Source organism: Tropicimonas sp. IMCC6043 (assembly GCF_004146235.1).
In the GTDB taxonomy this organism is placed as follows: Bacteria; Pseudomonadota; Alphaproteobacteria; order Rhodobacterales; family Rhodobacteraceae; genus Tropicimonas.
On record NZ_SELO01000015.1, the window covers coordinates 1 to 102418 of the forward strand.

Sequence of the window (102418 nt, forward strand, 5' to 3'; positions counted from 1 at the left end):
ACGCGCTCCCGCAATTCCATAGGATGTGGCTTGCCCATTCCTACCCCCTATATCTGCCTCACAAACAGAGAACCATGGGCGCCACATCTTGGGAATCCTGAATCCGATCAGCTTGGGAACGCTCTAACAGGGTCAGGGCGTACTTGAGAACATTCACGCGCTGGGCGTCCAGGCGCGACTACATTGCTGAGGACGTCGGGCACGCGATCGAGGGCGGCGGAAGTGAGATGCCGCGGGACCGAGTGCTAGGGCTTTCTGATATTCAACGTATCTACCGCGCGACACATGAAGTCGGAGACCTGTTCGGCCCGATGTTCCGCTTGTTGGTCCTGACAGGCCAACGACGCGGGGAAATCGCTGCGTTGCGCTGGTCGAACGTTAACTTTGACGAGACGCGAATTGAATTGGAGGGGCGGCAGACCAAGAACCGGCGACCCCACATTACGCACCTGTCACCCCCTGCTCTGGCAGAACTTCGAACTCTCCAAAAGAGACGTCTTCCAACGGGTTTTGTCTTCACCACCAGCGGAAGGACACCTTCGTCAGGGATATCCCGGGCGAAGGCCCGCTTGGACAAAGTGCTCGGCGACGACATCGAACCATGGAGGTTGCATGATCTTCGCCGCGCGATGGCAACGGCTCTCGCGGCGGCCGGCGTACCGGAGGGCGTCGTTGACAGGATTCAGAACCACGCCGCCAGCGGTAGCGCGCCGAGCGCCGTGGCCCGTGTCTACCAGCAATCCGACCTGTTGCCCCAGAGGGCCGAGGCCCTCAACCAATGGGGAGAAATGGTCACCGGAACCCCTGAGGGTAGAGTGAGCCTCCGTGGGAGCACGGTTGGGTAAAAGGAGATTCGATGCCAGGGCCAGATAAAGAGAAACCGAAGCAACGCCCGATTGAAGCATTCACCGAAGGAGTGGCGCGGGCCAAAATACCTGACCTCATCGATTTGGTGGAGTTCCTGCTGTTTCACAGGCTGCACGAAATCGGCGTGCAATCCGCGCAATGTCGTGACAGTGCAGGCGCCATCGTGGACGCAGTCTGTGTGGCGCTTTGTGATACATCAGTCGACCTCCAAGCCAATGGAGTGTCTGCTGTAATCCGGGGAATCTGCATCTGTGGCGATGAGCAACCGCTTGAACTGTGGTGCAGCATGGCCTTGGAGATTTGGAGTAGCTGCGAGAAGCTTGTGATGGAGAGCTTGCAGGACAACACTGATCTCGAAATGGAACTCTTTGCTCTGACCGAGAAGGGCGAGAGAACTATCGAAAATCTTGGGTTATCTTATGCTTGGTGAACTGCCGCGGAACGGCCGAAGACGCCTGTCTCTCCGACCACCGTCAGATCCTGTCCGTGTGGCCCGCTTTCCCTGGATGGAGCTAAACGCACGCATGGCGGAGCGAGCCGAAGCTACCGCCAGTCGAAGAGTTGTTCAAAGATTGGCCAAGTAGAAGACTGCTGCTGACAGCAATGCAGCAAAGAGATACCAACCAAGCTCGTGAAATGGATGAGCGCGAATAAGCTTCCACGCAATTGGGTCCTTATGCCTGTCCCATGTGCGCCATGTCTTCCGATACGCCGGAAAGAGCCAAACCTGCGCGACTTTTGACCCGGCTAACAGGCCCACCAACAGAATTGCGGTCATCCAGAGGCTCATTCTTCGCCCCCACATCTCCCGGTTTGAGTCAGACGACTGCCTCAGAGCAGAGCATGGCAACTCGCCGTTTCAGTCCCTCTGCTTCCGCAGTAGACTTGAGCTATCCCATTGGCTGGAGGCGACCGCGCGCCGTGTCGCCGCTTTCGCGGTCAGTGACGACCAGGATGTCACCCGAGACCGTGGCCGGCTGGCAATCGAGCCGGCGCTGCATTCCTATGCACAGCTCGCCGTCCCTGACATCCCAGGCGCCATCGAAGCCGAGCGGGAATCTGATCGTGACATCACCGTCGCGAACGACCGCGGTGCGCGACCCGACGGGCTCAACAGTGAGCGCGCCGTTTGCCCGGAAAGTCATGTTAAACGCTTCAGGTTCACCGGGCTTTGGCCCTCCGTCGGGCCGAAGCTGCACTTTCTGTCCGGTTAATCTCGTGCGAAGTTCGTCCGCTGATACCTGGGGACCCATTTCCGTGCAGCCGGAAATAACGGCGGCGCAAGCGAAAACGCTCAAAACTCTCGTCATTTTTTTACCTCCAGCTTCATGTAAACCCTTGTACGATAGCAAGCGACTTGGCTTCGGGTCCACCGCCGCCGACTTAGGGCTTCGCCGCGACGAAATCTGCGGGGCCCGCCGCTTGCGCGATGCAGAAACAGCAGAGGCGAGAGCCTACGCCGTGTTCAGCGGGTCTTCGCCAAAACGATTGGGACCTGCGGTTCCCTTCGTTGCGAACCAGACGATCAGAACAATGACACCGATCAACGGGATCAAACCTAGCCAGTACCACCAGCCGCTGCGGTCCGTATCGTGCAGCCGCCTCACTGACACCGAGATGTAAGGCAGGACCACGGCCAATCCGAAAATCGAGGTGAACGGAGCGAAATCTGTTTCAGAGGACACGCTGGCGGTACCGTCGGTCGCTATCGTTGTCGTCTCGCCGAAAAGAGACAGATCAACGATGGAAAAGACGATCCCCAAGCCATAGGCGAAAAGCACAAACCACCAGAACTCTGAACGTGGCGCGCGACCGGAGAAGGTAACATATTTACTCAAACAGGTCTTTACGGCTTCAGCGAATCCCATTGACGTGTCCCCACAAGAATTGTTCCCCGGATCATACACTCAAAGGCGGTCGCAAGAAGAATTTTCCAGCGAAGGCGGGGCCGTTGCCGGTTGGATTGCCTACGGCGCCGCTCTGAAGGAAGGGCGCAGTCTGTTCCTGAGCGACGGGAGTTAGGGCAGTGGAAGGCGGTGGCTGGTCTGTCCCACTTGGGACACACGAGACCAAGGGCGATGACCGCGCCGCCGCATCGAGAGCGGATAGAAACTCGGGCCAGAACCTTCAGGCTTCTGGCGTGAATTTGGTGCTCTGAGCCGAATCCAGTAGTATCGCCTCACAAGGGAGGGCGACCCTCATGCCAGGACTGCTTCTGCATCACGTTTCCTATCCTGTCAGGAATGTTAAGATTTCGGCCGCATTCTCAAACAAGGCGTCAGGTGCCCGAAAACTGGCAAAGCGGGCCCAAAATTTTTGATGGGTGCGCAAAATCTGGAGCAATGTGATCGAGGTGAAATTCTACTTGGGGAATATCGGGTGAAGTGAACTGAACATTTCGTTTTTGCCCATCAGAAAACGGCTATGATTTGGGAAATATCGGATAAGACAGGAGAAAATCAGAGGTAGTTCGGCACCTGCATCGGGTAAGAAATCCGTTGTCAGAGCCTGCCTGGGGCGGCATCATAACGAACAAAGAAAGAAATTTGGGCGAGACCGGTTCATGCCAGACACCCAATTGCCGCTCGCGGTGGTTTTCGATCCGGAGCGTATTGCCGACGTAATAAATGGCACCGCCGCCGCGCTGGCCACGCAGCTGGCGCTCAGCACCGAATGGGAACCGGACGATTCGATCAGTTCCGGCGTTCTACAGCTCGCCGAGGACATCAACCCTATCAGCCGGATCTACAACTACTTCACGACCGGCGACTCGCGAAGCTCGGTTGCTGGCGCGGTCGCCGTCAAGATCGATCCGATGCGCCGCGCCCGCCTGTTCGCATCCTTTGTGACCGATTTCCAGGACAAGTTCGAACGGAATGCCGTCGCAGGTCCATTCTTTGCCTATGCCTACTTGTCGGAGCTGGTCGCACGTGCGGATCGGGCTATCCGGGCGACCAACGAGCAATTCGCCGGCGCGCGCGCCGCGAACAGCAGGGTCAGCCTCCAACTCAACGACGCGCTCGACCGCTGCTACCGGATCAGCGTCGCCGCGAGCGTCGCCTTCTTGGTCGTCGGCTGTCTGCCTGTCGCGGCAGGCGGTGCGACCGCGCTCATGGCTAGCTCGGCCTGGACCGGGACGGCTATGGCGTCGTCCGGCACTGCCGGTATGGTGATGCTGAAGGTCGCCGGGGTCGGCCTTGTCTACGGCACGCTCAACAGCCTCGCTTTCGATCCGGAAAGCGTGAAACGCGCGCGGGTATCGGGGGCGTCGCTCGGCGCGGGCGCGGTTGCCGGCGGGACCAACGCTGGTAGCACGTTCCTGCAGACTGGGGTCGAAACCGTGCGGATGCGGGAAGCGCAGACCCGCCTCAACCAGGCTGCCCAGGACGTGAACAACGCCAACGCTCAGCGGCCAATCCAGGAGGCTATGCGGGCCGCTCGCGCGCAGCAAGGCCCCATCCCCCCCGGCCCAGGTGCCCCCAGCGTACCCCGCTACATTCCCGGCGGCATGAACGAGGTGCAGCGTGAGTTGCTCAAACGCCGGGAAGAACGTATCGCGGCGGAGGTGGCGAAGAAATACAGAATCGTCTCGCGCACAGGGTCGGGCATCTTCATCGGCGTCGGGCTCTACCTCATGCGAGGTGAGATCAAGGACGCTTGGGACGGCCTGACCACCGGAACCGACCGCACCCGCTGATCTCGCAATCCGTAGGCTGTCCGCAACCTTCGCCACACTCTTTGCGGGTTCTTTCATTTGTGGACGGATATTCTATCCCGACCTGCCAAGGCCCGGGTCCAGGCCACCAGGCCGGCCAGCTACATCAGCCTGATGTCCGAAGCGTCCTCATGAACGACACGCCGCAGATCATTCAGCAATTGGGCCGCAATCTTCCCGATTTCCTCGCCCTCTACAAGGATTGTGCCCACGCGGACGTTCTCCTCGGCATTCCCTCGGACTTCGCGGCGGGCGCGTCCAGCCTCGAAGGTGGTGACCTGGATTGAGTTGGTCATTTCAAGGCCACTCCCGGCCCCGCCGCCACCTCTCCTGTTTCTAGGAACTGGATTCCCTGGGCTTCGAGGGCAAGCCGCACATGTTGAACGGTCGATTCCTTGCCGGTTCCTTTGTCCAACTTGTTGAGTGTGTTTCGGTGCAACCCGGTCAATTCTGCCAACTCCGGGTTGCTCAAGCCTAGTGCTGCCTTCGCCATCTTGAACTGCTGCGGTGTCATTATCATTCCAACTATGCTAATAGCACATTATTAGTATTGACAGCACATTCTGTCGGCCCAACTTTTATGCTAACAGCACACACCGAGACACGCAATGACCTACGACCGCCGCGCCATCATGACAGCCGCCTGGACGCGTCACCGCAGCATCGGCGCAGACGCATTGGGCCGAATGACCGTCGTTGCTCGCCGTGGCCGGCTCGCCAATTGCCTGCGCATGGAATGGCAAGCCGCCAAGTTCGCCGTTGAACAAGCGCAGCCGCGCGAGCCGGTTTCCAAGGCCGAAACCATCGCTGCTCGGATCGTGGATTTGGAAAACCGCGACCGGCTCGGCTGGGCCGGTATCGAGGAGCTGAGCAACCTTCGCCGCACTCTCTTTCAGACACAGCGCGAGGAAACCGCCAAGCTGGTGCCGTTCCGCAGCATTCGCCTTCCGATCATCATTCACGGCCAAAGAGCCGCGTAATCGACCACCTCAACGACAGGAGACCGTTCAATGACAGAACAAAGCGCCAGCGCGAACGATACCGGCATGACTTCCGAACAGATCATGACGGCCGCACAGACCGACGCCTGCTATCTCGTCGGCATCCTCGAAGGAATCGACATGCTGCTGGACAGCCTGAACGATTCCGAGAGCAAGGCGACGAATGCCATCTACTCGCTGGTCGTTGTGGCCAAGGAGAAGGCCGACGAACTGAACAATCGGCTCGACAGCATCAACATCGGGAGGGCGTCGTGATTACTCTCGAACAATTGCGCACCGCCGACACGCGGGACATTGCAGACGAGTTGGCCTATGCGATTGCCGCGCTGATCAATACCGCGCGCATGTCGCTCGAAAACGAAAGCGGCGGTGCAGGATCGGAACAAAGAGTGGCAGATGCCGCCGCGACGCTGGAAATCGCCCTGGCGCTGACCTCTGCCTGCATCGACGGGTGCGACATGCTGCAACGCGATGCCAAGCGCGGAGTGTGGAGCGATGACGCAGAGTGGCGGCGCGGCGCCGCCAAGCGCGAGGCCGCATGAACTGCTACCCCTCCAACCGCGCGTGGTCCGACCGGTTCCTGCCCGAGATCAAGCGCACCATCGGCGCCCACTTGCTGGAGAGGGCGCCGGACCCCGAGGACTGGCACAACGCCACCGACCTCATGATGCTGGACGCCAAGGACCTGCGCATTGCCGCGCGGGTCCGCCGTCCCGGCTATGCCAACCGCTTTCCCTACGACTTCACGATCCGCTCTCGCATCCCTTCCGGCGCCGAAACCGAGCTGTCCAAGATAGTGAACGGCAAGGGCGACTGGCTGTTCTACGGCCACTCCAACGAGACGCAGACCGGGCTTTTCTCATGGTGGCTGCTGGATCTCCGCGCCTTCCGGGCCGGCCTGATCCGACAGGTTCAGAACGGTTTCCCGATCCGCTCCGGTGACCGCGCCAACCCGGACGGCACGTGGTTCAAGTGGTTCGATATCCGGTCATTCCCGAAGTATCCGCCGATTGTCGTGGCGGGATCGGAATGCTGCTAGCCCAAAGTCTTGTTGATCGGAAAACTTGGCTGATGGCTGATGGCTGATGGCTGCGTGCCGCTACCACCCGGTAAATTACGCCGCTTCGCGGGTGCCGCGATAGCAATCGCGAGCGTTCACAATCAGACCGGTCGTTGTGGGAATTTGCGGTGAGCGGAGGAGAGGGATCGAAACGACTCTTCACCGCGTAGAGCCGCCCGAGAAGAAAGGGGTCCTGAACTGCTCTGCGGCCAAGCAGGTTTCCCAATGTTTCACATCGCAGCGCCGGGAGCGAACCCCGCAGACGTGGCCGCAACCAAGAAAGCGCGGCGGGCGTCTTCGACTGGGCTCATGCAGTCCATCGCGGATTCGACCTGCGCGAGCGCTGTCGTCCGAGCGCCATCGGAGACGGGCCATTTGCGGCGCAACCAATAGCGGGCCTTCTCGATCGTGCAGATATGCTCGATGTTGCCATCTTTCGGGGCAATCAGGACCACGGGTTGGCCCCACTGAATTTCCATCACGTGTATTGTCTTTCGATTGTTGGGTATCCGTGCCGCCACGCATGGGCGGGCCTTGCGCCGCGAACCAGTCGGGCTTGGCGCGGGGATTGCAAGATGTCCGGCGGCGTGCGCCCCCGGTGGGCTCCCTTTCATCACGGCGGGCAACCTGTCCACGTCGTGCAGGGAACAGGCAAGTTCGGGGCGGCCCCGCCGTCGCAGCATGGCGCGCAAATTCTGTTGGCCGGTGCGGCTCAGTTGTCCTCGTCGTTCCGTGCGCTTGGCGCATCCTCGGCGGGCTCCGCCTTCGCCGCGGGGTATTTGCGGAAGCCGAAGCCCTTGGCCCCGGGACGTTTCTTCGCCGGCGTGCTCAGGAATTCCTTGAGATCCAGCTGCTTCTTCGGGCACGAATAGCCCATGATCGGTCTCCTCAACCTGTGTAGTGGCTCCGGAACCTGCGGCAAGGCGAACCTTGCCGCAGCTCCTCCGGGCGAGCCAATTGCGGAACGGACGGCCCCACTCAGCGGCCGGCCCACTCGACGCACTCACCTGGAATTCCGGTGTTCTGTCGGACGGCGCCTTGCGGCATGGAACTGCACGACAGATGTGTCGTTAGACGTTCAGTCCATTTCGCCGAGATCACGCTCTTCGCGGGCAGCATTGAGGCGCGCCGTCTTCTCGGCGCGCTCCCCGGCTTCTTCCTCCAGCACGCGCCGAGCGTTCGTGGTGGTCCTGTCAAGCTGGGTGACCGGCTCAGAGGCCTTCACCCTGACAGAAACGCCGCGCTTCAGACGCATGCCTCTGTTCCCGTCCAGAGCCGGAACACCCGCCAGCGGGCCTTCCGGCGCCGGCTTCAAACGAGTGCCAGGTTGTTGGCGGATTCGCGGCCATCACGGCCAGATTCTACATCGAAGGTCACCTTCTGACCGTCGTCTATGCGGGTGATGCCGGCGCGCTCAACAGCCGAAATGTGCAGGAAGACATCCTTGCTGCCATGTTCGGGCTCGATGAATCCGAAGCCCTTTGTGCTGTTGAACCATTTCACGGTGCCATTGGCCATTTCCGTGGTCTCCTTGATAATGCTGCCCGCATAATCGCAGCAGCCCGGCTAAAGTCGATCCAAGTCGATCAACCGAAACCGGGTCAGCGGAAGCAGAATTTCGAAGAGAAGAAACGTGAGCCCCTGTTAAATGTGCGCCGCCGCGCACTATTGCAAGGATTCTTTTGTTGAGCCCTTCGTCAGTTCACAATCCTTCTGTGCGAACCACCGAAAATGTTCAGCCTTCATCCGGTGCAAGTGCGGGGTGGCCGAGCACGGTAGAGAGTAGAGTACTGCCGAGAATGACCGTAAGGTAGGCGAATTTTCTGTTCGGCACCATGTCAGCCTCTCGTCCTGGCCCCCCCTTATCCGTTCATCGTCCGAAGTGAACGAGACCGTCAGCAAGACCTACGCGGCTGAGTAGCGGCGGCACGAACCAGAAAATCGGCGTCGAAACAGGGGCATTTGTCCCCCATATGTCCCCCAATTCGAGCGGGCATGACAAGTGCACCCGCGAATTCTCACTTAAGTATTTGAAATTCTTGGCGACCCCACGAGGACTCGAACCCCGAACCTGCTGATTAGAAGTCAGCTGCTCTATCCAGTTGAGCTATGGGGCCGCCGGAGTGCCCGGTGGCCGGACACAGGCGTTTCATAGCCGCAATATCGCTGAAAACGAAAGGCGAAACTTGTGGGTGATGCGAGCGGAGCAGTCAATATCCCCGAGACCGGGACGCCTCGAAGATCGGATCCCAGATCGAGCTCAGCGGCGGATGTCTCGGTGTCAGCTCCGGGCCGATCAGCTCGGCATCCCGGCGCAGGCTGGCGGTCTTCCGGGACCCCAGGCCGGGCATGAAAATGCGCGGGGCGATCTCGGAGCAGGCAAGCGTGTCGAGTTGCGCGCGGAACTCTGTGTGCGGCGCGATCAGCACGGTGCCCGGGCGCACCGAATTCACGATCTTGCGCTCCAGTTGCTGCATCAGATCCGGGTCCTTGATCGGCCGGTAGAGATAGATCACGTCAAAATAGTCGTAGGACTCGAAGGCAAGCGCATCGCCCTCAAGCAGTTCGAGCCGCTCGGGATCGGTTTTCCCGAAGAGCGCGCGCGCCGCCTCCGCATAGTCGGGATCGTATTCCATCCCATAGGCCGCGTCGAAGAACTCCAGAGCGGTGAGCACCTTGAACCCGCCGCCACAGCCGACATCGATGAAACGCGTTCCGGTGTGGCGACCCTGCGCCTTCAGGATGCGCCAGGCGGCCATGCAGAGCGCCACGAAGTCTGATTGCGGAAGGGCGATGTCGGGGAAGCAGTTGTTCGCAAGGGCGACGGCGCTCTGTTCATTGGGGTTGTGCAGGTGGTGCAGCCGGTCGAGCATCCGGTCGGCGGCACTGAGGGCCGTGAGGTAGACCGGCCCGGCCGTCGTGTTACCCACCGTGAGCGGGTGGCGGCGCGGCGGGCACTGGCGCTGGATCAGCGCGTGGACCTCGTCCCACCGGTTGATCCAGTTTCGCACATGGCCAACCTGCGCCGAAAAAGCGAGCCAGTCTTCCGGCACGATCCTTCGCTCTTCGCCGCCGATTTCCTGCGGCGCGGCGGATGCGTGATAGGCGGCGTCGAACTGCGTGAAATAGACCCGGAGCGGCACGATCTGCCGGGTGATCGCGGTCTCGGCCGCGAAGATCCGTTCCTTGTTCATCTTTCGCGGCCGGGCGAGTTCCCCGGCAATGGTCTGGCATTCCCGGGCAATGCCGTCGGTGAGGGTCTGAAGGCGAGCCTTCATCTCGTCGAGGCTCGGTTGCCCGGGTGCCATGGTCAATTCTCTGCGTCCTGAGGAATGCACAAATAATGGTGCCAGCCTAGGCGAAGGCACCGGACCGGTAAACCCGGGAGCGCGTCTGCGAGCGGCTCAGTATCCGCGGTCGCGGTCGACCAGGTGCAGGAAAGGAAGGCCGGCCTCGCCGCGGCGGATATTCTCAACCACCACCTGCGCCGCCGTCTCGGCGCGGGTCGCGGAGGCAATATGCGGGGTCACGGTGACGCGCGGGTGCGTCCAGAACGGGTGCTCCGGCGGCAGCGGTTCGGTGCGGAAAGTGTCGAGCGTGGCGTGCGCTATCTGCCCGCTGTCGAGTGCTGCGAGCAGGGCGTCGTCGTCGATCAGCGCGCCGCGTCCGGGGTTGAGCAGGATGGCGCCCGGGTGGAGTTGGTCGAGATGGGCGGCGTTGAGCAGGCTCTCGGTTCCGGGCGTGAGCGGCAGCAGCAGCACGAGGATCTCGGCGCGTGCCAGCGCCTGTTCGAGCCCGCCGGGATCGGAAAGGCAGGTGACGCCGGCGACCTCGCGGGCACTCCGGCTCCAACCGGTCACCGGGAAGTTCAGCGCCGCGAGCGCCTGCGCGCAGGCCGCGCCGAGCGCGCCGAGGCCAAGCACCGTCACCGGACGGTGGCGCGCCAGCGGAGGCACTTTCGGCACCCACCGACCGTCCTGATGGGCCAGAACGTGGTCGATGTCGAGGTGGTGGCGCAGGACGTGGCCGACGACCCATTCGACCATGCCCTCGGTCAGCCCGCCGTCAACCATTCGTGCCAGAGGCACCTTCAACGTCTCGTTGCCGGTGACGTTCTCCACTCCGGCCCAGAGGTTCAGAACCGCCTTGAGCCGGGTGTATGGGGTGAAATCCTGAACGTCGGACCCGGGCGAATAGACGATGTAGTCGATCTCCTCCGGCGGGCCGAGATCGGGCGCAAGCTCTGCCGCGATGCCGGCCTCGGAAAGCCAGTGGAAGAGGTGCCCCTCGTATTTTGGCCAGAGGGCCGGTTCGGCGGCAAAGAGGATCTTCGGCATCAGATGTTGCCCCTCGGACGGTGGACATGGGCCGACTGCACCAGGCCGAAGGCAGCGAGCAGCACCAGCATGGCGGAGCCGCCATAGCTCACGAGCGGCAGCGGCACGCCGACGACCGGCGCAAGCCCCATCACCATCGACATGTTAACGGCGAAGAAGAGAAAGAAGGTGCCGGCAATGCCGATAGTCAATAGCGAGGCGAAGCGGTCCTTGTTGGACATCGCCGAGGCGATGCAGAAGACGATGATGAGCCCGTAAAGCGTCAGCAGCGAGGTGGCGCCGACGAAGCCGAACTCCTCGGCCAATGTGGTGAAGATGAAGTCGGTGTGTTTCTCGGGCAAGAAGTTCAGGCGCGACTGCGTGCCCTGCATAAAGCCGCGTCCCGCCCAACCGCCCGAGCCGAGGGCGATCTTCGATTGGGTGATGTGGTAGCCCGCGCCGAGCGGGTCGGATTCGGGGTCGAGGAAGGTGTCGATGCGCCGGAACTGGTAGTCCTTGATGAGCTGCCAGGGCGTGCCGCGCGATTCCAGGACCGTCGCCACGAGGCCGATTCCGGCGCCGATCACCGCGGCGAAATAGGCCCAGTGGACGCCGGCCGCGAACATCACGATGCCGCCGCCCGCGACAAGCAGGATGGCGGTGCCGAGATCGGGCTGCTTCAGCACGAGGAAAGTCGGCAGGAGGATGATGATCACCGGTATGATCACCCAGAAAATGCGGGAGACCTTGCGGATATCGAGCCAGTCATAATAGGCGGCGAGGAACATCACCAGGGTGATCTTGGTGAGCTCCGAAGGCTGGAGCCGCATGAAGCCGAGATCGATCCAGCGCTGCGCCCCCATGCCGGTGCTGCCGAAGAGTTCGACCGCGATCAAGAGCAGGATCGATACGCCATAGGCCACCGCGGCCATGTTGCGCCAGAACCAGATTGGGACCATCGCGATGATGAACATCCCCACCATGCCGAGGGCGAAGCGCTTCATCTGCGGTTCGGCCCAGGGCGTCATCGAGCCGCCGGCGACCGAATAGAGCATCAGAAAGCCCATCGAGGAGACCGCCGTCAGCAGGAGGATCAGCCCCCAGTTGAGATAGAGGATCTTCGAGAGGCCCGTCGGGACCGTCTGGACACGGTATTCGAGATAGGAGACGGGCATCGGATCAGGCCCGGTCGCTGCCGTTGGCCGCGCCGTCCCGGCCGCGCAGGGGCATCTCTTCGAAGATCTCGGCGATCTTGGGGCGCTCGCCGGCGGGGTAGACCTCGAGCGGCGGAAGCGCGCCCTCGAGGGCTCGGGCAACGATGTCGCGCGCGATCGGCGCCGCCGCGGAGGAACCGCCGCCGCCATGTTCGACCACGACAGAAACGGCGATGCGCGGGGCGTCGAAGGGTGCGAAGCAGACGAAGAGCGCGTGGTCGCGCTGATCCCAGGGGACGTTGTTGTTGTTGACCACGACCGAACGCACCTGACTCGTGCCCGTCTTGCCTGCGAATTTCATCTCGTCAGGCAGCAGGCGCGAACGATAGGCGGTGCCTCGGCGCGAGTTGACGACCGAGAACATCGCCTTGCGCACCTGCGACAGCGTGGTGGGCGAGAGGCCGAGCGGGCCGTCGGTCAGGATCGGCTGCTCGACGGAGTCAATGGACTTGACGAGGCGCGGCAAGATCGCCTTACCGGACGCGATCCGCGCCGTCATAACGCTCAGTTGCAGCGGCGAGGCCAGAACGAAGCCCTGGCCGATGGCTGCGTTGAGGCTGTCGCCCACCATCCAGGTTTCCTGACGACGGACCTGTTTCCAGGCCTTGGTCGGCGCCAGCCCTTCGGCCACCGCCGACATCGGCAGATCGTGCCGGATGCCGATGCCGAGCCTGCGCGCCATTTCCGAGATCTTCTCGATGCCGACGCGCTCGGCCAGCTCGTAATAATAGACGTCGCAGGAGCGCATCAGGCTGTCGTGGAGATCGACATAGCCATGCCCGCCGCGTTTCCAGCAATGGAAGCGCCGTGTGCCGAGCGTCTTGTAGCCGCCGCAATAGATCGTCTCGCCCGCGGTCACCACGCCAGCCTCGTGCGCTGCGAGGGCCGTGACCATCTTGAAAGTCGAACCGGGCGGATAGGTCCCCTGCACACTCTTGTCAGCGAGCGGGCGGTGATCGTCCTCGGTCAGGGCCTTGTAGTCATTCACCGAGATCCCTCGCACGAAGAGGTTGGGATCGAACGCGGGTGCAGAGGCGATGGCCAGCAGGTCGCCGTTGCGAATATCCATCACCACCGCCGCCGCGCTCTCGTCGCCGAGCCGTGCATTGACGAAATTCTGCAGTCCGGTGTCGATGGTCAGTTGCAGGTCGGCGCCCTTCTGGCCCTCCTGGCGGGACAGCTCCCGCATGACGCGGCCGCCGGCATTGACCTCGATCCGCTTGGTGCCCGCCTTGCCGCGCAGCACATCCTCACGCTTTGCCTCCAGGCCGATCTTGCCGATCTGGAATTTCGGGATCTGAAGCAGCGGGTCCGGATCCTCGAGCTTGGAGAGATCGTAATCCGAAACCGGCCCGACATACCCCACGACATGGGCGAAATCTCCGCCGAGAGGGTAATGCCGCGTCAGCCCGACTTCCGGGGTCACGCCGGGCAGGGCCGGAGCATTGACGGCCACTTCCGCCACGTCCTCCCAGCCGAGCTGGTCGACGATGGTGACCGGGACGAAGGGGCTGCGGCGGCGAACTTCGCGCAGCGCGCGTTCCGCGTCATCGTCGGAGATCGGCACCAGTCGCCGAAGCTTGGCAAAGGTCTGTTCGAGGTCGTCGACATCTTCGCGCACGATGACGATGCGATAATTCGGGGTGTTCTCGGCGATCGGCTGGCCGTTTCGGTCGAAGATCAGCCCGCGCGCCGGCGGGATGAGCCGGATATTGATCCGGTTTTCTTCGGCCAGAAGGCGGAATTCCTCAGCCTGGTCGACCTGCATGTAGCGCATCCGTCCGGCGAGCACGCCCATGAAGCCCACCATCGCACTGCCGAGGACCAGGCCGCGGCGGGTGATCCGGCGGGCGCTTTCCTCGGTATCCTTAGGTGGTCGTCTCACAGGCGTTTCCCCAGTGCATCGGCTTCATTCGGGCGGGCGGCGCGGACGCCAAACGCATAATGCGACAGGAGCACGGCAAAGGGATAGGCCAGTGCCGTAAAAAGTGATCGCAGCAGCGCCGATCCGAGCGGCGGAGGGTCGGCCGCGACAAGGACCAGCGCGATCTGGTTGGCGCCGGCGACGGCGAGGATCACCGCCGTTACCGTCGCCCATTCGATCGGGAAGGGCAGGGCGCGCGACAGGTCCCGCCGCGAACGCAGGAACTCCGCAGCCACCACCATCAGCGCCGCGCCGAGGCCCGGCGGGCGCTGCAACAACAGGTCGAGGAAAAGAAAGAGCACGGCGATGAGCGGGACGGGCACGTAGGCCGGGCGGCGCAGCACCCAGGCAAAGGTCAACGCGATGGCGAGGTCGGGGCCGGGCAGGCCGCCGGCCGCGCCGCCGAGCGGCAGAAGCTGGAAAAAGGCGACGAGCAGGATAAGCGCGACGAAGAGCAGCCGGTGGCCCCAGGTGCGGGCGGTAATCGGGTCAATCATCAGCGGTACCGGGCGACGGGCGTTTTCCAGGAGACTGATAGCGGCAGGATATCACAGACGCTTTACGGATGGCTCCGCGAAGTCGCGCGTGGACCAGGCCACGGCCGGCGTCCCGTCTGCTACAGGCGTTTGCCAAAAGGATCGTCTCCGTTGGGGACCATTGTCGAGCGCGGCCGGCGCAACATGGTCCGCATTGCTGATTCGATGTACCGGCCGCAAAAATCGCTTCCTGCGTCGCCGTCCGTGCCGGGGCGGGAAGAACGCGCTTTCAGCAAGATGTTCGGCCCGCAATCGACCTAGGGAAATTCAAGCTTCGCGGCAAGGCCGTCGCTGGCCGGATCGAGCAATATCCCGCCGAAGGATGGAGCTCTTCGCAGAGCCGTGTGCCGGCGCCGGCCGGCTCCGTCGACTACGGGGTTGCCGATCCGAGTTGGGCGCCCCCAGCGTCGGGTTCGGATCAGCGGTAACCTTCCGGTCGGGCGTCGGGCCTACATGCGGTCCGGGATGGCGTTGGCAAGGGCCGCAGGCAGCCTCTCTGCGAGGATATCCAGTTCTGACTCCGGGGCGCAGGAGATGCGGATGCATCGGTCCTCGGGCGCCACGAAAGGCATGCGGACGAAGATGTCGAGATCCGTCAACGCCTTTAGCACAGCGCGCGCCCGGGCGCCGTCGCCGCCGCAGTCCACGGTAACGAAATTCGTCGCCGACGGCAGCGGCGCGAGGCCGTTTGCCCGGGCGATCGCGGCGATTCGGTCCCGGGCAACGACCACACGGGCGATCGTCCCGGCGAGATACGCCGGGTCGGCGAGGCTCGCGAGCGCCGCCGCCTGGCTGACGCGCGACATTCCGAAATGGTTGCGCACCTTGTTGAAGGCACGGATCAGGTCGGGATGGCCGATCGCATAGCCCACCCGCATGCCGGCAAGCCCGTGCGCCTTCGAGAAGGTTCGCATGCGGATGACGCGCGGGTCGGAGATGTCGATGAGCGGCGCGGTGCCCTCGGGGGCAAATTCGACATAGGCCTCGTCGAGCAACAGGATACAGCCATCCGGCACGGACTGGATGGTCTCCGCAAGGGTCGCCGCATCGTGCCAGCTTCCCATCGGGTTGTCGGGATTGGCGAGGTAGATGATCCGGGCATCGACCTCGGCGGCGCGCGCAGTCAGCGCGCGCGTGTCTTCGTGATCGTCGCGGAAGGGGACCTTGTGGATCGTGCCGCCGAACCCCGCGACATGGTAGTTGAAGGTCGGGTAGGCGCCATCCGAGGTGACGACCGCGTCGCCCGGCCCGACCAGCAACCGGACGAGATATCCGAGCAACCCGTCGATCCCTTCGCCGACCAGAACCGCCTCGGCCGGCAGGTCGAGATGAGCGGCGAGCGCGCGGGTCAGGTCGTGGCTCTCCGGATCCCCATACATCCAGGCGTCGGGGCCGGCCCTGGCGATGGCCTCGACGACGGAGGGAGCGGGGCCAAAGCCCGATTCGTTCGCGCCGATCCGCGCGGCGAAGCGGCGGCCACGGGCGCGCTCCTGCGCCTCCGGTCCGACGAAGGGCACGCTGGCGGGCAGCGACGTGGCGAGCGGGGTGAAACGGGGGCCTCTCATGGTGCCGGAGAGTGGCGCAAGCGCCGGGCGACGGCAAGGCTTGCAGCGCCGGCCCGTGCGGTCCAGTCTGGCGCGGCCAACGCGCCCGGAGGGAGGTCCCGCATGCCCGAGCCGAATTTTTTGGAGACGCCTCAGGGGCGTCGCCTCGCATATCACAAGAGCGATGGGACGGGCCCGGAGATTGTCTTCTGTCACGGACTTCGTTCGGACATGGAAGGCACGAAGGTGCTCTTTCTTGAGGATTGGGCGCGGGCGCGCGGTCTCGGTTTCCTGCGCTTCGACTGCTCCGGCCACGGGCAGAGTTCGGGCCGGTTCGAGGAGGGGTGCATCGGTGATTGGGCAGAGGATGCCGCCGCGGCCCTGACCTCGCTGACGACCGGCCGGGTCGTGCTTGTCGGCTCTTCGATGGGAGGCTGGCTGTCGCTGCTGCTCGCGCGAGACATGCCCGATCGGCTGGCGGGTCTTGTCACCATCGCGGCGGCACCGGACTTCACCGAGGACGGATTCTGGACCGGATTCTCGGAGGCGCAACGTGCGGAGGTTCTGGAACACGGGAGTACCTCCCTTCCATCCGACTACGGCGAGCCGCTCGTCGTTACCCGCAAGTTGATCGAGGACGGGCGGCAGCGACTGGTGCTGCGCAGCCCGCTCGCGCTGTCGTTCCCGGTGCGCTTCCTGCAAGGCACGGCGGATGCGGATGTGGACATGACGGTCGCGCTCCGCCTGCTGGCGCATGTGACGGGCGAAGACATCCGCCTCACGCTCGCCAAGGGCGCTGATCACCGCTTCTCGGAACTCGCCGAACTCGAACTGATCGCGGCGTCGGTCTCCGAGGTGATCGAACGGACGGCGGCGTGAAGGCTTTGGTCTGGATCCTTCTTGCGCTGGCCCTGGGCCTTGCCGCGTTGCTGGTCTTCGGTCCGCGCGAGCCGGTCGACCGCGAGATCGCCTTCGACGCGGCGGATCTCGGCGAGGACCTGGACGCCTGGCTCGCGGCGCGCGAGGCGGCGGTGCCGAACCTGCGTCCCGGTGGCGAGAAGCGCATCCTCTGGTCGGGCGCGCCGGGCGAAAGGACGCCGCTCTCGATTGTCTACCTGCACGGCTTCTCCGCCAGCTCCGAGGAGATCCGGCCCGTGCCTGACGAGGTGGCGGCGGCGCTCGGTTCGAACCTCTACTTCATTCGCCTGGCCGGCCATGGTCGCGACGGGCCGGCGATGGCGGAACCCGTGGCGGGCGACTGGATCGAGGACGCCGCCGAGGCGCTCGCCATTGGCCGACGCCTCGGCGAGCGCGTTCTCGTCATCGCCACCTCCACAGGCGGCGCGCTTGCGGCAATTGTCGCTGCCGACCCGGTCCTGTCGCAGGACGTCGCCGGCGTCGTCCTGGTCTCGCCGAATTTCGACCTCGTGAACCCGGCCGCGGCGCTGCTGTCGCTGCCGTTCGCCCGCCATTTCGTGCCGTTGCTGATCGGACCGGAACGCGGCTTCGAGCCGCGGAGTGCCGATCACGCGGCCGCCTGGACCACGCGCTACCCGAGCATCGCGACGATCCCGATGAAGGCCCTGGCCGACCATGCGCGCGGGCTCGATTTCGGCGCCATCCGCATTCCTGCGCTGTTTCTCTATTCGACGGAGGACCAGGTGGTCGCCCCGGCCGCGACTGCCCGCGTGGCCGCGGCCTGGGGCGGGCCGGTGCGGACCGAGCTGAGGCGGATGGGGCCGTCGGACGACCCCGCCTCGCATGTGATCGCCGGAGATATTCTGAGCCCCGGACAAAGCGCGGAAACTGCCCGCATTATCATCGACTGGGCGACGGGGCTTTGACAAGGAGACCGAAATGGACCGACGCGTCAGCGTGATTACCCTCGGCGTGGCCGATCTCGAACGTGCCGCGCGCTTCTACGAGGCGCTCGGCTGGCAGCGCGCGCCGGGTCCGGACGGGGAGGGGATCGTGGCCTTCAACCTGCTGGGCCAGACGCTGTGCCTCTACCCGCGCGACAAGCTCGCCGAGGATATCGGCGTACCGGAGGGGCAACTCGTGCCGGGCGCCGCGACCGTGACGCTTGCCCACAACGTGCGCAGCCGGGACGACGTCGCGCCGATCCTGGCCGCGGCGGAGGCCGCCGGCGGAAAGGTGCTCAAGCCTGCCCAGGATGTCTTCTGGGGCGGGTATCACGGCTATTTCGCTGATCCGGACGGCCATTTCTGGGAGGTGGCCTGCAATCCCTTCTCGCCCCTCGGTGCCGAAGGCGCCTTCCAGTGGGGCGGCGAGGCGTCCTAGTCCGGAAGGGCCCTTCCTGCGACCAGACGGGCGGTTTAGCATGGTGCCGGTCGCGCGCAAGACGCGGCCGAGAGGCAGTGCAATCGGGGCATCCGCAATGAACGAACCGTTGGTCCTTCTGCCGGGCATGATGTGTGATGCCCGCCTGTTCTGGCCACAGCTGATGGAGTTCGGCGCGACCCGCGCGGTGATGTTCGCGCCAGTGACCGGGGCCTCCACGGTCGGGGCTCTCGCGGCGCAGTTCCTCGAGGCCGCTCCGGGCCGTTTCGCGCTTCTCGGGCACGAGATGGGCGGCGTCGTCGCGCTCGAGATCCTGCGCCGCGCGCCCGAACGCGTCACGCGTTTGGCGCTTGTCGCCACCAGCGCGCAGCCCGAGACGCCGCAGGCCGCAGCCGATCGCGAACCGCAGATCGTCGCCGTCCGCGCTGGCCGCCTCACTTCCCTCATGCGCGATAAGATTGGTCCCGCCTGTCTCGCCCTGGGCCCGAACCGCGGCGAGATCCTGAACCTCGTGGTGGACATGGCTGAGGCGCTCGGCCCGGACTGTTTCATCGCCCAGTCCCGGGCCATGCAGCGCCGCCCCGATCAGCAGAAGACCTTGCGCACGGCCCGCGTGCCGACGCTTGTCCTCTGCGGCGCCGAGGACGTGATCACCCCGGTCAAGCGTCAGGCTTTTCTGGCCGAGCTCGTTCCCTATGCCGAATTGCGAGTGATCGATGGTGCCGGCCACCTGCCGACGCTGGAGCAGCCACAAGCCACCAACGAGGCGTTACAGGACTGGCTGGAGAGCCCATTGATTCTGCGCTGAAGCCTGTAAGCGGTCAAAGTGGACCTGCCGCTTCCCTACGCTTCGGGAGGTCGCGCCCCGGCCGGCGTCAGCGGGAATGCAGCGAACTGATATTGGCGAAGCGCATCCGCCGCCGCTCATGGCTCATGTTGGCGTCGATGAAATCGAGCACCAGCGGCCGGATGTTGTTGCGCCAGGACTTGCCGGCAAAGATCCCGTAATGGCCGGCGCCGGGCTCGAGATGGCTGGCCTTCATCGACGGATCGAGCCCGGTCAGAAGGTCGAGCGCCGCGACGCACTGGCCGGGCGCGGAGATGTCGTCCTTGGCGCCCTCGACGGTCTTCACCGCCACATCGGTGATCGCGCCGATATGCACCCGCTTGCCGGCCACCTCGAACACGTCGCGCGCGATCTCGCGACGCTTGAAGATCCTATCGACGGTGGAGAGATAGAACTCCGCCGTCATGTCCATCACCGCGAGATATTCGTCGTAGAACCTGTTGTGGCGGTCGGAATCATGCGCCTGGCCGCGCGCGACGCGCACGACCTGGTCGAAAAAGGCGGAGGCGTGGGTCTCCGAATTCATCGCCATGAAGGACGCGAGCTGCTGCAGACCGGGATAGACCATCCGTCCCGCACCGGCATATTTGAAGCCGACCCGCTGCACCACGTGCTGTTCGAGCTGGCCCATTGTCACGGTGCGTCCGAAATCGGTTACCTCGGTGGGCGCCGCACCGGGGTCGATCGGTCCACCGATCAGGGTCAGCGAATTGGGCTGGGCGGCCGGGTCCTCTTCGGCGAGATAGGCCGTGGCCGCAAGCGCCAGCGGCGCCGGCTGGCAGACCGCGATCACATGGGTGTCGGGGCCGAGGAAGCGGATGAACTCCGCGAGATAGAGCGTGTAATCCTCGATATCGAACTTTCCGGCGGAGACAGGGATGTCGCGGGCATTGTGCCAGTCGGTCGTGTACATTTCGCATTCGGGCAGCAGCGAGACGACGGTGGAACGCAGGAGCGTCGCGTAATGGCCCGACATCGGCGCAACCAGCAGCACCTTGCGGGCCTTTTCTGCCCGGCCCTGGACCTCGAAGTGGATGAGATCGCCGAAGGGTTTCTTGACCATCGGGATCACGTCGACGAGATGGTCGCGTCCGTCCGCGCCAACGACCGAATTGATGCCCCAGTCTGGCTTGGACGCCATCCGCGCAAAGCTGCGCTCGGTCACTTCGCCCCAGGCGGCCGTGAGTTGAATGAGCGGGTTGATCGACAAACCGAACGCGGGATAGGAACAGACCGCCTTGGCCGTGGAGCCGAGCCACTCGTTGGTGACCCGGATGCTCTCCATAAGGTCATAGGTCGCCATGTATTTCATGCGTGATTCTCTCTTTGCGAAACGCTTCCTGCGGCGCGGCCGGAACAAAAGGTCGCTTTGTCGGACCATTCCTGCGATTATATTGCTTGCGACGAAGCTAATGGACAAGGGCCTCTAATGACAACAGACCAGGAGTACTCCGCCGCCGAGCAAGACGAACTGGCGGCAAATCTGGCGAAGATCGAGGCACTTTCCCAACGACTTGTGTCTGCCCTGTCACAGCAGCGCCATGTCGATCCGTCCCTGCACGGACCCGGACAGGACCTCTACATGAAGGCAACCTCGGCCTACATGACCGAGGTGATGAAGAACCCTGCGAAGATCTTCGAGCACCAGGTGAATTTCTGGGGCAAGACGTTGAAACACTATATCGAGGCCCAGCAGGCGCTTGCCGCGGGCAAGCTGCAGCCGCCCGAAGATCACACGCCGGAGGACCGGCGATTCTCCGGCGAGCTCTGGCAGTCGCACCCGTATTTCAACTTCCTCAAGCAGCAATACTTGATGACCAGCCAGGCCATCAACGACGCGGTTGCCGATCTCGACTATCTCGACCCGAAGGACAAGCAGCGGCTGAGCTATTTTACCCAGCAGATCGTCGACATGCTGAGCCCGGCGAATTTCCTCGGCACAAACCCCGAAGCGTTGCAGCGGGCGGTGGAGACCGAAGGCAAGAGCCTCGTCTCGGGGCTGGAGAATCTCGTCCGCGACCTCGAGGCCAATGGCGGTGACCTGATCGTCACGCTGGCCGACAAGGACGCCTTCACTCTCGGCGAGAACATCGGCGCTTCGGCTGGCGAGGTGGTCTATCGCAATCGCATGTTCGAGCTGATCCAATATGCTCCGACCACCGAAACCGTTCACCGCACGCCTCTGCTGATCTTTCCGCCCTGGATCAACAAGTTCTACATTCTCGACCTCAAACCGGCCAATTCGCTCATCAAGTGGATCGTCGACCAGGGCTATACCGTCTTCGTCGTCTCCTGGGTAAACCCGGATGCTTCCTATGCTGATGTCGGCATGGAGGAATATATCGAGGAGGGGTATCTCGAGGCGATCCGGGAAGTGAAGGCGATCAGCGGCGAGGAGAAGGTCAACGTCATCGGCTACTGCATCGCCGGCACGACTCTGTCCCTCACGCTGTCACTCATGAAGAAGCGGGGCGACAAGTCGATCCGCTCGGCGACCTTCTTCACCACGCTCACCGACTTTTCGGACCAGGGCGAGGTGGGCGTCTTCCTGCAGGACGATTTCGTCGACGGCATCGAGGCGGAATGTAACCGCTCTGGCGTTCTCGACAGCTATTTCATGTCGCGAACCTTCTCCTTCCTGCGTGCAAACGACCTCGTCTATGCGCCGGCGATCCGCAGCTACATGATGGGCGATCCGCCGCCTGCCTTCGATCTGCTGTACTGGAACGGCGACGGAACCAACCTGCCGGGCAAGATGGCGGTGCAGTATCTCCGCGGCCTCTGCCAGCGTGACGAGTTCGCCTCCGGCGAGGGGTTCGAACTCTTTGGCGAGACGCTTTCGGTCAAGGATGTCGACCTGCCGATCTGCGCCGTCGCCTGCGAGACCGACCATATCGCGGCCTGGAAGAGTTCCTATCGCGGCATCCAGAAGATGGGGTCGAAGCAGAAGACCTTCATCCTTTCGCAATCCGGTCATATCGCCGGGATCGTGAACCCACCGAGCAAGAAGAAGTACGGCCACTATACGAACGAGGACATGAGCCTTTCGCCCGAGGCGTGGCTCGAGGGCGCCGACTTCTCCCACGGCTCCTGGTGGCCGCGTTGGGAGGAATGGCTCAAGCGGCGGTCCGGCGCGCAGGTTCCCGCGCGCGTTCCAGGTGATTCGAAGCATCCGCCGCTGGCGCCTGCGCCAGGGACCTACGTCACCGCAAAAAGAACTCTCTGACAGCCGCCTGTTTCGGTTGGAAATTCTGCGTTGCAGCAAAAAGCACTTGAAATGCTGCAGTGCAGAATGTATGTATGGTCCATCGAATTCAGGGCGACCCGGAACGCGGGTTGCAAGCTACCAGGAGCAAGACCATGACCAAGACCGACGACATGACCAAGATGATGCAAGACATGCTGTCCGCCCTTCCGATGGACGCGACCGCCATGCAGGATGCGTTTAAATCCTCCGCCGCCCTCGGCGAGAAGCTTTCCAAGGTTGCCCTCGAGGCCGCCGAGAAATCCACCGAGATCTCCTCGAAGTGGACCAAGGACACGCTCTCCAAGCTGGGCGAAGTCACCAAGATCAAGGAAGAGCCGGCCGATTACTCCAAGGCCATGACCGAATACGCCTCCGCACAGGCCGAGATGGTCGCCGAGACCATGGCTGCCTTCGCCGAGGTCGCCAAGAAGGTCCAGATGGAGACCGTCGAGCTGATGCTGGCCGCCGGCAAGGACTTCTCCGAAGACGCCTCTGCCGCCGTCAAGAAGGCCACCGAAGAGGTGACCGCTGCTGCCAAGAAAGCCACCGTCGCCAAATAAGGCACATGGTGAGAGGTTCGTCGCGGGTGTCCTCCTCCCTGCCCGTATGAGCCTTGAAGGGTGGGCGTTTACGCCCACCCTTTTCTTTTGTTTTCGGCTCGTCTAGGCTTCGCTGCACCGCAACAGGGAGGGATGCGCGTGGCCGACGATACTCCGCTTCTGATCAAGCGCTACGCGAGCCGACGGCTCTACAACACCGAGACCAGCGATTACGTCACGCTCGAGGATATCGCGGGCTTCATCCGCGAAGGTCGCGAGGTGCAGATCATCGATCTGAAATCCGGCGACGACCTGACCCGGCAATACCTGCTTCAGATCATCGCCGAGCACGAGAGCAAGGGCGAGAGCGTCCTGCCGATCGACGTGCTGACCGACCTCGTGCGCAGCTACACGACCTCGGCCAACTCGGTGGTGCCGCAGTTTCTCGCGATGTCCTTCGAAATGCTCCGCGACGGGCAATCGAAGATCATGGAGAACATGGGGAAGATGAACCCGATGGCCTCGATGCCGGGATACGAGGCGATGAAGGCGCAACAGGAGGCCTTCATGAAGGCGATGACCGGCGGGATCGGCACCTGGCCGCCGCGCGGCGACACTACGAAAGCCGAGGCGACCGGCGAGGATCTCGACGAGATCAAGACTCAGCTCGCCGACCTGCAGGCCAAGCTCGCACGCATGAACAAGTGACCGGAAGGCCTGCTGGCCGCGGCGGGTGGCGCGCTGCTTTTCGGGGAATGGCATGACGGACACGGCCGGCCGCGTGACGCTTTGGGGGATCGAGGTCTTTCTCGCCGTGGCCGAGGAGCGGTCTGTCTCCGCGGCAGCGCGGCGATTGGGTGCCAGCCCGTCCGGTGTCAGCCAGCAGCTCAGCAACCTCGAAACCGCGCTCGGCCGCGTCTTGATCGACCGATCGCACCGGCCGGCGCAGCTTACTGCCGCCGGCGGCATCTTCCGAAAGCGGGCGCAGCGGATCTGGGACGAGGCGATGCGCGCGCGGGTCGAACTCGCCGCGGGGGACCTGCGCAATCTGACCGACCTGCGGCTCGGGATGATCGAGGATTTCGACGCTGACGTGACGCCGCGCCTGATCTCCGAGATGGCCGAGGAACTCGGCGAATGCCGTTTCCTGCTCGAGACCGGCGCGAGCCACCGGCTGCTCGACCTTCTGGAGGCTCGCGCGCTCGATGTGGTCGTGGCTGCCGAACTCGAGGGCGCCGCGGCAGGCTGGGCCGAGGTCCATCCGCTGCTCGAGGAACCCTTTATTGCGGCCGTGCCGAAGGGCTTCGAGCCGGGTGCCGATGTTCTCGGCGGCCTGCGGTCTCTCCCCTTTCTCCATTACACGCAGCGCCACCTCATGGGCCGGCAGATATCGGCGCACCTGACGCAGAATCGCATCGAACTCAGCCGCCGCTTCGAGCTTGACAGCTACCACGCAATCATGGCGATGGTTGCCTCCGGCGCCGGCTGGACAATCCTGACGCCGCTCGGATACCTGCGCGCCCGGCGATTCCGCGACGATGCCGACGTGCTGCCCCTGCCGATGGCGCCGCTCTCGCGCCGGATCTCATTGGTGGCGCGCAGCGAGCAGTTGCAGGACATGCCGAGCCGGCTCGTCGAACGTCTGCGGCCGCTGCTTAGAGAAATGATCCTTGCGCCGGCGATCGAGCGCATGCCCTGGCTGGAGGGCGACCTCAGGGTGCTCTGACACGAAAGACCGCGCCCCAGGCGAAGGGTTCAGGTCCCGTAGGCCCGGTCCTCTTCCATCGCCGCGGAGGCAGCCCCGATCAGCGCCTCGACGATGACATCGAGCTCTGGCTGCGTCAGGCGCGCCGGCAGACGCAGGTCGCAGGCCCGCATCAGCATCGCCCGGGTCGCCGGAAGTTCCTGCACACCGCCCTCGATGAACTGCCAGTTCCAGAAGGCACGCGCATTGTCAGTGCTCATGCCGAAGACCGAAACCTTCACGCCGGCGGCCTCCGCGGCGGCCAGGAAGACGCGGACCTCGTCGTCGCTCATGCCGACGAGGTTGAATTGGATCGAATCCGGCGCGCGAAGTTCCTGCGCCAGCGGCGGCGGTACGTCGAGCCAGGACGACCGGTTTAGCCGCTCGGCGACATAGTCGTGATTTGCGCGGCCGTCGCGCACCCGGCGGGCGAGTTCGCCAAGCTGCGGCCGGATCACCGCCGCCGAGAGGTTCTGCAGGCGCATGTTGTAGAGTGGCAGCCGGTTCTGCCAGCGCTCGAAGGCGGCCTGAAGCCCGTCATGCTTCTTCCAGTTGTGCTCGTAGGCACCGGACATGATCACCGCGCGGGCGATCAGGTCGGCGTCGTCGGTGATCAGGATCCCGCCTTCGCCGGAATTGAGAAGCTTGTAGGACTGGAAGGAGAAGCAGCCGATCCGGCCGATCGTGCCGATCTTGCGGCCAGACCAGACCGTGCCGAGGGAATGCGCCGCATCCTCGATCACCGGCACGCCCCTGGCGTCCGCGAGCGCCATGATCGCGTCCATGTCGGAGGTGTGCCCGCGCATGTGGCTGATGATGATTGCGCCGATATCGTCGGTGAGCTTGGCCTCGAAATCCTCAAGAACGATCCGGTAATTCGCGCCGCACTCCACAAGGACCGGCTGGCAATCGGCATGAACGATGGCGGAGGGAACGGCGGCAAAGGTGAAGGCTGGGATCAGAACCCGCGCGCCCCGCGGCAGGTCGAGCGCCTTGAGCGACAGGAAGAGCGCGGCCGAGCAGGAGGAGACCGCAAGCGCATAGCGGCTGCCCATCGCTTCGGCGAATTCCCGTTCGAGCAGGGTGACGGGCGCATCGGCGGTAGCGGTATAGCGGAAGAGGTCACCGGAGCTCAGCAGCCGGTCGATCTCGGCGCGAGCGGCCTCAGGGATCGGCTCGGCGTCATAGGTGTTGGGGGTCTGGACCTGGGACATCGATGAACACCTCGCTCTGATTTCAGGAAATCTGTAGTAAACTTTCGTCTTTCTGGAAAGAGAAACCTGAACGAACACGTCCGTCGGGCAGGGGACCCATCCGCGGCAGGCGTTCAGATGACCAGAAGCTCAGACGTTCAGGAGCAGATGCTCGCGTTCCCAGGGGCTGATGACCTGGAGGAATTCGCTGTATTCGGTCTCCTTGACCGCCTGATAGACACGACAGAATTCCTCCCCCAGGACCTCGTGGACCTCGCTCGTCTCGGCAAAGAGCGACAGCGCCTCGCCAAAGGTCCGCGGGATGCCGGCCTCGCTGCTATAGGCGTCGCCCTCGAAGGCCGCCTCCGGGGCGATCTTGTCGCGCATCCCCAGCCAGCCGCAGGCGAGCGAACCGGCGATGGCGAGATAGGGGTTGCAGTCCATCCCGGCGAGACGGTTCTCGACCCGCCGCGCGGCAGGCGAGGAGACCGGCACGCGCAGGCCGGTGGTACGATTGTCGTGACCCCATTCGAGATTGATCGGCGCGGCGAAATCCGGGACGTAGCGACGGTAGGAATTCACGTAAGGCGCGATCAGGGCGATGACAGCGGGCATGTAGCGCTGTAGGCCGCCGACGAACCGCAGGAACGTCTCGCTGTCCCGTCCCTCCGCGTCGGTGAAGATGTTCCGCCCAGTCGCGGTCTCGACCACCGAGTGGTGCAGATGCATCGCGCTTCCCGGCTCGTCCTGGATCGGCTTGGCCATGAAAGTGGCGTAGCAATTGTGCCGAAGCGCGGCCTCGCGGATCAGCCGCTTGAAATAGAAGATCTCGTCGGCCAGCCGCACCGGGTCGCCATGGCGCATGTTGAGTTCAACCTGCCCGGCGCCGCCTTCCTGCATGATGCCGTCGATCTCGAAACCCTGTGCCTCGGCGAAGTCGTAGATGTCGTCGATCACCGGGCCGTATTCGTCGACGGCAGACATCGAATAGGCTTGCCGTGCGGCCGCACGGCGGCCCGAGCGGCCCATGGGCGGCTCGACCGCTTTGGACGGGTCGGTGTTCGGTGCGACGAGGTAGAATTCCAGCTCCGGCGCCACGATGGGCGAGAGGCCCTCGGCCTCGAACAGCCCGACCACGCGTCTTAGTACGTTACGCGGTGCGGTGGCTACCGGGGCGCCCTCCTGGTCGTGGATCTCGTGGATCACCTGCAACGTCCAGTCGGCCGTCCAAGGCGCCGCCGTCGCGGTGCTAAGATCGGGCGTCAGGACCATGTCGGGCTCGGTATAGGCAAATCCCGGGATCTGTGCCCAGTCGCCGGTGATGGTTTGCAGGAAGACCGAATTGGGAAGGTAGAAATGCGTCTGCCGGGCGAATTTGCTGGCTGGCATCGCCTTGCCGCGGGCGACGCCGGCCAGGTCGGCCACCACGCATTCCACCTCGTCGAGCTTGCCATCCTTGAGATAGGCTTGCGCGGCCTCCGGCAGCTTTTCGATCAGTGCCCGCACCATGATCTCACCCCCGCCTGCTGTCGAGGAGGAAGCCTGCGATCCGCCGGGCAATATCCGCGTTCCGAACCGGTGCGCCAAGAGTCTTCAGAGCTGTGTCGACCCGCTCTGCCGGAACGACGTGACCGCGGTAGCGGATCAGCCCGTCGAGCACGTCGCTACTGTATTCGGGATGCGGCTGGATCGTCAGGATCCGGTTGTCGTAAATCAGCGCGGCATTCTCGCAGAAATCGGACGATCCGATGACGCGCGCGCCCTCCGGCCGCTCGACGACCTGGTCCTGGTGCCAGGCGTGGAGTGCCATCTCCTCGCCCTCGAAATCGTAGAGTTGGCGCCCGACGGACCATCCGCCTTCGAATTTCTCCACCTTTCCGCCAAGCGCCTTGGCGATGATCTGGTGGCCGAAACAGATTCCGACCAGGGGACGGCCGTCTGCGTAGATCTCGCGTATGAAGTCCTCGAGCCGCGGGATCCAGGGCAAGTCGTCATAGGCGCCATGGCGCGACCCGGTGATGAGCCAGCCATCGGCAGCGTGGATGTCCTCGGGCATGTCGCCGTCGACGACGGCCCAGGATTGGAAGGTGAAGCCATTGCCGCCGAGCAGGTTCACGAACATGTCCGGGTAGTCGCCGAGATCCGGAAGCAACTCGTCCGGCGCATGGCCGGCTGTCAGGATACCGATACGCATAGTCATAATTCCCGTTTCTCTCTTGGCAGAGGCCCGCCGGATCACACCGTGTCGATATAAAGCTCGGTCTGTTCCTGCTTGCTGGCGTCTGCCATGTAGCGGAGTTCCTGCCGCTTGGTCATAACATAGTTACGGATAAGGTCGGGCGCGAATATTCGCGCGACTTCCGGGCACCCCTCGAAACGGTCGATTGCGCTCTCCCAATCGGTCGGGATGCTCGGCAGGTCCAGGTTGTAGGCGTTGCCCGTGATCGGCTCGGGGGGCATCTCGCCATCCTCGATGCCGTTCAGCGCCGCGCCGAGGACGGCCGCGATGGTGAGATACGGGTTCACGTCCCCGCCCGACAGCCGATGCTCGATCCGCCTCGCTCGGTGGTCGCCACTGGGAACGCGCAACGCGGTGGTACGGTTCTCGTAGGCCCAGCAGATCCCGGTAGGGGCATGGGCGCCGGGCACCATCCGCTCATAGCTGTTGGCATGCGGCGCAAAGATCAGCGTCGATCCGGACATGCCCTTCAGGCAGCCGTTCACCGCATGGAGGAGCAGGCCCGAGCCGGCTTCGGTGCCGTCGTCGAAGATATTGGCGCCGTTCTTGTCGAGCACCGAGAAATGCATGTGCAGGCCGGAGCCGGCATAGTCCTCGTAGGGCTTCGCCATGAAGCTCGCCGCGAAGCCGTGCCGCCGCGCCAGCCCCTTGACCAGCATCTTGAAAAGCCAGGCGTCGTCGGCCGCGCGCAGCGCGTCTTCCTGGTGCATCAGGTTGATCTCGAACTGGCCGAGGCCGGATTCCGAGATTGCCGTGTCCGCCGGGATGTCCATCGCCTCGCAGGCGTCGTAGAGTTCGGTGAAGAAGCTGTCGAACTGGTCGAGTGCGCGCAGCGACAGGATTTCGCCCATCATCCGCCGCTTGCCGGTGCTCGGCGAGGCCGGAACGCGGAGGGTCTTGCCGCTATCGTCGATGAGGAAGAATTCGAGCTCCACCGCGACCACGGGCGTCAGCCCCCGGTCGGCGAAGCGCGCGACGACATTGGCCAGCGCATGGCGCGGGTCGCCGGCGAAGGGGCGGCCGTCTTCGTGGAACATCCAGATCGGAAGCAGGCCCGTCTGCGTCTCGAGCCAGGGCATCGGCATGAAGCCGCGCTCGGTCGGCTGAAGCACGCCGTCACGGTCGCCGGTCGCGAGCACCAGCGGGCTGTCGTCGATATCCTCGCCCCAGATGTCGAGATTCAGCACGGACATCGGGAAGCGCGTGCCGCCCTCGATCACCTTGTCGGCAAAGCGCACCGGAACGCGCTTGCCGCGCGGCTGGCCGTTGAGATCGGCCGCAGCCACCCGGATTGCCTGGACCTGCGGGTTCTTCCGCAGCCAGTTCTTCATCAGCAATTGATCACGTATCACTGGAGCCTCCGAGATATGATCAAATTGCTACTACCGGATAAGGTTCAGGCGCAAGCCTATTTTCCTACGCCTCGCGCGCGGGAGGTGACGATTGAGCCGTTTGTTGATCAATCCGAAGACCGTAATGACGGAGAGCGTGCCGCAGATGAAGAATCCGGCGACGATCGGGTAGGGAATGAACGGGTTGAAGGTCTTGTCCGCGAAATAGCTCGCGTAGTAGAGCGCGTCGCCCATCTGTCGCCAGGCCGGGAATCCGGAGAAGAAGACCAGCGTGGTGGCGTGGAACAGGAAGATCGCCTCGTTGGTATAGGCCGGCCAGGCGAGACGCAGCATGGTGGGCCAGGTGATGCGGCGGAACTTGTGCCAGCCGGTAAGCCCGTAAGCGTCGGCCGCCTCGAGATCGCCCCGCGGCACCGAGCGCAGGGCGCCGTAGAAGATCTCGCCGGCATAGGCCGCGGTATTCAGGAACAGGACCAGCGTGGCGCCGAGCCAAGCGCGGGTGAGCCAGCGCGTCGAGGCCGAGAAGTCGATGCCGAGAAGGGTGAATTCGACGCCCACCTTGGGCAGCAGCACGAAAGCCTCGTAGGCGAGGAAGAACTGGATGAAAAGTGGCGAGCCTCGGAACACGAAGATGAACCATTCCGCCGGTTTGCGGGCGAGCGCTCTGGAGCTGTTCTTGGCCACCGCCAGCGCGGTGGCGAAGAAGAAGCCAAGAACGAGCGCCATCACGGCGAAATAGACGTTCCAGATCAATCCGGAGCCGATCAGGACGATCTGTTCGCAGAGTGTGATGTCGGCCTTGGGCAGAAGGCGCTCGCCATAGCCGAGCGAGCGGAACGCGTAGGCGGCAAAGGTCTCGGCGCAGGTCATGCCGCACGCCTCAGCTTCTCGCCGGCCGCCGTGGCCTGGCCGTGGCTCAGTGACCGGGTGAGGCGTTCGATGACGATCTCGGACACGCGCGTGAATGCGAGGTAGAAGACGAGCAAGAAGAGGAAATAGTAGATCCGCCAGTCGCCGTGCGGATATTCGTAAACCCCGGTCTTCGAGCCGCCGAGCTCGCGCGCCCAATAGACGATGTCGCGCACGCCGAGGAGGAAGAGCAGCGGCGTCGCCTTGATCAGGATCATCCAGAGATTGCCCAGGCCGGGCAGGGCATAAACCCACATCTGCGGCACCAGGACACGCCAGAAGGTCTGCCGGCCCGACATGCCATAGGCGTGCGCGGTCTCGAGCTGAGCATGCGGCACGGCGTTCATCGCGCCGTAAAGAACGTTGGCGGCGAAGGCTCCGAAAACGATGGCGAAGGTGACGACGGCCAGCGAGAAGTTGTAGGTTTCGTGCAGCCATTGAGGTGCGGTCGAGAGCGGCATCTTCGCGTCCGGACAGACAAGGAAGTCGCTGCCCTGCCGCACTGGCTCGGTCCAGTCGGGACAGAGCGCCTGGTGGCGCAGCCATTCAACGCCCTGGTCGAGCGCAATGACGAAGAAAAGGAAGAAAACGATGTCCGGAACGCCCCGGACGAGCGACGTGTAGAGCTTGCCGAGCAAGGCAAGCGGCGGGAAATGCGAGCGCGAGGCGACCGCGCCGCCAAAGCCGAAGGCCAGCGATACTGGCGCGGTGATGGCGAGCAGCAGGAGGACCGTCAGGAAGGACTCGTAGAAAAGCCAATGCTTGCCATTGGTCAGGTAGCAACTGATCCAGGCGAGACCTTCGAGGGTCGAGGGGTCAGAGCAGTAGGAAAAGATGGTCTACCTTCCCCGGGCCGCCATTCGCGGCCCCTAAGCTTTTTTGGAAATTGCCGGGGCGCGACGTGTGCCCGCCCCGGCAAGAAGCCTCACCAAGTCGAGGAGACTTCCCATTTCTCGATCAGCGCATTGAGGCTGCCGTCGTCCTTCATGGACTGGATGGCCGCGTCGAACGTCGCCTTGAGCTCGGTGTCGCTCTCGCGCAGGCCCATGCCGACGCCTCCGCCGAGCGCCACCGGATCGCCCACGACCATTAGGTCGGAATCGGCCGCCACCGCGCCCTCGATAAAGGAGCTGTCGGCCAGCACGGCGTCGGCTTCGCCGTTGCGCACGGCGGCGACGGTCTCGTCGGGCGTTGCGAATTCCACCAGCGTCGCTCCGCTCTCTGCGACGAAGGCAGCCTGGATCGTGCCGGTCTGGGCCGCGATCACGCCGCCTTCGAGATCCACGTCGTCGGACAGCGCGGCATAGAAGGAGGGGTCCGGCGGTGTGTAGGCCTGGGTGAAGTCGATGACCTCGTCACGCTCGTCGGTGATCGACATGCCGGCAATGATCGTGTCGTAGTTTCCCGAGGTCAGGTTCGGGATGATCGAATCCCAGTCATTCGTGACCCATTCGCAGGTCAGTTCGGCGCGGGCACAGAGCTCGTCGCCCAGCTCGCGCTCGAAGCCGTCGACCTCGCCGGAATCGTTGATGAAGTTCCACGGAGGATAGGCGCCCTCGGTGCCCATGCGCACCACGTCCTGAGCGAAGACGGTGCTGGCGGCGAGCACCAGCCCGGCAGTTGTGAAGATCAGTTTTTTCATAGTCTACTCCCGGTTTGTTGGACCTGTCGGTGTCACCCGTCCCGCGAATGCGAGAGGAATTGCTGTAGCCGTTCGCTCTCGGGCGCGCCGAAGAGGCGGTCGGGTGGACCCTCCTCCTCGACCTTGCCCTTGTGGAGAAAGACGACGTGGTGGGACACATCCGCTGCCAGCCGCATGTCGTGGGTGACAAGCAGCATCGTCCGGCCTTCCTGCGCGAGTGCCTTGATGACCTTGACGACCTCCTGCTCGAGCTCGGGATCGAGCGCCGAGGTGGGTTCGTCGAACAGGAGCGCCTTGGGCTCCATGGCAAGCGCCCGGGCGATCGCGGCGCGCTGCTGCTGGCCGCCGGAGAGCTGCGCGGGATAGGCATCGCACTTGTCGCCGATGCCGACCTTGTCCAGGAGGCTCCGCCCGAGCGCCTCGACCTCCGCCTTTTCGCGCTTCAGCACGGTTACCGGCGCCTCCATCACGTTCTGGAGGATGGTCATGTGGGCCCAGAGGTTGAACTGCTGGAAGACCATCGAGAGATTGGTGCGGATGCGGATGAGCTGCTTGTGATCGCCGGGGCGGCGGTTGTGGCCCTTGCCGTGCCATTTGACCGGTTCTCCCTCGAAACGGATCTCGCCCTGCTGGCTGTCCTCCAGAAGGTTGGCACAGCGCAACAGCGTCGACTTGCCGGACCCCGAAGAGCCGATCAGCGAGATCACCTCCCCCTTCCTGGCCACCATGTCCACGCCCTTCAGCACTTCGAGCGCTCCATAGGCCTTGTGCAGGTCTCGGATCTCGATGACGGGCGGGTTTGTCTCTGTCACGGGCACTCCGCGTGGAAAGGTCATTTCAGGGGCAGAGTAGGGCGCAATTAACTGGCAAATGCAACGCGGAAAGGCGATCGGACCCTTCGGGAGCGGCCTGCTTCAGCCAAGGACGGCGCCATATGCCTCAGGACTAGGCGGAATCGGAACGGCGCGATAGGCAGCGGAGTCGATCCGGACGAAGCCGCGGATACCGAGCGCCGACCGGTTCGCCGGGGCCAGCGTCGCGATTCCCGTCTCGATGGCGCTGCGCAGTGCAGGCACCCTGTCCTGATAGGCGGTGATCAATGCCTGTCCCGGCTGCGGCGCGCTCCAGCCCACAATCTTGAGGTCAGCGGCAACGTCGGAATGGGAACTGAGGAGCCGCAGCGAGATGGCGTCGATGGCGCCGATTTCGGCCCGGTCTTCGGCGATCGCCAAACAGGAATTGCGGTGGCTGCCGGTCTCGATGAGCCGGCCGAAGTGGACCGGCGCGGCGCAGGCAGTGCCCCAGCCGGAATGCGAATGGCTTTCGTTGAAAGCGAGCGTCGCACCTGCGAACTCCGCAAGGCTGTTGCGCGGGTCGCTGCGGCGGGCGACGAAGGCGGAGACGTAATAGCCTGAGGGAATGTCCGGCAGCCCGTAGTCGATGGTGCCGATCAGGCCGACGCGAGCGTCGAGCGTGGTCCGGAAGGGCAGGCAACAGGCCTGGCCGAGCAGAAGCTCCGGGTCCTGCCATTCCGCGAAATGATCGCCGCCGCGGCGGAGCGCGTCAGGGGCGTCGATGCCGGCCGCGCGCAACCGGTCGCGGATCTCAGCCCAGAGCGCGTCGGTCGCCCTCCGGACGCCGGGGTGGTCATACATCGGCAGGGCGGCGAACACGCTCAGCTGCGGCTTTCGACCCGCTGGCGCGCGAGAGCGGAATCGCGGTCATTGACGCCGAGAAGGTTGGCGACGAGCCGGATCAGGCTGTCCTCTTCGTCGTCGCGCACCCCGTCGGCGAGCACCACCGCCCAGAGCGCCTCGATCACGCCGCTGCGGTGCTCATAGGGCACCGCGTCCTTGATCGCGCGGGTGAAGCGGACGGTGTCCGGCGCTTCCTGCTCCAGTGTTTCCGCCTGACCACGCAAATGCGCCGCCTCGAAGGGCGACAGGCCATAGCGGTGGGCCAGGATCCGATCAATCCGCGTGATCTCGCTATCTGCATAGTCGTCGTCGGAGCGCGCGACCCGCACCAGCAAGGCAGTGAGTGCCAGCCGGGCGTCCGGGTCCGGAAGATGGGCCGGTTCGGGGGCGGTGAGGCGCTTGAGGAGGTCTCCGAACATTCTCTTCCCCTTGTGGCTTCCCCGGACCTGCGGTCGTCCGGTTCGATGGCTCAGTCTTCGAGCGGATCGGCCGCCTGGGCAGCAGCGCGGGCGCGGCTGACGGCGTCTGCGTCAAGCCCGAGACGCTCGGACGCCCGCCCGAGATAGGCCTCTTCCTCAGATTTTTCCACCCCGTCCGACAGCGCGACCCGCCACATGGCGACCAGGACAGCCTCGCGATGTTCGGCATCGAGCCGCTCCCGGACAGCGGCGGCGAAGCGGCCGTCCTCGGGAGCCTGTGCCTCGAGCTTCTCCGCGCCGGCGCGGAGTTGTGCGGCCTCGACCGGGTTCAGCCCGTAGGTGGCGCCAAGGATCCGATCGATGCGGCGGATCTCCTCGACCGAATAGAGCCCATCGGTCTTGGCGGTGCGCACAAGAAGCCCGGCCAGAGCGTGACGGCCGTCGAGCTCCGGCAGAGGCGCCGGGTCGGACTGGAAAAGGCGATGGAGCAGATCGGTAAACATGGCTCTCCTATGCCGCCGCGATGGCGCGGCATCAAGCCGGAAAACTCGCCGTCCCGCGCGGGCTCTAGACCTTGTGCCCCTCGACGATCACCAGGTCGCCATCGGCGATCGGATCCCGGATCGCTTTCGCCGCCTGATGCTCCGGGTCGTCGTAGCAGGCCAGCGCATCGGCGAAGGTCGGAAACTCGATCACCACCGTGCGCGGGTGAAGGGAGCCCTCGCGAATATCGTACTGTCCGGCGCGAACAAGGAACTTCGCCCCGTATCGGGCAAATGGTCTGGCGGCGGCCTTCTTGTATTCCTCGAAGACCTCCTGGTCCTTCACATCGACATGCGCGACCCAGTACCCTTTTTGCATGGCCATTTCCTCCGCGTCTTCAGGCTATCCCAGGGGCAGCAGCGAGGCCAAGCGGATATCGACTGCCGTATGGGCGTTACGCAAAAGAAACCAGTGACAAATCGGACTTGGAAGCAGGACGGGACTGGAGGATCAGATCGCCCCGGCCGTGGCTGACTCAGTTCGCCGGAGGCGGGCCGATGGAGTCGCGCTCGACCAGTTCGCATTCGAGCTTGACCAGGGTGCCGGCCGCCTCCGGAGCGTCGCTGTTCGAGAGGACCCACTCCATCGCCCAGCGGCCCATCGCGCGGCTCGGCAGGATCAGCGAGGTGAGCGGCGGCGAGAGGTGTCGGGCGATTTCCTCGTCGTCATAGCCCACGACCGAGATGTCGCCTGGGATACGCAGGCCTAACTCCTTGAGCGCCTCGTAACAGCCCACCGCCATGCGGTCGTTCTGGCAGAAGATCGCCGTGGGGGGGGCGTCGAGCGCCATCAGCGCCTTGGTTCCCCGGTAGCCGGCCGACGGCGACCAGTCGCCCTCGACCACCAACGCAGGGTCGAACGGAATATCGGCCGTGGCCAGCGCATTTCGATATCCCTGGAGCCGGTCGCGCGTGGCCTCCATGAAGGTCTCGCCGGTGATCGTCCCGACCCGGCGGTGCCCCGCCGCGATGAGCGCGGCCGTCGCCCTGTGGCCACCGGCGATCTCGCCTGGCACCACAGCCGGACGCGCTCCGTCCGGGGAGTAGCAATTGAGCAGGACGACTGGCGTGGTGGTCTCCAGCAGCGCGTTGGGAAGATCCACTTCGCGGGTGAAGATGCAGGCATAGATAATTGCCCGCACCCGCATCTCGATGAACATCTCCAGCGTGCGCGGCTCCAGCATCGGATCGCCGTCGGTTTCGGCCACGAGGACGATCGCGCCGCAGGAGCGGGCGATCTGCCGCACCCCGTCGAGTGCCACGATGCCTTCGGGGCTTGTGGAGATCTTGTCGATCACGAAGGCGATCGTGTCGCCTTCATGCGCCCGGTTCCGGCCGGCCCCGGCCAGGCCCGCGGGTCTGTAATCGAGTTCGCGGGCCACCTCGAGGACGCGTTTGCGGGTTGCCTCGGAGATCTTCACCGAGCTGTTGGCGTTCAATACGAAGGAAACGGTGGATTGCGAACAGCCGGCGACGCGGGCGACATCCTGCATCGTCACGCGGCTCCGGCCGGACACCTTGCCGACGCCGGTCCCCTTGTCGGATGGGGGGGAGGTCCGATCCTGTGACATGCCTTCTCTCTAGTGCGCTTCCCGGCGAGATCAACAACTTTGGTGACGGCCTTCCGCTCCCACTCGTCCGGCCGCGGTTCGGGAAAGTTCCAATTTGAAAGGAATACCCCCGCGCCGGCCTGGATTTGTTCACGAATGCTTTCATGCGGCTGCGGCAGGATCGGCGGCGAATGGCGATGCGGGTCAGGAGTGCTGGAATGGGTCAATCGGCTCCCTGTTTGGAGATTGCGCCCGCCGGGCGGCTTGCCGTGAGGTTTCGGGAACCCTCCGGAAAGCACCGCGCGCGCGGCCCGTCAATGACACCTCCCGTGCGCGTCCTGAGGCGGGGATACCGGCACGACCTGGGTTGGAAACGGGAAGATATCGCTCAGTGATGCGAACGTTCGTGGTCCTCAGGTCAATTGCCGATGGCGTGCGCTTCGCGAAGTCCGGACTCGCGCGGAGGCTTTCCTTCGTTTTCGGTGCCCTGATCTCGACGATCGTTGCAGCTGTCATCCTGATCAACGTGCAGACTCAACTGCAACTCGTACACGAGCGGCTGGAGCAGCGGCTGGCGCACCTGATCGACATCGCGGTGGAACTGTCGCTGCCCTATCTGATCGAGGGGCGTGGCGCCGAGCTCGATCTCATCTTCGAGGAGTTGAGGGGGCATGCAGACGTGCTCGACATCTATTTCGTGGATGCTGTAGGCCGAAGGGTCGGAGCCCTGTCGGATAGTGGCGCGTCTGGAGAGGATCCGCTGGCGCGAGTCGCGGCGGAGACCGGGCGGCAGCAACGGCTTCGCCACGGAAATCGGCTTCAGGTGGCGATGCCGGTGCGGATGGGCAGCCTGGCCTATGGCACGCTGCGGCTCGATTTCGACCCTAACAGTCTTCGTTCCGAGGTTGCCACGGTCTGGCTCACAAACGCACTTGCCGGCGTGGCTTTTGTAATGGTCGGTCTCTTCACCTCCAATATCGTCGCCGCTCGTCTCGTGCGCCCGCTCAACCGCCTGACCCGAGCGACCGAGCGCGCCGCCAGCGGCGATCTCGATCAGGCGATCAGCGTGCGCACGAATGACGAGATCGAAAGTCTGGCGCATTCCTTCAACACGATGCTGGTGGCGCTGAGGCGGTCGATCCAGGAGATCCACGAGGTCGCCTATCGCGACAAGTTGACCGGCATTCCGAACCGCGCCTGGCTTGGTTCCAAGCTCGAACAGATCACGCTGGAAGCGTCCGCTCGCGGCGAGTGCTTCTCGATCCTTTTTCTCGACCTAGACGACTTCAAGGCAGTGAACGACAACCACGGCCACCATGTCGGCGACATGCTTCTGATCCAGTTTGCCAACCGGTTGCGCGACTGCGTTGCAGGTCTCGGTCTTGTGCCGCTGGCTGTCGGGTCGTCTTTGCGGTCGGTGAAGTATCGGTTCGATCGGGATGCGGTCGTGGCCCGGCTAGGCGGTGACGAATTCACGCTGGTCGTACCCACTCCGCTCTGTATTGAACTCGCCCGGCGCATCATCGTTGCGATGCGGGCGCCCTTTGTCGTCGATGCACTGATCCTGCGGGCGACAACCAGCATCGGCGTCGCGCGCTTCCCGGACCAGGCAGCGAGCTTCGAGGCGCTGCTGAAACATGCCGACGTCGCAATGTATCAGGCGAAGCGCGCGGGCCGGAACCGGTTTGCGACCTACGATGGCGACCAGCACCGGCTCGCGCTGGAGCGCCAAGAGCTTGCGGACGAGATCCGCGGCGCGATCGAGGCCGACCAGTTCGAAATCTTCCTTCAGCCGCAGTTCCTCGTGGCGACGGGGCAGGTATCCGGTGCCGAGGCGCTGGTGCGCTGGCGGCATCCGGAGCGGGGCACCCTGCTGCCCGGCACATTCCTGCCTCTTGCCGCCGGCGCGGGGCTGTTGCCCGATATTGGCCGGCTGGTGGTCCGCAAGACGCTCGCGGCGGCGCAGCGGATTCTTCCGTCGAGCGACGCGCCGCTGACCTTCGCGATGAACCTCTCGGTCGACGAGCTTGCGGACCCGGATTTCGTCGAGGATCTGCTCTGGCGAATCGACTCTGCAGATCTGCCGCCCGGGACGCTCGAGATCGAGATCACCGAGAACACGGCCATGAGCGACGGCGCCCAGATCCAGCGACAGCTTGAAAAGCTGCGGCTGGCCGGTGCGCGACTCGCGATCGACGATTTCGGCGTCGGATATTCGAATCTCGGCCGGCTCAAGGGGCTGGCCTTCGACACGCTCAAGCTCGACCGCAGCCTGCTGCTCGACGTCGGTGAGAACGAGGAGGCCGAAAACCTGATGGCGACGATTCTCGCCATGGCGCAGGTTATGAAGGCCGATGTCGTGGCCGAGGGGATCGAGACGACGGTCCAGCTCTCGGTTCTGGCGAAATACCAGTGCCGATTCTTTCAGGGGTTTCTTGGCGCCTATCCCATGCCGGTCGAGGACTTCGTATCTTGGCTGGATGCCGGACAGTCGTCGGAACGGCGTGACCGCGCCTAGCAGGGCCGGTGGCGGAGTGCTTCAGATCCGGCATTCCGGGCTTTCTCTGCCGGGGATTCAATCCCGCGCCTCTTCGATGTATCAAGTCGCGGTCAGCAACCGGGAGCGAGCGACATGGGCAAGACCTACAAGACGATGGCCTGCATTGGCGAGGCGATGATTGAGCTGTCGCTCGGATCCACAGAGGGCAATGCGCGCGTTGGCTATGCGGGCGATACGCTAAACACCGCGATCTATCTGCGTCGCCTGCTGCCGGCGGAGTTCGCGGTTGAATTTGTTTCCGTCGTCGGGACCGATCCCCTGTCGGACCGTATGCTGGCCTTCGTCGAAAGCGAGGGGGTTGGCACGCGCCATATCCGCCGCCACCCTGACAGGATTCCCGGCCTCTACGCGATCACCACGGACCCGAGCGGCGAGCGCAGTTTCACCTACTGGCGCGACAACTCGGCGGCGCGGACGCTATTCTCCGGTGACGGCGGTGAGACCTTCGCCGCGCTCTCGGGTTTTGATCTTGTCTACTATTCCGCCATCACCCTCGCGATTCTCAGCCCGAAGCAGCGGGCTGCGCTGTTCGACTGGATTGACAGCTACCGTGCCGCGGGCGGAATGGTCGCATTCGATTCCAATTTCCGCCGCAGGCTATGGGAAGATATCGCCACTGCGCGACGCGACGTAGAGACCGCCTGGCGGAAATGCGACGTTGCCTTTCCTTCGGTCGATGACGAGATCGACCTTTTCGGTGATGCCGATGCTGCTGCGGTTCTGCGCCGCCTCGAGGGCTACGGCGTGCCTTTCGGCGCGCTCAAGCGGGGCGGCGAGGGGCCGTTGCCGATCGGCGCAGAGCTTGCAGCGCCGCAGAGCTATCGGATGGTCGACAGGGTGGTCGATACCACCGCGGCGGGCGACAGCTTCGTCGGCGGTTTCCTGTCACAGGTCGCACAGGGGGGCGATATCGGCGCGGCGCTGATGGCCGGCCACGAATGCGCCGCGCGGGTGATAACCTGTCCTGGCGCCATCGTCCCGAAAGAGCGCTGGGCCGTAGGCCGATAGGTGCGGACTGCACGAAAACACGCCGTCGATGCTGTCAGTTGTGTACGGAACCCGGCTTTCGCCGATTGGCGCAGGGGATCAACGGGATCAGCCGTCCGCGAAGTAGTCCGGATTGTCGGCGCGCAGGCGACCGATCTCGCCGCTCAACCGGGAAAGATGTGCACGCATCTTCCGGTCGGCAAGGTCGGCATCGCGCGCGACAATCGCCCGGAAGAGCTCCCGATGCTCCAACAGCGCCTGCCTCTGGTTGAACGCCAGAGACAGGAGCCGCACCCGGTCGAGATGCGCCTTGCTCTCCTGGATGATCTGCCAGGCGAAAGCGTGGCCGGACATCAGCGAGAAGATTTCGTGGAACTGGTCATCGAGCAGGTGAAACCGCTTGCGATCATCGGCCTCGACCGCCGCCTCCTGCTGCGCGAGGTTGTCCTGCAACCTGGCCTTCCATTCCGGGGCAAGTGCCGCGCATCCGGCGCGCACGATCTCTGCCTCGAGCGCGGTGCGCACGAAACTCGCCTGCGTCACCGCCTCCGTCGAGATCAGGCTGACACGCGTCGCGCGTTGCGGGCGTATCTCCAGAAACCCGAGTTGCGACAGGCGGTAGAAGGCATCGCGCACCGGTTGCCGGGAGACGCTGAGCGCCTTTGCGACCTCGACTTCGGACATCCGTGCACCGGGAGGGAGCACCAGCCACACGATCCGTGTGCGGAGCTCTTCAAAGACCTGGTCGGCAACGCTCGGGCGGGCAACCGGGTCGAGGCTGCCAAGGGCAGGGTGGTCTGACATGCGTTTCGTTCTCTTGACGAGAAGACCATACTAGCATATCAGTTTGCGGGAAGCCAGAAGTCAAGGCACTCGGCAATCCAGTGAGGAGGCGGCGGCGCAATGGCGCAACTCGATCCGGATCGGCTCTTTCCGACAGATGCGGGCGCACGGTCGCTGGCCCGCACGCTCTACCAGACCGTGGCGAGCCTGCCGATCGTCAGCCCGCACGGCCACACCGATCCGCGCTGGTTCGCCGAGAACGAGGCATTTCCGGACCCTGCACAGCTCTTCGTGACGCCGGATCATTATGTCTTCCGCATGTTCTTCTCGCAGGGCGTCCGGTTGGAGGATCTCGGTGTTCCGACGGCGGATGGAAGTGCAGTCGAGACCGACGGGCGCCGGATCTGGCGCCGTTTCGCCGAGAATTTTCACCTGCTGCGCGGCACCCCCTCGCGGATGTGGATCGACCATTCCTTCCAGGAAGTGTTCGGGCTCAAGAAGCGGCTCTCGCCGGAAACCGCGGACGAGATCTATGACCACATCGATGCCTGCCTGAAGACGCCGGAGTTCCGACCGCGGGCGCTTTATGAGCGGTTCGGTATCGAGGTCATTGCAACGACCGAGAGCCCGCTCGACGACCTCCGCTGGCACCGGATGATCCGCGAAAGCGGCTGGACGGCCGGGCGCGTGGTTACCGCCTATCGCCCCGACCCGGTGGTCGACCCGGAGTTCGAAGGGTTTGCCGAGAATGTCGAGAAACTCGGCGAAATCACCGGCGCGACGGCGACGGACTGGGACGGCTATCTCGAGGCCCACCGCATCCGGCGGGCCTATTTCAAGGAGTTTGGCGCCACCTCCACCGATCATGGCCACGCCACGGCGCGGACCGAAAATCTCCCCAGATCGGAGGCGGCGGCGTTGTTCGACAAGGCGCTGAACGGAACCTGCACGGCCGAGGAGGCCGATGCCTTCCGCGGCCAGATGCTGACGGAAATGGCGCGGATGAGCCTCGAGGACGGGCTGGTCATGCAGATCCATCCGGGCTCCGTGCGCAATCACTCGGCGCAGATCCTCGCCCGTTTCGGCCGCGACAAGGGCTTCGACATCCCGTCGCGTACCGACTATGTCCGCGCGCTCCGGCCGATGCTCGACGCGGTGGGGCTGGAACCCGGCCTCTCTATCATCCTGTTCACGCTGGACGAGACCGCCTACAGCCGCGAACTCGCGCCGCTTGCCGGCGTCTACCCCTCGCTCAAGCTCGGCCCGGCCTGGTGGTTCTTCGACAGTCCCGAAGGGATGCGGCGCTACCGCGAACTCACCACCGAGACAGCCGGATTCTACAACACCGTCGGGTTCAACGACGACACACGCGCCTTCTGTTCCATCCCGGCGCGCCACGACGTCGCGCGGCGAGTGGACTGCGCCTATCTCGCGACGCTCGTCGCCACCGGGAGGCTGGCGGAAGACGAGGCCTACGAGGTCGCCCAAGACCTCGCCTACCGGCTTGTGAAACAAGCCTATCATCTCTGACGACCAATCCTGTGGGAGGAAACACAATGCTCAAGACAGTTACCGCCGCGCTGCTCACCAGCGTCGCGATGGCCGGTGCGGCCGTCGCATGCGAGGTCACCTTCAAGGCCTCCGACACCCATCCCGACGGCTACCCGACCGTCGAGGGCGTCAAGGCCATGGGCGCCTATCTCGAGGAGAAGACCGACGGCCGCCTCTGCATCGAGATGTTCCACTCAGCCCAGCTCGGCGAGGAAAAGGACACGATCGAGCAGACCCAGTTCGGCGTCATCGACCTGAACCGCGTCTCTTTCGGCCCGTTCAACAACATCATCCCCGAGACCCAGGTCCCCTCGTTGCCCTATATCTTCCGGTCGACCGAGCACATGCACAAGGTCATGGACGGCGAGATCGGCCAGCAGATCTTCGACGCCTTCACCGATCACGACCTGATCGCGCTGACCTCCTATGACGCGGGCTCGCGCAGCTTCTACAACAGCCAGAAGCCGATCACCTCGCTGGCGGATCTCGAAGGCATGAAGTTCCGCGTCATGCAGTCGGACCTCTTCGTCGACATGGTCGGTGCGCTCGGCGCCAACGCCACGCCGATGCCCTATGGCGAGGTCTATAGTGGTATCCAGACCGGGGTTATCGACGGTGCCGAGAACAACTGGCCGTCCTACGAGTCCTCCGGTCACTTCGAGGTTGCCGGCTACTACACGCTGGATCAGCACCTGATGGTGCCGGAAGTTCTTGTGATGTCGAAGAAGACCTGGGACAGCCTGTCCGAGGAAGATCAGAAGCTGGTGATGGAAGCGGCCAAGGAATCGACCGCCGTTCAGCGCAAGCTCTGGGCGGAGCGCGAAGCCGCCTCCGAAGAGAAGGTCCGTGCCGCCGGCAACGAAATCATCACCGATATCGACAAGACCCCGTTCGTCGAGGCGATGGCTCCGGTCTACGAGAAATACGTCACCGACGAAACGCTCAAGGATCTGGTGGCCCGTATTCAGGCGACCGAGTGACCTGATCGAAACCCGCGGCGGCCCTTACCGGCCGCCGCTTCCTTCTCCGGAGGTCCTCGTGCAGGAGAGAATGCAAGCCGTGGCGCGGCTCACGGCGATCATCGGACGCGCCGCGCTCTACATTTCCGGAACCGGGCTCGTCATCATGACTGCCATGATCGCCGCCCAGGTCTTCTGGCGCTACATCCTGAACGACAGCATCATCTGGACCGAACCGGGGTCCGTCATGGTGATGGGCTGGTTCATCTTCCTCGGCGCTGCGGTGGGCGTGCGTGAGGGCTATCACCTCTCCTTCGACGTGTTCCTGATGATCATGCCCGACCGCGTGAAGCTCTGGATGCACTCTATCTCCGACATCGTCGTCGTCGCCTTCGGTGGCGGCATGATCTTCTACGGCTGGCAGCTTCTCGAAAGGACCGCCGGCAACAAGATCCCCTCGCTCGGTATTTCGGGCGCTTTCGATTTCTTTCCGCTGGTCAGCGGTGGTTTCCTGCTCGTCATCTTCTCGCTCGAACGCCTCGCACGGCGCGCCGCGGGGATGCCGACCGCCCGTTTCGGCGAAGACATCGACGAGGACGCGCTTGACGGCCGCGTGCCGGCCAACCGGATCGAGGAAGACATCTGATGGAATACTGGATCCTGTTCGGTACCTTCGTGTTCCTGCTCTTCATCGGCACGCCGATCGCCTTCTGCCTCGGCGTCGCCTCCTTCGCCACGGTCACATATCTCGGCCTGCCGCCGGTGGTCGTGTTCCAGCGACTGAATTCCGGTGTTTCGGTCTTCGCGCTGATGGCGATCCCGTTCTTCATCTATGCCGGCGAGCTGATGGTTCGGGGCGATATCGCCCGAAGGCTCGTGGCGCTTGCGGGCTCGATGGTCGGCCATTTCAAGGGCGGGCTGGGACAGGTCAACATCCTGACCTCCGTCATGTTCGGCGGCATCTCTGGCTCGGCCGCGGCCGACACCTCGGCCATTGGTGGCATCATGATCGGCCAGATGGAAAGACGCGGCTATGACGTCGACTATGCCGTGGCCGTGACCGTGACCTCCTCCATGATCTCGCTGATGCTTCCGCCGTCGCACAACCTGATCATCTATTCGATCTCCGCCGGCGGAAAGCTCTCGATCGCCGATCTCTTCACTGCCGGCATCATCCCGGGCTTCATCCTGGCGGTCTCGCTGATGGTCGCCGCCTGGATCATGGCTCGCCGGCGGGACTACCCGACCGAGCCCTTCGAGGGCTGGAACATGGTTGGCCGGCTCTTCATCAACGCCGCGCCCGGGCTGATCCTCGTGGCGATCATCTTCGGGGGTGTCCGTTCGGGCATCTTCACGGCCTCGGAAAGCTCCTGCATCGCGGTGGTCTACGCGCTCTTCGCGACGCTGATCGCCTATCGCTCGCTCTCCTGGGAGGCTTTCGTCGGCGCCACGCTCGGTGCGGTCCGGACCACGGCGATGGTGCTCCTGGTGATCGGCTGCGCCGCCGGTTTCGGCTGGCTGCTGGCCTATCTCCGGATCCCGGCCGATCTCGTCGAATTCATGCAGGGCGTGTCGGACAATCCGGTCGTCGTGTTGCTGCTGATCAATATCACCCTGCTGGTGCTCGGCACCTTCATGGACATGTCGCCGCTCATCGTCATCACCACGCCGATCTTCCTGCCGGTGGCGATGGCCTTCGGCGTCGACCCGGTGCATTTCGGGATCATCCTGATCCTCAACCTGGGCATCGGCCTCTGCACGCCACCCGTCGGCACGGTCCTCTTCGTCGGCTGCGCGGTGGGCAAGATTTCGATCTGGCAGGTGATGCGATCCATCGGCCCGTTCTACATCGCAGCACTCGTCACACTGATGCTGGTCACCTTCATCCCGGCACTCTCGCTCTGGTTGCCGGCCCTGTTCCGTTAGGAGAGACACATGGTCAAGACCTATCCTGTGGTGGAGGCGGCTCCCGGTTCCACGCGCCAGGTTCTGTCGGATTCCCCCGACCTGATGATGGTGCGGTTCACTTTCGACACGGGCGCGGAAGGCGCGCTGCACAACCACAGCCATGTGCAATCGACCTATGTGCATTCCGGACGGTTCCGCTTCACCATCGGAGAGGAGAGCTTCGAGGTCGGGCCCGGCGACAGTTTCGTGATCCCGTCGAACGCCGTGCATGGCTGCCGCTGCCTCGAGGCCGGTGCGCTCATCGACAGTTTCACCCCGCGCCGAGACGACTTCCTCTGAAAGGTCTGCCATGCTCACCGTCGAGACCCGCCACGCCATCGACCCGATCGCTGCAAGGGCGATGGATACTGCTGCACTCCGCAGCCATTTCCACGCCGGCGGGTTGTTCGCGGCGGGTGAGATCCGCCTTGTCTACACTCACTACGATCGCCTGATCCTCGGCGGTGTGGTGCCTGAAGGTGGCAGCCTCGTGCTCGACGCGGTGGCGGAGGCCGGCACCACCTCGATCCTCGACCGCCGCGAGATGGGAATCCTCAATATCGGCGGGCCTGGCGAGGTCGCGGCCGGCGGCGAGAGCTGGGCGATGCAGAAGGGCGAAATCCTCTACCTGCCGCTTGGCTCCGGCCCGGTGACTTTCTCCGGGCAGGGACGGTTCTACGTTACATCCGCGCCGGCTCACCGCGCGACTGAGGCGAAGCTGGTCACGCCCGAGATGGCCAACCGGTTGGAACTCGGCGCGCAGGAGAGCGTCAACCGCCGGTCGCTCCTGCAATTCATCCATCCCGACATCGTCGACAGCTGCCAGCTGGTCATGGGCTACACGATCATCCACGAAGGCTCGGCCTGGAACACCATGCCCGCCCATACCCATGACCGCCGGATGGAGGCCTATCTCTATTTCGACATGGATCCCGCGCAGCGCGTCTTCCACCTGATGGGGCAGCCGCAGGAAACCCGCCACATCGTGATGGGGCCGGAGGAGGCGGTGATCTCGCCGCCCTGGTCGATCCATGCCGGCGCCGGCACCGGGGCCTACAGCTTTTGCTGGGTCATGGCAGGCGACAATGTCGATTTCACCGACATGGACATGGTCGCCATTGCTGACATGACCTGAGGATCGGGGGCGCTGCCCCTGTCGTCGCCTGCGCGACGACTTCCCCGGGAAATTTTCGAGCAGAAGAAGGCGACGGTCGTTTTCGGCGTCCGTCGCCGGGATGCGTCCTCCGACCGTCTGGTCAGTCGTAGCTCCGGCGGTCCTCGATGACGATCCCGTCCTTCGGCAGGTCTCCCGGGGCCACGACCTCGACGGTGCCGCGCAGTTTCAGAAGGTCGTGGACATCCTCGCGATATTCCGTCCAGTCGCCGCCATCGGCCTCGATCTGGACGTGCAGCTTGTCCATCTCGCCTTCCCGCGTGACGATCACCCGCGCCTTGTAGACGTGGCTGTGGCGCGCCACCAGTGCGGCGACTTGCTCAGGGCGTACGAACATCCCCTTCACCTTGGTCGTCTGGTCGGCGCGGCCCATCCAGCCCTTGATCCGCGCATTGGTCCGCCCGCAGGGGCTCTCGCCGGGCAGCCAGGCCGACATGTCGCCGGTGGCGAAGCGGATCAGCGGATAATCGGGGTTGAGCGTGGTCACCAGCACCTCGCCGACCTCGCCCTCCTTCACCGGGTCACCGGTGCCGGGCGTGACGATTTCCACGATCACCCCCTCGTCGACAATCATCCCCTCCATCGCCTCGCTCTCATAGGCGACGTTGCCGAGATCGGCGGTGGCGTAGCATTGCAGGCAGCTGATGCCGCGATCCGCGTATTCTTGCCGGAGAGAGGGGAAAAGCGCACCGCCCGAGACCACGGCGCGGGCGATCTTCAGCGTCTCGCCGAGCGCGTCGGCACGGTCCAGGATGACCTTCAGGAAGTCCGGCGTGCCGGAATAGGCCGTGGTGCCGACATCGACGGCCGCGCGCACTTGCAGGTCGGTCTGGCCGGTGCCGGCCGGCAGCACCGCCGCGCCCACCGCCCGCGCGCCGCTCTCGAACATCATCCCCGCCGGTGTCAGGTGGTAGCCGAAGCAGTTCTGCACGATCATGCCCTTGCCGATCCCGGCCGCGTGCAGGAAGCGCCCCATGCGCCACCAGTCCGCGCTGACCATGCCCGGCTCATAGAGCGGCCCTGGTGACTGGAAGACATGTGCGAAATCCTGCGCCGGCCGGGTGGTGAAGCCGCCAAACGGCTCGTCGGCCGACTGCTTGCCGTGAAGTTCAGATTTGCGAAGCACCGGAAGCTCGGCCAGCGCCTTCGGCCCGGTGATCCTTGCGGCGTCCACATCGGCAAGGCTGTTGGCATATCCCGGCAGCGCTCTGGCTGCGGCGATCTGTTTCGGCAGCGCCTCGGCCAGCGCCGCCGCCCGTTGGTCCGCCGTGCGCCGTTCCAGCGCGTCGAATGGCTTGCTCATGTCCCGTTCCTCCTCGCGCGTCGCCGTGTGCGGCGTGGCGCATGCTGTTCGGGGCGCATTTCACGCTGCCCGGGAGTCGATTGCAACCGCCGCCGGCGCATGGCTGCCATGGGCAGGCGAGGGGTCAGGCCGTCAGGCCCTCCGGCTCGGGCAGGCCGTTCGCCCGGCAGCAGGCGGTCACCGTGTTGGCCAAGAGGCAGGCGATGGTCATCGGGCCGACTCCGCCCGGGACCGGTGTGATGGCGCCGGCGACCTGCCGTGCCGCGGCGAAATCGACATCGCCCACCAGCCGGTCCTTGCCGCCCGGTTCCGCCGGCGGCATCCGGTTCATGCCCACATCGATCACCGTCGCCCCAGGCTTGATCCAGTCGCCCTTGACCATCTCCGGCACGCCCACAGCGGCGACGAGGATGTCGGCGCGGCGCACCACTTCGGCGAGGTCACGCGTGCGGCTGTGGGTCATCGTCACCGTGCAGTTCTCGGCCAGCAGGAGCTGGGCCATCGGCTTGCCCACCAGGTTCGATCGCCCGATCACGACGGCGTCGAGCCCGGTCAAATCGCCCCGCGCCTCGCGCAGCATCATCAGGCAGCCAAGCGGCGTGCAGGAGACCATCGCCTCCTGCCCGGTGGCAAGTCGGCCGGCATTGGTCACGCTCAGCCCGTCCACATCCTTGTCCGGGTCGATCCGGGCAACGATGTCGCGTTCCGACAGATGGCGCGGCACCGGGAACTGACAGAGGATGCCGTGTACCTCCGGGTCGTCGTTGAGCCTGTCGATCAGCGCATAGAGGTCGGCCTCGGAGACATCGGCGGGAAGCCGATGCGCGAAGCTTTTCATGCCCACGTCGACCGTCAGCTTCTCCTTGGAGCGGACATAGACCTGGCTCGCCGGATCCTCGCCGACCAGCACAACCGCCAGGCCCGGCGTGATCCCATGATCCGCCTTGAGCCGCGCCACGTGGCTCGCCACCGTCTCGCGCAGGCCGGCCGCAAAAGCCTTGCCGTCGATGATCTCTGCACTCATGCGTCTTCGCTCCTGTCGATTCCTGATGTCGCGTCCGGCCCCAGCACCCGCGCCTCGCGGTCAATCGACCAGTCGATCAGCCGCCGCCAGAGCGCTTCGGCCAGATCGGGGTCCAGCCCGATCTCGGTCGCCCTCCCCCGGACGCTCTCGACCACCTCTTCGACCCTCCACTCGATCCGTGCCGGCAAACCCTCTCCGAGCTTCAACTCAGCCGCGCGGTCGATATAGCCCGCGCGGGCGGTCAGCAATGCGACCAGTTCGGCGTCGAGCATGTCGATCTGCTGGCGCAGCTCGGTCATGCTGCGGCAGTCTTCGGGGGCGAGGCGGGTCATCCTCGGGACCTCCTGCGGTTCCGTGACCCCGCGAGGGATATACGTCCTGCGGCTCAGAACAACCCTTCAATCTCGCCTGCGTCATTCAGCCGGATCGCCTCGGCCGACGGGACCCGCGGCAGGCCGGGCATCGTCATGATCTCGCCGCAGATCGCCACGACGAAGCCGGCGCCCGCCGCAAGCCGCACCTCGCGGACCGGCACGCCGTGACCAGTGGGCGCGCCGCGCAGGTTCGGATCGGTCGAAAAGCTATATTGCGTCTTGGCCATGCAGATCGGCAGGTTGCCATAGCCTTGCGCCTCCCACTGGCGAAGCTGGTCGCGGATCTTCTTGTCGGCCAGCACCTCGCTGGCGTGGTAGATCCGTTTCGCGATCGTCTCGATCTTCTGAAAGAGCGGCATCTCGTCGGCATAGAGCGGGGCGAATTGCGCAGCGCCAGAATCGGCGATCTCAGCCACGCGGGTCGCCAGTTCTTCGGTCCCTTCCGAACCGAGCTCCCAGTGACGGCAGAGAATGGCGTCGGCCCCCTGGGTTCCGACAAAGGCCCGGACGGCGGCGATCTCGGCCTCGGTGTCACTGGCGAAATGGTTGATCGCCACCACGACCGGCACGCCGAAGCTCTTCACATTCGCGATGTGGCGGCCCAGATTGGGGCAGCCCGAGGTGACCGCGGCGACATTCTCTGCCCCAAGATCGCCCCGCGCCACGCCGCCATTCATCTTCAGCGCCCGGATCGTCGCCACGATCACCACCGCGTCGGGCGCGAGCCCTGCCTTGCGGCATTTGATGTTCATGAACTTCTCGGCGCCGAGGTCGGCACCGAAGCCTGCCTCGGTCACCACGTAGTCGGCGAGTTTCAGCGCCGTCCTGGTGGCAATGACCGAGTTGCAGCCATGCGCGATATTGGCGAACGGTCCGCCATGGACAAAGGCGGGCGTGTGTTCGAGCGTCTGCACGAGGTTGGGCTGCATGGCGTCCTTCAGGAGCACGGTCATCGCGCCATCGGCCTTCAGGTCTCGCGCCCGGATCGGCTCGCGCGCGCGGGTGTAGGCGACGATGATCGATCCGAGTCGCGCCTGCAGGTCGTCGAGGTTGTCCGCGAGGCAAAGGCAGGCCATCACCTCGGAGGCCACCGTGATGTCGAAGCCGGTCTGGCGCGGAAAGCCGTTGGCGACGCCGCCGAGCGAGGTCACCACGTCGCGAAGCGCGCGGTCGTTCATGTCGACGACCCGCCGCCAGGTCACCCGCCGTTCATCTATTCCGAGTTCGTTTCCCCAGTAGATGTGGTTGTCGATCAGAGCCGCGAGCAGGTTGTGCGCTGAGGTGATGGCGTGGAAATCGCCCGTGAAATGGAGGTTCATTTCCTCCATCGGAACCACCTGCGCGTATCCGCCACCGGCTGCGCCGCCCTTCATGCCGAAACAGGGGCCAAGTGACGCCTCGCGGATACAGATCGCCGCCTTGCGGCCGATCCGGCTGAAACCGTCGCCGAGGCCGACTGTTGTCGTCGTCTTGCCCTCGCCGGCGGGGGTGGGGTTGATCGCGGTGACAAGGATGAGCTTGCCATCGGGCCGATCCTTGAGGCTTTCGATGAATTCCTGTCCGACCTTTGCCTTGTCATGCCCGTAGGGCACCAGGTGATCCGCGGGGATGCCGAGTGTCGCGCCAATCTCCTGGATCGGTTTCTTTGCCGCCGCGCGGGCAATATCGATGTCGGTCAGATGGCTCATGGCGATTCCTCCTCCGCGGTTCCGGCACTGGCTTAAACCGCTCTTAGCCGCGCGGCCATGGGCCGGTGGGGGGGATTGCGACATTTGGAGCGCCGGGAGCGGCACCGGCGGGATGCCGGGCTCAACCGGGGCGGGTCAGTGTGAAGAAGAGGCGGCGGAACGGGTAAAGCACAGTGCCGTCGGGCTGAGAGGGGTATTGATCGGCAAGTGCCGCGTCCACGGCGACAAGGAAGGTCTCCGTCTCTGCCTCCGTCAGCTTTTCGAGGATCGGCCGCGCCACGGTCGATTGCGAGAAGAGGCGGATCGGGTGCCCCTCCCGGCTTGGCTCCAGCCGCTGGTAATAAACGGTCTCCCAAAGTGACAGCGCGCCGAGCGGGGCGAGGACGGTCGCGTACTCCTCTGGCTCGGCGACCGGCGAGGTCCAGTCGGACCAGTCGAACCGGTCGGGAAAGAGCGCAGCCGAAAGCTCGCGCAACACCATCTGGGCGCGCGCCATGCCCTGCCGCGGCATCTGCACCGCCAGTACGCCGCCGGGTGCGAGTTCGCGCGCCAACCTCGGAAGGTGGTATCCGTGTTCTGGCAGCCATTGCAGCGCCGCGTTGGAATAGATCAGTGCGGGGCGCCGGTCGGGGATCCACTGCGCGATATCGGACTGCTCCAGCCTCTGATAGGCGGACTCGGCGCGTGCCCTCTCCAGCATGGCGGGGGACGAATCGATGCCGATGAGCCGGTGCCCCTGGAAGCGGGCGGCCATCGCTGGGCCGAGATTTCCCGCTCCGCATCCGAGATCGACCACGTCACCGTCGGGCAGTGCCGGCACGGCGGCCAGAAGATCGAGCGCCGGACGCAGGCGCAGGTCGGCAAAATCGAGATAGTGCGCCGCGTTCCAATCATCCATGTTTTCTACCTTCCCTCTGGTTCCGCGCAGCACGGTAGCGCGATTTCGGCGGCCGGGAAATGTGGCAGGCGGCGCGGCCTCAATCCCGTCCAACGGGGCCTCGCCGGCTGTGGCGCTCTTCCGCCGCTGAGATTTCAACTTGCGTGACGAGCCGTCATTAAGCTGTTAAATTAGGCGTGTAGCGCAGCGGGACTGCGTGAAAGCGGGGGGTCGACGATGTCGGCGCGATGGCCGATAAAGACGCAGTTCCGTGAAGTCCTTGGGGTAAACCATGCGAGAGAGATTTGATCCCCTGATCGCGGAACGGGCCGCGTGGCTCTTTGCGGACAATTTCTTCTGCCGCAATGCGCGCCGCGTCCTCGACCGGGTTCTCAGCTATGATCGGACGGTGGAGATCGCGACGCTGCTGCGCGACGAGCCGAACGACGTGATCATGCGCCATATGGCAGACATGATCGCGCGGGACGTTCAGATCTCGGGGCTCGAGAACGTGCCCGCCGAGGGTCCGGCACTGATCGTGGCCAATCACCCCACCGGAATCGCTGACGGCATCATCATGTGGCACGCGGTGACTCAGCGCCGCAAGGATCCGTTCTTTTACGCCAATTCGGACATCCTGCGTGTGATGCCGCAGATGGAAACCATGATCGCGCCGGTCGAATGGCGGCTTGAGCGCCGCAGCCATGCGAAGACCCGCGAAACAATGGCTTACACCCGCAAGGCCATCGAGGCCGGGCGGATCGGCGTCATCTTCCCGTCCGGCCGGCTCGCCAAGCGCCGCTGGCTCAAGCTGCATGAACGCGAGTGGATGGCCTCCGCGGCGATGATCGCGCGCAAGTGGGAACTCGACGTGATCCCGGTCAACGTGCGCGCCCGCAACTCGGCGCTGTTCTATCTCTTCGACCTGATCCACCCGAGCCTGCGCGACATTACGCTGTTCCACGAGACGCTTAACAAGGACCGGCAGCCCTATCGGCTGAATTTCGGCCGGCCGATCCCGGCAAGCGCGCTGTCGACGAACTCGAACGAGGCGATCGAACAGCTCAAGACGGCGACGTTGCGGCTGGGCGGGCGCCACGCGCCGACCGTCTCTCTGGCGGAGATGACACGGCGGCCCCGCTGGGTGCGTTCGACACTCTCGGCCTGAGGCTGCTGTCGCCCCACCTGTCGCCCGGAGATCCTGTTCCGGAAACAAAAAAAACGCCGCCCGAATCCAGGCGGCGTTCTTTCAAGCGGTCCGGCCTTACGCCGGTGTCAGAATACCCTTTTCGCGCGCCAGTTCCTTCATCCGCTTCTGCAGCTTCTCGAAGGCCCGCACCTCGATCTGGCGGATGCGCTCGCGGCTCACGTCATACTGGCCCGACAGTTCCTCCAGCGTCACCGGCGGTTCGGCGAGCCGGCGTTGCGTGAGGATGTCCTTCTCTCGGTCGTTCAGCGCTTCCATCGCCTCCAGTAGCAGGTCGCGGCGCACTGCCATCTCGTTACTCTCGGCATATTGCGTGGCCTGGTCGGCGGACTCGTCCTCGAGCCAGTCCTGCCATTGCGTCGAGGTATCGCCGTCCGAGCCCACCATCGCGTTGAGCGAGGCGTCGCCTCCCGAGAGGCGGCGGTTCATCGAGATCACTTCTTCCTCGGTGACTCCGAGGTCGTTGGCGATCCGCTCCACGTTCTCGGGCCGCATGTCGCCCTCCTCGAGCGCGCCGATGCGCGACTTGGCCTTGCGCAAGTTGAAGAACAACTTCTTCTGCGCCGAGGTCGTGCCGAGCTTCACCAGGCTCCAGGAGCGCAGGATGTATTCCTGGATCGCCGCCCGGATCCACCACATCGCATAGGTCGCCAGCCGGAAGCCCTTTTCCGGGTCGAAGCGCTTGACCGCCTGCATCAGGCCTACATTCGCCTCCGAAATCACCTCCGCCTGCGGCAGACCGTAACCGCGGTAGCCCATGGCGATCTTGGCGGCGAGCCGCAGATGCGAGGTCACCATCTTATGCGCCGCCTCGGCGTCCTGATGGTCGACCCAGCGTTTGGCCAGCATGTATTCTTCTTCCGGCTCCAGCATCGGGAACTTGCGGATTTCCTGGAGATAGCGGTTCAGCCCCTGTTCCGGGGACGGGGCCGGAAGCTTCGCAACATTGCTCATCTTGTCCCTTCCGTTCATTGGACTGGCTGCGCGCGGGGTGCAGCCCTTTAACCTATTATCTAATTTCTAAACTGTTCGGTTCAAGTGCGGCCGGCGCGCTGCCGATGTGCAGAAATATGCGGGTCTGTGCCCGTAATGCTCAGTATACGCCCCGGCGGCCGAAAGGCACAGGGAGGAGTGGGAATGTTTCAGCCTGCGCGCAGAGCTTTGACCAATCCGTCGATGTCATCGGGGAGCGGGCTATCGAAGCTAAGCCATGCGCCCGAGACCGGATGGGCGAAGCCGAGGCGCGCGGCGTGCAATGCTTGCCGCGGGAAGGCATTGGCGCGTGCCGCCGCCTCTGCGCCAACTGCCCGGATCGAGAGCCTGCGTCTCCCGCCATAGACCGGGTCGCCGATCAGCGCGTGGCCGACATGGGCCATGTGGACGCGGATCTGATGTGTCCGGCCGGTCTCCAGGCGGCATTCGACGAGCGCCGCTGCGGGCGGGGTGCCAAACGACTCCAGCACTCGGCTGCGGGTGACCGCGTGCCGCCCGCCGGACCAGACCACCGCCTGTTTCTGCCGGTCGTGCTTGTGGCGCGCGAGTTCGGTGGTGATCCGAAGCGTTCCGCCGCTCTCCCAATGTGTGCCCTTCACGCCCCTCAGGCGCGGGTCGGCCGGATCCGGGCAACCATAGACGAGCGCGAGATAGCGCCGCTCGGCGCTGTGCGCTTCGAACTGGGCCGCCAGCCCGTGATGGGCGGCATCGGATTTGGCAACGACCAGCAGGCCCGACGTGTCCTTGTCGATGCGGTGGACGATGCCGGGCCGCCTCTCGCCGCCGATACCCGAGAGCGTGTCACCGCAATGATGCAGCAGCGCGTTGACCAGCGTGCCGGACGGAGCGCCCGGCGCCGGGTGGACTACCATTCCGGCGGGTTTGTCGATCACGATCAGGTCGTCGTCCTCGTAGGCGATTGTGAGCGGAATCGCCTCCGGCGCGGTATCGACCTCCGCGGTTTCGGGGAGAAGGATCTCGATTGCGTCGCCTTCCGCGACCTTCGCCTTGGCGTCGGTTACCGCCACGCCGTCCCGGCGCACATGGCCCTCGGCGATGAGCCTGGCGAGTCGCGAGCGGCTGAGCGCCGCGGCGTCGGGAACGTCGCGCGCCAGCGCCTTGTCGAGCCGCCCGGGCGGGTCCTCGGCGATCACGACGCGAATCCGGCGACTGGCCTGGGACATGGGAAACCTTGCGCTTTCGGGCTGGACGGGAGACATGGAGATACCGCCGATGCCCATCCCGGCGCAAGCCTGCGGGTGAGGGTGAAGTCATGGGGCCGGACATGGACGACGAGAAACCGCTCGGAGAGACCGACACGCGCAATCTGCGCTTCCTTCGCCTGCTGGTCCTGGTGCTGACGGCGACGATGATCGCCGGAATGGCGGTGCTCGTGGTTCTTTTCGCGACGCGCTTTCCAGGTACGCCGCGAGAGGCGCTGGTGCCGGCGCTCCCCGAGACGCTGGAACTGCCCGAGGGCGCTAGAGTGTCCGCGGTCACGCAGGCCCGCGATTTCTGGGTTGTGGTGACGGAGTCGGGCGAGGTCCTTTTCTATCCCGCGGAGGGCGGTGCTCCGGTGCGACGCGTGCGAGCGCCGGACTAGGCGCCTCTGCGGGAAGCGGGTCCGCGTGTGGCGAACCCTGTTCGGAGCAGGCCCGATCTGCCATCTCGGTGAAGGATCTGACCCGGGACGAGGTTGCCTTCACGCAGGAGCCGGACTGGCCTTTCTGAGCGGCACGTCGAGGATCTCGCGCGCCTGCTGCCAAGTGGCAACGGGCCGCTCGTGTTTCTCGCAGAGCGCCACCGCCCGACGGACCAGCGTCGCATTGGAGGGGGCGAGCGTATCTCGGTCGAGCCGGACATTGTCCTCGAGCCCGGTCCGCGTATGGCCGCCCGCGGCGATGCACCATTCGTTGACTTCCGCCTGGTGGCGGCCAATGCCGGCGGCGCACCATTCCGCCTCCGGTGCCAGCCGCTCGACCGTTCGGATATAGTAGTCGAAGACATTCCGGTCGACCGGCATCGCGTTCTTCACCCCCATGACGAACTGCACGTAGAGCCTGCCCGGAATCCGCCCGTCGCGGTTCATTGCGACCGCCTGGTGGATATGGCTGAGGTCGAAAGCCTCGATCTCGGGCTTGATGCCATAAGTCCTCATCTCGCTGGCGAGCCAGTCGACGAGATCGGGCGGGTTCTCGTAGACCCGGGTGGGGAAGTTGTTCGATCCCACCGAGAGCGAGGCCATGTCGGGGGCGAGCGACAACATGCCGCCGCGTTCCCGGCCCGCACCGGAGCGGCCGCCGGTGGAGAATTGCAGGATCATGCCGGGGCAGTGTTTCTCCAGCCCCTCCTTCAGGCGGGCGAATTTCTCCGGGTCCGAAGAGGGCGTGCCGTCGTCGTTGCGGACATGGCAATGGGCGATGGTAGCGCCTGCCTCAAAGCTTTCCTGCACGCTCTCCACCTGTTCGGAGACAGTGATCGGAACGGCGGGGTTGTTGTCCTTGGTCGCGACCGAGCCGGTGATAGCGACGCAGATGATGCAGGGCTTGTCCATGGACTGTTCCTCCCGGGATGCAGGTGCTGCCGCAAGATCGCGATGCAAGCGCCGGAAGGCAAGCCATCAAAGGTGAGCGGGGCTGGATCAGCCGAAGAGGAACCCTCGGGCGTCGAGCTGGCATCTGTCACCGCCAGAAGAACGATTGTGTTGTCGAGGCGATCTCGATCGCACCGGAACCGGTGTCGCGGATCTCGAGCTCGTTGAAGCTGGCTGCCGCGTTCAGGATCTTGATCCGATCGCCTGTCTCGACTTGGAGGATCTCGGCGGTCCCGAAGGCGCCAGAAAGCAAGCCATAGACGACGCCGCAGACGTCGTCATAGGCGACCGCGGAGGGCTCGCGCAGGCCGAACTCGCCCGATCCGATACCCTTGGCCGACAAGATGGACCAGCTTGCCTGGCTCGGTCATTTCGCCGGCCGCTGCGCCGAAATGACCGCCGCGATCCAGATGCTAAGAGATTGGTTCTCTTTCATGAAATGCCGCCGCGACATCCTAAACCTGATCCTCGATACGGTCTAGACCGGCACGCCGCCGCGCCAGACCGCGTTGAGCCGCCCCGAGGCGTCGAGATGGAGGAAGTCGGCCATCCGTCCGGTGGCGAGCCGTCCGTGCCTCGCCCCGACACCTGCGAGTGCAGCCGGCAAGGAGGTCACCATGGTGAGCGCCTCGGCCGGTCGCAGCCCATGCTCATAAATCAGGTCCCTTGCCGCGTCCGCCAGGTCGGACCCTGCCGAGACGTCGCCAAGCAGGAAGACCGGACCCGCCCTGTGCCCGGCCGTGAGCGCCGCAGCGACACCGCAATGGTCGGCCAGGACAGAGCCGGCGCTCAGCCCGGTCGCGATCGCGCCGTCGTCCGGGACGCCGCAGGCGTCCGCGGGGTCGTCTACGTCGAAGGATGGTGTCACGCAGCGCGCGCCGGCCGCGACCGCGGCGCGGAGCGCCGCCGCGTCCGTCCAGCCGCGACCGAGCGAGACCAGGATTCCGGCGCCGCTCAGCGCGGCGACTTCGCCCGGCGTCACGCTCTCATGGGCAACGGTCAGCATAAGCGCCGGCAGCGCCGCTGCGGCGGCACAAAGCTGGTCGAGATCCGCCGCGGTCATCGGTTTGGACCGGGCTCCGGACTGCGGGGGGGCGGGCGCGAAGACGATATGCAACCCGGCGATGCCCGGCACCCCGTTCGCCACCGCCATCTCCGCGGTCGCGACGGCTCTGCCGATCGACGCGGGCCGGTCGGAGACCAAGGTCGGAAGGATGGCCGTCACGCCGCTCCGCGCACGGGCGTCCGCGAACCGTCGCAGGCTCTCCCCGTCCGGCGTCGCGCCAAAGACCGCTCCGGTGTCGTCCACCGCCCGCAGGTCGACAAAGCCGGGCGCGAGGGTGCCGCCGCCGAGGTCGAACGGCTCGACCTCGAGCGGCAGTTCTCCGGCGGGCATCAGGTCGATGATGTCCTGCCCCTCGACCAGCAGCGCGTGGTCGAGGAGGAGTGATCTTCCGTCGAAAATGGCGGCGCCGAGAAAGGCGGTGGGCATGTCCATGCGCCCTCTCTGCGACAGCGCGACGACGATTGGAAGTGCTCAGAACGCCGGCGCGACGCCGATCACCGGCCCGTGCAGAGCGATGAGCCCGGCATAGGTCGCGAGGCCGGCGGCTGTCCGCAGGAGGCCGGCGCGGGTTACGTCGAGACGGCGGGGGCCGCCGGCAAGGCGCCGCCACTCGGCGCGGCCGAGTTGGCGCTGCCGGCGCCGATCGATCATCCGCATGCCGAGTAGCGAGAAGCCGGCGAAGAGTGCGAAGAGGAGCACCGGGGCAAGCTGGCCGTTGGGCAGCAAGTGACCGAGCGACCAGAGGAGCAGGGCGACCAGCAGCGGGTGGCGGACCCAGCCGACGATGCCGGGCGCGGCTGGGTCGAAACGGTTATTGTGCGCGCCGCCGAAGGAGAGCGGGTTGGGGCGGCCGATGGCGAGCGCGGCGATGACGCAGGCCAGCGCCATGGCGGCATAGGTGACGTGGTTTTGCCAAGGGGCCCAGTCCCAGAGCGGGATGACCGGTGCGCGCCGGGTTGCGACGATGAGCCAGCCGAGCGCGGCCAGCGAGATCGCCGAATAGGCCAGAGTGAAGCCGGTCGTTCCGAGCCGCGCCACCAGCGCGCCCCTGGTGCGCGGGCGCACCGGCAGGGAGTGCGAGGCGAGGAAGACGAGGATGGCCACGACGAATTCGCCCCAGCCCTGGAGGATCGACATCGGCAGGCTCCCGGTTCGAGGCCCTCCTAGCGGGCTGTGGTCGCGCGAACAAGGCCGCCGCGGCCGGCGGGGGGGTTGGAGCGCGGGCGCTCAGCGTGCATAACCCCCGCAGAAACGACTTCGGAGGACCGGAATGACACTCGGCTGTTTCAAGAGTTACGATGTGCGAGGGCGCGTGGGAGAGGATCTCGACGAGGCGATCTGCCGCCGCATCGGCCGCGCCTTTGCCGCGGTGATGACGCCCGGTACAGTGGTGCTCGGCCGCGACATTCGCGCCACCTCGGAGGCGTTCCAGCAGGCGCTCGCAGAGGGGCTCCTGGAGAGCGGTGTCGATGTGATCGACCTCGGGCTCTGCGGCACCGAGGAGGTGTATTTCGCGACTGATCACTACGGCGCGGGCGGCGGGTTGATGGTGACCGCGTCGCACAACCCGATCGACTATAACGGCATCAAGTTCGTCGAGCGGGGCGCCAAGCCGATCCCGCCGGACGGCGGCTTCCTGCAGATCCGCGACCTCGTGGCGGAGGGCATCGACCCACCGGGCGGCCCGCGCGGCACGCTCAGGCAGGAGGATCACCGGCCGGCCTATGTCGAGAGAGTTCTGTCCTTCGTCGATCCGAAGGCGATCACGGGCCTGAAGGTCCTCGTCAACGCCGGTAACGGCTGCGCCGGTCCGACCTTTGACGCGATCGCCGAGGCGCTGGCGGCACGGGGCGCGGAGATCGCCTTCGAGCGGTTGCATCACGCGCCCGACGGCAGTTTCCCGAATGGCATTCCGAACCCGCTCCTGCCGGAGAACCGGCCCGGGACCTCCGAGGCAGTCACGGCCAGCGGTGCTGATTTCGGCATTGCCTGGGACGGCGATTTCGACCGTTGCTTCCTGTTCGACGAGACCGGGGCCTTTATCGACGGCGAGTATCTCGTCGGCCTCCTCGCCGAGGCCTTCCTCGAGAAGGTGCCCGGCGCGACGATCGTCCACGACCCTCGGGTGATGTGGAACACGCAGGAGGTCGTCGCGCGGATGGGGGGCGAGGCAGTGGCTTCGCTTACCGGGCACGCGCATGTGAAGGCGGCGATGCGGCGCGTGGATGCGGTCTATGGCGGCGAGATGTCGGCGCACCACTATTTCCGCGATTTCATGTATTGCGACAGCGGTATGATCCCGTGGCTTCTGATCGCAGAGCACCTGAGCAAGACGGGCACGCCGCTTTCCGAGCTGATCGGCGAGATGCGGGCGGCCTATCCCTCCTCGGGCGAGATCAATTTCCGAGTCAGCGACGCCGATGCCGCCATCGCTGCGATCGAGGCCGCGCTCGTCGACGACACCTGCGAGATCGACCGGATGGACGGGCTGAGCCTCGCCTTTGCCGACTGGCGGCTGAACCTGCGGCGCTCCTCGACCGAACCGGTGCTCCGGCTCAACGTGGAGGCTCGCGGCGACCGGGCGCTGCTGGAGCGCAAGAAGGAGGCGGTTCTGGCCCTGATACGGCCATTCGAGGCCTGAAAGAGCCGGATCGATTCGGCCCGTGTCGCGCAATCGCGTGACACTGCGGCAGGCCGCACATGGTTTGGCCTGCCCGAAGCCGTTGGAATATAACACACGGCTCGCCGTTCCGCGACGTCACTCTTGTGGGGGGCGCAAAGGCGAAAAATGTTGGCGGCAGACGGGAACGACGGCCATAGTGCACGCAGACAGGTCTGCGGGCCCGGCCTGCCGGCCCTTGTCGCAATCAACAGGGAGTAGACAATGAACCTCAAGGCAATCCTTTCTCTCACGACAGCGACGCTGGTCTTCGGGACCGCGGCGCTGGCGGAGGGCACGCATCCGGTGACGGGAGAGGCGCTCTCCGACAACCAGACCTTCAACTATCTCCAGCTTGACCAGTTTCCGTCTGTCGACCCGCAACTGGTCGAAGAGACCATCGGCTCGGCCATCGCGCGCGACCTTTTCGAAGGGCTGCTGATTCAGGACGCCGACGGCAACCTGATCCCGGGCGTCGCGACAAGCTACGAGGCCTCCAACAGCAACAAGACGTACACCTTCACCCTTCGCCCCGAAGCCAAGTGGTCCAATGGCGACCCGGTCACGGCGCATGACTTCGTTTACGCCTGGCAGCGCGCGGTGAACCCCGAGACCGCCTCGCCCTATGGCTGGTACATGGAGCTGACCTCGATCGTGAACGCCGCGGAGATCCTGGCCGGCGACATGGACCCCTCCGAACTCGGCGTGAAAGCGCTCGACGATCACACGCTGGAAGTGCAGCTCACCAAGCCGCTGCCGTATTTCCCGGCGATGACCACCTATGCCACGATGATGCCGGTGCATCAGGCGACGGTCGAGGAATTCGGCTCCAAGTGGACCGATCCCGAGAACATCGTCTCCAACGGCGCCTATGTTCTGACCGACGTGGTGCTCAACGAGTACAATACCCGGGAAAAGAACCCGATGTATTGGGATGCCGACAACGTCATCATCGAGAAGACGACCGGCCATATCATCAATGACGCGAATGCGGGCCTGACCCGCTACAAAGCCGGCGAGATCGACCTGACCGACGAACTTCCGCCGGGGCAGTACCCGAACCTGCTGGCCGAGATGCCGGACGAGGCGCATTCCGTTCCGCGGCTCTGCTCCTACTACTACACGTTCAACTTCCGGCCTGACTCCAAGCCGGAACTGCAGGACGTGCGGGTCCGCAAGGCGCTGTCTTATGCCATCGACCGCAACGTGATCGTCGACCAGATCCTCAAGGGCGGCCAGTGGCCCGCCTACAACTTCGCCCACCGCGCGACCGCCGGCTTCGAAATGCCGGAGATCGACTATGCCGGCTGGACCCAGGCCGAGCGTGACGCGAAGGCCAAGGAGCTGATGGAGGAAGCCGGGGTCGAGGATCTCGAGGTCAAGCTGATCTACAACACCTCGGAAAGCCACAAGGCCATCGCGACCATCGTTAGCCAGATGTGGAAGCAGAAGCTCGGCGTCGAGACCACGCTCGAGAACTATGAGTGGAAGACCTATCTGGGCATTCGCAAGGACGGCAAGTTCGACGTTGCCCGCGGTGCCTGGTGCGCCGACTACAACGAAGCCTCGACCTTCCTCGACCTGTTGACGTCGAACAACGGCAACAACGACGGCAAGTGGTCGAACGCCGAATATGATGACCTGATCGAAGCCTCGACCACCTCGGACAATCCCAACGAGATGTATACGAAGGCCGAGAAGATCCTGGCGGACGACATGGCGCTGGCGCCGATCTACCACTATACCAACGCCTTCCTGCTGAAGCCGGACGTCAAGGGCTGGCCCTACAACAACGCCGAGAGGAACTGGTATTCCAAGGACCTCTATCGCGTCGCCGAATAAGCGTATCTGACCGGGCGCGCGGGGGACCTTCCCTTGCGCGCCCGACCATCTGGCAGGCCTCCCAATGCTCAGCTACATCTTCAGGCGCCTCGCGGTCGCCATACCGACGCTCCTTGTCCTGGTCGTCTTCTCCTACCTCGTCATGTACGCTGCGCCGGGAGGACCGTTCGATACCGAGCGCGCGCTCCCGCAGGAGGTCATGGCCAATCTCGAGGCCAAGTTCGGGCTCGACAAGCCGCTCGTCGTGCAGATGGCCAACTACGTCTGGAACGTCGTCGTGCATTTCGACTTCGGGCCGTCCTATTACTACAAGGACCAGACGGTGAACGACATCATCGCGCAGGGGTTCCCGGTGACGCTCACCTACGGTTTCTGGTCCTTTGTCGTCGCGGTGGTCGTCGGCATGTCGCTCGGCGTCTGCGCTGCGGTCTATCACAATTCCTGGCTCGACTACCTTGCCGTCGGCGTTTCGATCGGCGCGCAGGTCCTGCCCAACTTCGTCATGGCGCCGATCCTGGTGCTGGTCTTCACCCTCTGGCTCGGTTGGTTGCCGGGAGGCGGCTGGCAGGGCGGGCAATGGCAATATGTCGTCATGCCGGTGATCGCGCTCTCGACCTCCTTTATGGCCTCGATCGCGCGGCTCACTCGTTCCTCGATGCTCGAGGTGCTGAACGCCAACTACATCCGCACCGCCCGCGCAAAGGGCCTGCCGATGCGCAAGGTGATCCTGCGCCATGCGCTGAAGCCCGCGCTGCTGCCGGTGGTCTCCTATCTCGGCCCCGCCTTCGTGGCGATGATCACCGGCTCGGTCGTGGTCGACATGTATTTCTCCACTGGCGGCATCGGTGTCTTCTTCGTCAACTCGGCGCTCAACCGGGACTATTCGGTGATCATGGGGATCACCATTCTGACCGGCGCGCTGACCATCTTCTTCAACCTCGTGGTCGACATCCTCTACGCCTGGATCGACCCGAAGATCCGCTATTGAGGGTTACGCCATGATCCTCAGCCGCAAGAAAGTCAGGGACCTCGAGACCGCCGATCTCGGGAACGCCGTCGATGGCCGCTCGCTCTGGGCCGACGCCCGCATCCGGTTCTTCAAGAACAAGGCTGCGGTCGCCGGGCTCGTCGTACTGGTCCTCGTCGCACTCTTCGCGGCCTTCGGGTCGTTCCTCGCGCCCTGGTCCAACGAGGAGGTTGACTGGGCCGTGCTGGGACAGGTCGACACCATGGGCCGCCCGAGCCTCGCGTCGGGCCACTATTTCGGGACCGACGAGCTTGGCCGCGACGTCTTTGCCCGAACCATCCAAGGCACGCAGATCTCGCTCATGGTCGGTCTCATCGGCGCGCTGATCGCCGTTGTCGTCGGCACGATCTATGGCGCGACCTCGGGCTACCACGGCGGGCGGATCGACAACGTGATGATGCGGATCGTCGATGTGCTCCTCGCCATCCCCTACATGTTCGTGCTGATCCTGCTCCTCGTCGTCTTCGGCCGGTCGGTGCTGATGCTCTTCGTCGGCATCGGGCTGATCTCATGGCTCGACATGGCGCGGATCGCGCGTGGTCAGACTCTGTCGATCAAGAACAAGGAATTCGTAGAGGCGGCACATGCGATCGGCGTCCGCCCCGTCACCATCATCCGTCGCCACATCCTGCCGAACCTGCTCGGCGTCGTGATCGTCTACGCGACGCTCCTGGTGCCCTCGATGATCATCTACGAGAGCTTCATCTCCTTCCTCGGCCTCGGCGTGCAGGAGCCCAGCACCTCGTGGGGGGCACTGATCTCCGACGGGGCGAGCCAGATGCAATACGGCACGCTCTGGATGCTGCTCTTCCCGCTCTTCTTCTTCGTCATCACGCTCTTCGCCTTCTTTTTCGTCGGTGACGGGCTGCGCGACGCACTCGACCCGAAGGACCGCTGATCCATGGCGCTGCTCGAAATCAACGATCTCGCCGTCCGGTTCGAGACCAATGACGGCATCGTCTCGGCGGTCAACGGAGTCTCCTTCAACGTGAACGAGGGCGACACGCTCGCCATCGTCGGCGAGTCGGGCTCGGGCAAGTCGCAGACCGCCTTTGCCGCCATCGGCCTGCTAGCGCGCAACGGCCATGCCACCGGCTCGGTGAAATGGGATGGCCAGGAAATCCTCAACCTGCCGGAATCGAAGCTTAACCGGATCCGCTCCTCCGAGATCGCGATGATCTTCCAGGACCCTATGACCTCGCTCAATCCCTTCATGCGGGTGTCGGACCAGATGGAGGAGGTGCTGACGCTTCACCGAGGCATGTCCCGCAGGGCCGCGCGCGTCGAATGCGTGCGCATGCTCGATGCCGTACGCATTCCCGACGCGGCGGCTCGGATCACCATGTATCCGCACGAGTTCTCGGGCGGCATGCGGCAGCGGATCATGATCGCCATGTCGCTGCTCTGCCGGCCACGGCTGCTGATCGCCGACGAGCCGACAACTGCGCTCGATGTCACCGTCCAGGCGCAGATCATGAAGCTTCTCAGGGACGTGCAGGACGAGTTCAACACCGCGCTGATCCTGATCACCCACGATCTCGGGATTGTTGCCGGAAGCTGCGAGCGCACGATGGTCATGTATGGCGGGCGGATCATGGAGCGCGGCCCGACCGAGGAGATTTTCGAGACCCCCACGCATCCCTATACGCTGGGCCTGCTGGAGGCGGTGCCGCGGCTCGACCGTCGCGAGGAGGTGTTGCCGACCATTCCGGGGGAGCCACCCGACATGATGCGCGACGTCCGGGGCTGTCCGTTCGAGCCGCGTTGCCCGTTGCGCATCGACCGCTGCACGGATGACACTCCGCCGCTCGAGCGGATTGGCGAGACCCGCGTCCGTGCCTGTCACCGTTCCCCGGAGGAGGTCCGATGAGCGACATGCCCCTGCTCAAGGTCGAGGATCTCCGTGTCACTTTCTCGATCCGCCCTCGGGGCGCCTGGCCCTGGACGCCCTCGCTGCACCTACAGGCGGTCGGCGGCATATCCTTCGAGCTGGAGAAGGGCGAGACACTCGGGATCGTCGGGGAATCGGGCTCGGGCAAGTCCACCGTCGCCCGCGCCCTCATCAACACCGTGCCCGCGTCCGGTGGCCGCGTCCTCTGGAATGGCCAGGATCTGTTGCAGATGGGAAGCGACGCCCGCCGCCGACACAGGCAGGACGCGCAGATGGTCTTCCAGGACCCTCTTGCCGCGCTCAATCCGCGCATGAAGGTCGGCGAGATCATCGCCGAGCCGCTGACCACCCACCACCCCGACACGCCGCGGGCAGAGGTCAAGCGCCGGGTCGGCGCGCTGATGGAGCGGGTCGGGCTTTTGCCGAACCAGATCAACCGCTACCCGCATGAGTTCTCCGGCGGCCAGTGCCAGCGCATCGGCATCGCGCGGGCGTTGATCCTGAACCCGGACCTGGTGATCTGTGACGAGCCGGTCTCGGCGCTCGACGTCTCGGTGCAGGCGCAGGTGATCAACCTGCTCTCCGAACTGCAGCGCGATCTCGGCATCTCGCTGATCTTCATCGCCCACGACCTCTCGGTGGTGAAGCACATATCCGACCGGATCCTGGTGATGTATCTGGGCCGGGCGATGGAAACAGCCGACGCCGAAACCCTCATCGACCGGCCCGTCCACCCCTACACCCGTTCGCTGGTGCAGGCCGTGCCGATCCCGGACCCCAAGGTCGAGCTGGCCCGCGAGCACCGCGTGCTCGAGGGCGACCTCCCCTCGCCGCTCCGCCCGCCCTCGGGCTGCGTCTTCCGCACCCGCTGCCCGCGGGCACTGCCGGCCTGCGCCGAGGCGGTGCCGGAAATGCAGGAGGTCGGGCCGGGGCATTTCTCCTGGTGCCCGGTCACGGCGGGGGAGGTTGTGAAGGGGCTGATCGCGAGCGTGAGTGGGGTGAGAACAGTCGTGGATTGAAGGAGCACGAAAGCGCGGCCGAGGGACAGGCCAAGAAACCTTCTGTGGTCCAAGTTTGCGGAATGCGTTTCTGAGTAGACGTGGATTTCCAACGGACGAGCACTGCGAAAAGGGCCGCGTCCGACCCTTGGTGGGCGTTTCGGAGCAACGGAACTCAGGCGGCTTCTGGTGCAAGCCACTGCTACAGGGTTTCTGGTTGCAGCGTCGCGATGCGCCCTCCCGGGAAAGGATCCGGCGCGGCCTGGGCTGGTCGACCCCGGCCAGGCTTGTGTGCTGGGCTAGGGGATTGAACATGTCCGGGATCATGCGCTGAAGTGCGCAAACTGGCGCACCACCCGGGCGGTGGCTTGTCGTGGGGCGCGGCATGGGCATATATAGAAAATGTTGAATTTGTCCAAGAGGCCCCCGATGAAATCCCTCCTGTCCACGCTGGCGCTTGCCGCCGTTCTCTCCGCCCCGGTCGCGTTTGCCGGCCCGGTTGCCGATTTCGAAGGCGACTACCGCGAGATGTATGCAAACTACCGAACCGCGCTCTTCATGACCAATGCCGGCAAGCCGGAGGCGGCGGTCAAGGCGTTGACTGCGCTGGAAGAGACTTTCTGGGCGCTGAACGACAGCTATGGCACGACGCCGCCGCCGCACTACGCGGATGACCCGGCCTGGGGCGAGACGATGTCCCGGGTGGGCGGCCTCCTGGAACAGGCGGCGGCTGAGGCCGAGGCAGGGGACCTGCCGGCCGCGCACGAAACCCTCGAGGGGATCCGCGACCTGTTCGGCTCGCTGCATCTCCGCAACGACATCGCCAGTTTCTCGGACCGGATGAATGCCTATCACGCCGAGATGGAGCATGTTCTGGAGATGGATCTGAGCAAGGCCGACGTGGGCATGCTGCGCGAGCGTGCGGCCGTGCTCGACTTCCTCGCCCGCCGGGTCATCGACACGCCGCCCGAGGAGGCGATCGGCAGCGCCGAGTTCGACCAGTTGGCGAAACCGTTCCGGGCCTCGGCGGATGCGTTCCTCGAGGCGACCCGTTCAGGTGATCCGGAGGCGGTGAAGGCGGCTGTGGCCGGGCTCAAGAAACCCTACTCGCAGCTCTTCCTGAAGTTCGGCTGAGGCGACTGGCGTCCGCTCGCTTCCGTCGCATTGTCAGAGAGCGCGCGTTCGATTTCCGGATGCGCGACACACGAGACTGGTCCAGTCTGTCGGGACAGGGATCAGACCCGGCATATTGTCTGACGCGTTCGCGACACGCCTCGGGCCAAACGCTCGTGACTTGGTCCCTGTCTTCGGCGCCGTCGCTGCTGTTGCTGACCGGCAGATTGCGTGTCGGAACACCTCCGATCTATCCCGTCATTGGGCTGAGCCTTGTCATGAACCTGTTGTTGGTCATCGGCATCCTGATCCATGCCGGGCTCACCTTCTGAGGCGACGGATGGCTGGTGAGCGCTTCGCCGCGTCACCGGGGACAGTCGACTCTCCATTGCGCTGCCCCCCGTCGATGCTAGGTTGCGGGACGAAGAGAGGTTTTCGAGTGCGACGTGCCACAGGCAAATGAACTCCCCGGCGACCTGCGCGACCTGATCGCCTGCCCGTCCTGCGACGCGCTCTACCGCGCCGCCGAGACGGCGCATGGCGAGCGGGCGGTCTGCGCGCGCTGTCACCATGTGCTGATCGCCCCGCTCGAGGGGGCGATCCTCAATATCGTTGCGCTCTCGCTGACAGTGCTGCTGCTGCTGGTCACCGCGGTCTTCTTGCCGTTCCTCAAGATCGAGGCCAAGGGTCTGTCGCATACCGCCTCGATCTTCGACGCGGCGCTTGCCTTTGCCGACGCGAAGATGGTGGCGCTCAGCATGGCCGTGCTCGCGCTGATCGTGTTCATCCCGGTGCTACGCGCGAGCCTGCTCATCTTTACGCTCCTTCCCCTTCTGTCGCACGGCCGGCCGCTGCCCGGCGCGCGGCTGGCCTTCCGATGGACCGAGGATCTCCGACCCTGGTCCATGGCCGAGATCTTCGTTCTCGGAGTCGGGGTGGCACTGGTGAAGATCGCGGACATGGCCCGGGTCGAGCTGGGCACCGCGTTCTGGCTCTTCGCGGTGCTGGTAGTGGTCACCGTCTGGCAGGACACGATCATCTGCCGCTGGACGATCTGGGAAGCGCTCGACCGCGAGGAGGCGGCGCACAAGCGCCCCTCATCGGTCCCGGAGCCGGACCATGGTTGAGCCCCGCGACGTTTTCGAGCCCGTACTGACGGCGCGCAAGGCTGGGCTCGTCGCCTGCACGCATTGCGCCCGCGTCTGGCCGCTGGGGCAGCGGCGCTGCGGACGCTGCGGTGGCAGGCTGATCTCCCGCGACAGGCGCTCGCTCTCCCGTGTCTGGGCCTGGTGGACCGTCGGGCTCATCTGCTACATCCCGGCGAACCTGTTCCCGATGCTCGAGACCACCTTTCTCGGCAAGACCTCGGGCGACACCATCGTCAGCGGCGCCGTGCTCCTGGCCATGCATGGCGCCGTTCCGGTGGCTCTGGTTATCCTGCTGGCCTCGGTCTGCGTGCCGGTCGCCAAGTTCATCGCCGTGGCCTATCTCGCGGCCTCGGTGCAGCGCGGCCTGCCCGCTGACCCACTGCGGCGCACCCAACTCTACGAACTCGTAGAATTCATAGGCCGATGGTCGATGATCGACGTTTTCGTCGTCGCCGTGCTCTCCGCGCTCGTGCAGCTCTCGATCGTGGTTTCGATCCACCCCGGACCGGCGGCGCTGACCTTCGCACTGGCCGTCTTTTTCACCATGATCTCCGCACGAAGCTTCGACAGCCGACTGATCTGGGACAGCCTTGAGGCAGATGCGCCCAGGGCTTCCGGGACCAAAAAAATTCCCGCGCCAGCCGCTCCCGGTGGCGTCTTGAAGGATCCTCAGACGTGACCGATCAGATCCCCGATATCCCGGTCCAGCCGGCGAAACGCAGCCTGATGCAGCGTGTTTCCATCGTCTGGGTGGTCCCGCTGGCGGCGCTGCTCATCGCGCTCGGCATCGCATGGCAGGCCTACAGCAACCGCGGCGCGCTGATCGAGATCAGCTTCCAGAACGCATCCGGCATTGTTGCCGAGCAGACTCAGTTGCGCTATCGCGAGGTTTCGGTCGGCATCGTCGAGAAAGTCACCTTCTCCGACGATCTCTCCTCCGTCGTCGCGCATGTCCGGCTCGACAAGGCTGTCGAGCCCTTTGTCGATTCCGAGGCGCTCTTCTGGGTCGTCCAGCCGCAGGTCAGCGCGCGCGGCGTCTCCGGCCTCGAGACGGTGCTGAGCGGCGTCTATATCGAGGGAAGCTGGGACAACATCCCCGGCGGCTTGCATCAGCATTTCACCGGCCTGCCGGAGCGGCCGGTTGCGCGCCCCGACCAGAAGGGTACCCGGATCGTGCTGTCTTCGGTCTCGGGAAAGGGGCTGAGCGAGGGCGGGTCAGTGTTCTTCAAGGGGCTGGAAGTCGGCCGGATCGGCCGGCCGACCCTCTCGCCAGACGGGATCACGATCGAGGCCGAGGCCTTCATCAACGCGCCGCATGACCGGCTGCTGACCACGCAATCGCGCTTTTGGAACGCGTCCGGGATCTCCTTCAACCTCGGTCCGACCGGCGCCTCGGTCAACGTGGAGAGCATCGCCTCGCTGATCTCCGGCGGCATCAGCTTCGAGACAGTCGTCTCCGGCGGCGACCCGGTCACCGACGGGGTGGACTTCACCGTCTTCGGGAGCCAGGACGAGGCGCGCGAGAACCTCTTCGAAGGCACTGGTCCCGAGGGCGGCCAGATGGAAATGGCGATGGTCTTCGACCAAAACGTCACCGGGTTGCAGGTCGGCGCGCAGGTGATGCTGAACGGATTGCAGATCGGCGAAGTGGTCGGCATCACCGGGAGGGTCGATCCCGAGCAGTTCGGCGACGACCGGGTGCGCCTCGTCGCGGTGCTCTCGATCGATCTCGGCAAGCTCGAGGCGGCACCCGAGGCCGACGGAACCGAAGAACGGCGCGAGGCCGTTCTGGACTTCTTCGTCGAGGCAGTCGCGGACGGCTGGCGGGCGAAGCTGGCGCGCACGGGGCTCCTGTCTTCCGCGCTGCGGATCGAGATCACGCAGGAACCCGATGCGGCTCCAGCGGTGTTCCAGCGCGATGCCGAGCCATATCCGATCTTCCCATCCGTCACGACCGACCTGAAGGCGACCGGCGCCTCGGCGGAGTCCCTCATGAAACGGGTGAGCGACCTGCCGATCGAGGACCTGCTCGCCTCGGCAAAACAGGTGCTCGACAACGCCGCGAAATTGATCTCCAGCGAGGACATGCAACAGATCCCGGGCGATATCCGCGGCACGGTCGAGGAGATCCGTGGCGCGGTCGGCGACGCGCGCGGCGTGATCGGCAGCGCCGACATTCAGGCTCTTCCTGCGCGATTGACCGGTATCGCGGACGAGATCGGCGGAGTGCTCGAAGAGGTCAGGCAGGGAGAGGCTGTCGCCAAGCTCACCGATGCCATCGAGAAGGCCGGCGACGCGGCCAGCGAAATCGGCACGGCCGCCGAGGGCGTCCCCGAGCTTCTGGACAAGATCGAAGCCGTCGCGGCCAAGGCCGGCGAACTCGACCTCGAGGGATTGCTGGCGCAGGCCGAGGGCCTTGTCGACTCCGCCCGCGCGGTGATTGACACGGAGTCGGCGCGAGCGCTGCCGGACAAGGTGGTGGCGGCGATCGATGGGGTCGAATCGGCCGTCGGCGAGGCGTCGAGCCTGTTCGCCGAGCTCAATTCCGCGAAGGCGGCGGACGCATTGGCTGCGGCTCTGGAAAGCGTGAATGCGGCGGCAGAGGAGATCACAACGGTCGCTGAAGGCCTGCCGGAACTTCTGACCAAGGTAGAGGCGGTTGCCGACAAGGCGACGGCGCTCGATATCGAGGGTCTTCTGGCGCAGGTCAAGGGGCTGGCCGGGTCGGCCCGCGAAGTGCTCGACACCGATGGAGCGCGAGCCCTGCCCGACACGATGGTTGAGGCGCTGAAAGGTGTCGAATCCGCGGTCGGCGAAGCCACCACGCTGCTTGCGGACATGAACGAAGCGGGGGCGGCGGAGACGCTGACCCAGGCGCTGGACAAGGTGAACGCGGCCGCGGGCGATGTTGAGACGGCCGTCGCGGACCTGCCGGCGCTGATCGAGGACTTCCGCAAGGTGGCTGAGAACGCGGCGCAGATGGATCTTGCGACTCTGTCGGAAGAGGTAACGCGACTTGTGGAGAGCGCCGATGCGCTGATCGGCACCGAGGCGGCCCGCGAGCTTCCGGGAGCGCTGTCGGCGGCCTTCGACGAGGTCGGCGCGGCGCTGTCCGAGTTGCGCGAGGGTGGCACCGTCGAGAACGTCAACGCCGCGTTGGCCTCGGCGGAGAAGGCGGCGGATTCGGTATCGCAGGCCGCCACCGACCTGCCGGAGCTGGTGCGCCGCGCCGAAGCGACTCTGCGCGAAGCCGAGTTGGCGCTGGCCGGCCTATCCGACAGCGGCGCGCTCAACCGGCAGGCGCAGGCGACGATGCGCGATGTCAGCCGCGCGGCGGACTCGGTGCGGTCGCTGATGCGGACGCTCGAGCGCAAGCCCAACGCGCTTCTGACCGGCAAATGAACCCGACTCTGCGGCAGAGGAGGCGCTTGCTCCCGGATAGCGGGCTTGTATGCTCTGGCCTCGAAGACCGAACGAAGGGACGGCCCATGCGCCTGACTCTCTGCCTTGTCGCCCTGCTGGCGGGGCTTGCCGCCTGCGGGCCGGCACCGATGCGCTATGCCGCGCCGCAAGTCGCCTCGGGCGACCGGATCTCCATCGGCGTCAGCCGGCTCGAGGTGCGCGAGGTCTCGCTGCCGACCTATGCGCAGGGCGAGGAAATCTGGCGTGAGACAGAGAGCGGCGCGATCGAGTCAGATCCCAAGAGCCTCTGGGCCGACGATCCGGCACGTGGCGTGACGCTGGAACTGTCGAGGCACCTTGCGGCGTTGAGCGGGGCCAAGGTGGCGGCCGAGCCCTGGCCCTTCGAGGACCTGCCGCAGGCACGGCTCTTCGTGCGCGTCGAGGAGATGGTTGCAGGGTCGGACGCGGTCTTCCGCATGTCCGGCCAGTATTTCATCGCCCGTCTGACCGGCGGTCGCGAGGTCTCCGGCACCTTCGCGGTCCGCGCGCCCATCGGGGGCGATGGCAGCCCGCAGGCGATCGCCGCGGCGCGGGCTACGGCGGTGCGCGATCTCGCCCGGCTCATCGCGGGTCGCGGTTTCTGAGCACATCGGAACGATCGGACCCGGTGATCCCGGCGCGACACACGAATTGTTAACCACTTCGGCGTTCAGTGTCCCTGTTGCCGGGGCAGGAGCGGCCAATGGGCGGCCGCCGCCGGCTCGGAGATCGGCCGGGGATGTCGGGAATCTGGGACAGGCTTACGGGGCGCGCGCCGCCGGAGACAGGACCGGCGCCGCGTGGCGAACCTCCGAGCTACCGGCCGGTCGCGTCCGGTGCGACGCGCGGTGGCTTCTCCGAGTCCGCGCTCAGGGGGCTCGACGAACTCGATGCCCGGCTGCCGCCACCCGGCGTCGAGACCCGGCCCGCCGCCGCGCCGCGTTTCCGTCAGACCGCCCGGCTCTCGACGGAGGCGAGCGCTGGCGGCGGCTTGATGACGGGCGATGACGGCCAGGTGCGGCCGCATTACTGGGGCCACCGCGAGCGGCTCCGCCAACGTTTCCTCGCCGGCAGCCACGCGGCGATGCCGGAATACGAACTGCTCGAACTCCTGCTCTTCAATGCCATTCCCCGGATCGATGTGAAACCGCTGGCCAAGCGCCTGCTCGCGGCCTTCGGGGACCTCAACGGCGTCGTCGCGGCGTCGGAATCGCGGCTCCTCGAGATCGAGGGCGCGACGGCGAAGGTCTACCTGCAACTGCGCGTGGTCGAGGCCTTTGCCCACCGGATGGCGCGCGCGAAGGTTATGCAGCGGCATGTCCTGACGTCGTGGGACGCGTTGATGGAGTATTGCAAGACGGTGATGGCGCATCGCGACACGGAGCAGTTCCGTGTCCTGTTCCTCGACCGAAAGAACCACCTCGTCGCCGACGAGGCACAGGCGGACGGCACGGTGGACCATGTTCCGGTCTATCCGCGCGAGATCGTCAAGCGGGCGCTGGAGCTCAATGCCTCGGCGATCATCCTGGTGCACAACCACCCTTCGGGAGACCCGTCGCCCTCGAACGAGGATGTCGTGATGACCGACCGGATCTTCGAGGCCTGCCGGGCGGTGGGGATCACGATCCACGACCATGTGGTGATCGGCAAGGAGGAGGACGCCTCCTTCCGGCAGTTGGGCTTTCTAGAATGATTTGCTCGGTGCGGCGACCCTGCGCGGATACAGGGCCGGGGGCAGAGAAGGGCCCGAAGGCCCTTCCCGAATTTCGATGGGTCAGCCGAAACGTCAGCGTTTCGCGCGACGCCGAAGCCCGGCCAGAACGCCAACTCCGCCGAGCATGAGCGGCAGAGAGGCCGGCAACGGGATCGCCGGCTGCTGGGTCTCCTCGACCGTGAAGGTCATCGTGTAGTCAACCGGACTGCCATCGTTCATCCCGAAGACTCCGTTGCCGATAACCATGTTGTAGATGCCCGCGCCGCGGGTGAAGGTCTGGGTTGACGTGAATGGCGAGTACTGGCCATTCGAATCCGGCACCTTGAACTCGAAGATCACCGGCGTGACCGAGCTTTCGTACAAGCCCCATGTCGGCGAGGGGAAGCCGAAGAAAGGATTGAAAGCGTCCGCATTCGAGGCAAAGACCAGCGTCGCGCCGACGAGCGTCTGATTGGGCCCGATGACGATGTTGAAGACGTCGGCCGGGTCTCCCGGCGTGAAGATCGACCCCTCAAAGGTGTTCACCCCCGCAACGAGGGAAAAATCACCGACGTCCGAGACACCTCCGATATTGTCGTAATCGCCGCCGGCCTCAACACCGGTGGCTTCGTCATACGTGCCGGAAAAGGACGGCACCGGAACGGCATAGGCCTGGCTGGCAAATCCCATGGCAAACACCAGGGCAAGTTTCGTCTTGAAAATGGACATTCTACCTCCTTGTCTCGCCGCGTTCTGCGCCGAGATATGTGTAAGGCGGACACTAGGATCTGACGTAGCGTCGTGTCACGTAAATTATTGACAGACAATCTCAATTGAAGCCCGATTGGGCACGATTCCGGGAGCGCGCCAGTATTGTTTCAGTTTGGAAGGCAAACCCGGCGAAGTTCGACAGTGAGGCAGAAAATGGACTGCTGGCATCAAGCCGTGACGTGCGTCCTGAAGGCATTTCAACGCACCCGCCCGGAGCCGATCGCTCTGCCCGAACGGACCTGTTGACCTTTTGGCCGGGATCGCCGAACCTCTCCGCGATGCCCCGGCTTTCGGTCCCTCTCCGAATGGCCTTGACAAATCGTGAAATCGGGCCTTGACGCTCCTTCGCATTGCCAGTAGTTCACAGCCTCTCTGACGAGAATCGCCGCTTTCTTTCCTGCCTGCGCTGCGGGGAGATTCGGTGGCAAGACCGGCCCGGTGGCGCGACGCCGTCGGGCTTCTGTTGTGAAAAAAGGTTCTGGAACTACGGAACCGCAACCATGAAGGAAGATACCACTTGGCACGTATCGCTGGGGTCAACATCCCGACCGCCAAGCGCGTCCCGATCGCGCTCACCTACATCACCGGCATTGGCAACGCCTCCGCGGAAGCGATTTGCGAGGCTGTCGGCATCGATCTGACCCGCCGCGTCAACGAGCTCTCCGACGCTGAAGTGCTCGCCATCCGCGAGCATATCGACGCCAACCTGACCGTTGAAGGCGACCTGCGCCGCGAGACGCAGATGAACATCAAGCGCCTGATGGACCTGGGCTGCTACCGTGGCCTTCGCCACCGCCGCAACCTGCCCGTGCGCGGCCAGCGCACCCATACCAACGCCCGCACCCGCAAGGGGCCGGCCAAGCCGATTGCCGGCAAAAAGAAGTAAGGGGAGGCAGGACCAATGGCTCGCGATCGCCGCGCATCCACCAAACGCAAGGTTTCCAAGAACATCGCCACCGGCGTTGCGCATGTGAATTCCTCGTTCAACAACACCAAGATCCTGATCTCCGACGTGCAGGGCAACGCGATCTCGTGGTCGTCTGCCGGCACGATGGGCTTCAAGGGCTCCCGGAAATCGACCCCCTACGCGGCGCAGATGGCTGCCGAGGACGCCGGCCGCAAGGCGCAGGAGCACGGCGTGAAGACGCTCGAGGTCGAAGTTCAGGGACCCGGTTCGGGCCGTGAGAGCGCTCTTCGGGCGCTGGCCGCTGTCGGCTTCAACATCACGTCGATTCGCGACGTGACCCCGATCGCGCATAACGGTTGCCGTCCGCCGAAGCGCCGTCGCGTCTGACGCACAGGGCAGAGACATGCGGATCGCGCCGGAACGGGCGCGGTCCGTTGCAGCATTTTGAACCTCGGGCGTCTGCCCGCTCGGACATGGCAGGCAGACAGGTATGGAGGCGACATACATGATCCACAAGAACTGGCAGGAACTGATCAAGCCGACCCAGCTGGAGGTCAAGCCCGGCGCCGACGCCTCCCGCAAGGCGACCCTCGTCGCCGAGCCCCTGGAGCGGGGCTTTGGCCTGACGCTCGGCAACGCGCTGCGCCGCGTGCTGCTTTCCTCGCTGCAGGGCGCCGCCATCACCAGCGTGCAGATCGACAATGTCCTGCACGAGTTCTCCTCGGTGGCCGGGGTCCGCGAGGACGTCACGGACATCGTTCTGAACCTGAAGGGCGTGGCGATCGCGATGGATGTGGACGGGCCGAAGCGCCTGTCGATTGCCGCCAAGGGACCCGGCATCGTTACCGCCGGCGACATCTCCGAGACCGCCGGCATCGAGATCCTCAACAAGGATCACGTCATCTGCCACCTTGATGATGGCGCGGATCTCTATGTCGAGCTCACGGTCAACACCGGTAAGGGCTATGTCGCTGCCGACAAGAACCGCCCCGAGGATGCGCCGATCGGCCTGATCCCGATCGACGCGATCTATTCGCCGGTCAAGAAGGTCTCCTATGACGTGCAGCCGACCCGCGAGGGCCAGGTGCTCGACTATGACAAGCTGACGCTGAAGATCGAGACGGACGGTTCGGTCACGCCCGAGGATGCCGTGGCCTTCGCCGCCCGTATCCTGCAGGACCAGCTCTCGATCTTCGTCAACTTCGACGAGCCGGAAGCGGCCAGCCGCCAGGAAGAGGATGATGGTCTCGAGTTCAACCCGCTTCTGCTGAAGAAGGTGGACGAGCTGGAGCTGTCGGTCCGGTCTGCGAACTGCCTGAAGAACGACAACATCGTCTATATCGGCGACCTGATCCAGAAGACCGAAGCCGAGATGCTGCGCACTCCGAACTTCGGCCGCAAGTCGCTCAACGAGATCAAGGAAGTGCTCTCGGGCATGGGGCTGCATCTCGGCATGGATGTCGAGGAATGGCCGCCGGAGAACATCGAGGATCTCGCCAAGAAATTCGAGGACCAGTTCTGATCCCCGAAGGGCGTGCCGGAGCGGCGCGCCCGACCCGACCCGGGCATTCTGCCCCAAGGAGAGCCGGTGACACGCATCGCCGGCCGGACAAAGCAAAATCGCCCGTAGAGGGCAAACTGGAGATAGACACATGCGTCACGCCCGCGGATACCGCCGCCTGAACCGGACCCATGAGCACCGCAAGGCGCTCTTCGCGAACATGGCCGGCTCGCTGATCGAGCATGAGCAAATCAAGACGACCCTGCCCAAGGCGAAGGAACTCAAACCCATCGTTGAGAAGCTGATCACGCTGGGCAAGCGTGGCGATCTGCACGCCCGTCGGCTCGCCGCGTCGAGGCTCAAGCAGGACAAGCACGTTGCCAAGCTCTTCGAGGTGCTTGGCCCGCGGTATGCCGAGCGCGCCGGCGGCTGCGTCCGCGTCCTGAAGGCCGGCTTCCGCTATGGCGACATGGCCCCGATGGCGATCATCGAGCTGGTCGATCGCGACGCCGATGCCAAGGGTGCCGAAGACCGTGCGCGTGAAGAGGCCGTGGAGGAATAGTCCACTTGCCCGGAAATTCGAAAGGGCCCTCGTTTTGCGGGGGCTTTTTTGTTGTCGTGGAGCGGCGTGGAGGCATGCACGGTCGACTTGAGACACGCCGGCCGCGAACCGCGACGTGTGGCGGGAACCTCATGGTAACCTTTGGTTCACAATAAGATTGACGAAAAGCTGACCAGAAATAGTACACTTGATCATGGCTGAACGGGCTAGCATTGATCGCGAGTTGAGGCTGCTGGGGAAACTGGCGCCGGCGGGCTATTTCGTCGGTTTGCATATCCGGTTCGCCTCGCCGCTGATGACCTTCCAGACCTACGATCCGGCCTGGATCGAACGCTATACGGCGCAGGCCTATGCGATGCGCGATCCGATGACCGCGTGGGGTTTCTCCACCGAAGGAGCGGCGCGCTGGAGCGAGATCCAGAGCCGCATTCCCGACCCGTTTGGCATCATGCAGGAAGCGGCGGATTTCGGCCTGAGATTCGGTGTCCAGATCGCCCATGGCCCGATTTCCTCGCGCAGCATCGCCGGGTTGGCCCGCACCGACCGGGAATTCACCGACACCGAGCGCGACCGCGCGGCGCAGATCGTCGTACGCATGCACGAGCTGACCGAACCGCCCGAGAGCCTGACACAGGCGCAGGTCGAGGCGCTCCGCCTCGTCGCGGCGGGTGACCGCCACGCCGCCGCGGCTGGCAAGCTCGGCATCTCGGAGAGTGCGCTTAAGGCGCGGCTGACCTCGGCGCGCCAGCGGTTGATGGCACGGACCACTGCCGAGGCGATCCAGCGCGCCAAGGATGCCCGGCTGCTCTGACCGGGATCAGCTTTCGCGCCCGCCGCCGGACTGCCGCTTGCTGCGCAGATGGGCGAAGAAATCCAGCCGCTTCTTCAGCTCCCGTTCGAAACCTCGCTCCACCGGAAGGTAGTAGACGCCACGCTTCATGCCGTCCGGGAAATAGTCCTGCCCCGAAAAGCCGTCCTCGGCGTCGTGGTCATAGAGATAGCCCGCGCCATAGCCCTGTTCCTTCATCAGCCCGGTCGGCGCGTTCAGGATATGCTTGGGTGGCGGCGCGGAGCCGCTCCTGGCCGCCGCCGCCATCGCGGACTTGAACCCCGCGTAGCCGGCATTGGATTTCGGCGCCAGGGCGAGGTAGATCACTGCCTGCGCCAGCGCCAGTTCGCCTTCCGGGCTGCCGAGCCGCTCGTAGGTTTCCCACGCACCAAGGCAGATCCCGTGCGCCTGCGGGTCGGCGAGGCCGATATCTTCCACGGCCATCCGGGTGATCCGGCGGGCGAGGTAACGGGGATCTTCGCCGCCCTTGAGCATCCGCGCCAGCCAGTAGAGCGCCGCGTCGGGGTCGGAGCCGCGCACCGATTTGTGCAGCGCCGAGATCAGGTTGTAATGCGCCTCGCCCGATTTGTCGTATTGCGTCGCCCGTTTCATCAGCCGCGCGGTCAGCTGCGATGTCTCCAGCGGCGCCGCGACGCGCCACGCCGCGACCTGCTCGACGAGGTTCAGGAGCGCCCGGCCGTCGCCGTCCGCCATGCCGATCAGCGCCTCGCGCGCAGCCGGCGTCAGTTTCAGTGGCGCGCCGAGCTCGTGTTCCGCTCGGGCGAGCAACGCCTCGAGCGCTGCGTCGTCGAGCCGGTTCAGAACCAGAACCTGGGCCCGGCTCAGTAGCGCCGCGTTGAGTTCGAACGAGGGGTTCTCGGTCGTCGCACCGACCAGCACGATCGTTCCGTCTTCCATATGCGGCAGGAAGCCGTCCTGCTGCGCCTTGTTGAAGCGGTGAATCTCGTCGACGAAGAGCAGCGTGCCCTTGCCGTTCTGTCGACGGAGCTTTGCCGCTTCGAAGACCTTCCGGAGCTCCGGCACGCCGGTGAAGATTGCGCTGATCTGAACGAAATGAAGATCGGTCTCGTGTGCCAGCAGCCGCGCGATGGTGGTCTTGCCGGTGCCGGGTGGGCCCCAGAGCACGAGCGAGGAGAGGCTTCCCGCGGCCAGCATCGTGCCGAGCGGGGCCTCGACGCCGAGCAAGTGGTCCTGGCCGATCACCTCGGCGAGCGTGGCGGGGCGCAGCCGGTCGGCGAGCGGGCGCGGGGCGGTCTCGGCGCGGGGGCCGGGGGAGTCGAAAAGGTCTGGCATCGGCGCCAGACTAGACCGGGCGCACCGGGTTGGAAATCTCCCTGATCTGCCGGCGTCGTGGATCCGTGCTGCGCCTGCCCGATCCTTATGCAGGTCCTGCCCGGCGCGGTCGGGGGCAAACAGCATTCCGGTCAAATCTCTGTTATTTCGGCCGATCGGGATCGGCGGGATAGTCAGAGGCGAAAGACCGGTTCAGAAAGGAAAACAAGGAGATACGCCCGGCTCTCTGACTTGGAGGTACCCCGGAGGCACGGCAGGGCCTCGCCAGATCCGCTCCTTCCGGATCCTCTTGTCTTCCAATCGTCACAGGGTATGTGCAGGAATCATCGACGGAGAAACCATCACTTTTCGTGTATCGAACGAGTGACCGAACTGGCCAATAGGAGACCAGCCATGCGCAAAATGATTTTAGCGGCAATTGCCCTTTCCTTTCCCGCCCTCGCCTTTGCCGACGCAGCCACGGATGCCGTCAAGGCGCGTCAGGACAACATGGACGCGCGTGCCGCCCAGGTGGAGATCCTTGCCAAGATGGCCAAGGGCGAAATCGAGTACGAGTCCGCGGCCGCCCAGGAGGCCGCCGAAAAGCTGGTCGAGGTCTTCAGCGTCGACATGTCCGGCTTCTGGCTTCCCGGGACGAGCTCGGAAGACATGCCGGGTGTGTCCTACGCCAAGCCGGCGCTTTGGGAAAACGGTGAGAAAGTCGGAGAGATCGGCAAACAGGCCTATATGGCCGCCCAGGATCTCGTCCAGCTCGCCGGCAGCAGCAAGGAAGAGATGATGGCCGGCCTCGGCGCCGTCGGCAATGCCTGCCAGGATTGTCACAAGATCGCTCAAGCCCGGAAAAACTGAGTGAGATGACTGGCCGATCGCCAGAGGCTGACAAGCTCCGCCGCGTGCGGTTGTGGGACCCGCTGGTGCGGTCCTTCCACTGGCTGTTGGTGATCTGTGTCTGCACCGCGTGGTACCTGGGCGAATTCGGCCCGGGTATCATGACCCTGCATTTCTATTTCGGTTACGCCATTATCGCCTTGCTGGCAATCCGCATCATCTGGGGCTTCATCGGGGCTTGGCCGGCCCGGTTCCAGCACTTCGTCTACGGTCCGGGAACGTTCTTCCGGTACCTCTCCGGCATCGGTAAGCGTCGTCCCAGCCTCTGGCCGGGTCACAATCCGGTCGGCGCGCTCTCGGTCTTCCTGCTGCTTGGTGTGCTGGGCCTGCAGGCCTTCACCGGGCTCTTCGCCGATCCGGACGATTTCATCAACCGGGGGCCGCTGGCCAACAGCGTACCGGGCATGGTTGGTTGGGCGACTTCGATCCATCAGGTCCTGCCGCCGATCATCCTCCTCCTGGTCCTGCTGCATCTCGCCGCAATCGTCTTCTACAAGGTCTACAAGAACGAGAATCTTGTCCCCTCGATGCTGCACGGCCGCAAGATCGTGAGGGGCGCGGTTCCGGCCGACCGGATCATCGAGGAACTGCCCGAATAGGCGATGTCGCGCGGCGGGTGGCGTCGTCCGACCCGCTCGTCCGCTTGACAAGCGCCGCGCGGCGGAAGACACCGGCGCCATGATCCTCACAGCTCTCCAGGTTGCCCTTGGCGGGGCCGTTGGCGCCGTATGCCGTTATCTCACGAATGTCGCCATGAAGGCGGTTTTCGGGATCGGATTCCCGTGGGGAACGCTGACGGTCAACATCGTCGGTTCGTTCCTGATGGGGGCGCTGGTCGTCGTGCTGGAACGCAAGGGGATGCCCCATTTCGTTCCGCTGATCATGACCGGCTTCCTCGGCGGGTTCACCACATTTTCCGCCTTCTCGCTCGATGCCATCTTTCTGATGGAGGATGGTCGGACCGAGGTGGCGATGGTCTATATCGTGGCGTCCGTGCTTGTCTCGCTGGCCGCGCTCGTCATCGGCCTCGCTTTTGCCCGCGGTGTGGTGCCGCTGCCATGAGCCAGGTGCAGCAGATCGAGATCGGTGCAGAGGAGGGCGGGCAGCGGCTCGACCGCTGGCTCCGGCGGCGTTTCCCGCAGCTCGCGCAGGGACGGATCGAGAAGATGTGCCGAAAGGGCGAGTTGCGGATCGACGGCGCCCGCGTGAAGAGTTCAACCCGGATCGAGGCGGGGCAGGTGGTTCGCGTGCCGCCGCTTCCCAAGGAAGACGCCCCCGCGCCTGCTCCGGAGCGCACGGAGATTTCCCGCGCCGATGCGGAGATGATCCGTGCAGCCGTGATCTGGCGCGACGACCATATCATCGCGCTCAACAAGCCACCGGGCCTGCCGGTGCAGGGCGGCAGCAAGCAGTCGCGGCACGTCGACGGGTTGGCCGAGGCTCTGCGTTTCGGCGCGGAGGAGAAACCGCGGCTCGTGCACCGGCTCGACAAGGACACGTCCGGCATCCTGCTGCTGGCGCGAAGCCGGGCGATGGCGGGCGCGCTGACCGAGGCGTTCCGGGCGCGCGAGACACGCAAGATATACTGGGCTGCTGTCGCCGGCGTGCCGGAGCCCCGGATGGGCACGATCCGCTTCGGCCTGGTCAAGGCCGGCGGGCATGGCGCGGGCGGCGAGGGCGAGAAGATGCGCTGCGTTCACCCGCGCGAGGTCGAGGCCACTCCGGGCGCGAAACGCGCCACCACCGATTACGCCGTGTTGTCGGCGCTCGGCGGCCGGGTGAGTTGGGTCGCGCTGGTGCCGGTCACCGGCCGCACCCACCAGCTGCGCGCCCACATGGCCGAGATCGGGCATCCGATCGTCGGAGACGGCAAATACGGCGGCTCGGGGCAGGAGAATCTCGGCGATGGCTGGGGCGCGGGGCTTGGCGGCGCGATCTCGCGCAAGCTGCACCTGCACGCCCGTTCGCTGAACCTGGTCCACCCGGTGACCGGCCGGCGCCTGAGCCTCACCGCTCCGCTGCCGGAGCACATGGCGCGGACCTGGGACATGCTCGACTGGCACGCTGGTGACGTGCCGGACGACCCTTTCGAGGATTCCGAATGAGCGACCCGACTCCGCTGCGGCTTGTCGTCTTCGATGTCGACGGCACATTGGTCGACAGCCAGGCGCATATTCTCGCAGCGATGGCGCGGGCTTTCGACGGCATTGGTCGGCCCGTCCCGCCGCGCGACGAGGTGCTCTCGATCGTTGGCCTGTCGCTCGCGGTCGCGGTCGCGCGGCTGGCGCCCGATCTCGATGCCGAGAGCCAGGCGGCGCTGGTAGAGGGCTACAAGGCAGGCTTTGCCGATATCCGGATGTCGGGCGCTGCGGACGAGATGTCGCCGCTCTATCCCGGTGCCCTCGATGCGCTTGACGGGTTGCTGGCGCGCGAGGATCTGCTGCTCGGCATCGCCACCGGCAAGTCGCGACGCGGGCTCGACCACCTTCTCGCCGCGCATCGGTTGACCGGACGCTTCGCCACCGAGCAGGTGGCCGATCACCACCCGTCAAAGCCGCACCCCTCAATGCTGTTGGCCGCGCTGGCGGAAACAGGTGTCGAGGCCCGGGACGGTGTGATGATCGGCGACACCAGCTACGACATGGAGATGGGCCGTGCCGCCGGGCTCCGAACCATCGGCGTGAGCTGGGGCTACCATCCGGCGCGCGCGCTGTTGGCCGCGGGCGCGGAAATCGTCATCGACGGTTTCGACGCGCTCGACCGGGCGCTGGTGCAGGTCTGGGAGGGGTAGATGACCGTCTGGATGCCGAAACGGTTCTGGAGCGATGCGCGCGTGGCCGATGCCGAGAGCGGCTGGCAGGTTCTGCTCGACGGCCGCATGCTCCGTACTCCGGCAAAGGCGCCGCTGGTGCTGCCGTCGGTCGCGCTGGCCGAGGCGATCGCGGAGGAATGGCAGGCTCAGGGCGAGCATGTCGACCCGATGTCGATGCCCTGCACCCGCTCGGCCAATGCCGCGATCGACAATGTGGCCCGCCAGAAGACGGAGGTTGCAGCGCACATCGCCGTCTTCGGCGAGACCGATCTATGTTGCTACCGGGCGGAAGGCCCCGAGACGCTCCGCGCCGAGCAGGCCCGCGCCTGGAATGCGCTGCTGGACTGGGCGCGCGACGAACTCGGTGCGCCGCTGGTGCAGACCGCTGGCATCGTGCCGGTGCCGCAGCCGGCGCGCAGCCTCGCCGCGCTGAGCGCGCATGTGTCGGCGCTCGATGCCTTCGCGCTGACAGCGTTGCATGACCTCGTCTCGCTCTCGGGTTCACTCCTGATCGGCCTCGCCGCGCTCGAAGATCGCTACGAGATCGAGGATCTCTGGCGCCGATCCCGTGTCGACGAGGACTTCCAGGAAAGGCAATGGGGCATTGACGAGGAGGCTACCGGAATGGCGGCCCGGAAGCGGCAAGATTTCCTGCACGCGGCGAGATTCTACCGACTGTCTCGGCCTGCATCCTGATTTTAATCAGCGGCTCCAGAGCATTGCGTAATTTTTGGGCGGACCCGCGGCGGCCCCCTGTTTCCCAAAGCGGTTCCACGTCGCATTTGGGACGACCCTTGACGTTTTCTTGGTAATTTGCCCAAAGTTGATGCGCTGAGAGAGCGGGCCATTCCGACGACCACTCCGTTCGCGCCGCTGGCCCAGAAAAATAAGAGACCCAGGTCCTGGGCGGACCGGGGGCCATCAGGAAGAGGTACACATGAACAAGACCGTATTCGTTGGGGTTCTGGCGCTTGCCGGCATGTCGGCATCCGTCGCCGCCGCCGGTCTGCTGGACGAGGTAAAGACTCGCGGGAAGCTCAACTGTGGTGTCAATGCCGGCCTGGTGGGTTTCGCAGCACCCGACGCCAACGGCGAATGGGGCGGTTTCGACGTCGCGGTTTGCCGCGCGATCGCCGCCGCCGTTCTGGACGACCCGAACGCGATCGAGTTCGTCCCCACGACGGCAAAGACACGGTTCACCGCGCTGGCGTCGGGTGAAATCGACGTGCTGGCTCGGAACACCACCTGGACCTTCACTCGCGACGTCGACCTGAAATTCGAGTTTACCGGCGTGAACTATTACGATGGACAGGGCTTCATCGTTCGCAAGGATCTTGGCGTGTCCTCGGCCAAGGAACTCGACGGGGCAACCATCTGCATTCAGACCGGAACGACCACCGAGCTGAACCTCGCCGACTTCTTCCGCATCAACAACATGGACTACGATCCTGTTCCGATCGAGACGGAAGCGGAGGCGCAGCAGCAGTATCTGGCCGGAGCCTGCGACTCCTACACCACGGATGCGTCCGCTCTCGCCGCCAACCGTGCCACCTTCGAGGACTCGGCCAACCACATCATCCTGCCGGAGATCATCTCCAAGGAGCCGCTTGGCCCGCTCGTTCGCCATGGCGACAATGAATGGGGCGACGTGGTGCGCTGGACGCTGAATGCGCTCATCGCCGCAGAGGAGCTTGGCGTCACCTCGGCCAACGTGGCCGAACTGGCGTCCGCACCGGGCAGCAACCCGGAGATCAACCGCCTGCTGGGCACCGAGGGCACGCTCGGTGAAATGCTCGGCCTGCAGCCCGATTGGGCCGTCAAGGCGATCTCGGCTGGCGGCAACTACGGCGAGATCTTCGAGAAGAATATCGGCGAGGCGACCCCGATCGGTCTGGCGCGCGGCCTGAACGCGCAATGGACGTCCGGGGGCCTGATGTACGCGCCGCCGTTCCGCTAGGGTCGTAACACAAGGGCGCGGCACCAACCGCGCCCTTCCTTGTTTTCCGACGACAAGACCAATCGGGACCAAACGCGCGGGGAGCAAGACCCGCGCGGGGGTGCTCGCCAAGCCGCAGGTATCTTCATGGCAACACTGACCGACCCCAGGAAGGAGTCGTTCAGGCTCGGCATGCTGATCTACGACACCCGCTACCGCTCGTTGACCATCCAGATCATCGCGCTTTTCGGGTTCATGGTCTTCGCCGCCTGGCTGATCAACAACACGATCTACAACCTGGCCGCACAGGGCAAATCCACGGGCTTCGGATTCCTGAGCGACCCGGCCGGCTATGATATCAACCAGCGGCTGCTGGACTACAGTTCGCAATCCACGCATCTGCGCGCCGCCTTCATCGGGTTGCTGAACACGCTGCTCGTCGCGGCAATGGGCTGCATCACAGCGACAGTGATCGGCCTCTTCGTCGGCGTATTGCGGCTCTCGAACAACTGGCTCGTCGCAAAGCTGATGACCGTCTATGTCGAGATGTTCCGCAACGTGCCCGTGTTGCTCTGGATCGTCTTCACAATGGCGATCCTGATCGAGACATTACCGGCTCCGAAGGATTTCCGCGGCGACGATCCCGCGGCGTCGATGGTGCTCTTCGATACCGTGGCGATCACCAACCGCGGTGTCTACATCCCGGAGCCGCTCTTCAGCCGCGGGCTCGGCGACTTCCCGGTCATGGCTGACCGGACAAGTCCGGCCTGCGAGGTCGGAGAGATCGGCGAGATCGGCGATGCTTGCGGTCGATTCCAGGTCAGCCTCGACCTGCTGGCGGTGCTGCTGGTCTTTGGCGCCGGCCTCTACGCTTCCAACAGGATTGCCCACCGCGCCGAGCGGATCCAAAACGAGACGGGCGACCGTCCGACAACGTGGTATCTCCGGCTCGGGGTTATCATCCTACCGACCCTCGCGCTGCTCATCGCACTCGGGTTTCACCTCGGTCGACCGGAGCTCAAGGGCTTCAACTTCCAGGACGGCGTCTATCTGCGGAATTCGCTGATCGCGCTCTGGCTGGCGCTCTCGCTCTACACGGCGGCCTTCATCGCCGAGATCGTCCGCGCCGGCATCCTCGCGATCTCCAGCGGACAGACCGAGGCTGCCGCGGCGCTCGGCCTGCGCTCGGGCCGGATCATGAGCCTGGTGATCCTGCCGCAGGCGCTCCGGGTCATCATCCCGCCGCTGATCTCGCAATATCTCAACCTTACCAAGAACTCCTCCCTGGCGATCGCCGTGGGCTACATGGACATCACCGGAACCCTCGGCGGCATTACTATGAACCAGACAGGCCGCGAGCTCGAATGCGTGCTGCTGCTGATGCTCGTCTACCTGCTCATCTCGCTTTCGATCTCGGCGGTCATGAACTGGTACAACCAACGCGTCAAACTGGTGGAGCGGTAGGATGGCAAATGTTCACTACGTCCGCGGCGCAATGATCGAACAGCTGGAACCGCCCGCTGCGTCTTCCGGTGCCGCCGGCTGGGTCCGCCAGAACCTGTTCTCCTCACCCCTGAACGCAATCCTAAGTGTCCTGTCGCTCGCCCTGGTCTATTCGGTCATTGCCGCGCTGATCCCCTGGCTGATTTCGCCAACCTGGCAGGCCAGTTCACTGAGCGAATGCCGGGAGATCCTCGAAGGCGCGTCGGGCGCCTGCTGGGGCGTGATCCGGGAGCGCTGGCTTCAGCTGCTCTTCGGCTTCTACCCAAGCGAGCTGTATTGGCGGGTTGTGCTCGACTTCTTGTTGCTGATCGTCGCCGTGGCGCCGGTCCTCTTTACCGGCCTGCCGCGCAAGATGCTGATCTTCTCGGCGCTCTACCCGTTCCTGATGCCCTGGCTGCTCTGGGGCGGCACGGTTTGGGGACCCGTCGTTGCGGCGCTCGGCTTCGGTCTCGGCTACCTCGCCCACAAGCTCGCCAAGGCGGCGCTCGGTGGCCTCGCGGCGATGATCCTCGCCGTCCTGGTGCCGGTCATCTGGTGGCTGTTCCTCGCCGGACCTGTCTCCGAAGCCGTCGCCTCGGTCCTGCCGCTGGCGCTTGAGCCGGTCGAGAGCCGGAATTTCGGCGGCTTCATGTTGTCGATCACCATCGGCGTGGTCGCCATCGCCATCTCCCTGCCGATCGGCATCGTGCTGGCGCTCGGGCGGCAATCGAACCTCTTCATCGTCCGTTCGCTCTCTGTGGGCTTCATCGAGTTCATCCGCGGCGTGCCGCTGATCACGCTGCTCTTCGTGGCCTCGACGCTTCTGAACATCTTCATGCCGCCGGGCACCGATTTCGACATTATCCTGCGCGTCATCATCATGGTCACGCTCTTCGCCTCCGCCTACATGGCCGAGGTGGTGCGAGGCGGCCTCGCGGCCCTTCCCAAGGGTCAGTATGAAGCTGCCGACGCGCTCGGCCTCGACTTCTGGCTGGCGCAGCGGCTGATCATCATGCCGCAGGCGCTGAAGATCTCGATTCCCGGTATCGTCTCGACCTTCATCGGCGTCTTCAAGGACACGACGCTGGTTTCGATCATCGGCCTTCTCGACCCGATCGGGCTCTCCAACTCAATCCGTGCCGACCAGTCCTGGAACGGCATCGTCTGGGAACTCTATGGTTTCATCGCGCTGATGTTCTTCATCTTCTGCTTCTCCATGTCCCGCTATTCCATGTTCCTGGAGCGCAAGCTCCGGACCGGCCACCGCTGAGGAGACCGCCAATGTCCGACATCGCCGCGGAACGCGAAATCGACCGCTCGCATATGCAGGTCTCCGATGAGGTGGCTATCCAGATCACCCACATGAACAAGTGGTACGGGACCTTCCACGTGCTGCGCGACATCAACCTGACGGTCTATCGCGGCGAGCGCATCGTCATCGCCGGCCCGTCGGGCTCGGGCAAGTCGACGCTCATTCGCTGCATCAACCGCCTGGAAGAGCATCAGGCCGGCGAGATCGTCGTCGACGGCACGGAACTTTCCTCGGATCTGAAAAACATCGACAAGATCCGGTCCGAGGTCGGGATGGTGTTCCAGCACTTCAACCTCTTTCCGCACCTGACGATCCTCGAGAACTGCACCCTTGCGCCGATCTGGGTACGCAAGGTACCGCGCAAGGAAGCCGAGGCGACGGCGATGCATTTCCTCGAGAAGGTCAAGATCCCCGAGCAGGCGCTCAAATACCCGGGCCAGCTCTCGGGCGGTCAGCAACAGCGTGTGGCCATCGCCCGCTCGCTCTGCATGCGGCCGCGCATCATGCTGTTCGACGAGCCGACCTCGGCGCTCGACCCGGAGATGATCAAGGAAGTGCTCGACACCATGGTGGAGCTCGCCGAGGAAGGCATGACCATGCTCTGCGTGACGCACGAGATGGGCTTCGCTCAGGCGGTCGCGAACCGGGTCATTTTCATGGACCAAGGGCAGATCGTCGAGCAGAACGAGCCGAGAGAGTTCTTCAATAACCCGCAGCACGAGCGCACCAAGCTCTTCCTGAGCCAGATCCTCGGGCACTGAGCGAACGGCGAGGGGCAGGGGCGTCGGAGCAACTTGCCCACCGCTTTTGTGCGGTGCGCTGCGGTGCGCTCAGTCGGCGGTTTCGATCAGGTCATGCGGAGTCAGGAACGTGACGACACTGCCGCTGTGACCAGTCAGCTTGGTCCATTTCTTGATCCCGAAATCGGCAATCAGCAGCGAACCGGTCGGAAAGTCACCGAACCTTGCATGCTCCGGCGCCTCCGCCACGATCGTCTGCGCGAGCAGCGCGATGCCCGGATTGTGCCCGATCATCATCACGCAGCGCGCCTCCGCCGTCCGGAGCACGTCCATCATGGTGTCGGGACTTGCATGGTAGAGGTCGTGACGCAGCTCCGGTTCGCCCGGCAGTTTCAGCTCCTCCCAGGTTTCCCGCGTGCGCCGTGCCGATGAACAGAAGACCTGTTCCGGACGAGCGTGATTGCTCCTGAGCCAATGTCCGAGTGCCTTGGCGCTGCGCTTGCCACGCTTGTTGAGCGGTCGGTCGATATCGTCCAGCTCGGGGTTCACCCAGCTGGACTTGGCGTGGCGGAGCAGAATCAGGCGTTTCATCTCGGTCCGTGCAATGCGCATATCTGGAAGGCCGACGGCGCCGGACTCCGTCTCGGGCGCTGGCTGGCCGGGCCTGCGCGGCGCGCCGACCTGCCCCATGCAATCCGACCCAGCCGGAGTGTCAAGGCGATTGTGCCGGGACAGCCGTGTGCGGCTCGGCAGGAACGGGTCCCGTTCCGTCGCGTTAGCGACCGCGGGCGGTGCTTCACTCGGCGCGGATCATCGAGCCTGCGCCGTGGTCGGTAAAGAGCTCCAGCAGGCAGGCATTGGGCGCGCGCCCGTCGAGGATCACCACCGCGCGCACGCCGTCGCGGATCGCGGCGAGAGCGGTCTCGGTCTTCGGGATCATCCCGCCGGCGATCACGCCCTCCGCGGTCAGCCGCTCCACGGAATCGATGGTCAGCGCGGTGATCACCGCGCCCTCGGCGTCCTTGACCCCCTCGACATCGGTCAGGAGCAGCAGCCGGTCGGCGCGGAGCGCTCCGGCGATGGCACCCGCTGCCGTGTCGCCGTTGACGTTAAAGGTCTCGCCGTCGCGTCCGGTACCAAGGGGCGCAACCACGGGGATGATGTTATGCGCATGCATCTGACGGATCAGGTCCGGCGTGACCTCGACCGGTTGGCCCACCAGGCCGAGCGCCGGGTCCACGGGATCGCAGACCATCATGTTGGCATCCTTGCCGGAAATGCCGACCGCCCGGCCCCCCTCCTGGTTGATCGCCTGCACGATCCGCTTGTTCACAAGCCCCGAAAGCACCATCTCGACCACTTCCATCGTGGCTTCGTCGGTCACGCGCTTGCCATTGACGAATTCGCTCTTGATTTCGAGCTTTTCGAGCAGCGCGTTGATCATCGGCCCGCCGCCATGGACGATCACCGGATGCACGCCGACCTGGTTCATCAGGACCACGTCGCGCGCGAATCCCGCCATCTGCGTCGCATCGCCCATCGCATGGCCGCCGAACTTGATGACCACGGTCGCGCCGGTATAGCGCTGGAGATATGGGAGGGCCTCGGACAGGGTCCGGGCGGTGGCGATCCAGTCGCGGTTCATGTTCTGCTTCTTCATCGATGAGGCTCGGGGTTGGTTGGGCTGTTCTGATACGCCCGGCCGGACCGGCTGCCAAGGGCAAAGGGCGCCGGGCAGGCTCAGCTGTCGGCGAGCGAGGCGATAGTGCTGCGCAGGACCGGAAGCCCGTCACCCGTCTCGGCGGAGGTGACGACAAGCTCGGGGAATGCCGCGGGATGCGGCTGCAGCGCCTTGCGCACCTGCGACAACACCGCCTCGCGCTCCTTCGCCTTGACCTTGTCCGCCTTGGTCAGGACGACCTGAAACGGCACGGCGGAGGTGTCGAGCAGCGTGAGGATCTCCTCGTCCACCGCCTTGATCCCGTGTCGCGCGTCGATCAGCACGAAGGCACGGCGCAGCGTCGGCCGGCCGGCAAGATAGGCCTTCAGCAACGCCTGCCATTTCGCCACCACCGCAACCGGCGCCTTGGCAAAGCCATAGCCCGGCAGGTCGACGATGAAATGGCTCTCCGCGAGGGTGAAGAAGTTGATCTCCTGCGTCCGGCCCGGCGTGTTGGAGGCACGCGCGAGCGACTTCTGGCCGGTGAGCGCGTTGATCAGGCTCGACTTTCCCACATTCGAACGGCCTGCGAAACAGATCTCGACCCGGTCTGCCGGCGGCAGGCCGGACATCGCGACGACGCCCTTCAGGAAGGTGCAGCTTCCCGCGAAGAGCTTGCGCCCGCGTTCGAGCGCTGCCGCGTCAGGTGCGTCGGCGATCGGGAATGGGAGTTCCGTCATGGTGCCGCGACCTCGTCGCCCGGCCGAACGGTGCCGCTGTTGATGACGGTCGCGTAGACGCCGAAATCCCGGTGGCCGAAGGCTGCGCTCAGGGCGCCGAGCGTGTCGGCGTCCACCTGGCCGGTTTCGGGATCGACCTTGGTGGCGTTGCAGCGGGTGATCGGCGCTTCAATGCGCAGGCCGGCCGAACCGATGCGGATCTCCTTGCCGATCCAGCCGCTTTCCGCCCAGGGAGCGACGCCGTCGACCCAGAGGTTCCCGCGAAACCGATGGACCGACAGCGTGCGGTCCAGCATCTCGCCGAGGGCGCGGAGCGAGGCGAGGTTTAGGAGCGCCACGAACGGATCGGGCACGTCCGTCATGGCCTGGGCGCCGGCCGTCACGATGCGGGCGGCGGCCGGGCGTGTGTCTGGCCAGAGCGGAGCCAGCCAGGCGACGAGCCTATCGGACTCTCCCGGTGCATCGGGGGCGATCTCGATCTCCGGCCGCTGGTGATGGTTCAGGCGCACCTTTTGACCATCCGAGGAGAGCGCCGCGCGCACGGCCATGAGCTGCGGTCCGGCGACACCCCGGACAAAGTTCCGCTTGTCCTGCCAGCCACCCGAAGTGCCCCCGAAACGGGCGGCGTCGTGGGCCACGGCCCAGTGGCGGTCGAACGGCAACGTTTCGCCGGCAGAGAGTTCCACCTCGGCAAGCGCCTCCCACCCGATCGACTTGATCGGATGGCGGAAGATATGCGCCAGTCGGCCGGTGGTGCTGGTCATTTCGTGTCGGGCTTCTTGCGCTTGAAACTCGACCTGATGTTGCCAAAGACGTCAGGCTTGTACCCGTGGCGGCGCATGATCGTGTATTGCTGCATAAAGGTCAGCGTGTTGTTGGTGATCCAGTAGAGCACCAGCCCGCTGGCGAAGCTTCCCAGCATGAACATGAAGATCCAGGGCATCCAGGCGAAGATCATCTGCTGGGTGGGGTCAGTCGGAGCCGGGTTCAGCTTCTGCTGCATCCACATCGAGATGCCAAGCAGTATCGGCATGATGCCGAGCGACAGGATGCTGAGCGCGCCGAGATCGGGCACCGTATAGGGCAGAAGGCCGAAGAGGTTGAAGATCGAGGAAGGGTCGGGCGCCGAGAGGTCCCGGATATAGCCGATCCAGGGCGCCTGCCGGAGCTCGATGGTGACGAAGATCACCTTGTAGAGCGAGAAGAAGATCGGGATCTGCAAGAGGATCGGCAAGCAGCCCGAGGCGGGGTTCACCTTCTCCTTCTTGTAGAGCTCCATCATCTCCTTCTGGAGTTTCTGCCGGTCGTCGCCGGCGCGCTCCTTCAGCTTCTCCATCTCCGGTTGGAGTTCCCTCATCTTCGCCATGGAGGTGTAGGACTTGTAGGCCAGCGGGAAAAGAAGCGTCTTGAGGAACAGCGTCAGGGCGATGATCGACCAGCCCATGTTGCCGATCACGCCGTGCAGCCAATGCAGCACGACGAAGATCGGCTTGGTGAGGAAGAAGAACCAGCCCCAGTCGATGGAATCGAGGAATCCCGTGATGCCGTCGTCGTTCTGGTAGTCGCGAATCGTGTCCCATTCCTTGGCGCCGGCAAAGAGCATGGTCTGCTGAACGACCTGCTGGCCCGGTCCGATGTCGATCGAGGGGGAGATCGTCTGTGTCTGGTAGATCTGCGGTCCCGGCTGGAACAGCATCACTTGCTTGTGGGTCTGGCCGGCCGCCGGGATCAGCGTGGTCATCCAGTATTTGTCGGTGAAGCCGATCCAGCCGTCATCGACTCCCTCGACCGTCACGGCCTGCACGCCGAGCGCTGGATCGGTGTCGAAATCCTCGAAATCCTTGTAGTCCATCTCCGTCAGCGCGCCGTCTGCCATGCCGACGACGCCCTCGTGGAGAATGAAGAACCGGGTAAGTTCCGGCAGCCCGTGGCGCGCGATGATGCCGTAGGGCGCCGCGCGTCGGGCGGTGTCGGTTGGGTTCTCCACCGATTGGGTGACGGTGAACATGTAGTTCTCGTCGATCGCGATGCCCCGGCGGAAGATCAGGCCCGACGGGCTGTCCCATCGCAGGGTGACCGGGCTCTCCGGGGTCAGGGTCTCGCCAGACTCGACGCTCCAGATCGTGTCGGTCCCGGGCACGTCGCCCGGCTCGAGGCCGAAGCCAGGGGCCCAGCCGAAGAGCGCGTAATAGGACAAGCCGTCACCGACGGGCTCGAGCAGGCGCACGTTGGGCGAGTCCTCGGCGAGGGTCACGCGGTAGTCGGTGAGCAGCAGGCTGTCGATCCGGCCACCTGCCAGCGAGATGCTGCCCGAGAGGCGCGGCGTCTCGATCTTAAGGCGCGGCGCATCGACGACCTCAGCGAGGGCTGCGGGGGCCGATTGCCCGAGTGCGCCGGGCTCGGCCGCCTGCGGCACCGTGGCGATCGTGCCGCTGCTGCCTTGCGGGGCGGTCTCGCTCGTGGCGACGTCGCTCGGCGGGGGTGCGACCGGCTCTTGCGGCGGGAACAGCAGGAACCAGACGAGGATCACGAGAAAGCTGAGCGCCGTGGCGAGAATGAGGTTCTTGTTCTGATCATCCATCAGGGGATCACCGACGTCCTTCCGACTTCTGGGTTCGGGCAGGTTCAAACTGCCACGAGCGGAAACGTCAAGCAGAATCCCGTTTGGAAGGACGGTGGACGGCATTCCACGCCGCCGCGGCGGGGAACCGCCGATGGGTCTGGGGCGCGGTCACCCGGGCGGGCGGCCGATCTCGGGCGCCTGGCCCACGCGGCTCATGTGCTTGTCCATCCAGGCCATCGTGTCCTCGAAGGGCATCGGTGCGGCGATCCCGAAGCCCTGGACGCTGCCGCATCCGAGTTGCGCCAGCATCGCATGCTCGCCATGGGTCTCGATACCTTCGGCAAGTGTCGCGAGGTCCAGCTGCTCGGCCATCGCCAGGATCGCCGCGACCATCTTCTGCTGGGTCCGGTCGGTGTCCACGCGGGTAACGAAGCTCTGATCGATCTTGATCCGGTTGACCGCAAAACGCCGGATATTGGCGATCGAGGCGTTGCCGATCCCGAAATCGTCGAGGTCCACGTCGCATCCAAGGCCCGCCAGTGCGGTGATATTGGCGGAAACAATGTCGCTGGAGGACCCGGCCACAACGGTTTGGCGCACCTCGATGGTCAGCCGGTCCGGCGTCAGGTCGAACCGGTCGAGCTCCCAGCGGATCCTGTCCGCGAGGCGCGGGTTGCGGAGTTCCGCGGCGGAAAAGTTCAACCCGATACGCGGAACCCGGTAGCCCGACTTGTCCCACAGCCTGAGCGCCGAGAGGCTCTGGAACAGCATCACTTCTCCCAGCCGCTCCAGAGTGCCGGAGGCTTCGACGGCGGCCATGAAGTCACAGGGCGGCAGAACGCCGCGTGTCGGGTGATCCCAGCGGGCGAGGGCCTCGAAGCCGGTGACCAGGCCGGTGTCTGTCGAGATCTGTGGCTGGAACCACGCCCGGATCTGGCCGTTCTCGAAGGCGACGACGATCTCCTCCGAAAGGGATTGGCGCGCCTCGACTGCGTCACCCATTTCCGCGGAATAGGAACGGATCGACCCCGGTCCGGCTCGGCGGGCCTCGTCCATGGCGATCTCCGCGGCCTCGAGAATCGACTCGGCAGTGTGGCGCGGTGCCCGCCGTGCGAGACAGAATCCGACTGACGCTGTGACATAGACGGCCCCTCCTTCGAGGCTGATCGGTTCGGCAATGGCGGCCTGGATCCGTTCCGAGACGCGCAGTCCGACCTCCATGTTGGCCTGTCGGATCGGGCCGAGAACCACCGCATAGCGATGCTCGACCATCCGCCCGGCGAGGTCGCCGGGCCGGATCGCGCCCAGGATCCGGTCTGCTGACAGGCGCAGCACGTCCTCGGCGCCAATTGTTCCGAGCGTCTCGGCCACCTCGGCGAACTCGTCGAGCTGAACCACAAGCGCAATGGTCGACTGGCCGCGGCCTTCAAAATGGTGGAGATGCCCGGCGAGAGTTTCCAGCAGGTGCTCCCGGTTGGCCAGCCCGGTGAGCCCATCCATCCGTTCCTTGTTTCGGTCGCCTTCGAGCAACCCGCCGAGGAGCAGCACGCCGGGAAAGGTCACCGCCGTGATCATCAGCAACCCTTCGCCGCCAAACCAGAACCCGCCGAGCATCAGCGCGGGCAGGAAGGCCAGCGTCTGGGGGCGAAGGAAGGCATGGTTCAGGCGACGCCTGATCCGGTGTATCCGAATCGCTGTCCGGGCCATGGCTGGCTCCTCGATGGGCGCGCGCGGCGCAAATCGTCCCGAAATTAGCGGGTCGGACTCATCAGATCCTTAAGGGGGCCCTGCCATTTACCGTCAATTTTCGTCGTTTTGGGCCTGTCCGCGGGTCAGCCCGGCAAAGTCGAAGAGCTCCGGGTCCAGAAGGTGCGACGGTCGCGCATGCATCAGCGCGCGGAAGATCTTGTTGCGCCGGCCGGGGTGGTTGGCCTCCCAGCCGTCGAGAATTGCCTTGACCTGCTGGCGCTGCAACCCGTCCTGGCTGCCGCAGAGGTCGCAAGGGATGATCGGGTAGTCCATCGCCCGGGCGAAGCGGGCGCAGTCGGCTTCGGCGACATGGGCAAGCGGGCGGTAGACGTAGAGGTCTCCATCCTCGTTCACCAGTTTGGGCGGCATGGTGGCCAGCCGGCCGCCGTGGAAGAGGTTCATGAAGAAGGTCTCGAGGATATCGTCGCGGTGATGGCCGAGCACCACCGCCGAGCAGCCCTCTTCGCGGGCGATCCGATAGAGGTTGCCGCGGCGCAGGCGCGAACAGAGCGCGCAATAGGTGCGGCCCGCGGGGATCTTGTCCATGACGATGGAATAGGTGTCCTGATACTCGATCCTGTGCGGCACGCCCATTCGCTCGAGGAACTCGGGCAGAACGGTGGCCGGAAAGCCGGGCTGGCCCTGGTCGAGGTTGCAGGCGAGGAGTTCCACCGGCAGGAGGCCGCGCCACTGGAGTTCGTGGAGCGCGGCGAGCAGCGTGTAGCTGTCCTTGCCGCCGGAAAGGCAGACCAGCCAGCGCGCGCCGCGTTCGATCATTCCATACTGCTCCACCGCCTCGCGCGTCTGCCGCACGATGCGTTTGCGGAGCTTGCGGAACTCCGTCGTGTCGGGAGCGCCGTGGAACAGCGGGTGAATATCGTCGGGATCGTCGAACATGGGGGCTCTATGGCAGATCGCGGGGCGCCGGCAAAGGGGGCGCGTGACGCGGCCGAATCCGTGCACGGGCTGGACAACTCGCCCCGAATGCCGGAGCCTTCAAGCCTCGCGGCGAGCAGAGGGGAGGCGCGCATGAAACTCTTTCTGCTGACGGCGCTGACCATGGTGGCCTTCGCCGCCAACTCGCTGCTGAACCGCCTCGCCCTTGCAGAAGGCGCGATTGGCCCGGGCGGGTTCGCTGCAATTCGCGTCGGCAGCGGTGCGGCTGTGCTGGCCGCGCTCCTGATCCTGCGGAGCCGGTCCTTACCGCGCCCGGCGCGGCCGCGGCCGGCTGCCATCGCCGGGCTCTCGACCTATCTACTCGGTTTTTCCTTCGCTTATGTCTCGATGGATGCCGGTCTTGGCGCCCTGATCCTGTTCGGCGGCGTTCAGGTCACGATGTTTCTCGGGGCGCTCGCGGAGGGCGAGACGCCGCCACCGCGCCGCTGGACGGGAATGGTGCTCTCCATGGCGGGGCTGGCGGTTCTTACCCTTCCGAAGGGTCCCGTCGCCGTCCCGCCCGGTGCGTTGCTGCTCATGGCCTGCGCTGCGGTCGGCTGGGGGATCTATTCGCTTGCGGGACGGCGCATCTCGGACCCGCTTTCGGTGACGGCCTGGAACTTCCTCTATAGCCTCCCGGTTGTTCTCGTCGCGCATCTGGTCTGGCCCGACGTGTTGGAAGTGAGCACGCGTGGACTCGCCCTGGCGGCCATTTCGGGCGGGATCACCTCGGCTCTGGGCTATGCGCTGTGGTATTCGTTGTTGCCGGACCTCGGAGCGACGCGCGGCGCGCTGGCGCAACTTTCGGCTCCGGCGATCGCTCTGGGGCTGGGAGCGCTCGTTCTCGGTGAGTCGGTCACCTTGTACGCTCTCCTGGCCGCCGCGATGATCCTCGGCGGCGTCGCCATCGGACTGGCGCCGACACGGCGGCGCGGCGGCTAGGCAGGCGCTGATCCGACCACACGCGTCGCCTAGTGGTGATGCCCTGCGTCATGCTCGGGGTCGGTTCCCGGCACCGGGTCGTAGCCGCAGGAACCCCAGGGGTTGCATCGGGCGATCCTCCGGAGCGCCATCCAGCCGCCCTTCAGCGCGCCGTGTTTGGCCAGCGCTTCCAGCGCGTAAGCAGAGCAGGTGGGCTGATAGCGGCAGTTGAAGCCGACCCAGGGACTGAAGACCAGCCGGTAGGCGCGGATCGGCTGCGAAAGGAGCCAGGCGACGGGTTTCATTCGCCGCTCCGTGGCGGCCTGTGGACCCGCTCGACGGCCGTGCGCAGGTCTTCGAGCAGCGACGCAAAGGGGCGTTCGGCTGTTGCCCCGGCCCTGCCGATCAGCACGTAGTCCCAGCCCGGCCGCCCCGCCTCGGGAAGCACGGCGCGGGCAATCTCGCGCAGCCGGCGTTTGGCGCGGTTGCGGGCAACGGCATTTCCGACCTTCTTCGAACAGGTAAAGCCGACCCGCACGAGCGACGGATCGGCCTCGGTGTCTCGACGTTTGCGGGCCTGCAGCAGGAACCCGGGAGTTCCGGCGCGCCCCGCGCGGGCGGCGGCGAGAAAATCGGCACGCTTGGTCAGGGTGGCCAGCATCGGCCCCCCGGATCAGGCGCTGAGCGACTTCCGGCCGCGGGCGCGGCGGGCGTTCAGGATCTTGCGGCCTGCCTTGGTCGCCATGCGGGCGCGGAAGCCGTGGCGGCGCTTGCGGACCAGGTTGGACGGCTGAAAAGTGCGTTTCATCGCTTCGTCTCCGTGAATGTCGGTCTTCGGCCCAAATCCGGCGGCGGATTCGAAGGCGCGGGCAACTTGAAGAACGCCGATTAGGCGAGTTTCGCAGCCAAGTCAATTCACCCGCGCGGAAATCTGCACCAACCGGTGCCTTCCCGGCCAGAACGATATCAGGGTTGCGAGGAACACCCGCTGTGGATCACGAAACACATGCCCTTCTATCAAGCGGGCGTGAAGGGGCTGTCGTCACGCGCGGCGAAACCGCATCTTGGCGGCATGAGGGGAGAGGTGACGAATCCGATGTCCGAGACGACAAGCAATGCTGCGCCGGCGACGCTGCGTCTGCTTCCGCTGGCGTTGCTCGCGCTCGGCGGCGTCGCCGGTGCCGTGCTGCTGGGCGATCTCCTGAGCTTCGAGGCGCTGGCCGAGCATCGCCTGGACCTCCTCGCGCTGCGCGACAGCCACTACGCCGTCACGCTCAGTCTGTTCCTTGCGGTTTACTTCGTCATAGTCGCCTTCAGCCTGCCGGGCGCCACGCTTTCCACGCTTGTCGGCGGCTTCCTGTTCGGCACTTTTCCGGGCGTGCTCTACAACGTCATGGCCGCAAGCCTCGGGGCGCTGGCGATCTTCGCCGCCGCGCGCTTTGGCTTTGGCTCACGGCTCGCGGCGCGGATGGACGCATCGGACGGTCAGGTGAAACGAATCAAGGCGGGGATCGACGCAAACCAGTGGGAGATGCTCTTCCTGATCCGCCTCGTCCCCATCGTGCCCTTCTTCCTCGCCAATTTCCTTCCGGCGCTGGTCGGCGTCCCGCCAGGACGTTTTGCGATCACGACGTTTCTCGGCATCCTTCCGGGCGCGTTCGTCTACACGTCGATGGGCGCGGGCCTTGGCAGCGTTCTGACGCGCGGCGAACGCCCGGATCTCGGAGTGGTCTTCGAACCGCAAATTCTCGCTCCGCTACTTGGCCTGTCTGCGCTCGCTGCCCTGCCGATTGTCCTGCGCGCGCTCCGCCGTCGCAGAGCCGCCTGAATCATGGAACGGCTCAGGACCGACCTCTGTATCATCGGGGCGGGCTCGGGCGGGCTCTCTCTGGCGGCGGGAGCGGCGCAGATGGGGGCGAAGGTCGTGCTCGTGGAAGGTGACGAGATGGGCGGCGATTGCCTCAACCACGGCTGCGTGCCGTCCAAGGCGCTGATCGCCGCGGCGGCGGCCGCAGAAGCGCAGCGCCGCGGCGCGGGCCTCGGCGTGGCGCCGATCGAGCCGGATATCGACTACGCCGTCGCGATGGCGCATGTCCGCCGCGTCATCAATGCCATCGCTTCGCATGACAGCCAGGAACGGTTCGAGGGCCTCGGCGTCCGGGTGATCCGCGCCTGGGGGCGTTTCGTCTCGGGCACCGAGTTGGAGGCAGGCGCGGCCCGTATTTCCGCCCGCCGCTTCGTCGTCGCAACCGGCTCCCGTCCCATTGTGCCACCGATTGACGGGCTTGCCTCGGTTCCCATCGTGACCAACGAGACACTGTTCGACCTGCGCGAGCGGCCGGACCACCTGCTGGTTCTGGGTGGCGGACCGGTCGGGCTGGAGATGGCGCAGGCGCACAGGCGGCTGGGGTGCCGGGTGACGGTAATGGAGGCGGCGCGGGCGCTTGGGGCGGAAGATCCCGAGATCGCAGCGGTGGCTCTGGAGGCGATGCGCGCGGAAGGGGTGGAGATCCTCGAGGAGACCCGAGTCGAGCGGGCCACGGGCACGAAGGGAGCGATCCGGCTCGAGACCTCGGCAGGTCCGGTCAGGGGAACTGATCTGCTGGTCGCAGCTGGACGCAGCGCCAATACCGAGCGCCTGAACCTGACCGCCGCCGGCGTTGATTTCGACAGCCAAGGCGTGTCCGTCGACGCGCGTCTGCGCAGCAGCAACCGCCGCGTCTACGCCATCGGCGATGCCGCTGCGGGGCAGCCGCGTTTTACCCATGCCGCCGGCTACCACGCCACGGTCCTGGCCCGCTCGATCCTCTTCGGGCTGCCGGCACGGGCGGCCACCGCGCATCTGCCGCGGGTCACCTATATCGACCCCGAGATTGCGCAGGTTGGGATGACCGAGGCCGAGGCCCGGCGCGCGCATGGCGCGTCGCTGGAGGTCATCCGCGTTCCCTTTTCCCGGGCCGACCGGGCGATCGCTTCCGGCAGGACCGACGGCCTCGTCAAGATCATGGTGCATCGCGGCCGCCCGGTCGGTGCCGCCGTCGTCGGGGCCGCGGCCGGCGACCTCATCGCGCCCTGGGCGCTCATGATCGCCAACAGGTTGAAAATGAAGGCCATGGCGAACACAGTCCTGCCCTATCCAACATTGGCGGAAATTGGCAAACACGCCACGGGTGCCTATTTCTCGCGTATGTTGTTTGATAGTTGTCTGGTCAGGGCATGGGTTACCCGCGTCCAGCGCCACATCCCGTAAGGCTTCGCTTGCCATGTTCGCCAATTCGCTCTCCGGCCGGTTCCTGATCCTGACGGTGGTGTTCGTCATGCTGGCCGAGGTGCTGATTTTCGTTCCCTCCATCGCCCGCTTCCGCGAGGATTTCCTGCTGTCGCGACTCGAGCGCGCGCAGATCGCGTCGCTGGCGCTGCTGGCAACCGAGGACATGATCGACGAGGACCTGGAGGTGGAGCTCCTGGCGAATGCCGGTGTGCTGAACGTCGTGCTCCGGCGGGACGAGATGCGCCAGCTGATCCTCTCCTCGCCCATTCCCGCACCGATCTATGCCACCTACGATCTGCGCAACGCCTCGGCCTGGGAACTGATCCGCGACGCGCTGGCCTGTCTTGCCGACCCGAAGACGGAAGTGATCCGGGTGATCGGCGAGCCGGTGCGCGAGGCGGGTCTGCTGATCGAGGTCACCATGACCACCGACATCCTGCGCATGGAGATGATCGATTTCGGCCTGCGCGTCCTGCTGCTGTCGGCGGTGATCTCAATCTTCACCGCGCTCCTACTGTTTCTCGCGGTGCGCGGCTTCATCGTCGCTCCGATCCGCCACCTCGTGACTGCGATGAAGAGCTATGCCGCCGCGCCGGAGGATGCGCGCCGCATCATCGCGCCGGACGCGAGTGTGCTCGAACTGCGCGAGGCCGAGGAGGCGCTGGCCTCGATGCAGACCGACCTGACGGGGGCGCTGCGCCAAAAGGAGCGACTTGCGCAGCTCGGCGGCGCTGTGGCCAAGATCAGTCACGACCTGCGCAACATCCTGACCACGGCCCAGCTCTTTGCCGACCGCATGGAAACCAGCCACGATCCTGCTGTCCAGCGCGCGGCGCCGAAGCTCGTGAACTCGATCTCCCGCGCCGTCTCGCTCTGTGAATCAACTCTCGCCTTCGGCAAGGCGGAGGAACCCGCGCCGCGACTCGAGCGGATCCAGCCGGCCTGCCTGGTCAATGATGTGATCGAGAGCGAGCGGCTGGCGGTGGGCGACGCCGATGTGAGTTTCGCCGAAGATGTGCCCTCCAGCATGATCCTGCGTGGCGACCCGGAGCAGCTCTTCCGGGTGATCTCCAATCTGGTGCGCAACGCCCGCGAGGCGATCCTCGCCACCGGAAAGCCGGGGGAGATCTGCGTCGCGGCGACGGAAGATGACAGGGGCTGGCGGCTGACCGTGTCTGACACCGGCCCGGGCCTGCCGCCGAAGGCGCAGGACAACCTCTTCCAGCCCTTTCAGGGCGGTGCCCGCCGCGGCGGCACGGGCCTCGGCCTCGCGATCTCCGCCGAACTCGTGCGCGGACATGGCGGCGCGCTCCGGTTGAAAAGCACGGGGCCGGAGGGCACGACTTTCGAGGTCTTCCTGCCGAAGGATCTCGGCCCGGACGAAGCGCTGCGCGCGTCTTCGTAGGCGAGGCTTGGGGAATTTCCGGACTTTCGTGCGCTTTGCTCTTGCACCCATCCGCCCCCGCAGCTATGTGACCGCCTCACGCGCTGGTAGCTCAGTTGGATAGAGTACTTGACTACGAATCAAGGGGTCGGGGGTTCGAATCCTCCCCAGCGCGCCAATAAATCAATTAGTTAGGGTTTTCTCGCGGGCGGAACTTCCTCATGGGAGAGACGCAGGGCGAGACAAGCACTCCAGTTCTCCACGGCTAGCACCGAGGCGCAGCCAGATTTTATCTTTGATCCGTGGCTGATCGAGCGATGTCCTGATGCCAAAAAAACGGAAGATGATTCCAACAATCCACCTGTGGAGCCTTCTGCCCGATGGATCCCCTTCAGAAACTCGACCAATACCTCACCTCCGACAACGCCCCCGAAAATTCGATGGCGATCTCAGACCTAGACGGCTTCCTGACCGGCGTGGCGTGTCTTCCGGAAGAGATCTCGGAGGAGGTTTGGATGGTAACGGCTCTCGGAGATCCAGATGCCGTGCCTGACGACATCAAGAAACTAGTTACTGATCGGTTCGACGAAATCCACTCGATCTTGGAGCAACAATCTCAGCCTATCGAACCAGTATTCTGGCAGATGAAGGAAGGCCACGTAATCGCCATGGACTGGTGCGAAGGCTTCATGGACGCCGTAAAGCTGGCACCTGCCGCTTGGAAGTCCAAGGTCGAGACATCTGAGGGTGCGAAGCTCATGCTGCCAATCCTAGCCCACATGTTCGACGATCGCGGCAACTCGCTCTTTGGACTGCATCAAGAAGAGATCGACGACACGCTAGC

At 64.9% G+C, this 102418-nt stretch carries 112 protein-coding genes and 2 tRNA genes; 61 read left to right on the plus strand and 53 right to left on the minus strand.

Annotated elements, in window-relative coordinates; translation table 11 throughout:
- The first annotated feature begins 311 nt into the window (after nt 1-311).
- Nucleotides 312-845, plus strand: a complete 534-nt coding sequence (locus tag EU800_RS29105) for a site-specific integrase (protein ID WP_371685633.1) — start codon at nt 312-314, stop codon at nt 843-845.
- An 11-nt stretch (nt 846-856) separates the two neighbouring features.
- A complete protein-coding gene (locus tag EU800_RS14185) occupies nt 857-1297 on the plus strand; it encodes a hypothetical protein (protein WP_129633478.1) in 441 nt (146 codons plus the stop codon).
- Nucleotides 1298-1432: 135 nt separating this feature from the next.
- Here the strand turns inward: EU800_RS14185 and EU800_RS14190 are convergent, their stop codons facing one another.
- The 3 genes from EU800_RS14190 to EU800_RS14200 all read right to left on the minus strand — a co-directional run bounded on the left by EU800_RS14190 (nt 1433) and on the right by EU800_RS14200 (nt 2735).
- Complete coding sequence (locus EU800_RS14190; protein WP_129633480.1) at nt 1433-1645, minus strand: hypothetical protein; 213 nt, start codon at nt 1643-1645, stop codon at nt 1433-1435.
- Nucleotides 1646-1757: 112 nt separating this feature from the next.
- Nucleotides 1758-2012: a hypothetical protein gene (locus EU800_RS14195; protein WP_129633482.1), complete on the minus strand. Its 255-nt coding sequence runs from the start codon at nt 2010-2012 to the stop codon at nt 1758-1760.
- A 309-nt stretch (nt 2013-2321) separates the two neighbouring features.
- Entirely contained in the window at nt 2322-2735 is a 414-nt protein-coding gene (locus EU800_RS14200; RefSeq protein ID WP_129633484.1) for a DUF805 domain-containing protein, read from the minus strand.
- 710 nt (nt 2736-3445) lie between these two features.
- On the opposite strand from EU800_RS14200, the gene EU800_RS14205 reads away from it, so the two are divergent.
- Complete coding sequence (locus EU800_RS14205; RefSeq protein ID WP_129633486.1) at nt 3446-4564, plus strand: hypothetical protein; 1119 nt, start codon at nt 3446-3448, stop codon at nt 4562-4564.
- A gap of 149 nt (nt 4565-4713) precedes the next feature.
- Complete coding sequence (locus tag EU800_RS26850) at nt 4714-4869, plus strand: hypothetical protein (RefSeq protein ID WP_165354671.1); 156 nt, start codon at nt 4714-4716, stop codon at nt 4867-4869.
- Nucleotides 4870-4874: 5 nt separating this feature from the next.
- Here EU800_RS26850 and EU800_RS14210 read toward each other — a convergent pair whose 3' ends face one another.
- Nucleotides 4875-5096, minus strand: a complete 222-nt coding sequence (locus EU800_RS14210) for a transcriptional regulator (RefSeq protein ID WP_129633488.1) — start codon at nt 5094-5096, stop codon at nt 4875-4877.
- Nucleotides 5097-5190: 94 nt separating this feature from the next.
- Between EU800_RS14210 and EU800_RS14215 the strand changes: the two genes are divergently transcribed.
- From EU800_RS14215 to EU800_RS14230, 4 genes are read left to right on the plus strand one after another with little or no spacing between them, the layout of a single operon-like run.
- Nucleotides 5191-5562 carry a hypothetical protein gene (locus EU800_RS14215; RefSeq protein ID WP_129633490.1) on the plus strand — a complete coding sequence of 124 codons (372 nt, stop codon included), beginning with the start codon at nt 5191-5193 and terminating at the stop codon, nt 5560-5562.
- 30 nt (nt 5563-5592) lie between these two features.
- On the plus strand, nt 5593-5838 hold the full coding sequence (locus tag EU800_RS14220) for a hypothetical protein (protein ID WP_129633492.1): 246 nt from the start codon (nt 5593-5595) through the stop codon (nt 5836-5838).
- The gene (locus EU800_RS14225; protein WP_129633494.1) at nt 5835-6125 is read left to right on the plus strand and encodes a hypothetical protein; all 291 of its coding nucleotides are present in this window, start codon (nt 5835-5837) and stop codon (nt 6123-6125) included. Before EU800_RS14220 ends, EU800_RS14225 begins: the two co-directional genes overlap by 4 nt.
- Nucleotides 6122-6622 carry a hypothetical protein gene (locus tag EU800_RS14230; RefSeq protein WP_129633495.1) on the plus strand — a complete coding sequence of 167 codons (501 nt, stop codon included), beginning with the start codon at nt 6122-6124 and terminating at the stop codon, nt 6620-6622. Before EU800_RS14225 ends, EU800_RS14230 begins: the two co-directional genes overlap by 4 nt.
- 251 nt (nt 6623-6873) lie before the next feature.
- Here EU800_RS14230 and EU800_RS14235 read toward each other — a convergent pair whose 3' ends face one another.
- From EU800_RS14235 to EU800_RS14280, 11 genes are all read right to left on the minus strand, one after another.
- Nucleotides 6874-7122 carry a DUF982 domain-containing protein gene (locus tag EU800_RS14235; protein WP_371685634.1) on the minus strand — a complete coding sequence of 83 codons (249 nt, stop codon included), beginning with the start codon at nt 7120-7122 and terminating at the stop codon, nt 6874-6876.
- Between the two features lie 233 nt (nt 7123-7355).
- Complete coding sequence (locus EU800_RS26855; protein WP_165354672.1) at nt 7356-7520, minus strand: hypothetical protein; 165 nt, start codon at nt 7518-7520, stop codon at nt 7356-7358.
- Between the two features lie 201 nt (nt 7521-7721).
- A complete protein-coding gene (locus EU800_RS14240; RefSeq protein ID WP_242500582.1) occupies nt 7722-7898 on the minus strand; it encodes a hypothetical protein in 177 nt (58 codons plus the stop codon).
- Between the two features lie 56 nt (nt 7899-7954).
- Nucleotides 7955-8161, minus strand: a complete 207-nt coding sequence (locus tag EU800_RS14245; RefSeq protein ID WP_129633501.1) for a cold-shock protein — start codon at nt 8159-8161, stop codon at nt 7955-7957.
- A gap of 522 nt (nt 8162-8683) precedes the next feature.
- A tRNA-Arg gene (locus EU800_RS14250) sits at nt 8684-8760 on the minus strand.
- Nucleotides 8761-8853: 93 nt separating this feature from the next.
- Nucleotides 8854-9951: a methyltransferase domain-containing protein gene (locus EU800_RS14255; RefSeq protein WP_129633503.1), complete on the minus strand. Its 1098-nt coding sequence runs from the start codon at nt 9949-9951 to the stop codon at nt 8854-8856.
- Nucleotides 9952-10047: 96 nt separating this feature from the next.
- The gene (locus tag EU800_RS14260; RefSeq protein ID WP_129633505.1) at nt 10048-10980 is read right to left on the minus strand and encodes a glyoxylate/hydroxypyruvate reductase A; all 933 of its coding nucleotides are present in this window, start codon (nt 10978-10980) and stop codon (nt 10048-10050) included.
- Nucleotides 10980-12134 carry a rod shape-determining protein RodA gene (gene rodA, locus EU800_RS14265; RefSeq protein WP_129633507.1) on the minus strand — a complete coding sequence of 385 codons (1155 nt, stop codon included), beginning with the start codon at nt 12132-12134 and terminating at the stop codon, nt 10980-10982. The genes EU800_RS14260 and rodA overlap by 1 nt, the downstream gene beginning before the upstream one ends.
- Before the next feature lie 4 nt (nt 12135-12138).
- Entirely contained in the window at nt 12139-14058 is a 1920-nt protein-coding gene (gene mrdA / locus EU800_RS14270; RefSeq protein WP_129633509.1) for a penicillin-binding protein 2, read from the minus strand.
- Nucleotides 14055-14594 carry a rod shape-determining protein MreD gene (locus EU800_RS14275; RefSeq protein WP_129633511.1) on the minus strand — a complete coding sequence of 180 codons (540 nt, stop codon included), beginning with the start codon at nt 14592-14594 and terminating at the stop codon, nt 14055-14057. Before EU800_RS14275 ends, mrdA begins: the two co-directional genes overlap by 4 nt.
- Before the next feature lie 488 nt (nt 14595-15082).
- Nucleotides 15083-16198, minus strand: coding sequence for a pyridoxal phosphate-dependent aminotransferase (locus EU800_RS14280; RefSeq protein ID WP_129633513.1), 1116 nt, complete (start codon nt 16196-16198; stop codon nt 15083-15085).
- A gap of 102 nt (nt 16199-16300) precedes the next feature.
- On the opposite strand from EU800_RS14280, the gene EU800_RS14285 reads away from it, so the two are divergent.
- From EU800_RS14285 to EU800_RS14300, 4 genes are all read left to right on the plus strand, one after another.
- The gene (locus EU800_RS14285; protein ID WP_129633515.1) at nt 16301-17056 is read left to right on the plus strand and encodes a carboxylesterase; all 756 of its coding nucleotides are present in this window, start codon (nt 16301-16303) and stop codon (nt 17054-17056) included.
- Entirely contained in the window at nt 17053-18021 is a 969-nt protein-coding gene (locus EU800_RS14290) for a carboxylesterase (protein WP_129633517.1), read from the plus strand. The genes EU800_RS14285 and EU800_RS14290 overlap by 4 nt, the downstream gene beginning before the upstream one ends.
- Nucleotides 18022-18034: 13 nt before the next feature.
- Nucleotides 18035-18478 (plus strand): VOC family protein, encoded by a 444-nt coding sequence (locus EU800_RS14295; protein ID WP_129633519.1) that lies wholly within the window; start codon nt 18035-18037, stop codon nt 18476-18478.
- 97 nt (nt 18479-18575) lie between these two features.
- The gene (locus tag EU800_RS14300) at nt 18576-19286 is read left to right on the plus strand and encodes an alpha/beta fold hydrolase (protein WP_129633521.1); all 711 of its coding nucleotides are present in this window, start codon (nt 18576-18578) and stop codon (nt 19284-19286) included.
- A 67-nt stretch (nt 19287-19353) separates the two neighbouring features.
- Here the strand turns inward: EU800_RS14300 and phaZ are convergent, their stop codons facing one another.
- The gene (gene phaZ / locus EU800_RS14305; protein ID WP_129633523.1) at nt 19354-20637 is read right to left on the minus strand and encodes a polyhydroxyalkanoate depolymerase; all 1284 of its coding nucleotides are present in this window, start codon (nt 20635-20637) and stop codon (nt 19354-19356) included.
- A gap of 117 nt (nt 20638-20754) precedes the next feature.
- Here phaZ and phaC point away from each other — a divergent pair, with 117 nt between their 5' ends.
- The 4 genes from phaC to EU800_RS14325 all read left to right on the plus strand — a co-directional run bounded on the left by phaC (nt 20755) and on the right by EU800_RS14325 (nt 24837).
- Nucleotides 20755-22551, plus strand: coding sequence for a class I poly(R)-hydroxyalkanoic acid synthase (gene phaC / locus EU800_RS14310; RefSeq protein WP_129633525.1), 1797 nt, complete (start codon nt 20755-20757; stop codon nt 22549-22551).
- A gap of 134 nt (nt 22552-22685) precedes the next feature.
- Complete coding sequence (locus EU800_RS14315) at nt 22686-23132, plus strand: phasin family protein (protein ID WP_129633527.1); 447 nt, start codon at nt 22686-22688, stop codon at nt 23130-23132.
- Nucleotides 23133-23264: 132 nt separating this feature from the next.
- The gene (gene phaR, locus EU800_RS14320; RefSeq protein ID WP_129633529.1) at nt 23265-23819 is read left to right on the plus strand and encodes a polyhydroxyalkanoate synthesis repressor PhaR; all 555 of its coding nucleotides are present in this window, start codon (nt 23265-23267) and stop codon (nt 23817-23819) included.
- A 52-nt stretch (nt 23820-23871) separates the two neighbouring features.
- Nucleotides 23872-24837 (plus strand): LysR family transcriptional regulator, encoded by a 966-nt coding sequence (locus tag EU800_RS14325; protein WP_129633531.1) that lies wholly within the window; start codon nt 23872-23874, stop codon nt 24835-24837.
- 29 nt (nt 24838-24866) lie between these two features.
- On the opposite strand, the gene EU800_RS14330 is transcribed toward EU800_RS14325, so the two are convergent.
- The 13 genes from EU800_RS14330 to EU800_RS14390 form a co-directional block, all read right to left on the minus strand.
- Nucleotides 24867-26069 (minus strand): DegT/DnrJ/EryC1/StrS aminotransferase family protein, encoded by a 1203-nt coding sequence (locus EU800_RS14330; protein ID WP_129633533.1) that lies wholly within the window; start codon nt 26067-26069, stop codon nt 24867-24869.
- Nucleotides 26070-26198: 129 nt separating this feature from the next.
- Nucleotides 26199-27557 (minus strand): glutamine synthetase family protein, encoded by a 1359-nt coding sequence (locus EU800_RS14335; RefSeq protein ID WP_129633535.1) that lies wholly within the window; start codon nt 27555-27557, stop codon nt 26199-26201.
- Between the two features lie 4 nt (nt 27558-27561).
- Entirely contained in the window at nt 27562-28242 is a 681-nt protein-coding gene (locus tag EU800_RS14340; RefSeq protein ID WP_129633537.1) for a type 1 glutamine amidotransferase, read from the minus strand.
- A 41-nt stretch (nt 28243-28283) separates the two neighbouring features.
- Nucleotides 28284-29618 (minus strand): glutamine synthetase family protein, encoded by a 1335-nt coding sequence (locus tag EU800_RS14345; RefSeq protein WP_129633683.1) that lies wholly within the window; start codon nt 29616-29618, stop codon nt 28284-28286.
- Between the two features lie 51 nt (nt 29619-29669).
- Nucleotides 29670-30509, minus strand: coding sequence for an ABC transporter permease (locus EU800_RS14350; protein ID WP_129633539.1), 840 nt, complete (start codon nt 30507-30509; stop codon nt 29670-29672).
- Nucleotides 30506-31384, minus strand: coding sequence for an ABC transporter permease (locus EU800_RS14355; protein ID WP_129633541.1), 879 nt, complete (start codon nt 31382-31384; stop codon nt 30506-30508). Before EU800_RS14355 ends, EU800_RS14350 begins: the two co-directional genes overlap by 4 nt.
- Before the next feature lie 89 nt (nt 31385-31473).
- Nucleotides 31474-32190: a transporter substrate-binding domain-containing protein gene (locus EU800_RS14360; protein ID WP_129633543.1), complete on the minus strand. Its 717-nt coding sequence runs from the start codon at nt 32188-32190 to the stop codon at nt 31474-31476.
- A 32-nt stretch (nt 32191-32222) separates the two neighbouring features.
- Nucleotides 32223-33002: an ABC transporter ATP-binding protein gene (locus EU800_RS14365; RefSeq protein ID WP_305798585.1), complete on the minus strand. Its 780-nt coding sequence runs from the start codon at nt 33000-33002 to the stop codon at nt 32223-32225.
- Between the two features lie 102 nt (nt 33003-33104).
- The gene (locus tag EU800_RS14370) at nt 33105-33863 is read right to left on the minus strand and encodes a phosphate/phosphite/phosphonate ABC transporter substrate-binding protein (protein WP_129633547.1); all 759 of its coding nucleotides are present in this window, start codon (nt 33861-33863) and stop codon (nt 33105-33107) included.
- Nucleotides 33864-33865: 2 nt separating this feature from the next.
- Nucleotides 33866-34306: a TerB family tellurite resistance protein gene (locus tag EU800_RS14375; RefSeq protein WP_129633549.1), complete on the minus strand. Its 441-nt coding sequence runs from the start codon at nt 34304-34306 to the stop codon at nt 33866-33868.
- A gap of 50 nt (nt 34307-34356) precedes the next feature.
- On the minus strand, nt 34357-34809 hold the full coding sequence (locus EU800_RS14380) for a TerB family tellurite resistance protein (protein WP_129633551.1): 453 nt from the start codon (nt 34807-34809) through the stop codon (nt 34357-34359).
- Nucleotides 34810-34873: 64 nt separating this feature from the next.
- On the minus strand, nt 34874-35167 hold the full coding sequence (locus tag EU800_RS14385; RefSeq protein WP_129633553.1) for a DUF1330 domain-containing protein: 294 nt from the start codon (nt 35165-35167) through the stop codon (nt 34874-34876).
- Between the two features lie 157 nt (nt 35168-35324).
- Entirely contained in the window at nt 35325-36419 is a 1095-nt protein-coding gene (locus tag EU800_RS14390; protein WP_242500583.1) for a LacI family DNA-binding transcriptional regulator, read from the minus strand.
- A 373-nt stretch (nt 36420-36792) separates the two neighbouring features.
- Here EU800_RS14390 and EU800_RS14395 point away from each other — a divergent pair, with 373 nt between their 5' ends.
- Together EU800_RS14395 and EU800_RS14400 are read left to right on the plus strand one after the other, a co-directional pair.
- Entirely contained in the window at nt 36793-38916 is a 2124-nt protein-coding gene (locus EU800_RS14395; RefSeq protein ID WP_129633555.1) for a bifunctional diguanylate cyclase/phosphodiesterase, read from the plus strand.
- Nucleotides 38917-39030: 114 nt separating this feature from the next.
- A complete protein-coding gene (locus EU800_RS14400) occupies nt 39031-39966 on the plus strand; it encodes a sugar kinase (protein WP_207209912.1) in 936 nt (311 codons plus the stop codon).
- Nucleotides 39967-40053: 87 nt separating this feature from the next.
- Here the strand turns inward: EU800_RS14400 and EU800_RS14405 are convergent, their stop codons facing one another.
- Nucleotides 40054-40749 carry a GntR family transcriptional regulator gene (locus tag EU800_RS14405; RefSeq protein ID WP_129633557.1) on the minus strand — a complete coding sequence of 232 codons (696 nt, stop codon included), beginning with the start codon at nt 40747-40749 and terminating at the stop codon, nt 40054-40056.
- Nucleotides 40750-40848: 99 nt separating this feature from the next.
- Between EU800_RS14405 and uxaC the strand changes: the two genes are divergently transcribed.
- Genes uxaC through kduI form a run of 6 tightly spaced genes read left to right on the plus strand, consistent with a single transcriptional unit; the run spans nt 40849 to nt 46320 of the window.
- Nucleotides 40849-42258 carry a glucuronate isomerase gene (gene uxaC / locus EU800_RS14410; protein WP_129633559.1) on the plus strand — a complete coding sequence of 470 codons (1410 nt, stop codon included), beginning with the start codon at nt 40849-40851 and terminating at the stop codon, nt 42256-42258.
- 26 nt (nt 42259-42284) lie between these two features.
- Nucleotides 42285-43259, plus strand: coding sequence for a TRAP transporter substrate-binding protein (locus EU800_RS14415; protein ID WP_129633561.1), 975 nt, complete (start codon nt 42285-42287; stop codon nt 43257-43259).
- Between the two features lie 58 nt (nt 43260-43317).
- Nucleotides 43318-43884: a TRAP transporter small permease gene (locus EU800_RS14420; protein WP_165354673.1), complete on the plus strand. Its 567-nt coding sequence runs from the start codon at nt 43318-43320 to the stop codon at nt 43882-43884.
- A complete protein-coding gene (locus EU800_RS14425; RefSeq protein ID WP_129633563.1) occupies nt 43884-45164 on the plus strand; it encodes a TRAP transporter large permease in 1281 nt (426 codons plus the stop codon). Before EU800_RS14420 ends, EU800_RS14425 begins: the two co-directional genes overlap by 1 nt.
- 9 nt (nt 45165-45173) lie before the next feature.
- A complete protein-coding gene (locus EU800_RS14430) occupies nt 45174-45485 on the plus strand; it encodes a cupin domain-containing protein (RefSeq protein ID WP_129633565.1) in 312 nt (103 codons plus the stop codon).
- A 10-nt stretch (nt 45486-45495) separates the two neighbouring features.
- Nucleotides 45496-46320, plus strand: a complete 825-nt coding sequence (gene kduI, locus EU800_RS14435) for a 5-dehydro-4-deoxy-D-glucuronate isomerase (protein ID WP_129633567.1) — start codon at nt 45496-45498, stop codon at nt 46318-46320.
- 121 nt (nt 46321-46441) lie between these two features.
- Here the strand turns inward: kduI and EU800_RS14440 are convergent, their stop codons facing one another.
- The 5 genes from EU800_RS14440 to EU800_RS14460 all read right to left on the minus strand — a co-directional run bounded on the left by EU800_RS14440 (nt 46442) and on the right by EU800_RS14460 (nt 51646).
- On the minus strand, nt 46442-47662 hold the full coding sequence (locus EU800_RS14440; RefSeq protein ID WP_129633569.1) for a phenylacetate--CoA ligase family protein: 1221 nt from the start codon (nt 47660-47662) through the stop codon (nt 46442-46444).
- 124 nt (nt 47663-47786) lie between these two features.
- Complete coding sequence (folD, locus tag EU800_RS14445) at nt 47787-48686, minus strand: bifunctional methylenetetrahydrofolate dehydrogenase/methenyltetrahydrofolate cyclohydrolase FolD (protein WP_129633571.1); 900 nt, start codon at nt 48684-48686, stop codon at nt 47787-47789.
- Complete coding sequence (locus EU800_RS14450; protein WP_129633573.1) at nt 48683-49018, minus strand: chorismate mutase; 336 nt, start codon at nt 49016-49018, stop codon at nt 48683-48685. The genes folD and EU800_RS14450 overlap by 4 nt, the downstream gene beginning before the upstream one ends.
- Nucleotides 49019-49071: 53 nt before the next feature.
- Nucleotides 49072-50748 carry a formate--tetrahydrofolate ligase gene (locus tag EU800_RS14455; RefSeq protein WP_129633575.1) on the minus strand — a complete coding sequence of 559 codons (1677 nt, stop codon included), beginning with the start codon at nt 50746-50748 and terminating at the stop codon, nt 49072-49074.
- A 121-nt stretch (nt 50749-50869) separates the two neighbouring features.
- Nucleotides 50870-51646, minus strand: a complete 777-nt coding sequence (locus EU800_RS14460; RefSeq protein ID WP_129633577.1) for a methyltransferase domain-containing protein — start codon at nt 51644-51646, stop codon at nt 50870-50872.
- A gap of 271 nt (nt 51647-51917) precedes the next feature.
- Here EU800_RS14460 and EU800_RS14465 point away from each other — a divergent pair, with 271 nt between their 5' ends.
- Nucleotides 51918-52793 carry a 1-acyl-sn-glycerol-3-phosphate acyltransferase gene (locus EU800_RS14465; protein ID WP_129633579.1) on the plus strand — a complete coding sequence of 292 codons (876 nt, stop codon included), beginning with the start codon at nt 51918-51920 and terminating at the stop codon, nt 52791-52793.
- A gap of 96 nt (nt 52794-52889) precedes the next feature.
- Here the strand turns inward: EU800_RS14465 and rpoH are convergent, their stop codons facing one another.
- Both rpoH and EU800_RS14475 read right to left on the minus strand, forming a co-directional pair.
- Nucleotides 52890-53786: an RNA polymerase sigma factor RpoH gene (rpoH, locus tag EU800_RS14470; protein ID WP_129633581.1), complete on the minus strand. Its 897-nt coding sequence runs from the start codon at nt 53784-53786 to the stop codon at nt 52890-52892.
- A gap of 188 nt (nt 53787-53974) precedes the next feature.
- A complete protein-coding gene (locus tag EU800_RS14475; protein ID WP_129633583.1) occupies nt 53975-55009 on the minus strand; it encodes an RluA family pseudouridine synthase in 1035 nt (344 codons plus the stop codon).
- A 101-nt stretch (nt 55010-55110) separates the two neighbouring features.
- Between EU800_RS14475 and EU800_RS14480 the strand changes: the two genes are divergently transcribed.
- Nucleotides 55111-55428, plus strand: a complete 318-nt coding sequence (locus tag EU800_RS14480; RefSeq protein ID WP_129633585.1) for a DUF6476 family protein — start codon at nt 55111-55113, stop codon at nt 55426-55428.
- A gap of 99 nt (nt 55429-55527) precedes the next feature.
- Here EU800_RS14480 and EU800_RS14485 read toward each other — a convergent pair whose 3' ends face one another.
- Nucleotides 55528-56379 (minus strand): 3-keto-5-aminohexanoate cleavage protein, encoded by an 852-nt coding sequence (locus EU800_RS14485; protein WP_129633587.1) that lies wholly within the window; start codon nt 56377-56379, stop codon nt 55528-55530.
- Nucleotides 56380-56506: 127 nt separating this feature from the next.
- Entirely contained in the window at nt 56507-56761 is a 255-nt protein-coding gene (locus EU800_RS14490) for a hypothetical protein (protein WP_129633588.1), read from the minus strand.
- Here EU800_RS14490 and EU800_RS26860 point away from each other — a divergent pair.
- Entirely contained in the window at nt 56751-56900 is a 150-nt protein-coding gene (locus tag EU800_RS26860) for a hypothetical protein (protein WP_165354674.1), read from the plus strand. The two genes, EU800_RS14490 and EU800_RS26860, sit on opposite strands and share 11 nt — an antisense overlap.
- Here EU800_RS26860 and EU800_RS14495 read toward each other — a convergent pair.
- Together EU800_RS14495 and EU800_RS14500 are read right to left on the minus strand one after the other, a co-directional pair.
- Nucleotides 56897-57916 carry an amidohydrolase family protein gene (locus tag EU800_RS14495; RefSeq protein WP_129633590.1) on the minus strand — a complete coding sequence of 340 codons (1020 nt, stop codon included), beginning with the start codon at nt 57914-57916 and terminating at the stop codon, nt 56897-56899. The two genes, EU800_RS26860 and EU800_RS14495, sit on opposite strands and share 4 nt — an antisense overlap.
- 39 nt (nt 57917-57955) lie before the next feature.
- Complete coding sequence (locus tag EU800_RS14500; RefSeq protein ID WP_129633592.1) at nt 57956-58621, minus strand: NnrU family protein; 666 nt, start codon at nt 58619-58621, stop codon at nt 57956-57958.
- A gap of 133 nt (nt 58622-58754) precedes the next feature.
- Here EU800_RS14500 and EU800_RS14505 point away from each other — a divergent pair, with 133 nt between their 5' ends.
- The 13 genes from EU800_RS14505 (at nt 58755) to radC (ending at nt 73296) form a co-directional block, all read left to right on the plus strand.
- Nucleotides 58755-60125, plus strand: a complete 1371-nt coding sequence (locus EU800_RS14505; RefSeq protein ID WP_129633594.1) for a phosphomannomutase — start codon at nt 58755-58757, stop codon at nt 60123-60125.
- 243 nt (nt 60126-60368) lie between these two features.
- A complete protein-coding gene (locus tag EU800_RS14510; protein WP_129633596.1) occupies nt 60369-61985 on the plus strand; it encodes a peptide ABC transporter substrate-binding protein in 1617 nt (538 codons plus the stop codon).
- Nucleotides 61986-62049: 64 nt separating this feature from the next.
- Nucleotides 62050-62973, plus strand: coding sequence for an oligopeptide ABC transporter permease OppB (gene oppB / locus EU800_RS14515; protein ID WP_129633598.1), 924 nt, complete (start codon nt 62050-62052; stop codon nt 62971-62973).
- A 10-nt stretch (nt 62974-62983) separates the two neighbouring features.
- Complete coding sequence (locus EU800_RS14520) at nt 62984-63910, plus strand: ABC transporter permease subunit (RefSeq protein WP_129633600.1); 927 nt, start codon at nt 62984-62986, stop codon at nt 63908-63910.
- Nucleotides 63911-63913: 3 nt separating this feature from the next.
- Entirely contained in the window at nt 63914-64882 is a 969-nt protein-coding gene (locus EU800_RS14525; protein ID WP_129633602.1) for an oligopeptide/dipeptide ABC transporter ATP-binding protein, read from the plus strand.
- On the plus strand, nt 64879-65922 hold the full coding sequence (locus tag EU800_RS14530) for an oligopeptide/dipeptide ABC transporter ATP-binding protein (RefSeq protein WP_129633604.1): 1044 nt from the start codon (nt 64879-64881) through the stop codon (nt 65920-65922). The genes EU800_RS14525 and EU800_RS14530 overlap by 4 nt, the downstream gene beginning before the upstream one ends.
- A 408-nt stretch (nt 65923-66330) precedes the next feature.
- On the plus strand, nt 66331-67035 hold the full coding sequence (locus tag EU800_RS14535) for a hypothetical protein (RefSeq protein WP_129633606.1): 705 nt from the start codon (nt 66331-66333) through the stop codon (nt 67033-67035).
- Between the two features lie 155 nt (nt 67036-67190).
- Nucleotides 67191-67346 (plus strand): hypothetical protein, encoded by a 156-nt coding sequence (locus EU800_RS26865; protein ID WP_165354675.1) that lies wholly within the window; start codon nt 67191-67193, stop codon nt 67344-67346.
- Nucleotides 67347-67460: 114 nt separating this feature from the next.
- Complete coding sequence (locus tag EU800_RS14540) at nt 67461-68141, plus strand: paraquat-inducible protein A (protein ID WP_129633608.1); 681 nt, start codon at nt 67461-67463, stop codon at nt 68139-68141.
- Entirely contained in the window at nt 68134-68841 is a 708-nt protein-coding gene (locus EU800_RS14545) for a paraquat-inducible protein A (RefSeq protein ID WP_129633611.1), read from the plus strand. The genes EU800_RS14540 and EU800_RS14545 overlap by 8 nt, the downstream gene beginning before the upstream one ends.
- Nucleotides 68838-71564 carry an MlaD family protein gene (locus tag EU800_RS14550; protein WP_129633613.1) on the plus strand — a complete coding sequence of 909 codons (2727 nt, stop codon included), beginning with the start codon at nt 68838-68840 and terminating at the stop codon, nt 71562-71564. The genes EU800_RS14545 and EU800_RS14550 overlap by 4 nt, the downstream gene beginning before the upstream one ends.
- 86 nt (nt 71565-71650) lie before the next feature.
- Entirely contained in the window at nt 71651-72208 is a 558-nt protein-coding gene (locus tag EU800_RS14555) for a membrane integrity-associated transporter subunit PqiC (RefSeq protein ID WP_129633615.1), read from the plus strand.
- Nucleotides 72209-72597: 389 nt separating this feature from the next.
- The gene (radC, locus tag EU800_RS14560; protein WP_242500585.1) at nt 72598-73296 is read left to right on the plus strand and encodes a DNA repair protein RadC; all 699 of its coding nucleotides are present in this window, start codon (nt 72598-72600) and stop codon (nt 73294-73296) included.
- A gap of 93 nt (nt 73297-73389) precedes the next feature.
- Here the strand turns inward: radC and EU800_RS14565 are convergent, their stop codons facing one another.
- The gene (locus EU800_RS14565) at nt 73390-74025 is read right to left on the minus strand and encodes a VPLPA-CTERM sorting domain-containing protein (RefSeq protein WP_129633623.1); all 636 of its coding nucleotides are present in this window, start codon (nt 74023-74025) and stop codon (nt 73390-73392) included.
- A gap of 559 nt (nt 74026-74584) precedes the next feature.
- On the opposite strand from EU800_RS14565, the gene rpsM reads away from it, so the two are divergent.
- The 5 genes from rpsM (at nt 74585) to EU800_RS14590 (ending at nt 77848) form a co-directional block, all read left to right on the plus strand.
- Nucleotides 74585-74953: a 30S ribosomal protein S13 gene (rpsM, locus tag EU800_RS14570; protein WP_129633625.1), complete on the plus strand. Its 369-nt coding sequence runs from the start codon at nt 74585-74587 to the stop codon at nt 74951-74953.
- Nucleotides 74954-74968: 15 nt separating this feature from the next.
- A complete protein-coding gene (gene rpsK / locus EU800_RS14575; protein ID WP_129633627.1) occupies nt 74969-75361 on the plus strand; it encodes a 30S ribosomal protein S11 in 393 nt (130 codons plus the stop codon).
- A 118-nt stretch (nt 75362-75479) separates the two neighbouring features.
- Nucleotides 75480-76496: a DNA-directed RNA polymerase subunit alpha gene (locus tag EU800_RS14580; RefSeq protein WP_129633629.1), complete on the plus strand. Its 1017-nt coding sequence runs from the start codon at nt 75480-75482 to the stop codon at nt 76494-76496.
- Between the two features lie 130 nt (nt 76497-76626).
- Nucleotides 76627-77037 (plus strand): 50S ribosomal protein L17, encoded by a 411-nt coding sequence (gene rplQ, locus EU800_RS14585; RefSeq protein ID WP_129633631.1) that lies wholly within the window; start codon nt 76627-76629, stop codon nt 77035-77037.
- 193 nt (nt 77038-77230) lie between these two features.
- Nucleotides 77231-77848, plus strand: a complete 618-nt coding sequence (locus EU800_RS14590) for an autoinducer binding domain-containing protein (protein ID WP_129633633.1) — start codon at nt 77231-77233, stop codon at nt 77846-77848.
- Between the two features lie 6 nt (nt 77849-77854).
- Here the strand turns inward: EU800_RS14590 and EU800_RS14595 are convergent, their stop codons facing one another.
- Nucleotides 77855-79180 (minus strand): replication-associated recombination protein A, encoded by a 1326-nt coding sequence (locus EU800_RS14595; RefSeq protein WP_129633635.1) that lies wholly within the window; start codon nt 79178-79180, stop codon nt 77855-77857.
- Between the two features lie 363 nt (nt 79181-79543).
- Between EU800_RS14595 and EU800_RS26870 the strand changes: the two genes are divergently transcribed.
- The 10 genes from EU800_RS26870 (at nt 79544) to EU800_RS14645 (ending at nt 88371) form a co-directional block, all read left to right on the plus strand.
- Nucleotides 79544-80029 (plus strand): cytochrome c, encoded by a 486-nt coding sequence (locus EU800_RS26870; RefSeq protein WP_165354676.1) that lies wholly within the window; start codon nt 79544-79546, stop codon nt 80027-80029.
- Nucleotides 80030-80034: 5 nt separating this feature from the next.
- A complete protein-coding gene (locus tag EU800_RS14605; RefSeq protein ID WP_129633639.1) occupies nt 80035-80667 on the plus strand; it encodes a cytochrome b/b6 domain-containing protein in 633 nt (210 codons plus the stop codon).
- A gap of 79 nt (nt 80668-80746) precedes the next feature.
- A complete protein-coding gene (crcB, locus tag EU800_RS14610) occupies nt 80747-81130 on the plus strand; it encodes a fluoride efflux transporter CrcB (RefSeq protein ID WP_129633641.1) in 384 nt (127 codons plus the stop codon).
- Nucleotides 81127-82173 (plus strand): RluA family pseudouridine synthase, encoded by a 1047-nt coding sequence (locus EU800_RS14615; protein WP_129633643.1) that lies wholly within the window; start codon nt 81127-81129, stop codon nt 82171-82173. The genes crcB and EU800_RS14615 overlap by 4 nt, the downstream gene beginning before the upstream one ends.
- Nucleotides 82170-82859: an HAD-IA family hydrolase gene (locus tag EU800_RS14620; protein ID WP_129633645.1), complete on the plus strand. Its 690-nt coding sequence runs from the start codon at nt 82170-82172 to the stop codon at nt 82857-82859. Before EU800_RS14615 ends, EU800_RS14620 begins: the two co-directional genes overlap by 4 nt.
- Nucleotides 82860-83576 carry an ATP12 family chaperone protein gene (locus tag EU800_RS14625; RefSeq protein WP_129633647.1) on the plus strand — a complete coding sequence of 239 codons (717 nt, stop codon included), beginning with the start codon at nt 82860-82862 and terminating at the stop codon, nt 83574-83576.
- Between the two features lie 241 nt (nt 83577-83817).
- A complete protein-coding gene (locus tag EU800_RS14630; protein ID WP_129633649.1) occupies nt 83818-84837 on the plus strand; it encodes an amino acid ABC transporter substrate-binding protein in 1020 nt (339 codons plus the stop codon).
- Nucleotides 84838-84963: 126 nt separating this feature from the next.
- Entirely contained in the window at nt 84964-86280 is a 1317-nt protein-coding gene (locus EU800_RS14635) for an amino acid ABC transporter permease (protein WP_129633651.1), read from the plus strand.
- A gap of 1 nt (nt 86281) precedes the next feature.
- Nucleotides 86282-87568, plus strand: a complete 1287-nt coding sequence (locus EU800_RS14640) for an amino acid ABC transporter permease (RefSeq protein ID WP_129633653.1) — start codon at nt 86282-86284, stop codon at nt 87566-87568.
- Between the two features lie 11 nt (nt 87569-87579).
- Nucleotides 87580-88371 (plus strand): amino acid ABC transporter ATP-binding protein, encoded by a 792-nt coding sequence (locus EU800_RS14645; RefSeq protein WP_129633655.1) that lies wholly within the window; start codon nt 87580-87582, stop codon nt 88369-88371.
- A 69-nt stretch (nt 88372-88440) separates the two neighbouring features.
- Here EU800_RS14645 and EU800_RS14650 read toward each other — a convergent pair whose 3' ends face one another.
- The 7 genes from EU800_RS14650 to ttcA form a co-directional block, all read right to left on the minus strand.
- Complete coding sequence (locus EU800_RS14650; protein WP_129633657.1) at nt 88441-88941, minus strand: histidine phosphatase family protein; 501 nt, start codon at nt 88939-88941, stop codon at nt 88441-88443.
- Nucleotides 88942-89146: 205 nt separating this feature from the next.
- Nucleotides 89147-90010, minus strand: coding sequence for an acetylglutamate kinase (gene argB / locus EU800_RS14655; RefSeq protein ID WP_129633659.1), 864 nt, complete (start codon nt 90008-90010; stop codon nt 89147-89149).
- 80 nt (nt 90011-90090) lie between these two features.
- Nucleotides 90091-90750 (minus strand): ribosome biogenesis GTP-binding protein YihA/YsxC, encoded by a 660-nt coding sequence (gene yihA, locus EU800_RS14660; protein WP_129633661.1) that lies wholly within the window; start codon nt 90748-90750, stop codon nt 90091-90093.
- Nucleotides 90747-91514, minus strand: coding sequence for an MOSC domain-containing protein (locus tag EU800_RS14665; RefSeq protein ID WP_129633663.1), 768 nt, complete (start codon nt 91512-91514; stop codon nt 90747-90749). Before EU800_RS14665 ends, yihA begins: the two co-directional genes overlap by 4 nt.
- Entirely contained in the window at nt 91511-93331 is a 1821-nt protein-coding gene (gene yidC, locus EU800_RS14670) for a membrane protein insertase YidC (protein ID WP_129633665.1), read from the minus strand. Before yidC ends, EU800_RS14665 begins: the two co-directional genes overlap by 4 nt.
- A 150-nt stretch (nt 93332-93481) precedes the next feature.
- Nucleotides 93482-95020, minus strand: coding sequence for a bifunctional diguanylate cyclase/phosphodiesterase (locus tag EU800_RS14675; protein ID WP_129633667.1), 1539 nt, complete (start codon nt 95018-95020; stop codon nt 93482-93484).
- Between the two features lie 93 nt (nt 95021-95113).
- Entirely contained in the window at nt 95114-95959 is an 846-nt protein-coding gene (gene ttcA, locus EU800_RS14680; RefSeq protein WP_129633669.1) for a tRNA 2-thiocytidine(32) synthetase TtcA, read from the minus strand.
- A gap of 132 nt (nt 95960-96091) precedes the next feature.
- Here ttcA and EU800_RS14685 point away from each other — a divergent pair, with 132 nt between their 5' ends.
- Nucleotides 96092-96940, plus strand: coding sequence for a DMT family transporter (locus EU800_RS14685; protein ID WP_129633671.1), 849 nt, complete (start codon nt 96092-96094; stop codon nt 96938-96940).
- Nucleotides 96941-96969: 29 nt separating this feature from the next.
- Here EU800_RS14685 and yidD read toward each other — a convergent pair whose 3' ends face one another.
- The 3 genes from yidD to rpmH are packed head-to-tail and all read right to left on the minus strand — an operon-like array spanning nt 96970 to nt 97727.
- Nucleotides 96970-97224, minus strand: a complete 255-nt coding sequence (yidD, locus tag EU800_RS14690) for a membrane protein insertion efficiency factor YidD (RefSeq protein WP_129633673.1) — start codon at nt 97222-97224, stop codon at nt 96970-96972.
- Nucleotides 97221-97580: a ribonuclease P protein component gene (gene rnpA, locus EU800_RS14695; protein ID WP_129633675.1), complete on the minus strand. Its 360-nt coding sequence runs from the start codon at nt 97578-97580 to the stop codon at nt 97221-97223. Before rnpA ends, yidD begins: the two co-directional genes overlap by 4 nt.
- A 12-nt stretch (nt 97581-97592) precedes the next feature.
- Entirely contained in the window at nt 97593-97727 is a 135-nt protein-coding gene (gene rpmH / locus EU800_RS14700) for a 50S ribosomal protein L34 (RefSeq protein WP_012177012.1), read from the minus strand.
- 288 nt (nt 97728-98015) lie between these two features.
- On the opposite strand from rpmH, the gene EU800_RS14705 reads away from it, so the two are divergent.
- The 5 genes from EU800_RS14705 to EU800_RS14725 all read left to right on the plus strand — a co-directional run.
- Entirely contained in the window at nt 98016-98747 is a 732-nt protein-coding gene (locus EU800_RS14705; protein ID WP_129633693.1) for a TVP38/TMEM64 family protein, read from the plus strand.
- 3 nt (nt 98748-98750) lie between these two features.
- Entirely contained in the window at nt 98751-100169 is a 1419-nt protein-coding gene (locus tag EU800_RS14710; protein WP_129633677.1) for an NAD(P)/FAD-dependent oxidoreductase, read from the plus strand.
- 13 nt (nt 100170-100182) lie between these two features.
- Complete coding sequence (locus EU800_RS14715) at nt 100183-101595, plus strand: ATP-binding protein (RefSeq protein ID WP_129633679.1); 1413 nt, start codon at nt 100183-100185, stop codon at nt 101593-101595.
- Between the two features lie 80 nt (nt 101596-101675).
- Nucleotides 101676-101752 (plus strand) — tRNA-Arg (locus tag EU800_RS14720).
- 202 nt (nt 101753-101954) lie between these two features.
- On the plus strand, nt 101955-102418 hold a 464-nt coding region (locus tag EU800_RS14725; RefSeq protein WP_129633681.1), incomplete at its 3' end, for a UPF0149 family protein.

What these genes read in the sequence shown, in the direction of transcription:
- EU800_RS26850 (WP_165354671.1), top strand. Translation starts at nt 4,714, where the DNA reads ATGAACGACACGCCGCAGATCATTCAGCAATTGGGCCGCAATCTTCCC.
- EU800_RS14630 (WP_129633649.1), top strand. Translation starts at nt 83,818, where the DNA reads ATGAACAAGACCGTATTCGTTGGGGTTCTGGCGCTTGCCGGCATGTCG.
- EU800_RS14325 (WP_129633531.1), top strand. Translation starts at nt 23,872, where the DNA reads ATGACGGACACGGCCGGCCGCGTGACGCTTTGGGGGATCGAGGTCTTT.
- EU800_RS14315 (WP_129633527.1), top strand. Translation starts at nt 22,686, where the DNA reads ATGACCAAGACCGACGACATGACCAAGATGATGCAAGACATGCTGTCC.
- yidD (WP_129633673.1), bottom strand. Translation starts at nt 97,224, where the DNA reads ATGAAACCCGTCGCCTGGCTCCTTTCGCAGCCGATCCGCGCCTACCGG.
- EU800_RS14710 (WP_129633677.1), top strand. Translation starts at nt 98,751, where the DNA reads ATGGAACGGCTCAGGACCGACCTCTGTATCATCGGGGCGGGCTCGGGC.
- EU800_RS14285 (WP_129633515.1), top strand. Translation starts at nt 16,301, where the DNA reads ATGCCCGAGCCGAATTTTTTGGAGACGCCTCAGGGGCGTCGCCTCGCA.
- EU800_RS14335 (WP_129633535.1), bottom strand. Translation starts at nt 27,557, where the DNA reads ATGGTGCGGGCACTGATCGAAAAGCTGCCGGAGGCCGCGCAAGCCTAT.
- EU800_RS14240 (WP_242500582.1), bottom strand. Translation starts at nt 7,898, where the DNA reads ATGCGTCTGAAGCGCGGCGTTTCTGTCAGGGTGAAGGCCTCTGAGCCG.
- phaR (WP_129633529.1), top strand. Translation starts at nt 23,265, where the DNA reads ATGCGCGTGGCCGACGATACTCCGCTTCTGATCAAGCGCTACGCGAGC.
- EU800_RS14625 (WP_129633647.1), top strand. Translation starts at nt 82,860, where the DNA reads ATGACCGTCTGGATGCCGAAACGGTTCTGGAGCGATGCGCGCGTGGCC.
- EU800_RS14220 (WP_129633492.1), top strand. Translation starts at nt 5,593, where the DNA reads ATGACAGAACAAAGCGCCAGCGCGAACGATACCGGCATGACTTCCGAA.
- folD (WP_129633571.1), bottom strand. Translation starts at nt 48,686, where the DNA reads ATGAGTGCAGAGATCATCGACGGCAAGGCTTTTGCGGCCGGCCTGCGC.
- EU800_RS29105 (WP_371685633.1), top strand. Translation starts at nt 312, where the DNA reads ATGTTCCGCTTGTTGGTCCTGACAGGCCAACGACGCGGGGAAATCGCT.
- EU800_RS14385 (WP_129633553.1), bottom strand. Translation starts at nt 35,167, where the DNA reads ATGCAAAAAGGGTACTGGGTCGCGCATGTCGATGTGAAGGACCAGGAG.
- rpmH (WP_012177012.1), bottom strand. Translation starts at nt 97,727, where the DNA reads ATGAAACGCACTTTTCAGCCGTCCAACCTGGTCCGCAAGCGCCGCCAC.
- EU800_RS14345 (WP_129633683.1), bottom strand. Translation starts at nt 29,618, where the DNA reads ATGAAGAACTGGCTGCGGAAGAACCCGCAGGTCCAGGCAATCCGGGTG.
- EU800_RS14525 (WP_129633602.1), top strand. Translation starts at nt 63,914, where the DNA reads ATGGCGCTGCTCGAAATCAACGATCTCGCCGTCCGGTTCGAGACCAAT.
- radC (WP_242500585.1), top strand. Translation starts at nt 72,598, where the DNA reads ATGACGGGCGATGACGGCCAGGTGCGGCCGCATTACTGGGGCCACCGC.
- EU800_RS14215 (WP_129633490.1), top strand. Translation starts at nt 5,191, where the DNA reads ATGACCTACGACCGCCGCGCCATCATGACAGCCGCCTGGACGCGTCAC.
- EU800_RS14465 (WP_129633579.1), top strand. Translation starts at nt 51,918, where the DNA reads ATGCGAGAGAGATTTGATCCCCTGATCGCGGAACGGGCCGCGTGGCTC.
- EU800_RS14510 (WP_129633596.1), top strand. Translation starts at nt 60,369, where the DNA reads ATGAACCTCAAGGCAATCCTTTCTCTCACGACAGCGACGCTGGTCTTC.
- EU800_RS14545 (WP_129633611.1), top strand. Translation starts at nt 68,134, where the DNA reads ATGGTTGAGCCCCGCGACGTTTTCGAGCCCGTACTGACGGCGCGCAAG.
- EU800_RS14440 (WP_129633569.1), bottom strand. Translation starts at nt 47,662, where the DNA reads ATGAGCAAGCCATTCGACGCGCTGGAACGGCGCACGGCGGACCAACGG.
- EU800_RS14350 (WP_129633539.1), bottom strand. Translation starts at nt 30,509, where the DNA reads ATGACCTGCGCCGAGACCTTTGCCGCCTACGCGTTCCGCTCGCTCGGC.
- EU800_RS14635 (WP_129633651.1), top strand. Translation starts at nt 84,964, where the DNA reads ATGGCAACACTGACCGACCCCAGGAAGGAGTCGTTCAGGCTCGGCATG.
- EU800_RS14685 (WP_129633671.1), top strand. Translation starts at nt 96,092, where the DNA reads ATGAAACTCTTTCTGCTGACGGCGCTGACCATGGTGGCCTTCGCCGCC.
- EU800_RS14245 (WP_129633501.1), bottom strand. Translation starts at nt 8,161, where the DNA reads ATGGCCAATGGCACCGTGAAATGGTTCAACAGCACAAAGGGCTTCGGA.
- EU800_RS14375 (WP_129633549.1), bottom strand. Translation starts at nt 34,306, where the DNA reads ATGTTCGGAGACCTCCTCAAGCGCCTCACCGCCCCCGAACCGGCCCAT.
- EU800_RS14260 (WP_129633505.1), bottom strand. Translation starts at nt 10,980, where the DNA reads ATGCCGAAGATCCTCTTTGCCGCCGAACCGGCCCTCTGGCCAAAATAC.
- EU800_RS14500 (WP_129633592.1), bottom strand. Translation starts at nt 58,621, where the DNA reads ATGTCGATCCTCCAGGGCTGGGGCGAATTCGTCGTGGCCATCCTCGTC.
- EU800_RS14450 (WP_129633573.1), bottom strand. Translation starts at nt 49,018, where the DNA reads ATGACCCGCCTCGCCCCCGAAGACTGCCGCAGCATGACCGAGCTGCGC.
- phaC (WP_129633525.1), top strand. Translation starts at nt 20,755, where the DNA reads ATGACAACAGACCAGGAGTACTCCGCCGCCGAGCAAGACGAACTGGCG.
- EU800_RS14645 (WP_129633655.1), top strand. Translation starts at nt 87,580, where the DNA reads ATGTCCGACATCGCCGCGGAACGCGAAATCGACCGCTCGCATATGCAG.
- EU800_RS14620 (WP_129633645.1), top strand. Translation starts at nt 82,170, where the DNA reads ATGAGCGACCCGACTCCGCTGCGGCTTGTCGTCTTCGATGTCGACGGC.
- EU800_RS14390 (WP_242500583.1), bottom strand. Translation starts at nt 36,419, where the DNA reads ATGTCACAGGATCGGACCTCCCCCCCATCCGACAAGGGGACCGGCGTC.
- EU800_RS14535 (WP_129633606.1), top strand. Translation starts at nt 66,331, where the DNA reads ATGAAATCCCTCCTGTCCACGCTGGCGCTTGCCGCCGTTCTCTCCGCC.
- EU800_RS14280 (WP_129633513.1), bottom strand. Translation starts at nt 16,198, where the DNA reads ATGAGAGGCCCCCGTTTCACCCCGCTCGCCACGTCGCTGCCCGCCAGC.
- kduI (WP_129633567.1), top strand. Translation starts at nt 45,496, where the DNA reads ATGCTCACCGTCGAGACCCGCCACGCCATCGACCCGATCGCTGCAAGG.
- EU800_RS14485 (WP_129633587.1), bottom strand. Translation starts at nt 56,379, where the DNA reads ATGGACAAGCCCTGCATCATCTGCGTCGCTATCACCGGCTCGGTCGCG.
- EU800_RS14400 (WP_207209912.1), top strand. Translation starts at nt 39,031, where the DNA reads ATGGGCAAGACCTACAAGACGATGGCCTGCATTGGCGAGGCGATGATT.
- EU800_RS14295 (WP_129633519.1), top strand. Translation starts at nt 18,035, where the DNA reads ATGGACCGACGCGTCAGCGTGATTACCCTCGGCGTGGCCGATCTCGAA.
- EU800_RS14650 (WP_129633657.1), bottom strand. Translation starts at nt 88,941, where the DNA reads ATGAAACGCCTGATTCTGCTCCGCCACGCCAAGTCCAGCTGGGTGAAC.
- uxaC (WP_129633559.1), top strand. Translation starts at nt 40,849, where the DNA reads ATGGCGCAACTCGATCCGGATCGGCTCTTTCCGACAGATGCGGGCGCA.
- oppB (WP_129633598.1), top strand. Translation starts at nt 62,050, where the DNA reads ATGCTCAGCTACATCTTCAGGCGCCTCGCGGTCGCCATACCGACGCTC.
- EU800_RS14360 (WP_129633543.1), bottom strand. Translation starts at nt 32,190, where the DNA reads ATGAAAAAACTGATCTTCACAACTGCCGGGCTGGTGCTCGCCGCCAGC.
- EU800_RS14340 (WP_129633537.1), bottom strand. Translation starts at nt 28,242, where the DNA reads ATGCGTATCGGTATCCTGACAGCCGGCCATGCGCCGGACGAGTTGCTT.
- EU800_RS14495 (WP_129633590.1), bottom strand. Translation starts at nt 57,916, where the DNA reads ATGGACATGCCCACCGCCTTTCTCGGCGCCGCCATTTTCGACGGAAGA.
- EU800_RS14675 (WP_129633667.1), bottom strand. Translation starts at nt 95,020, where the DNA reads ATGGCCCGGACAGCGATTCGGATACACCGGATCAGGCGTCGCCTGAAC.
- EU800_RS14425 (WP_129633563.1), top strand. Translation starts at nt 43,884, where the DNA reads ATGGAATACTGGATCCTGTTCGGTACCTTCGTGTTCCTGCTCTTCATC.
- EU800_RS14455 (WP_129633575.1), bottom strand. Translation starts at nt 50,748, where the DNA reads ATGAGCCATCTGACCGACATCGATATTGCCCGCGCGGCGGCAAAGAAA.
- EU800_RS14195 (WP_129633482.1), bottom strand. Translation starts at nt 2,012, where the DNA reads ATGACTTTCCGGGCAAACGGCGCGCTCACTGTTGAGCCCGTCGGGTCG.
- EU800_RS14460 (WP_129633577.1), bottom strand. Translation starts at nt 51,646, where the DNA reads ATGGATGATTGGAACGCGGCGCACTATCTCGATTTTGCCGACCTGCGC.
- EU800_RS14565 (WP_129633623.1), bottom strand. Translation starts at nt 74,025, where the DNA reads ATGTCCATTTTCAAGACGAAACTTGCCCTGGTGTTTGCCATGGGATTT.
- EU800_RS14380 (WP_129633551.1), bottom strand. Translation starts at nt 34,809, where the DNA reads ATGTTTACCGATCTGCTCCATCGCCTTTTCCAGTCCGACCCGGCGCCT.
- rpoH (WP_129633581.1), bottom strand. Translation starts at nt 53,786, where the DNA reads ATGAGCAATGTTGCGAAGCTTCCGGCCCCGTCCCCGGAACAGGGGCTG.
- EU800_RS14520 (WP_129633600.1), top strand. Translation starts at nt 62,984, where the DNA reads ATGATCCTCAGCCGCAAGAAAGTCAGGGACCTCGAGACCGCCGATCTC.
- EU800_RS14200 (WP_129633484.1), bottom strand. Translation starts at nt 2,735, where the DNA reads ATGGGATTCGCTGAAGCCGTAAAGACCTGTTTGAGTAAATATGTTACC.
- yidC (WP_129633665.1), bottom strand. Translation starts at nt 93,331, where the DNA reads ATGGATGATCAGAACAAGAACCTCATTCTCGCCACGGCGCTCAGCTTT.
- phaZ (WP_129633523.1), bottom strand. Translation starts at nt 20,637, where the DNA reads ATGAAATACATGGCGACCTATGACCTTATGGAGAGCATCCGGGTCACC.
- EU800_RS14580 (WP_129633629.1), top strand. Translation starts at nt 75,480, where the DNA reads ATGATCCACAAGAACTGGCAGGAACTGATCAAGCCGACCCAGCTGGAG.
- EU800_RS14190 (WP_129633480.1), bottom strand. Translation starts at nt 1,645, where the DNA reads ATGACCGCAATTCTGTTGGTGGGCCTGTTAGCCGGGTCAAAAGTCGCG.
- EU800_RS14705 (WP_129633693.1), top strand. Translation starts at nt 98,016, where the DNA reads ATGTCCGAGACGACAAGCAATGCTGCGCCGGCGACGCTGCGTCTGCTT.
- EU800_RS14640 (WP_129633653.1), top strand. Translation starts at nt 86,282, where the DNA reads ATGGCAAATGTTCACTACGTCCGCGGCGCAATGATCGAACAGCTGGAA.
- EU800_RS26855 (WP_165354672.1), bottom strand. Translation starts at nt 7,520, where the DNA reads ATGGGCTATTCGTGCCCGAAGAAGCAGCTGGATCTCAAGGAATTCCTG.
- EU800_RS14395 (WP_129633555.1), top strand. Translation starts at nt 36,793, where the DNA reads ATGCGAACGTTCGTGGTCCTCAGGTCAATTGCCGATGGCGTGCGCTTC.
- EU800_RS14555 (WP_129633615.1), top strand. Translation starts at nt 71,651, where the DNA reads ATGCGCCTGACTCTCTGCCTTGTCGCCCTGCTGGCGGGGCTTGCCGCC.
- EU800_RS14255 (WP_129633503.1), bottom strand. Translation starts at nt 9,951, where the DNA reads ATGGCACCCGGGCAACCGAGCCTCGACGAGATGAAGGCTCGCCTTCAG.
- EU800_RS14615 (WP_129633643.1), top strand. Translation starts at nt 81,127, where the DNA reads ATGAGCCAGGTGCAGCAGATCGAGATCGGTGCAGAGGAGGGCGGGCAG.
- EU800_RS14475 (WP_129633583.1), bottom strand. Translation starts at nt 55,009, where the DNA reads ATGTCCCAGGCCAGTCGCCGGATTCGCGTCGTGATCGCCGAGGACCCG.
- argB (WP_129633659.1), bottom strand. Translation starts at nt 90,010, where the DNA reads ATGAAGAAGCAGAACATGAACCGCGACTGGATCGCCACCGCCCGGACC.
- EU800_RS14605 (WP_129633639.1), top strand. Translation starts at nt 80,035, where the DNA reads ATGACTGGCCGATCGCCAGAGGCTGACAAGCTCCGCCGCGTGCGGTTG.
- EU800_RS14230 (WP_129633495.1), top strand. Translation starts at nt 6,122, where the DNA reads ATGAACTGCTACCCCTCCAACCGCGCGTGGTCCGACCGGTTCCTGCCC.
- EU800_RS14595 (WP_129633635.1), bottom strand. Translation starts at nt 79,180, where the DNA reads ATGCCAGACCTTTTCGACTCCCCCGGCCCCCGCGCCGAGACCGCCCCG.
- rplQ (WP_129633631.1), top strand. Translation starts at nt 76,627, where the DNA reads ATGCGTCACGCCCGCGGATACCGCCGCCTGAACCGGACCCATGAGCAC.
- EU800_RS14505 (WP_129633594.1), top strand. Translation starts at nt 58,755, where the DNA reads ATGACACTCGGCTGTTTCAAGAGTTACGATGTGCGAGGGCGCGTGGGA.
- EU800_RS14715 (WP_129633679.1), top strand. Translation starts at nt 100,183, where the DNA reads ATGTTCGCCAATTCGCTCTCCGGCCGGTTCCTGATCCTGACGGTGGTG.
- EU800_RS14405 (WP_129633557.1), bottom strand. Translation starts at nt 40,749, where the DNA reads ATGTCAGACCACCCTGCCCTTGGCAGCCTCGACCCGGTTGCCCGCCCG.
- rpsK (WP_129633627.1), top strand. Translation starts at nt 74,969, where the DNA reads ATGGCTCGCGATCGCCGCGCATCCACCAAACGCAAGGTTTCCAAGAAC.
- rodA (WP_129633507.1), bottom strand. Translation starts at nt 12,134, where the DNA reads ATGCCCGTCTCCTATCTCGAATACCGTGTCCAGACGGTCCCGACGGGC.
- EU800_RS14330 (WP_129633533.1), bottom strand. Translation starts at nt 26,069, where the DNA reads ATGTCCCAGGTCCAGACCCCCAACACCTATGACGCCGAGCCGATCCCT.
- EU800_RS14480 (WP_129633585.1), top strand. Translation starts at nt 55,111, where the DNA reads ATGGACGACGAGAAACCGCTCGGAGAGACCGACACGCGCAATCTGCGC.
- EU800_RS14590 (WP_129633633.1), top strand. Translation starts at nt 77,231, where the DNA reads ATGGCTGAACGGGCTAGCATTGATCGCGAGTTGAGGCTGCTGGGGAAA.
- EU800_RS14185 (WP_129633478.1), top strand. Translation starts at nt 857, where the DNA reads ATGCCAGGGCCAGATAAAGAGAAACCGAAGCAACGCCCGATTGAAGCA.
- EU800_RS14530 (WP_129633604.1), top strand. Translation starts at nt 64,879, where the DNA reads ATGAGCGACATGCCCCTGCTCAAGGTCGAGGATCTCCGTGTCACTTTC.
- EU800_RS14415 (WP_129633561.1), top strand. Translation starts at nt 42,285, where the DNA reads ATGCTCAAGACAGTTACCGCCGCGCTGCTCACCAGCGTCGCGATGGCC.
- EU800_RS14275 (WP_129633511.1), bottom strand. Translation starts at nt 14,594, where the DNA reads ATGATTGACCCGATTACCGCCCGCACCTGGGGCCACCGGCTGCTCTTC.
- ttcA (WP_129633669.1), bottom strand. Translation starts at nt 95,959, where the DNA reads ATGTTCGACGATCCCGACGATATTCACCCGCTGTTCCACGGCGCTCCC.
- EU800_RS14430 (WP_129633565.1), top strand. Translation starts at nt 45,174, where the DNA reads ATGGTCAAGACCTATCCTGTGGTGGAGGCGGCTCCCGGTTCCACGCGC.
- yihA (WP_129633661.1), bottom strand. Translation starts at nt 90,750, where the DNA reads ATGACGGAACTCCCATTCCCGATCGCCGACGCACCTGACGCGGCAGCG.
- EU800_RS14300 (WP_129633521.1), top strand. Translation starts at nt 18,576, where the DNA reads ATGAACGAACCGTTGGTCCTTCTGCCGGGCATGATGTGTGATGCCCGC.
- crcB (WP_129633641.1), top strand. Translation starts at nt 80,747, where the DNA reads ATGATCCTCACAGCTCTCCAGGTTGCCCTTGGCGGGGCCGTTGGCGCC.
- rnpA (WP_129633675.1), bottom strand. Translation starts at nt 97,580, where the DNA reads ATGCTGGCCACCCTGACCAAGCGTGCCGATTTTCTCGCCGCCGCCCGC.
- EU800_RS14665 (WP_129633663.1), bottom strand. Translation starts at nt 91,514, where the DNA reads ATGACCAGCACCACCGGCCGACTGGCGCATATCTTCCGCCATCCGATC.
- EU800_RS14210 (WP_129633488.1), bottom strand. Translation starts at nt 5,096, where the DNA reads ATGACACCGCAGCAGTTCAAGATGGCGAAGGCAGCACTAGGCTTGAGC.
- EU800_RS14235 (WP_371685634.1), bottom strand. Translation starts at nt 7,122, where the DNA reads ATGGAAATTCAGTGGGGCCAACCCGTGGTCCTGATTGCCCCGAAAGAT.